Raw genomic sequence first — 115,343 nt, forward strand, 5'->3', positions numbered from 1 at the left:
ACCAGTTGGTCCAGAAGCTTTAGGTTGGTTCAAAGAGCCAATTAATAGCATGGCTGACTTTAGAAAGTATAAGTTCAGAACTCCTCCAGGAATTCCAGGACAAACTTATAAAGATATTGGTGTAGCTTCTGTAGCAATGGGTGGTGGAGATATTCTTCCAGCTCTTGAAGCAGGAACAATTGATGCTGCTGAATGGTGTTGTCCAAAACCAGACATGACATTCGGTTTCCAAAAAGTTCTAAAACATTACTACCTACAAGGTCTACACCAAGTAGTAGTAAATGCTGACTTCTATATTAATGGTAGCAAATATAAGAAAATGTCTGCTATTGAGAAGAAAGCTTTAGAAGTTGCTGCGAATGCATCTCTATCAAAATCAATGAGTTACAGAATATACGAAAATGGAAAAGCATTAGCTGAGCTTACAAATAAGCATGGTGTTATTTTGCATGACACTCCAGCTGACTATTTCCCAGCGTATATGGCTGCTGCAAAGAAAAGCTTAGAGACAAATGCTGCTAAAAATCCTTTCTTCAAAAAAGTTTGGGATTCACAAAAAGCATTTGCTGATATTGCAGTACCATTCTGGTCTGGAGCTCAAATGTCTAATGCGAAGCTAGGAATGGCTCACGCAGCTACTTTAAAATAGTATTTAGATAGATTATAAAATATAAACTGAAGCGAAATTAATTTTTCGCTTCAGTTTTTTTTAAGGAATTATTATGTCAGATGAACCATCTAAATTAGATATAACAGATGAAATGATCGCTGAAAGGCGTGGTGGTTCAGGTAAAATGCCTGACGACATGCCAAAATGGATGGCATCAACAATAACAAAAATTGATTTATTTAATAAATGGGTAGGTAATGTTGTTTGCTGGATAACAGTACCTTTAATACTTGCTATGGTTTATGAAGTATTAGCAAGAAAACTTTTTACAGCCCCTACAATGTGGGCATATGATTTAAGTAGATTTATGTATGGAGCTCTTTTTATGCTTGGTGCAGGTTATGCATTATCTAAAGGTGTTCATATTCGAGCAGACTTTTTGTACAGAAATTTTAAAACTAAAACTCAAGGGCTAATAGATTTTTGGTTATATCTGTTATTTTATTTTCCTGGATTAATAGTTTTTTTATGGATGACAACAGGTTTTGTTCAAGAATCTATTATGAGAGGTGAAAGAGGAATGGATACTGCTTGGATGCCTTTAATGTGGCCAATCAAAGCATGTCTATGGTTTGGTATATTATTTTTACTTATTCAAGGAGTTTCAGAGTTATTAAAAAGTTATTGGGCATCTACTAGAGGTAAATGGCCAGGAGATGATGAATAGATGTTAGCTGAATTTATAGATCCTGCTGTCCTAGGTTTCATTTTAATTGGTGTAATGCTTTTTTCAATTTTTGTAGGATTTCCAATTTCATTTACATTAATTTTTTTAGGTTTTGTATTTGGTTATCTTGGATTTGGTAAGTTAGTTTTTTATTTGATGACCTTGCAGTTCTCAATGGTCATGACCGAACAAACACTCGCCGCCGTCCCACTCTTTGTCTTTATGGGAATAATGATGGAACAATGTGGTCTGATGGAGAGATTGTTTTCAGCATTTCAATTAATGTTAGCTAAAGTAAGAGGCTCTTTATATTATGCAGTCTTATTTGTTTCTGTAATTTTTGCAGCAGCAACCGGTATAGTAGGAGCTTCAGTAACCATACTTGGGATTATGGCCGCAAAGTCAATGAACAAATCTGGTTATGATGTAAGACTTGCAGCTGGAACAATTACAGCAGGTGGAACTTTAGGTATTTTAATTCCACCAAGTATTATGCTTGTAGTTATGGGGCCAATTATGGAAATCCCAGTTACTGATTTATTTGCAGCAGCAATTATTCCAGGAGTTTTATTAGCAACTCTTTACGCTGCATATACAACAATTAGATGTATTATTAATCCAAAATTAGGTCCAGTTCTTCCGCCAGAGTTAAGAGCTACGAGTATGAGAGAAGTATGGATTGAATTTTTCTTAGGTTTAGTTCCACCAGCTGCTCTAGTTTTTGCTGCTCTTGGAAGTATTTTATTTGGATTTGCAACACCAACAGAAGCTGCGGGTTGTGGTGCAATGGGTTCTTTATTATTAGCAATAGCTTATAAAAAATTGACATTCAAAAAACTACAAGACTCTTTAGTTAAAACTTTAGAAATTTCTGCTTTGATAATGGTATTAGTTGCTGCTTCAAATTTCTTTGGAGCTGTTTTTTCTAGACTAGGAACTCCAATGCTTTTAACAGACTTTTTACTAGGTCTTGAGATGAATAAATATCTTATTTTAGCAATTGTAATGGTAATGATTTTTTTATTAGGTTGGCCATTAGAGTGGGTGCCAATTGTGATGATTGTAGTACCGATTATATTACCATTAATAGAAGCTTTAGGATTTAACTTAACTTGGTTCGCTATACTTGTTGCTGTTAATTTACAAACCGCCTGGCTGTCCCCACCAGTAGCTCTGTCAGCATATTTTTTAAAAGGTGTTGTCCCTGAATGGGATTTAAAAGATATCTATTATGGAATGATGCAATTTATGGTCATTCAGGTGATAGGTTTGGTTTTAATAATAATATTTCCTAAGATAGCTCTTTGGCTACCATCCTATCTATATGGACAGTAAATAATATTAGTTTAGTATCTAATAAGTGAGTCAGAAAAAATCAGCTGAAAACATAATTAATTGGGAATTAGTTGCAATCAACCCAAACAATAAAGTTTGGAATTGGAAAGATTTATTTTATTTCTGGGGTGTCAATGTTCAAAGTGTTATAGGATTCTCATTAATAGCTTCTCTATATACCATCTATAGCTTAAATTTTTTTGTAGTTTTTTTTGGGACTTTATTAGGCTCACTACTTGTTTATTTCTTTTCTAATTTAATAGGCAAACCATCACAAAAATATGGATTACCTTTTGCAACAATTTTAAGAACCTCCTTAGGGTATAGTGGAGCAAGATTTTTTGGATTTATAAGAAGTATTGTTGGAATTTTTATGTTTGGTATTCAAACATATTTTATCTCTAAAGCCATTAGTTATCTAATTAGAATATTGATTTTTAGTATTGATAATTCTTTTTTAGATAAGGATATATTTCTAATATTTTTACTTGGTTTAAATATTATTGATTGGTTTTCTCTTATTATGTCAATCATTTTTCAAACTTACTTATTTAGCAAGGGAATGGTTTTTAATAAAAAATTAATAAAAATTTCGGCTATCTCTGTTTACAGCGGAATGATTATTTTTTTTGGTATTGTTTTGTTTTCAGACACAAAATTAGCGATAAATGCTTTTGTACAAATATTAGATTTTAAAAATTTTATTAACCTTAATAATTTTTTTCCATTGATAACTGTAGCTGGAACAATATTTGCATATTTTTCAATTATCATAGTAAGTTATGGTGATTTTTCGCGATATGTAAAAAATGAAAAACAATTAAGTTATGGAAATATAAGTTTATTAATTAACTTAATAATATTCTCTTTTTTTGCTGTATTTATTGTTACAGGATCAGACGTTTTTTTAAATCAACAGTTCGAAGATATTGATAGAATATTTACAAACCCAACAGATATAATCGGTAAACTTAATAATTTACAAATAACAACAATTGTGTTGTTTTTTATAATAATTGCTTCAGCTTCAACAAATTTAGTAGCAAATCTTATTCCCTCTCAATATTCATTAATTAATTTTAAACCAGGAAAATTAAATTTGAAGTCAGCTAGTTATACTATAGGTTTTTTAGGATTTATTGTTTCTTTGCTGTGGCCAACTTTATTAAGTCAAATTGGTATCCTTTCATTTGTGGATACTTTTGGATCTTTTTTTGGACCTATCTGTGGGGTTATGATTATTAACTATTTTGTAATTAATCATTCTGAAATTAATATAAAAGATATACATTTAGCATCATCTAATAGTTCATTTCATTTTTCAAATGGCTGGGACATAAAAGCATTATATTCAATCTTAATTGGTTTTATATTTTCATCTTCCACAATTTGGAATTTAAACTTAATGTTTTTACAATCTTATGCATGGATTATTGGTGTTTTATTTTCATCATTAACTTATTATTTGTTAAAAAAAGATTAAATAAATGAACAAAAATAATTTTAATTTTAAAGGAAGAACTGCAATTGTAACAGGTGGAGGACAAGGTTTTGGTTTGGATGTTGCAAAAAGATTTTTAGAAGGAGGTGCTAAAGTCATTATTTGGGATATTGATCAAAATCTTTTAGATGAAGCTGTTAAAGAATTAAATAGTGAAAACTTAACTTCACAAAAGGTTGATATTTCAAATTATAAAGAAGTTGAAGAAACAGTTAAAGGCATTACCTTAAATAACAATATTGATATTCTTATAAATAATGCTGGTATCACTGGACCTACAGGCCCTCTCTGGGAATACGATGTTGAAATGTGGAAAAAAATAGTTGATATAAATTTAGTTGGAACCTTCAATTGCTGCAGAACTATTGTTCCTAATATGATTAAGAATAACTATGGAAGAATAGTCAATGTAGCATCAGTAGCTGGTAAAGATGGAAATGCAAATGCAAGTGCTTACAGCTCAGGTAAAGCTGGAGCTATTGGTCTAACGAAATCACTTGGAAAAGAATTGGCTGATAAAAATATTGCTGTAAATGCAGTTACACCTGCTGGTGCAAAAACCCGTATTTTAGAGCAAATGAGCAAAGAACATGTTCAAAGAATGCTTTCAAAAGTTCCTAGAGGAAGATTTTTAGAAATATATGAATTTACCTCACTTGTATGCTGGTTGGCATCCGAAGAAAATTCTTTTTCTACTGCAGCAGTATTTGATATTAGTGGAGGAAGATCTACCTATTAGATTATTGGTGCAAAAATTATAAATGACCAATAAATAATTAAAATAAAAGCTGTAATTGTCTGCATATACTTTATTTAATCTTTTAATTTGCATATTGATTGTCGAAATTTTGTCAAAAACATGTATTAGACATTTAAAATGAAAAATATTTTTAAAATACTCTTTCTAATAACACTCTTCTCAGGGCCAGTAGTAGGTGAAAATATTTATATATTTGATTTCACAGAACAAGAGTTATCAGAATTAGATGTAAGAAAAGTTAGAGGTGCAGACAATAATACAGTATATACTGTTGGATCTAATGAAAGTGGAAATTATTTAAAAGCTGTAGCAAATAATGCTGCATCAGGTTTAGGTAAAGAGGTCAAAATAGATCTAAATAAAACACCTTTCATTAATATAACTTGGAAAATAGAAAAAGATTTACCTGGAATAAAAGAAAATACGAAAAAAGGACATGATTTTGCAGCTAGAGTTTTTGTGATAAAAAAAACTGGAGCTACGCCACTTTCAAATAGAGCAATTAACTATGTGTTTTCAAGTAATAATGAAATAGGATTTAATTCACCAAGTCCATATACTAAAAAATCAATTGATAATGTTTTGGCTAGTACAAAAAAAAATCCTGATGAGTGGGTCACAGTAAAAGCAAATGTTAAAGAAGATTTTAAAAGGTTTCATGATTTAGATGTGAATGAACTAGATGGGTTGGCAATAATGTCAGATACTGACAATTCAAAAATGAAAGCAATAGCTTATTATCAAAATATATACTTTTCAGAGAACTAATTATAATTTTAAGAATTTTTTCATAGCTATATTTAATAAAGATAAAATAACAGCAACCAAAACATCTTCCAGAGGACTAGCATTAGGAAAACCAAAATTCCATGCAATAACCATTATTAACCATATTATAAAAATATTCATAAAATCCTTTTATATTACAAAACAATAAAATAATAATGTAACAAATATATTTAATATCATGCATGAAAATTTTTTTCACAAATTAAAAGTTTATTATGAAGACACAGACTCTGGTGGAGTAGTTTATTATGCCAATTATCTAAAATTTTTAGAAAGAGCAAGAACAGAGTCGCTATTTAAGATTGGCTTCAGTAACAAGAAAATTAAAGAACAGTTTAAATCTTTAATAATAGTTAAGTCATGTAATATTGAGTTCAAAAGATCTGCATATTTAGAAGATGAATTAACAATAAGATCTTTTGTAAAATCAATAACAAAAACCTCTTTTTTTATGAATCAAATAATTACAAGAGGAGAAGATATAATTGTAGAGGCTCAGATACATTTAGTTTTTGTAAGTACAGAAGGTAAACCAGTTAAAATTCCTCAAGAGATTTTTTTAAAATTCAAACCTTATTTTTGTGACACTATTAAAATTTAGCAAGATTTTTTGCTTTATAGAACAATCTATTTAATTTGTTTTGATTTATTAATCTTGTATTAACATTTCTAGGACTTGGATGGTATGAAGGTATCAATATACGTCCATCAGGTAATTTATATTTTCTACCATGTTTAAAAACAAATTTAAGTGTTATTGGATATTTTTTTTTATAATATTTTATACAATTATCAAAAGCTACTTTGCCAAGAGTAACAATTACTCTTAAATTTTTCAAAAATTCAAGCTCAGAGCTAAAATAATTGGAGCAGTTATTAATTTCAATATTTGTAGGTCTATCATCGGGAGGGACACATTTTAAAATATTTGTGATAAAAGTTGATTGTAATTTTAATCCATCATTTAAATTTATTGAAAAATTTTGATTTGAAATTTTTGTTTGATAAAGAGTTTTAAAAAGAAAATCACCAGATTTGTCTCCAGTAAATGCTCTACCAGTTCTTGTACCACCGTGTGCTGCTGGTGCTAATCCAATTATTAATAATTTTGCATTTTTTTCACCAAAACCAGGTACTGGTTTACCCCAATACTTCTCATTAATATTTTGTTTTCTTTTTTTTGTTTTTATTTTTTTTATGAAATTAATTAATCTCGGACATTTTTTGCATTTTATTATTGTATTATTCAGCTTTTTAATTTTAATGTTCATTGATGAAAATTATTAAACTTATATTTATTATTTTTATTATTCTATCATCATCTCTTAAAGCTGAAATAAATAATGATTTATTAAATACTCTTAAGGACGGAAATAAATTAATATTTATAAGACATGCCTATGCTCCTGGGGGTGGTGATCCTGATAATTTTGATATTAAAGATTGTAGCACTCAAAGAAATTTAAGTGAAAGTGGGCGACAACAAGCTACCAATATTGGTAATTTTTTTATAAAAAATAAAATATCTTTTGAAGCAGTATATTCCAGTGAATGGTGCAGATGCAAAGAAACTGCTGAAATTGCATTTAAGGATTTTAAAACAAAAAGTTTTCTAAATTCCTTTTTTAGTCAAAAATTCGCAAAAAACAAAAAGAAACAAATTGCAGATTTAAATAAATTTGTAGGAAATTTGAAAAGTTCTGGAAATATAGTGTTTGTAACGCATTATGTTTTAATTTCAGAAACATTAAATTACGCTCCAAGTTCTGGAGAAATAGTAATAGCTGATAAAAAATTTAATAAGATTGCTAGTTTTGAAATTGAATATTAAAATAAAATTATGTCATCTAAAAAAGCAATGAAACAAGCACAGAAACAAGCTTTTGCAAAACATAGAAGCAATATTGTTAACTCAAGATTTAACTCAAAAAATAAAAGTTTAATAAATAAAAAGAATAAGAAAAACTAACTTTCTTTTTTAAATCTTTCAATTTTTTTACAAGTGGACAGTAAATCAATACCTTCCTCATTATTAATTACTGTTTTAATCTTTATTTCTGGATTATTTTCTTCAAAAACTAATTGAGTATAAAACTGTGGATATCCTAGTTTTTCAGTTAAAATTTTGTTTCCATCTTTATAGATCAATCTTTCTATCTTGTTCTTTTTTTTAACTGTTAGATCTGTAATTCTATATTGTTTGAATGTTTTATCATTAAATACATAATTTCTTATCATTAATGATTGCTCAAGATCTAAAATGTATTCATTTTTTAAAAAACCATCTTTATTGTTTTCACATGAGCTAAGAATAATTTTTTCTGCTAAAGAATTTGATATTGATAAAATAAAAAAAACTAAAGTGATAATGCTAGTTTTTTTCATTTTTTTCAGTAATGAAAAGACCAATTAATAATAGTGTTGTCCAACCAATTCCTAGAAGAGCTTTTGGACTCGTTTCTGCACTCCATAAATCTAGCACAACTGCACCAAAGATTAATCCTAGAATATAAATAATTATTAAAATTGTTGATTTACTCATTTTTTATTTAATTCTTTTTTATACAAAGATATCCCATTTTCAATTTTATAAGTGTATGATTCTTCAAAACTTTCAAGTTGCCAACCATTTAATCGACTTTTAATTTCTATTATATTTTCTTTTTTCCATTCATCAGATGTATCTTCAAGCTTCCAAATTTTTTTTTCTTCATTGTTTCTTCCACATCCGTAACAATAACCTGTTTTAGGATCTGTTCTACAAATGCTTATGCATGGTGAAATAATCATAACTAAATTGTTTATTTATAAAGTATTTTATCAAAATTACATAATATTTGTCATTGGACAAATATATTCAATAATATATAAAACCATTAATTTTGTGGGGCGATGGCGGAATTGGTAGACGCGTTGGTCTTAGGAACCAATATGGCAACATGTGAAGGTTCGAGTCCTTTTCGCCCTACCACTTATAATTATGAAAGTTACTGTAGAAAATAAAAAAGGTCTTAACAAAGATGTAAAAGTTTTCATCGATAAGGAAACTATGTCTTCTTATATGGATAAAAAGTATGAAGAAATCAAAAGTACAGTGAATTTAAAAGGTTTTAGACCAGGAAAAGTTCCTAAAGAAATTTTAAAAAGACAATTTGGTAAAGCTGTATTTAGCGAAGTTTTAGATAAAGTACTAAAAGATACATCAACCAAAGCCTTAGAAGAAAACAAAATTAAACCTGCTGGTCAACCAAAGCTAGATTTAAAAACTTATGGTGAAGATAAAGAGCTTGAATATATTTTATCAGTTACAGAATTACCTAAAATAGATATTAAATCAATTACAGATATAAAATTTGATCAATACACTGTAAAAATTGATGCTTCAGAAGCAGACAAAAGAATTAAAGAGATTGCTAAAAATCAACCAAACTTCAAAGAGGCCACAGCTGACACTAAAGCAAAAGAAGGAGACTTGGTTGTTTTAGATTATAATGCAACAGTAGAAGGGAATTCATTTAAAGGAAGTGAAGGTAAAAACACTCAATTAACACTTGGAAAAGATTTGTTTTTGAAAGGTTTTGATAAACAATTAATTGGAGTTAAGAAAAATGAAACAAAAATTGTTGAAGCAACTTTACCTGAAAATTTTCCAGAGAAAGAACTTGTAAATAAAAAAGCTAAATTTGAATGTAAAATTACTTCTGTAAAAAATCCTGAAGACGTAAAAATTGATGATGAATTTGCAAAAAACTTAGGTGCTAAAGATTTAGAAGATTTAAAGAAATTAGTTTCTAATCAAATTAATGATGAATACAAAAACTCATTAGATAGATTGTCAAAAAATCAGATACTAAAAGAATTAGAAAAATTTAAGGTTGATGAAATACCTGAAAACTTAATTGATGAAGAGGTTAAAATTTTGTCGCAAGGTATGAGTGAAGAAGATGCTAAGAAAAGTAGAAAAAATTTTGAAGAGGTGGCAAAAAAAAGAATTAAAACTGGTTTAATTTTAAATGAATTTGGTGAGCAAAATCAAATTAAAGTAAACGAACAAGAATTACAGGCTGAGATACAAAAACAATTAAGAATGATGCCTGGTCAAGAAAAAATGGTTATGGATTTCTATCAAAAAAATCCTTCTGCAGTCGCAAGTCTTAGAGGAACAGTTTATGAAGAAAAAATTATAAGCTTAATCAAAGATAAGGCCAAAGCAAATAAAAAAGAAATTTCAAAAGATGAAGCTGAAAAAATTTTAAAGGCATCACAAAATCAGACAGATGATACTGAGATAAAAAGTAAGGAAGCAAAATCTGAAACAACTAAATCATCCTCAAAATCATCAAAAGCAAAAACTTCAGCTAAAAAAACTTCAGAGAAATCATCAAAAGCAAAAACTTCCTCAAAAAAAGTTAGTAAAAAGTAATCTGAAGTTGTATAAACAACTCGAATCATTTTTATGAGCAAAATTTCTGAACATATGAGCAATCTTGTACCAATGGTTGTTGAACAATCTAGCAAAGGTGAAAGAGCTTATGATATTTACTCTAGACTTCTTAAAGAGAGAATTATTTTCCTAACAGGTCAAATCAATGATAATGTTGCATCTTTAGTTACTGCTCAACTTTTATTTCTAGAAGCCGAAGATCCAAAAAAAGAAATTTATTTATATATTAATAGCCCTGGAGGATTAGTAACAGCTGGGCTAGGGATCTATGATACAATGCAATACATTAAACCAGAGATTAGCACGTTATGTATAGGACAAGCAGCATCGATGGGCTCCTTTCTTCTTGCAGCAGGCGCAAAGGGTAAAAGATTTTCATTACCAAATTCTAGAATTATGGTCCACCAGCCTTCAGCTGGGTTCCAAGGCCAAGCAACAGATATAGAAATCCATGCAAATGAAGTTCTTTCATTAAAAAAAAGATTAAATGAAATCTATTCTAAACATACTGGTAAAAGTGTAGATGAAATAAAAAATGCTCTAGAAAGAGATAACTTTATGACATCTGAAACGGCAAAATCCTTTGGTTTGATAGATGAAGTTGTAGAAAAAAGATCCTAATACACAATATATTGAAGTCAGTTAATTTGAAACTTGATATCAATGAGTCTCTTATAATAAAGTAATGAAATTGATTCGTTTTAAAGTTTATGAACACAAATAATAAAAATATTTTGTATTGCTCATTTTGTGGCAAAAGTCAGCATGAAGTTAGAAAGCTTATAGCTGGACCAACTGTATTTATTTGTGATGAATGTGTTGAACTCTGTATGGATATTATTAAGGAGGAAAATAAAGATACATTTGTAAAACACCAAGATGGACTTCCTTCACCAAAAGAAATTTGTACTGTTTTAGATGATTATGTAATTGGCCAAGCGCACGCTAAAAAAGTTTTATCAGTAGCAGTTCATAACCATTACAAAAGATTAAATTATGAAAATAAAACAAGTAAAAATGTAGAACTTGCTAAATCAAATATTTTATTAGTTGGTCCTACAGGTTGTGGAAAAACTTTATTAGCACAAACACTTGCTAGAATTTTGGATGTTCCTTTCACAATGGCTGATGCGACTACTTTAACAGAAGCTGGTTATGTAGGTGAAGATGTTGAGAATATAATTTTAAAATTACTTCAGGCAGCTGATTATAATGTAGAGAAAGCCCAAAGAGGAATAGTTTATATAGATGAGGTTGATAAAATTAGCAGAAAATCAGAGAATCCATCTATTACTAGAGATGTTTCTGGTGAAGGTGTTCAACAAGCTTTACTAAAGATAATGGAAGGAACAGTTGCCAGTGTTCCTCCTCAAGGTGGAAGAAAACATCCTCAACAAGAATTTTTACAGGTTGATACAACAAATATTTTATTCATTTGTGGTGGTGCTTTTGCTGGTTTAGATAAAATTATTTCTCAAAGAGACAAAGGAACATCTATAGGATTTGGAGCTGATGTTAAAAACACACAAGATAAAAAAACCGGTGAATGGATGAAAAGTCTAGAGCCCGAAGATATGTTAAAGTATGGATTGATACCTGAATTTATAGGAAGACTGCCAATGATTGCAACTTTGGAAGATCTAGATGAAAAATCTCTAATCAAAATTTTACAAGAGCCTAAAAATTCTTTAACAAAACAATATCAAGAATTATTCAAACTTGATGGTGCTAAGTTAACATTTAAAGAAAATGCACTGAAGGAAATTGCTCAAAAAGCAATTAGTAAAAAAACTGGTGCTAGAGGTTTGAGATCAATCTTAGAAAATATTTTATTAAAAACTATGTTTGATTTACCTAGTCAAGATAACATTGAAGAGGTAATTGTTGATGCGTCAGCTGTAAAAGGTCATACTCAGCCAATTTTAGTCCATTCAAAAGGTGAGACTAAAACTAAAAATAATAAAACATCAGCGGCTTAATAACTCTAATAACTTCCAAAAAGCTATTGCAAATTCTAATTTAATATCCATATTTAATGAATGGATGTTAAAATTTCACTACCACTATTACCTTTAAGAGACATAGTCGTCTTCCCAAGTATGGTAATACCCTTGTTTGTTGGGAGAGATAAATCTATCTCTGCTTTAAATGAGGTAATGAAAAAAGATAAGAAAATCATCTTAGTAACTCAAAAAAATTCTGAAATAGACGATCCAAAAAAAACAGATGTCTTTATGTATGGATGTGAAGGAAGCATCTTACAACTTTTAAAACTACCCGATGGAACAGTTAAAGTCTTGGTCGAGGGTGTAAAAAGAGTTAAAATATTAGATTTCAAAGATAATGAAAAATTTATCACATGTGAATACACCCCATACAATGATGTTGTTGTTAAAGATGAAGACCTTTATCCTTTAGCAGCTACAGCTATCAGAAGATTAGAAAAACTTACTTCAATAAACAAGAAAGTTTCAACTGAAACAATTAATACAATAAAACAGCTCAAAGATCCTTCCCAGATAGCTGATAATATAGCATCTCACTTAACTGCAACTATTTCTGAAAAACAACAAATATTCGAAACTGTTGATGTAAAAAAGAGATTGAACTCCATAATTAAGATTATGGAAAATGAAACCAGTATTATTGGTGTTGAAAAAAGAATTCGAGGTCGAGTTAAAACTCAAATGGAAAAAACTCAAAGAGAATATTATTTAAATGAACAGCTTAAAGCTATTCAAAAAGAGCTTGGTGAAATTGAAGATGGCAAAGATGAGAATACAAGTCTAAACAAATCAATTCTAAAAGCTAAGATGCCTAAAGATGTTGAGAAAAAATGTCTTCAGGAATTAAAGAAATTAAAAAATATGAGTCCAATGTCTGCTGAGGCTACTGTTGTGAGAAATTACCTTGATTGGATGATAGAACTTCCTTGGCATAAAAAAAGTGAGGTAGCTATTGATTTAGCTAAAGCTTTAGATGTTCTTGATAAAGATCACTATGGATTAGAAAAAATTAAAGAGAGAATTATTGAGTTTTTGGCAGTTCAAAAAAGAATGGAAAAAATTAAAGGCCCAATATTATGTTTAGTTGGTCCTCCTGGTGTTGGAAAAACTTCTTTAGGAAAATCTATAGCAAAAGCTACAAACAGAGAATTTGTGAGAATGTCTGTTGGTGGAATGAGAGATGAAGCTGAGATACGTGGTCATAGAAGGACTTATATTGGTTCCCTACCGGGTAAGATTATTCAAATGATGAAAAAAGCAGGCACAAAAAATCCTTTAATTTTACTAGATGAGATTGATAAAATTGGAAATGATTACCGAGGAGATCCTTCATCAGCTTTATTAGAGGCTCTGGATCCAGAGCAAAACACTACTTTTAATGATCATTATTTAGAAGTTGATTATGATTTATCAGATGTAATGTTTGTAACAACAGCAAACACTCTAAATATACTTCCTCCATTACTAGATAGAATGGAAGTTATAAGATTAGCTGGTTACACTGAAGATGAAAAAATTAGCATTGCCAATAAATATTTGTTGCCAAAACAAATAAAAGATAATGGTGTTAAAGAAAATGAGATGAAACTTGAAGATAATGTTATTCAAGAAGTAATCAGAAGTTATACAAAAGAATCTGGTGTTAGAAATTTAGAAAGAGAAATTTCAAAACTTGCAAGAAAAGTTGTTAAAAAGGTTGTAGCTGGTGAAAAAGACAAGGTTGAAATCAATAAAGATAATCTTTCAGATTTTTTAGGTGTTGCTAAATATAAATTTGGTGAATTAGAACCTAAAGATAAAGTTGGAATTGTAACAGGTTTGGCCTGGACTGAATATGGTGGTGAGATTTTAAAAATTGAAACTGTAACAATGCCTGGTAAAGGCAGAATGCAAATAACAGGTAAATTAGGGGATGTAATGCAAGAGTCTGTCAAAGCTGCAAAATCATTTGTTAGATCTAAATGTTTAGAATACGGAATTATTCCGCCTTTGTTTGAGAAAAAAGATTTTCATATTCACGTTCCTGAGGGAGCTACTCCTAAAGATGGACCATCAGCTGGTATAGGTATGGTTACATCAATAGTTTCATCATTAACAAATATTCCAGTTAGACGAGACATTGCAATGACAGGTGAAGTTACAATTACAGGTCAGGTACTCCCAATTGGTGGCCTTAAAGAAAAATTATTAGCGGCTCATAGAGCAGGAATTAAAGAGGCAATTATTCCGAAAGAAAATGAAAAAGACTTAATTGATATGCCAAAAAAAATTATTGATGAAATAAAAATTACTCCAGTAGAATTTGCCGATCAAGTTCTAAAGATCGCTCTAACCAAAGAGCTAAAAAGAACTGAATGGGTTGAGGTAGATTTGAGTAAAAAAGACGATAAATCTCAAGCTAGTATTCAATAATAAATAATTTACTTTGTAGTCTCGTTGATGTAATAGTACCGATATTTTGGGGCGGTTAGCTCAGTTGGTAGAGCATCTCGTTTACACCGAGGGGGTCAAAGGTTCGAGTCCTTTACTGCCCACCAAAATAATTAAAAGTGGGGGTGTAGCTCAGTTGGTTAGAGCGATCGCCTGTCACGCGATAGGTCGAGGGTTCGAGTCCCTTCACTCCCGCCACTTTCATAATATAATTTTTCCATTAAAATAGAGCATTATAAGTTGTGTATATTTACTATAATGTGACCTAACTACACTTCATCACGCAATAAAAACTGATATATAACTCATTATGTTTCCAGAATTTTTACAAGAATATTTACCAATTATACTTTTCTTAATAATTGCCTTAGGTTTAAGTTGTGCTTTTGTTGTTGTAAATTTTATTCTTTCACCAAAAAACCCAGATCCAGAAAAATTATCAGCATATGAATGTGGCTTTGAACCTTTTGAAGACTCAAGAATGGAGTTTGATGTGAGATTTTATCTTGTAGCAATTCTTTTTATTATTTTTGATTTAGAAATTGCATTTCTTTTTCCATGGGCGATTTCACTTGGTAACATTGGTTTATTAGGTTTTGTATCAATGATGATTTTTTTATTCATACTTACAATTGGTTTCATTTATGAATGGAAAAAAGGTGCTTTGGATTGGGAATAGATTAATCTTATGAATAATAAATTAGAACAAGTACCTGATGAATTTAAACAATTAGCGGAAGATTTTGGTAAAAATGGTTTTATTACAACCTCATTAGATAACTTAATTAATTGGTCAAGATCTGGTTCATTGCACTGGATGACTTTTGGTTTGGCTTGTTGTGCAGTTGAAATGATGCAAACAGCAATGCCAAGATATGATTTAGAAAGATTTGGTGCGGCTCCACGTGGATCACCAAGACAATCAGATGTGATGATAGTAGCTGGAACACTTACGAATAAAATGGCTCCAGCTTTAAGGAAAGTTTATGATCAAATGCCAGAACCAAGATATGTAATTTCAATGGGAAGTTGCGCGAATGGTGGAGGCTATTATCATTATTCTTACTCTGTTGTAAGAGGATGTGATCGAATTGTACCTGTAGATGTATATGTTCCAGGATGTCCTCCATCAGCCGAAGCATTGCTGTATGGAATACTGCAATTACAAAAAAAAATTAGAAATAAAGGTTCTTTCAATAGATAATTTGATGAACACATTAATAGAATTAGAAAAAAAAATTAATTCAGAATTAAATACGAAAATTGATAATTCTAAGATTTCACACAACCAACTTTATTTAGAAATTAATAAAGAAGATTTAATTGACGTTATCCTTTTTCTAAAAACTAACAAAGATACAAAATTTAAACAATTAATAGATATTACTGCAGTCGATTATCCAGAAGAAACACAAAGATTCAAAATAGTTTACTTGTTGTTAAGTCATGAGTTTAATCAAAGAATAGTTTTAAGTTATAATATTAATGAAAATGAAGTCATAAGTTCTTTAACAAGTATTTTTCCAGCAGCAAATTGGATGGAGAGAGAAGTTTTTGATATGTATGGAATAAATTTCAAAGATCATCCAGATTTAAGAAGAATTTTAACAGATTATGGGTTTGAAGGTCATCCATTAAGAAAAGACTTTCCGTTAACAGGTCACACTGAGGTTAGGTATAGCGAGGAACAAAAAAAAGTAATTAACGAACCAGTTAAATTAGAACAGAATTATAGAAATTTTGATTACGAGAGTCCTTGGGAGGGAACAAAATATATTAAAGAACAAACAGATAGTAATGACAAAAAAAATTAAAAACCTAAATCTAAACTTTGGTCCACAACATCCTGCTGCGCATGGTGTTTTAAGATTAATTCTGGAATTAGATGGTGAAGTTGTTGAAAAAGCAGATCCACATATTGGTTTACTTCATAGAGGAACTGAAAAACTTATAGAAAACAAAACGTATATGCAGGCTGTACCTTATTTTGATAGGTTAGATTATGTAGCTCCAATGAATCAAGAACACGCTTTTGCATTAGCTATTGAAAAAATTTTAAACATAGAGGTGCCTATTAGAGCTCAATATATAAGAGTAATTTTTTGTGAGATTGGGAGAATATTAAGTCACATATTAAATGTCACTACACAAGCTCTTGATGTTGGTGCACTCACGCCATCTTTGTGGGGATTTGAAGAGCGTGAAACATTAATGACATTTTATGAGAGAGCTTCTGGTTCAAGGTTACATGCAAATTATTTTAGAGCAGGTGGAGTTCATCAAGATCTTCCATCTGGTTTAGAGGAGGATATTTTTAAATTCTGTGAGACATTTCCTAAAATAATTAATGATTTAGAAAATCTTCTTACTGATAATAGAATTTTTAAACAAAGAAATGTAGATATAGGTGTTGTAACAAAAGAAGACGCACTAGACTATTCTTTTACTGGGGTAATGATTAGAGGTTCAGGTGTCCCATGGGATTTAAGGAAGTCTCAACCATATGATTGTTATGAACAATTAGATTTTAAAATCCCTGTTGGAAAAAATGGTGATTGTTATGACCGATATTTATGCAGAATTGAAGAAATGAAAGAAAGTGTTTCTATTATCAAGCAATGTCTTCAAAAAATGGAAAAAGGTCCAATCAAATCTTTAGATGGTAAGATAAGTCCTCCACCCAAAAAAGAATTAAAACAATCTATGGAAGCTTTAATTCATCATTTTAAATTATTTACCGAAGGGTACAGAGTTCCAAAAGATGAAATTTACACAGCTGTTGAAGCACCAAAAGGTGAGTTTGGAGTTTATTTAATTTCAGATGGGACAAGCAAACCCTATAAATGTAAAATCAGAGCACCTGGTTTCTCTCATCTACAATCAATGGATTATCTAATTAAAGGTCATATGCTAGCTGATGTACCTGCAGTCTTAGGTTCTCTAGATATAGTTTTTGGAGAGGTTGATAGATGACATTAAGAAAAATCTCAAAAGAGCAACCAGAAAAATTTGAATTTACTAAAGAAAACTTAGATGAGGCAAATAAAATTATTCAAAAGTATCCAGAAGGTAAACAGCAAAGCGCTGTTATGTCTTTATTATACTTAGCACAAAAACAAAATGATAATTGGATCCCATTATCAGCCATGAAACATATAGGTAAAATTTTAAACATGCCTTATGTAAAAGTTTATGAAGTAGCCACGTTTTATACAATGTATAATTTAACTCCTGTTGGTAAAAATTTTGTGCAAGTATGTACTACTACACCTTGCATGATTAGGGGTGCTTACAAATTAGTTGAAGCTTGCAAGGAAAAGATTTCAGAAAATGAAAATGAATTTATAAAAGAGAAAAATTGTTCTTGGATGGAAGTTGAATGCTTAGGTGCATGTATTAATGCTCCAATGATGCAAATTAATGACGATTATTATGAAGATCTTGATAAAGAAAAAGCCCTAAAAATTTTAGAGGAACTTACTTCTGGAAAAAAACCTGAACCAGGTTCCTATAGAGGAAGATTAAATTCAGAGCCAGAAAATAATCGAAAAACACTTTTGGATGTGAAAAATGCTTAACGATAAAGATAGAATATTTAGAAATTTATATAATGATTTAGGTGCTGACTTTGAGTCTGCAACAAAAAGAGGAGATTGGTCTAATACTAAAGAACTTTGTAACAAGGGCAGAGACTGGATAATAAATGAAATTAAACTGTCAGAATTAAGAGGTAGAGGTGGTGCTGGTTTTCCAACTGGACTTAAGTGGTCTTTTGCACCAAAAGAAGTTGGTTCAAGGCCGCATTATTTAGTTATTAATGCTGATGAGTCTGAACCTGGAACTTGTAAAGATAGAGATATTTTAAGATTTGAACCTCATAAATTAATAGAAGGTTGTTTAATAGCTTCATATGCTGTTAATGCCCATGTTTGTTATGTTTATATTCGTGGAGAATATTATAATGAAGGTCAAAAACTTCAAAAAGCTATAGATGAAGCTTATAAAAATAATGTAATTGGAAAAAATGCTTCTGGTACAGGCTGGGATTTCGATATCTTTATTCACTATGGTGCAGGGGCATATATTTGTGGTGAAGAAACAGCTTTACTTGAGAGCTTAGAAGGTAAAAAAGGTCAACCTAGGTTAAAACCACCATTTCCAGCATTAATAGGATTATATGGTTGCCCAACGATTATTAATAATGTTGAAACTATCGCTGTTGTTCCAACAATTTTGAGAAGAGGTGGAGAGTGGTTTTCTAAATTAGGAAAACCAAAGAACACTGGTACCAAAATTTTTTGTATTTCAGGAAACGTAAATAATCCATGCAATGTTGAAGAAGAAATGGGTGTACCATTGAAAGATTTAATAGAAAATCATGCTGGTGGTGTCATAGGGGGCTGGGATAATCTACAAGCTGTAATACCAGGTGGATCTTCAATGCCTTTATTGCCAAAAAAAACTTGTGATACAATTACGATGGATTTCGATTCATTAATGGCAGAAAAAAGTGGCTTAGGAACAGCTGGAATTGTTGTCATTAATAAAGATCAAGACATAATTAAATGTATGGCAAGAATTGCTAGATTTTATAAACACGAAAGCTGTGGTCAATGTACTCCTTGTAGAGAAGGTTCTGGATGGATGTGGAGAATGCTAGAAAGAATGGCTCAAGGCGAAGCTTCGAGAGATGAAGTTGATATGTTAATGGATGTAACAAAACAAATTGAGGGACATACAATTTGTGCCTTTGGAGAAGGCTCTTCTTGGCCAGTACAAGGTTTATTAAGGCATTTTTCTGATGAAATTAAAAAAAGAAACAAGTTTGATCCAATTATTAAAAAAGAGAAAAATATTCCCTATTTAGTTGATCAACATTTATTGGATAAAAATGCTTAAATTAAAAGTAAATGAAATTGAGGTGGAAGTAGAAGAGGGTCTTACCGTCTTACAAGCTTGTGAAAAAGCAGGAGTTGAGATTCCAAGATTCTGTTATCATGAAAAATTATCAATAGCTGGTAATTGTAGAATGTGTTTAGTTGAAATGGAAAAATCACCAAAACCTATTGCATCTTGCGCTATGCCAGCAGCTGACGGTATGGTTATAAAAACTAACACTCCTAAAATTGAAAAATCAAGAAAGGGAGTAATGGAATTTTTGTTAGCCAATCATCCTCTAGATTGTCCTGTCTGTGACCAAGGTGGTGAATGTGATCTACAAGATCAATCTATGTATTATGGAATCGATAAATCCAGATTTAAAGAGAATAAAAGATCTGTGCCTGATAAAAATATGGGGCCATTAATCAAAACTCAAATGACAAGATGCATTCATTGCACTAGATGTATTCGATTTGCAACTGAAGTAGCTGGAGTACCAGAGCTCGGGGCAATTGGTAGAGGTGAGGATATGCAAATAACCACTTATTTAGAACAATCAATTCAATCAGAGTTATCTGGAAATGTTATAGATCTTTGTCCGGTTGGTGCACTAACTTCTAAACCATATGTTTTTGAAGCTAGACCGTGGGAACTTAAAAAAACAGAGTCTATTGACGTAATGGATGCTGTTGGATCAAATATAAGGGTTGATACGTACGGATGGGAAGTAAAGAGAGTATTGCCATTAATAAACGAAGACATTAATGAAGAATGGATTTCAGATAAAACTAGATATGCGTGTGATGGACTTTCAAATCAAAGACTAGATACACCATTTATTAAATATAATGGAAAATTTGAAAAGGCTTCTTGGGAAGAGGTTTTTAAAATCATAAAATCAAAAATTATAGATACACCTAAAGAGAAAATTGCAGGATTTGTTGGTGATTTAACAAATATGGAAACTGGCTATATTTTTAAAGAATTTTTTGACAGAACTTTAGATAATAATAATTATGATTGTAGACCAACTAAAAATTATACAGATCTCAGCGAGAGAACTAATTATTTATTTAATTCAAAGATTAATGGCATAGAAGAAGCAGATTTAATTTTTTTAATTGGAGCCAATCCAAGATTTGAAGCAACAATTTTAAATGCAAGAATTAGAAAATCATTTATAAATAATTCAACAAAGATACTTTCACTTTCTGATGTGGGTGATTTAACATATCCATATCAATCTCTTGATGGTCAAACGAAAACATTGATAAATATTTGTGAAGGCAAAAGTGATTTCACTAATGAAATTATAAATGCTCAAAAACCTTTGTTTATTTTGGGTGAATCATTCTTTAAATTAGAATCTGCAGATTATTTATTTAAACTAATAAAGGATTTTCTTAACAAAAATAATAAGATTAACAATGAATGGAACTCATTAAACAAGCTTACTAATGACGCCTCAACAGTTGGAAGTTTAGACTTAAAAATTATCAACGAAAGTGGAAATATTTTTGATGATTTAAAATCTAATAAATTTGAAATAATTTATTTGTTAGGACAAGATAATTTAAATTTTGATAAAAAAGATGAATTTATAATTTATCAAGGTAGTCATGGCGACAAGGGCGCAGAAATTGCTGACATCATTTTACCTGGTGCAGCTTACACAGAGCAGAATGGATACTTTACAAACTTAGAAGGCAAGGTGCAAAAAGCTTTTAAAGCTTCTTACCCTCCAGGTGACGCAAAGGAAGATTGGCAAATCATCAACGATTTAGCTGAATTTATGAATAATAGAAAATTATTTAATGATAAAGATGAGCTGGAAAGCAGTATGTTTAATTTTATAAACTTGCAAAAAGATAACAAAACTTCAGTTAATCAAAGAAAAATTTCTAGTAAATCTCCAAGTAATGAAAATTTAATTGTATATTACAAAGACTATTATTTTTCAAATGTTGTAGCAAGATCATCTAAGACCATGCTTGATTGTTATAATTCAAAATTAGAAACCCAAAAAACAGGCACAGACGGTTAAAAATGGATTACTTAAATATTATCTTTCAAGAAGTTTACAAAATCTTATTTTTACTTGTACCAGTCCTTGTTTCTGTTGCTATGATTGTATGGTTAGATAGAAGGGTTTGGGCTTTTGTTCAGAAACGACAAGGTCCAAATGTTGTTGGTCCTTTTGGTCTATTACAATCTTTAGCGGATGCCTTAAAGTATATATTTAAAGAAATAATCATCCCTGCAAGTTCTAATAAAGTTATTTTTATATTAGCTCCAATTGTTACAATGACTTTAGCATTAATTGCTTGGGCTGTGATCCCTTTTAGTGAAACACAAGTTCTAGCAAATATTAATGTTGGTATATTGTATTTATTTGCAGTTTCTTCATTAGGTGTTTATGGGATTATAATGGGTGGTTGGGCATCTAATTCCAAATATCCATTTTTAGGAGCCATTAGATCAGCTGCACAAATGGTATCATATGAGGTTTCAATTGGAATAATTATTATAAATGTTCTTTTGTGTGTTGGGTCATTAAATCTTAATGACATTGTTATAGCACAACAAAATATGTGGTTTGTCATTCCTCTTTTTCCTATGTTTGTAATATTTTTTATATCTGCATTAGCTGAAACTAACAGACCTCCATTTGATTTACCTGAAGCTGAAGCAGAATTAGTCGCTGGTTATCAAACTGAATATTCAGGCATGATGTATGCAATGTTTTGGTTAGGTGAATATGCAAATATTCTTTTGATGTGCGCAATGGGTTCAATTCTATTCTTAGGTGGCTGGTTATCTCCAATAGATTTATATCCATTTAATTTAATACCTGGAGCTTTCTGGTTAATTTTCAAAATTATATTTTTATTCATATTGTTTGCATTGGTGAAAGCAATTGTCCCAAGATATAGATATGACCAGTTAATGAGACTTGGATGGAAGATTTTTTTACCGTTGTCTTTAACTTGGGTTGTCTTAACAGCAAGTTTTTTATTTTATTTTAATCTACTACCAATCAATTAAATGAAACTATCAAGATTCCTTAAAACAATATTTATGATAGATTTTCTAAGCGGTCTAATAATTGCTATCAAAGAGGTTTTTAAAGCAAAAAAAACAATTAATTACCCGTTTGAAAAAGGAAAAATTAGCCCAAGATTTAGAGGAGAACATGCTTTAAGAAGATATCCTAATGGCGAGGAAAGATGCATAGCATGTAAGTTATGTGAAGCCGTATGTCCCGCCCAAGCAATTACCATTGAATCATCAGAACGTGCGGATGGTAGTAGAAAAACTACTCGTTATGATATTGATATGATGAAATGTATTTATTGTGGCTTATGTGAAGAAGCTTGTCCTGTAGATGCTATTGTTCAAGGTCCTAATTTTGAATTTTCAACAGAAACACGTGAAGAACTTTATTACACCAAAGAAAAATTATTAGATAATGGAGATAGATGGGAAAACATTTTGGCTGCTAACATAAAAGCCGATAACCCACATAGATAAGAAATATGGCTCACGCAATTTTTTTTTATATTTTTTCTTCAATAGCAATTATTTCAGCAATAATGGTGACTGTTTCTAGAAATACTGTGCATTCAGTATTTTTTTTAATATTAGATTTTATAAGTATTTCCTGTCTTTTTATTATGATTGGTGCTGAATTTTTGGGAATGATTATGCTGATTGTTTATGTAGGTGCTGTTGCTGTTTTATTTTTATTTGTAGTCATGATGTTGAATGTTGCACAGCAAAAAAATCAGTGGTTTTTGTCTGCTGAAAGCTCAGGCCACATACCTGTTGGATTAATTATTAGTACGATTATATTTTTTGAATTGATAATTGTTATTGGCGGATGGCAATATAAACCAGAGTTATTTGATAGTGCAAAAATATCTGTAACGGAAACTATTAGTAACACACACTCTTTAGGTCAAATTCTTTATACCGATTACATACATGTGTTCCAAATAAGTGGAATGATTTTATTAGTTGCAATGATTGGTGCTATAGTTCTTACATTTCGTCAACGTGAAGGTGTAAAAAAACAAAATTATATCAAACAAATTTCAAGAGAAAGATCTGAAGGTGTACAAGTTTTAGACGTTCAGTCAAAAAAAGGAGTTAGCGTAGATGATTGATATTGGTTTAGGACATTATTTAACTCTTGGTGCAATAATATTTACCATCGGTGTAGTTGGGATTTTTTTAAATAGAAAAAATATAATAGTGGTGCTTATGAGTATTGAATTAATCTTATTAGCGGTAAATATTAACCTCGTATCATTTTCAATCTATTTAGATAATCTTGCAGGACAAGTATTTACGCTATTTATTTTGACTGTTGCTGCAGCTGAAGCAGCAATCGGTTTAGCAATTATTGTAGTTTACTATAGAAATGCTGGAACTATTCGAGTTGAAGAAATTGATAAATTAAAAGGTTAAAATGGAATTATCAATTATCACTTTACCTTTAGTTGCTTCAATAATTTCAGGTTTTTTTGGAAAGTATATTGGAGATAGAAACTCAGAGATTATTACAAGTTTACTAGTTTCAATATCAGCAATTTTATCAATTGTAGTTTTTTACAATGTTATTTTTAATCAATATGAAGACAATATTATAATAGCGACTTGGATTAATTCTGGAACCTTGGATGTAAACTGGTCGATGAAAATTGACTCTTTATCTGCTGTAATGCTAGTGGTTGTAACTACAGTTTCTGCCTTGGTGCATGTTTATTCAATTGGATATATGTCTCACGATCCTCATAAGCCAAGATTTATGGCTTATTTATCTTTATTCACATTCGCAATGCTTATGCTTGTAACTTCGGATAATTTTATTCAACTATTTTTTGGATGGGAAGGTGTTGGATTATGTTCTTATTTTTTAATTGGTTTTTGGTTTAAAAAAGAAACTGCAAATGCTGCTGCAATAAAAGCATTTGTTGTAAACCGAGTAGGGGACTTTGGATTTGCCTTAGGAATATTTCTAATTTTTTATTTATTTGGAACAGTAAATTATGATGAAGTTTTTCAGCAAATTCCAACAATTGTTGATAAAAAATTAAATTTTTTAGGGTTTGAAGTAAATTCAATTGATTTGATATGTTTGTTATTGTTTGTCGGAGCTATGGGAAAATCGGCTCAGATTTTACTTCATACCTGGTTGCCCGACGCTATGGAAGGACCTACACCTGTATCAGCTTTAATTCACGCAGCTACAATGGTCACAGCTGGAGTATTTTTAGTAGTAAGATGCTCTCCCATTTATGAATTCTCTGAACTAGCTTTAAATCTCATCACTATTGTTGGCATGACTACTGCAATATTTGCTGCATCAGTAGCCCTGGTTCAAACAGATATAAAAAAAATCATCGCGTATTCAACATGCAGTCAACTTGGTTACATGTTTTTTGCTGCAGGAGTAGGGGCGTACAATATTGCAATGTTTCATTTGTTTACTCACGCTTTTTTTAAAGCACTCCTATTTTTAGGATCAGGTTCTGTGATACATGCTTTCAAAGATGAGCAAAATATAAACTCTATGGGAGGAGTTTGGAAAAAACTTCCTTACACATATGTTTTAATGATTATAGGAACATTAGCTCTCACAGGATTTCCATTATTATCTGGATTTTATTCTAAAGATGCAATTATTGAATTTGCATACTTAAGAGATAATACGGCAGGATATTATGCTGCTGGTATAGGAATTTTTACAGCATTTTTAACTTCTATTTATTCATGGAGATTAATATTTAAAACCTTTCACGGCACATATAATAATAAAGACATCAAGATAGAGGAAACGCATGAATCACCACTAGTAATGCTGTTACCTCTCATTATTTTATCAATTGGTGCAGTTTTGGCAGGCTATACTTTTAAAGGACTATTTTTAGATGCAGCTTTTTGGGGAGATTCAATTTTTTTCTTAGAACCTTTAAGTAAAGAACATCCTCCTATGTGGTTTTTGTTATTAACGCCAACTTTGGTATGTTTGTCCATACCAATTTCTTATTATTTATTTGTAAAAAATAAAGATTTACCAAATTCAATAGTTAAGATTAATAAACCATTATATAACTTTTTAGTTAACAAATGGTACTTTGATGAATTGTATGAAATTTTATTCATCAAAACTTCCAAAAAAATTGGATTATTTCTCTGGAAGTTTTTCGATATAAGAATAATTGATGGGTTTGGTCCAGATGGAATATCATCCCTGATTAAAAAATTTTCAATGAAAGCTAATAAATTTCAAAGCGGGTATGTATATCAATATGCTTTTATTATGTTACTTGGCTTTTCTGCATTACTAACTTTTTTAATTATTAAATAATGAATTTTCCAATTATATCAGCATTAATACTCTTACCAACAATTGGTTCTTTATTTTTAATATTTTCAAAATCTAATGATCAAAATAACTCTACAATTAAATATGTTGCACTATTTACATCTATTGTAAATTTCTTGCTATCAATTTACCTTTGGTATTTATTTGACCCAACAACTTCAGCATTCCAATTTGTAGAAGATAGAGAATGGTTAATTGGTATTGTAAACTATAAAGTGGGTGTGGACGGAATATCAATTCTATTTGTGGTGCTAACAGCTTTCATAACGCCACTATGTATAATTTCAGTAAATAATAGTGTCAAAAAAAGATTAAGAGATTTTCTTATTGCAATTTTAATAATGGAATCTTTTATGATTGGAGTTTTTTGTTCATTAGATTTAGTAATTTTTTATTTGTTTTTTGAAGCTGGACTAATCCCAATGTTTTTAATAATTGGTATATGGGGAGGTCCTAAAAGAGTTTATTCCGCATTTAAGTTTTTCTTATACACACTACTAGGATCTGTATTGATGCTTGTTGCAATTATCTCAATTTACTGGATTGCAGGGACAACAGATGTTGAAAAACTGTATCAACTTGGAATTGACTCTAAATATCAAAATCTTTTGTGGTTAGCTTTTTTCAGTTCATTTGCAGTAAAAACCCCAATGTGGCCGGTACATACTTGGCTTCCTGATGCTCATGTTGAAGCACCAACAGCAGGTTCTGTTTTATTAGCTGCAATTTTATTAAAGATGGCTGGATATGGTTTTATTAGATTTTCACTTGGATTATTTCCAATTGCTTCAGATTTATTTACCCCATTAATTTATGTATTAAGCCTTATTGCTATAATTTTCACTTCACTTATCGCTTTAATGCAAGAGGATATGAAAAAATTAATTGCTTACTCTTCTGTTGCCCATATGGGTTTTGTAACACTTGGAATTTTTACAATTCAACAACAAGGTATTGAAGGTAGTATAATTCAGATGATTAGTCATGGTCTTGTGTCTGCTGCCTTGTTTTTATGTGTTGGAGTAGTCTATGACCGAATGCATTCAAGATTGATAAGTACATACGGTGGAATTGTCTCAATTATCCCAAAATATTCAGTTTTATTTATGTTATTCACTTTAGCTGCTCTTGGTTTGCCAGGTACAAGTGGTTTCATTGGAGAATTTTTAATTCTAATGGGTGCTTTTAAAGACAACTTTTTGGTTGCTTTTGTTGCTAGTTTAGGGGTGATTTTAGGTGCTGCCTATATGTTATGGTTATATAAAAGAGTTGTATTTGGAAAACTAGTAAATGATGATTTAAACAAATTATCAGATCTTGATAAATCGGAATATTTTATTTTGATTAGTTTAGCAATACCAACTTTATTTTTTGGTTTCTATCCCGAACCTTTGTTTAATACTGTTGAAGTATCAATAAATGATCTTATAGAAATGTATAATTCGAATTTAATTAATAAATAAAATGGAAAACCTAAACTTAATAATACCAGAAATATTCATCTCTATAACAATTATGTTTTTATTAGTACTCGGTGTATTCAAAAAAAATAGTTTTGGATTAATTCATAATTTGTCATTAATGGTTTTATTAATAACAAGTGTAATTGTTTTTAATGAAACTATAAATATCCAAGAAACTTATTTATTTAATAACAGTATAATAATTGATTATCTTTCATCATTTATGAAGATAATTACTTTATTAGCTGCATTTATAGTTTTAGCAATTTCAAAAAAATATTTAGATGATTTTAAAATTTCAAAAATTGAATATCCAATTTTAATTTTAAGTTCAGTTTTAGGAATGATGGTAATGATAAGCTCAAATGATTTAATTGTTTTTTATATGGGTTTAGAGTTACAATCTTTAGCTCTGTATGTTTTAGCTACGTTCAATAGAAACAATCTTAAATCTTCTGAAGCTGGATTAAAATATTTTGTTTTAAGTGCACTTTCTTCAGGACTTTTGTTATATGGATGTTCATTAATTTATGGATTTTCAGGATCAACAAATTTTGAAATCATTGCTTCACAACTTAATCCTTCAGACTATGCATTAACTTTTGGAATTGTTTTTATTTTAGTTGGTTTAGCCTTTAAAATATCAGCAGTACCATTTCATATGTGGGCACCTGATGTCTACGAGGGTTCACCCACAACTGTTACATTATTCTTCACCATGGTACCAAAAATTGCTGCCTTAACTGTATTTATAAGATTTTTATATGTACCTTTTTTAAATCTAATAGATCAATGGCAAACAATCTTAGTATTTTTATCAATAGCTTCGATGTTGTTTGGTGCAATAGCAGCTATTGGACAAAAAAACATAAAAAGACTTATTGCTTATAGTTCAATTGGTCATATTGGATATGCTTTAGCGGGCGTAGCCTCAGCATCTAATGATGGTATTCAAAGTTCTGTTATTTACTTAACTATTTATATTTTAATGAATTTAGGTCTTTTTTCTTGTTTATTAATGCTGAAAAGAAATGATAACTATTATGAAAGTATAGATGATCTTTCAGGCTTATCAAAAAACCATCCAATATTATCTTTTTCACTTTTAGTTATCCTTTTTTCATTAGCAGGAATACCACCACTTGCAGGCTTCTTTGCTAAGTTTTATATTTTTAAAGCAGTGATAGAACAATCAATGTTCTTCTTAGCTATAGTTGGATTATTATCAACAGTCATAGCTGCTTTTTACTATTTAAGAATAATTAAAATTATTTATTTTGATCCTGAAAAAGAAAAATATGATCATGATCACAGTCCTTGGTTAAAATTTTCTCTCACTTTATCAACTATATTAATTCTTTTTTACTTTATTTCACCTAGTCAGCTTGTTGAAATAGTTTCAAGAATTAATTTCATTTGATGAAATTTAAGAAATTTATTTTTAAAAAAGTAAACAGTACTAACCTTACCGCAATCAATATTCTAAAAAAAACAAAATTGAATTATGGAATGATAGTGGCTGATTTACAAAGCAAAGGTAAAGGACAATATGGTCGTAAATGGATATCTATTAAAGGTAACTTATTTGTGAGTTTTTTTTATAACCTTGATAAAATAGATTTATCAATAAATAAATTAACAAAATTAAACTGTAATTTGGTTAAAAAAACTATCTCAAATTTTTATAAAAAAAAAATCCTTTTTAAGGAACCAAATGATTTATTGATAAATGGAAAGAAAATTTGCGGAATATTACAAGAGACAATCTATAAAAAAGAAAATAAGTTTTTAGTTATTGGTATAGGCATCAATATCTTAAAAAATCCTGTGATTTTAGATTATCCAACCACAAATCTTTGTGAAATTACAGGTAAGAATATCAAAAAAAATGATGTAGAAAAGTTATTGAAATTTAATTTTGAAAAAAAATTTTATAATTATTTTAGAAATAAATAATCAATGTATTTAATTGGAGATATAGGAAATTCTGAAATTAAAATTTGTTTATTAAATAATAATAAAAAAATTATCCAAAAAATTAGCTTTCCAAATAATAAGATTTCATTAAAAAAAATTTCACATAATTTTAAAAAAATTAATAGATATTTTTTAAAAATAGAAAAAATATTATTTTGTAGCGTTGTTCCAAGTACTTTTAAGTTAGTCAAAAATTTTTTAAATAAAAAAACCAAAATTAAGTGTTATGAAATTAAAGAATTGAAATTGTCAACATTAATTGACATTAAAGTAAATTATAAGCAAGTTGGATCTGATAGGTTAGCTAATGCAATTAGTTTAATTAATAATAATAAAAACTACATTATTATAGATTTAGGAACAGCTACTACATTTGATGTATTAATCAATAAATCATATAGAGGTGGTATTATTGCACCGGGTATTAAATTATCATTAAATACTCTTTCTGATAGAGCAAGCCTAATTCCAAAAATTAATTTGATAAATATAAAAAAAGTCATTGGTGTAGATACTGTCTCAGCGGTAAGATCAGGTTTTTTTTGGGGATATGCTGGTTTGATTGACAATATTATTAATTTAATTAAGAAAGAAGTAAGAAAACCTTTTGACATAATAATCACAGGAGGTTTTGCAGAATTAATTAAAAGTCCTATTAAAACGAAAGTAAAAATAGACAAAAACATAACTATCAAAGGTTTAATAAAAATTTTAGAAATTTTATAATAATGAAAGACGAGCTACTTTTTTGTCCCTTAGGTGGATCTGGTGAAATAGGTATGAATATGAATCTATTTGGTTATGGTCAACCAGGTGACCATAAGTGGGTTATGGTTGACATTGGTGTAACTTTTGCTGATGATACTATTCCAGGTGTTGATTTAATATATCCTGATCCAGGTTTTATTGTTGAGAGAAAAGATAATTTATTAGGTATAGTTTTAACACATGCTCATGAAGACCATATTGGAGCCATTGCTCATTTATGGCCTAAACTAAAATGTAAAATTTTTGCAACACCTTTTACAGCTGTTCTAATCAGAGAAAAATTTAAAGAAAAACATATTGATATTACAAATGACCTAAAGATTGTTGAGCTAAATGGAACAGTAAAACTAGAACCTTTTGATATTGAATATATTACTTTAACTCATTCGATTTTAGAACCTAACGGACTAAGAATAAAGACACCAGCCGGTGTTATCCTACACACAGGTGATTGGAAAGTAGATCCCAATCCATTAATTGGAGAAAATATTAACGCTCAAAGATTGAAAGAGATAGGCGAGGAGGGTGTACTTGCAATGATTTGTGACTCTACTAATGTATTTAGCGCTGGAAGATCTGGTTCAGAGTTCGATGTTAGAAAAAATCTTTTAAATGTAATGAGTAGACTAAATAAAAGAATAATTATCACATCATTTGCATCAAATGTAGCTAGAATGGCAACAGCCTTTTATTGTGCAGAAAAAACAGGAAGACAAATTTCTCTAGTGGGTAGATCTATGCATCGAATTTATAAAGCTGCAAGACAATGTGGTTATTTAAAGGATACCATTGAGCCGATCGATCCAAGAGAAGCTAAAAAATTTTCAAGAGAAAAAATTGTATATCTATGTACTGGTAGTCAGGGAGAACCAATGGGTGCCATGATGAGAATTTCCAGTTACACTCATCCAGATGTTTTTATAGAAAAAGGAGATGCAGTCATTTTTTCTTCAAAAATTATTCCTGGAAATGAAAAAAAATTATACAAATTACATAACCAATTAGTCAAAGACGGCATTGAAGTAATTTCAGAAGAAACAGAGTTTATACACGTATCTGGTCATCCAAATCGGGAAGATTTAAAAGACATGTATCAGTGGGTAAAACCAAAATGTGTAATACCAGTGCATGGTGAGCATAGACATATGATTGAACACATTAATTTTGCAAAAGAAATGCAAGTTCCTAATCCTGTTCAAGTTGAAAATGGAGATATTGTTAGGTTACATCCTGGAGACAAACCTGAAGTGTATGATAAAGCACCAAGTGGCAGATTATATTTAGATGGAAATATAAGTGTTGATGAAGATGCTCAATCAATAAAAGATAGAAAAAATTTAAGTGCTAATGGATATTTAGAAGTAACAATCCTAATAACACCAAAAGGTAACATACATAATAATCCTGTTTTGAATTTTAGAGGATTACCAATAGATGACAGAGATGAATTTATTTATGGCATTGAAGATGAAATTGAAAAAACAGTTAGAACTTTTAAAATAGGAAGTAAACAGCAAGAACATAACTTAATTGATGCTTTAAAAGTTTGTTGTCGTAAATTTTCAAAAGACAAAACTGGTAAAAAACCTTTCACTAACATTAATTTAGTTAGAATTTGAAATGAGTTATACCGGATTAGCAATAATCTATATAATTATTTGGTGGGTAGTGTTTTTTGCTATTTTACCAATTGATGTTAATCGAACAAAACCAATCAAAATTGATGGTGAAGACCCAGGATCTCCAGAAAATCCTAAAATGCTAAAAAAATTTATTTATTGCACTGGAATAACCACTATTATTTTTATGATAATTTATCTATTAATGAGATTTGAATACTTGAATTTAAGAAATATAATTAGCTAAATGTACTTATCAAAATCATTCATACCTATACTTAAAAATAATCCTTCAGAAGCAAAAATAAAATCTCATCAATTAATGCTTAGAGTTGGTATGATAAAACAATCCTCAGCAGGGATTTATTCATGGCTTCCATTAGGATTTAAAGTAATGAAAAAAATTGAACAAATCGTAAGAGAAGAGCAAAATCGTATTGGTGTTCAAGAAATTTTAATGCCAACTATTCAATCTAGTGAAATTTGGAAAGAAAGCGGACGATATGAAGATTATGGGGAAGAAATGCTTCGTATTAAAGATCGTCAAAATAGAGAGATGCTTTATGGACCAACAAATGAGGAATTAGTTACTGATATTTTTCGAGCATCCGTTAAATCTTATAAGTCATTGCCACAATTGCTTTATCATATTCAATGGAAATTTAGAGATGAAGTTAGACCTAGATTTGGAATTATGAGAGGTCGTGAATTTTATATGAAAGATGCGTATTCATTTGATATTTCTGACGAAGAAGCCTTTTTTTCTTATAATAAATTTTTTCTTTCATATTTAAGAACATTTAAGAGATTGGATCTAACAGCAATTCCAATGGCAGCTGATACAGGACCAATCGGTGGAAATCTTTCACATGAATTTATTATTTTAGCAGATACTGGTGAAAGTAAAATTTTTACAGATAAAAGAATTTTTGAATTAGATAGTGATGGAACAAATGTTGATAAAGAAAGCTTAAAGGATTTAAGAAAAAAATATGAAAAATTTTATGCTGTAACTGACGAAAAATTTAATGAAAAGGAATTCGAGGAGAAAGTTTCACAAGAAAATAGATTGATTACTAAAGGTATTGAAGTAGGCCATATTTTTTATTTTGGAGACAAGTATTCAAAACCAATGGGTGCATCAGTTGATTTACCTGGTGGAAAAAAAGATTTTGTGAAAATGGGTTCATATGGAATTGGTGTATCAAGATTAGTTGGTGCAATAATAGAAGCAAAATATGATGAAAAAAGTGAAATCATGAAATGGCCAATTTCTGTTGCTCCATATGAAGTTTCTATAATACCTATGGTTAATAAAAATGATCAAAGTGCCCTTGAAAAAGCAGTTAACATTTCAAAAGAACTAATGGTTAATAATATTGATTCAATTATTGATGATACAGATGAAAATTTTTCATCAAAAATGAAAAAAATGAATTTAATAGGATCACCATTTCAAATAATAATTGGAAAACAAACTGATGCTGATTTAGTAGAGTTTAAAGAGACAGGAAATGAAGCTAAGAAAATTAAATTAGAAGAAGCTATCAAAATTATCAAAGAACAAAAAGTATCAAATTGATTTCAACACTTGAAAAAGAAATTACTTTTAGATTTTTAAAAGCTAGAAAAAAAGATGGTTTTTTAAATGTTATTTCTATTTTTTCTTTTATAGGAATAAGCTTGGGTGTTGCTGTACTGATCATTGTGATGTCAGTGATGAATGGTTTTAGGACAGAATTAATTAATAAAATTGTAGGATTTAACTCCCATGCAACAATCAAACCTTATGACAAACCCTTAGATTATAAAAATTTAAACAGTACTTTAACCTCAATTTCTAAAGATTTGATATTGAGCAATTCTAGTGAAGCAATCGTCATTAGAGAACAAAATTCAAAAGGAGTTCTTTTGAGAGGTTATCTTGAAGAAGATTTTTCTAAGCTTGACCTTATTAATAACAAAAATTTTTTAGGAGATAAAAAAAATTTTAAAAATAACTCAATTTCGATTGGAAAGGAATTAAGTTTTAATCTTGATTTAGATATTGGTGACAATATTACGCTGATGTCATCTTCTGGAGTTGAAACGATAATTGGTAATTTACCTAAACAAAAAAAATTTGTTATTACATCAATTTTTGAAAGCGGTTTAGCTGATTTTGACAATAATGTTATTTTTTTAAATCTTAATACTCTTGAAGAATTTTCTAATCTATCAAAAGATGACCGAAACTTAGAAATTTATTTAATGAACCCAAAAAACATTGATGAACAAAAAAAGATAATTCAAAAAATTTATCCAAATGATTTAGTTTTTACATGGGCTGATATGAATAGATCTTTATTTTCTGCACTTAAAGTTGAGAGAAATGTAATGTTTATAATTTTATCATTAATAATAATTGTTGCAGCATTCAATATTATTTCTGGACTCACAATTTTAGTGAAAAATAAGACTAGAGATATTGCCATTTTAAAATCAATCGGAGTTTTAAATAAATCTATAGTTAAGATTTTTTTTCTAGTTGGTGTAATTATTGGAACAACAGCAACTTTTTTTGGTATTATAATTGGAGTAACTTTTTCTTTTTATGTTGAAAATCTAAGAGCCTTTTTAAGTTCAGCTTTTGATTTGACTTTATTTCCAGAGGAAATTTATTTTTTAAGCACAATGCCGTCTGAAATTAATATTAATTCAATTTTTTTAATTTCAATATGTTCAATTTTTATAACGATATTTGTTTCAATTTTTCCTGCAATTAAAGCTGCAAAACTTGATCCAGTTAAATCTTTAAAATATGAATAATTTTATTGAATTAAAAAATTTATCTAAAACTTTTTTTGATAAAAAAAATATTAATGTTTTAAAAAAAATAAACTTCAAGTTTAAATTAGGAAAAATTTATTCTTTGATGGGCCCTTCTGGTTCAGGAAAATCAACATTACTTAATCTAATTTCATTAATTGATAAACCAACAAATGGCTTTATTAAATTTTTAGATAAATCAATAGATTTTGATTTGAAAGAAGAAAATGATATTTTCAGGGCAAATAATATTGGAATAATATATCAACAAGATAATTTACTGAATGATTTTACTGCACTAGAAAACGTCTATTTCTCATGTTTAGCATCAGGTCTAGAAAAAAATCTTTCAATAATTAAAGCAAAAAATATTTTAAAAAAAGTTGGTCTGAGTAATAGAATTGATCATTATCCAAATGAGCTTTCAGGCGGTGAAAAACAGAGAGTTTCCATTTCAAGAGCTTTAGTTAACGAACCAAATATTATACTTGCTGACGAACCAACTGGCAGTTTGGATAAAAAAACTGCTGATGAAATTTTTGATTTATTAAAAAAACAAATTACACCAAATAGATTAATATTATTTGCAACTCATAATAGATTTCTTGCAAAAAAGTCAGATTGCTTATTGGAAATTGTTGATGGGAAGTTAAAATCAACAAATGCCTGAGTCTGATTATAAAAAATTTAATCACCTAAAAATACACACTCAATATTCTATCTGTGAAGGTGCAGTTAAAATTGATGATTTAAAAGAGAATGCAAAAGAATTAAAGATTAGATCTTTAGGTATTTGCGATACTTCAAATTTATGTGGTGCTGTTGAATTTTCTGACAAATTATCAAAAGTTGGAACTCAACCAATTATTGGAACTCAAATAAATTTTAAGTTTAATGAAACTACGGGTTTACTTCCTTTGTTTGCTTTAGATTTTGAAGGATATAAAAAAATAATAGAACTTTCATCTCGATCTTATTTAGAAAATAATAATCTTTCAGATCCGCACTTAGATATTAATACTTTATTTGAATTAGATACTAATGGAATTTCAATTTTTTCTGGAACGATATTTGGATTATTTGGTAAATTATTTGATAAAGCTAAATACAATGACATATCGAGTCTTTATAAAAAGTTAAATACTAACTTCAGCGATAGATTTTATTTAGAAATTCAGAGACATAATGATCTAGATGAAGATGCATTTGAAAAATTTAATCTTGATCAATCAAAAAAATTAAAAATTCCTATTATTGCAACTAATGAAGTATTTTATTTATCAAAAGATGTTCATGAAGCACATGATGCTCTTATTTGTATTGGTAACAAAACATATGTTAATGAAAAAAATAGAATTAAATATAGCTCAGAACATTACCTTAAAAATGATAAAGAAATGTCTGATTTATTCTCTGATTTGCCAGAAGCATTAGAAAATAATTATAATTTTCCCCATAGGTGCAGTTTTAGACCCCTTTTTTCAAAACCTATTTTACCAGATATCAGTTCATCAGATGAAGGTGATGCTAATGAAATTATTAAGAAAAATTCTTTAGAAGGGCTTAAAGAAAAATTTAGAAAATTTTTTAATCAAAATAATAATAACCTAGAGCGAGATGAAAAATTTTTAATTTACAAAGATAGGCTAGAACATGAATTAGAAATTATTATTAAAATGGAATATTCTAGTTATTTTTTAATTGTATCGGATTATATTAAATGGGCAAAAAATAATGACATTCCAGTTGGTCCAGGAAGAGGATCTGGTGCAGGTTCACTTGTAGCTTGGTGTTTGTCAATCACAGATGTAGATCCAATAAAATACAATCTTATTTTTGAGAGATTTCTTAATCCAGATAGAATTTCAATGCCTGATTTCGATATTGATTTTTGTGAGGATAAAAGAGATTTAGTTTTTGAATATCTTACTAAGAAATATAAAGATAGCGTAGCCCACATTATTACATTTGGAAAATTAAAAGCTAGAATGGTCATACGAGACGTTGGAAGGGTTCTTGGTCTTGCTTATGGTTTTGTGGATGGTATTTCTAAGATGATCCCATTTGATCCTTCAAGACCTCAAACATTATCAGAATGCATTGCAGGTGAACCAAGATTACAAAAATTAATTAATGAGGATCAAAGAGTAAAAAAATTAACTGAACTTTCTCTTAAATTAGAAGGGTTGAACAGAAACGTTGCAACACATGCAGCAGGTGTTGTTATTGCTGATAAAAAATTAACTGAAATTGTGCCGCTCTATAAAGATGCAACAGCAGATTTATTACTGCCATCAACACAATTTGATATGTACTCAGCAGAAAATGCTGGTTTAGTAAAATTTGATTTTTTAGGTTTAAAAACCTTAACAGTTATCAATAACACTCAGAAATTAATCAGAAAAAAACAAAAAGATTTTGATATCGAAAATATTAATTTTGAGGATCAAAAAGTGTTTGAATTAATGTCTTCTGGTAAAACAGTTGGCTTATTCCAAATAGAAAGTGCAGGAATGAGAGATGCATTAATTCACATGAAGCCCAATCATATTGAGGATATTATTGCTTTAGTTGCTTTATATAGACCAGGTCCCATGAGCAATATTCCGATATATAATGATTGTAAGCATGGAAGAAAAACACCTGATTATTTGCATCCATTATTAGAAGATATTTTAAAACCTACTTATGGGGTAATAATTTATCAAGAACAAGTTATGCAAATTGCTCAAAAATTATCAGGTTTTACTGCGGGACAAGCAGATATTCTAAGACGAGCTATGGGTAAAAAGAAAAGGGCAGAGTTAGAAAAACAGAAACAGAATTTTATTGCAGGAGCAGTAAACAATGGAATCAGCAAGGATGTTGCAGCTGGAATTTTTCTTAAGATTGAACCATTTGCAGAATATGGATTTAATAAAAGTCATGCCGCAGCTTATGCAATAATCTCTTATCAAACTGCTTTTTTAAAAACTTATTATCCAAAAGAGTTTATAGCCGCATCAATGACAATGGATATATCAAACCAAAATAAATTAAGTGAATTTTATGAGGAATTAAAAAGACTTAATGTAGAAATAATTAGACCTGACATTAATAAATGTTTTGCTGAATTTAGAACTGAAGATGATAAATTTTATTATGCACTAGGTGGTATAAAAGCAGTGGGCTCTGAAGCGATATCAAACATAGTGCAAGAAAGAATTAATAATGGAAATTTTAAATCTATTAATGATTTTATTAGTAGAGTAGATCCTAAAGATATAAATAAACTCCAACTTGAAGGTTTAGTTAAAGCAGGAGCATTTGACAATTTGAATAATAATAGACAATCAATTTTTAACTCTATTCCAAATATTATTACTAAATCGAAAAATGATTTTGATAATAAAGTAGCTAATCAAATTGATTTATTTGGTGATAATAATGAGGTTGAAAATGATATAATTGAAAATATTAAGGATTGGGAATTTGAAGAAAGATTATCTAAAGAGTTTGAAGCAGTAGGCTTTTTTATTTCTGATCATCCATTAAATCAATTTAAAGAAATTTTTAATGACTATAAGATAATTGATTATCAAAATTTTTTTGAAGATAACGAAATTAAAGAAAATAATATAGCAGCAACTTTATTAAAGGTTACTGAGAGAAAGACTGGAAAAGGTAATTCTTATGCTGTATTAAAATTAACAGATTTAAGCAGTGTTTTTGAGCTATTTATTTTTTCTGATGTTTTAGAATTAAACAGAGAAAGCTTAAAGGAAGGTTCATCATTAATTTTAACACTAACAAAAACTATTTCATCTGATGAAGATAAAACAAAAAGGATTAATGTAAGAAAAATTGCATCATTAAAAGAACTTTTTAATAGCCCAATTAAAGAAATCACTATTAATCTTTCATCAAAATCACAGCTTAAAGAAATACAAACCTTTCTAGATGAAAAAGGTGATACTCTTGTAAATATTCATATTTCAGAAAATGAAAAAAAAAGTATATATAAGCTTAAGACTTCAAGAAATTTTGATAGAGAAACAGTTAATATTATAAGAAATAAAGAAATAGAGCTAAATATTCATTAATTTAAGCTTGTTTTAAGTTAAAATTATTGTAAATAAACGCTAAATTAACTAATACGCACATAGTATTTGGTTTTATACCTCCGGTCCTTAAGTGGAAATTACTATGGTGGCTTAACCGGGAAAAAATATGAAAATACCTAATGTTACAATTCAAGAATTATTAGAAGCTGGTGTTCACTTAGGACACAAAACTTTAAGATGGAATCCAAAAATGAAAAAATATATTTTTGGAAAAAGAGACTCAATACATATTATTGATTTAACTCAAACTTTAGAACTTACTAAAGTTGCTCTTCAAAAAGTTTACGAAACCATTTCGAATAATGGAAAGATACTTTTTGTATCAACAAAAAAACAAGCATCGGAGGCTATTGCAGAGGTTGCAAAAGAGACTGATCAATATTTTGTAAACTATAGATGGTTAGGAGGAATGTTAACTAATTGGGGTACAATTTCAAATTCTATTAAAAAATTGAAAAAGTTAGAAACAGATCTTGTTGCTGAAAATAGAGGTTTTACAAAAAAAGAACTTTTAAAAATGAGTGTTAAAAAAGATAAATTACAAAGATCACTAGGCGGAATTGCTGAAATGAAAAAAGTTCCAGATTTAGTATTTATAATTGATACAAATTATGAGTCTCTTGCAATACAAGAATCTGTAAAATTAGGAATACCTATAATTGCAATTTTAGATAGTAATTCAAACCCAGATGGTATTGATTTTCCAATTCCAGGAAATGATGATGCAAGAAGAGCAATTGATCTATATTGCAACCTTTTAAAAGAAACAATCAATTCTGCAAAAAAATCTACACCAAAAGATGAAAAAAAAGTTGAATCTGAAAGTGATGATAAATCTTCTAAAACAATTCAAGAGTTAGATAGAGAAAAATTAGAAAATAGATTTTCTAACGATGGTAAGGAGAAATTAAATTAATGAGTGATATTGAAAAAGTTAAAAAACTTCGTGAAGCAACAGGTGCTGGTTTTAAAGATTGCAATTTAGCAATAAAAGAGTCTGGAGGAGATTTAGATAAAGCTATTGAGATTTTAAGGGTTAAAGGAATTTCTAAAGCTTCAAAAAAAATGTCTAGAGATGCTAAAGAAGGTGTCATAGCAGTTTCTGAAAATGAAAAGCAAATTTCATTAATTGAGGTTAATTGCGAAACAGATTTTGTTGCTAAAAATGATGATTTTATAAACTTTGTAAAAGAATTAAGTGATTTGAATAATCAAGTTAATTCAAACTTAGATAATTTAAAAGTTTCAAAAATGAAAAATGGACAAACTGTAGATGAAAATCTTGTTGCTCTTATAGCTAAAATAGGTGAAAAAATTACTATAGGTAAAACTAAAACTGTTTTTAATGAAGGTTCTATTAATTCAAAATATTTACATACAGTAGTAAAAGATAACCTGGCAAAATTGGCTGTAGCTGTTTCATTAGAAACCAAAGAAAACTCAGATGTAGTTAAAAATTTTGGTAAACAATTATCAATGCACATCGCAGCGTCTAATCCATTAGCTTTAGATCAAAAATCGATTGACCAATCGATTATTGATAAAGAACAAGAGTTGGTAACAGAAGAATTAAAAAATTCTGGTAAACCAGAGGAAATAGCTAAAAAAATTAGTTTAGGAAAAATGAATAAGTTTAAAGAAGAGAATGCCTTGTTGACTCAAGCATGGGTGATGGAGCCTAAAAAAAAGGTTCAAGATATTTTAAAAGATTTAGCAATAACTGATTTAAAGATTAAAGAATTTGTTAGATTTAAAATAGGTGAATAATGTTTGATGAAAAATCATATAGTCTTAAAATGGCTAAAACTATTGATGTCTTTACAAAAGAACTTTCTTCTCTAAGAACTGGTCGTGCTAATGCATCGATGTTAGACTTAATCAAAGTTGATGTTTACGGTCAATTAATGCCAATAAATCAAGTTGGGAGTATAACCACACCCGAACCTAGAATGATAAATATTCAGGTTTGGGATCAAAATAATGTTTCTCTTATTGACTCTGCTATCAAAAAATCAGAGCTAGGTCTAAATCCCCAAATTGATGGACAGTTAATCAGATTACCAGTGCCAGAATTAAATGAAGAACGAAGAACTGAATTGAAAAAAATTATAAAATCAATGGGAGAAAAATGTAAAATTTCAATCAGAAATATCAGAAGAGATGCAAATGAAGATCTTAAGAAACTTTTGAAATCTAAAGAAATTAGTGAAGATGATGAAAAATCTTTTGAAAAAAAAATTCAAGTTATAACAGATAATCATGTTTCTATTATTGATGAAAAAGTAACATCAAAAGAAAAAGAAATAATGACTATATGAATCCATTAAATCATGTAGCCATTATTATGGATGGTAATGGTAGATGGGGATTAAAAAATAAAAATTCAAGAAATGCGGGACATAAAGCTGGTCTTAAAACAATTGAAAAAATTATCAAAGTTTCATTAGATAACAAGATAAGACATCTTACATTATACGCATTTTCTACTGAAAATTGGAAAAGACCAATAAAAGAAATTAACTATTTATTCAATTTACTTGAGAAATTTTTGTATAATAAAATTGATAATTTAAATAGAAATAAAATCAAACTAAAAGTTATTGGGTTTAAAAAATTTTCAGTAAAATTAAATCAATTATTATTAAAATCTGAAAAATTAACAAGAAATAATAAAAGCTTACAAATTAATTTAGCTTTAAATTATGGGTCAAAGTTAGAATTAATTAATGCCTTTAAAATTTTAAAAAAAAAAAATAAAGCATTTACAGAAAATAATTTAAAGAAATTTCTATTAACTAAAGAAATACCGGATCCAGAGTTATTAATAAGAACTGGTAATACAAAAAGATTGAGTAATTTCATGCTTTGGCAAATTGCATATACTGAAATTTTTTTTGAAAAAAAATTATGGCCAGATTTCAATGAAAAAGATTTCTTACAAATTATTAACTCATATAAAAAAATAAAAAGAAATTTTGGATCAGTTTCATGACAAATGAATTAAAAAAGAGAATTCTTAGTTCAATAATCATCTTGCCAATGATTTTGTATATTATTTTAAAAGGATCTTATTTATTTTTAACTTTAATCATAATTTTATATATTGTTTCTTTACTAGAATGGTCGAAACTTGTTAAATCGTATTTAATAAAATCTCTAGGATATTTTTTTTTATCAGTAGTATTTTATTTTACTTATAAACTAAGATTATTAGAAGAAAATGAAATACCTTATAATTTTCTATTTGTATTATTCATATCTATCTTCAGTGATTTAGGAGGTTTTATTTTTGGTAAGATTTTAAAAGGTCCAAAGTTAACAAAAATTAGTCCTAATAAAACTATAAGCGGTGTAATCGGTGCCTATATCTTAACTTTATCATTTATTTATGTTGCTTTTATGATCTTAGTTATTGAATTTAATACAATAACTTTATTACTAGTTTTATTGTTATCATCTATTAGTCAAGTTGGTGATTTAGTAATTTCATATTTCAAAAGAATTTCTAATGTTAAAGATACTGGTAGATTAATACCAGGTCATGGAGGTTTGTTAGATAGAATTGATGGTCTGTTATTTTCATTACCTACTTTTTATTTAATAAAATTATTTTATTAATGAAAAAAAAAATTGTTATATTAGGCTCTACAGGTTCGATAGGTAAAAATACTATTGATATTTTAAAAAAAAATAAAAAAAAATTTGATGTAAAAATTTTGTCTACTAATAAAAATATAAATTTAGTAGTACGCCAAGCAAAAGAATTTAATGTTAAGAATGTTATTATTAATCATCATAATTCCTTTTTAAGAGCAAAAAAAAAATACAAAAATTATAATATAAGTTTTTATAATTCATTTGAAATTTTAGATAAAATTTTAACTAATAAAGAAATATTTTATACGATGATTTCTATTGTTGGTATTGATGGACTAGATCCATGTCTGAAGATGATTAAGTTATCTCAAAATATTGGTATCGCTAATAAAGAATCTCTTATATGTGGATGGTCTATTATTCAAAAAGAAATAAAAAGATATAACACTAAGTTCATTCCAATTGATTCAGAACATTTTTCAATATACTCACTAACTAAAAATGAAAACATTAAATCAGTAGAAAAAATTTATTTAACCGCCTCTGGTGGACCTTTTTTAAATTTTACTAAATCTCAATTAAAAAAAGTAACTTTACAAGAAACATTAAAACATCCTAATTGGATAATGGGACCTAAAATTTCAGTTGATTCAGCAACTATGATGAATAAAGTTTTTGAAGTTATAGAGGCAAAAAATATTTTTTCTCTCAATTACAGACAAATAAAAATAATTATTCATCCAAAATCGTATATTCATGGCATTGCTAAATTTAATAACGGTATAACTAAATTACTTTTACATGATAATGATATGAAAATCCCTATTCATAATTCTTTATTTGAAAATGATTTAAAAAAAAATTTATCAAGTAAAATTAATTTTGAAATTTTAAACAATTTAAATTTTAAAAATTTAAATCAAAACCAGTTTCCATTAACTAAAATTTTGAATACATTGCCTGAAAAAGGCTCTTTATATGAGACTGCTCTGATAACGATAAATGATTTTTTTGTGAAAAAATTTCTGCAAAAAAAGATAAGCTATTTGAATTTAATTAAGTTAATTTATAATCATTTATTTAACAAAGAATTTACTAAATTAAAGATACAAAAAGTAAGAAATATCAATGATATCTATAATACTAGAAATTATGTTCTTTTTAAATTAAACAAAAAAGGTATATAAAATCATAAATTATCATGAATTTATTAATTAAATCACTGTTATTTTTATTTTTTATTCAGACTGCTGCTATTTCTGATGTGATAAAGAATATTGAAATTGATGGAAATAAAAGAATTTCAAAAAATACTATTTTAGTTCTGGGCGATATTAAGGAAGGCATGTCTGCTGATGATTCCAGATTAAATCAATTTTTAAATAAGCTTTATGAGACAAATTTTTTTAATGATATCAAAATTAATCTTGAAAATGGAGTTTTAAAAATTTCCATTCTAGAAAATCCAATTATTGAGGAAATAGAAATTACTGGAATTAAAAATAAAACGTTTAAGGAAAATATCTCTAAAATATTAAGCCTCAAAGAAAGACAATCTTTTACAAAAGTATTATTTGAAAATGATTTAAAAAAAATTGAAAATAATTTACGTTTGAGTGGATATTATTTTTCTAAAATAAAATCTTCGATAGTTAATGATGAAAAGTTAAACTCAGTAAAATTAAATATCTCCATTGATCTTGGAGAAAAAGCCAAAATAAAAAAAATAAATTTTATAGGTGATAAAAAGGTTAAAGACAAAAAATTATTAGAAATTATAGCGTCTGAAGAACATAAATTTTGGAAATTTGTTTCAAAAAATGTCTATTTAAACCAATCTTTACTTAACCTAGATAAAAGATTATTAGAAAATTATTATAAGAATTTAGGATACTATAATGTTCGTGTATTAGATTCATTCGCTGAGTTTAATAAAGAAGGATTTTTCGAATTAACCTATAATATTGAATCTGGAAAAAGATTTTTATTTAATAATTTATCGTTAAATATTCCTGATGATTACAATTTAGATGATTTTGATGCCATTTCAAAATTATTCGAGGAATTAAAAGGTCAATATTATAGTCTTAATAGTATAAATTCTATATTAGAAGAAATTGATAAACTAGCATCTTCAAAATTTTATGATTTTATTACTGCTGATGTTAACGAAAGTATTTTTGAAGATAAAATTGATTTTACTTTTGATATTAAAAACTCAGAAAAATTTTATGTTGAAAGAATTAATATTCTTGGAAATTACACAACAATTGAAGAAGTTGTCAGAAATAAATTTATAGTAGATGAAGGAGATCCTTTAAATGATCTTTTGCTTAATAAATCAATTGATCAAATAAAGTCACTTGGAATTTTTAAAAGTGTTGAAAAAAAAATAACAAATGGTTCCTCTGATAATTTAAAAAATATTGATATTATTGTAGAGGAACAACCTACTGGTGAGATTTCAGTTGCTGCTGGAATTGGTACAAATGGCACAACACTTGGCGCTGGGATAACAGAAAAAAATTTTTTAGGAAAAGGAATAAAACTAGATACTAATTTTATGATTTCAGATGATACAGTAGAAACAAAATTTAATTATAGTAGACCAAATTTTGCCTATACGGATAATACATTATTTACAGAATTTAAAATTGATAATTCTGATTTTATGACTGATTATGGTTATGAAATTGATAAGATAAGTTTTTCTTTAGGTACTCAATATGAACAATTTGAAAATATTTTTTTTAGTCCTGAATTTTTAATTTCAGCAGAAGATCTACAAACTAGCAGCAAAGCATCAAGTGCATTAAAAAAGCAAGAAGGATCTTATAATGATTTTTATTTCAATTATGGGTTTACACTAGATAATCGAGATTCTGTGTATAGGCCAACAAGTGGAAATAGAAGCTCATTTTTACAAGAACTACCAATAGTTTCAGATAGCAATGAATTAGCTAATACATTAATTTTTACTCAGTATTTACCTTTAAATCAGAATGACAATATGATTGGAAAAGGTAGTATTTATTTTAAATCTATTAATTCAATCGATAGTGATGAAAACGTAAGAATTTCCAAAAGAGTGAATATTCCCTCAAATAGACTGAGAGGTTTTGAAAAAGGTAAAATTGGACCAAAAGATAATAATGAGTTCGTTGGTGGTAATTATGCTGCCTCCTTAAATTTATCTACTGAATTACCTTTTATTTTTAACACGTTAGAGAATGTTGATTTTTCTTATTTTATTGATGCCGGAAATGTTTGGGGTGCCGATTTTAATGATCGTCTTGATGATAGTGGATCTATACGAAGTTCTACAGGCATTGCAGTTGATTTCTTTACACCAATTGGACCATTAAATTTCTCTTTTAGTCAACCTATAACTAAAGAAGACTCTGATGTAACGGAAACTTTTAGATTTAATTTAGGTACAACTTTTTAAATTATATGAAATTAAATAAAGATCAAATTAGAGACCTTTTACCACATAGAGAGCCAATGTTATTAATTGATGAACTTTATGATATCAAAAAACTTCATTCTGCTACAGCCTTGATGAACGTCAAAAAAGACTCTTTTTTTGTAAATGGTCATTTTCCAGATAACCCTGTAATGCCAGGTGTTTTAATTGTAGAAGCTTTTGGTCAAGCAGCAGCAGCTTTAACGGCACATGGCATTGATAAAAAAGAATATGAAAATAAATTAGTTTTTTTGATGAGCGTAGAAAAAGCAAGATTTAGGAATCCAGTTATCCCTGATTGTAAATTAGAATTAAAAATTGAAGCTATAAGATCGCATGGAAGAGTGTGGAAATACAAAGGCGAGGCTTTTGTTAAAGGTAAACGAATGGCTGACGCACAATGGTCAGCTACAATAGTAGATAAAAATAATTAGAAATATTTGTTGATAATCAATTTTTAAAAATTTTGATATTAACAAATAGTGAAACATCCTTTCTTTAAAAATCATGGACCATTTAAAATCAATGAAATTTTAAGAGATTTAAATATCAAAAATGAAGAAAATTTTAAAAACAATTTGATTATTGATGTTAAAGATCTCCAAACAGCAAATAAAGAACATTTAACTTTTTTTCATTCAAAAAAATATCAAAATCATGCATCTAAAACAAAAGCATCATTTTGTATAACTTCTGAAAACTTAGCACATTATTTACCAAATAACTGTAAACCAATATATGTTGATAATATTTTATCGATAATTTCCCAAATCACTTCTAAATTTTACCCAGATGCTATTAATGATAATTTTGACAGTTCAGTTCAAAAGATTGACGAACTAAAATTTGATAACAGTATTAAGCATGGTCAAAATGTTTTAATTGGAGAAAATGTTAAAATTGGAAAGAATTGTTTGATAGGACATAATACTATTGTTGAAAAAAATGTTGTGATTGGTTCAAATTGTTCAATTGGATCAAATGTAATAATAAGAAACACAATTATAGAGGACAATGTATCAATTCTTGATGGTTGTATTATTGGAAAAAAGGGTTTTGGTTTTTTTCCTAATGACAAAAAAAACCTAAGATATCCACACATTGGTGTTGTTATAATTGGTGAAAATTCAGAAATTGGATGTGGGGCGACAATAGATAGAGGCTCGATGTCTAATACCGTGATAGGCAAAAACACTTTTTTAGATAATCAAATTCATATAGCTCATAATAATAAAATTGGTGATAATTGTATAATTGCTGGACAAGTTGGATTTGCTGGTAGCTCTACCTTGGGAAATAATGTCATGATTGGTGGACAAGCAGGTATTTCGGGACATCTCAAAATTGGTAATAATGTTCAGATTGGTGGTGGCAGTGGAGTTATAAAAAATATTCCAGATAATAGTAAAGTTATGGGATATCCTTCAAAAGATTTGAGACAATTTTTAAAAGATAATAAATGATACATCAAACAGCAATTATTGATAAGAAAGCAAAGATTAGTAAAAATGTCGAGATAGGACCTTATACAGTCATAGGACCAGGAGTTGAAATTGGAGAAAATACTACAATTCAATCACATGTAAGTATTTTTGGAAATACAAAAATAGGAGATGGAAATAAAATTTATCCTTTTGTATCTATTAACGAACCTCAAGATCTAAAATATAAAGGAGAACCAACTAATCTTATAATTGGAAATAATAATAGAATTAGAGAGTATGTAACGATAAATCCAGGGACAGTTAGAGGTGGTGGTAAGACTATTATTGGTAATAACTGTTTATTTATGATTTCTTCTCATATTGCACATGATTGCAAGGTTGGAAATAATGTAATTATCGCAAACAATGTACCTTTAGGAGGCCATGCAATTATTGAAGACAATGTAGTTATAGGAGGAAATTCTGCAGTTCAACAATTTACGAGAATTGGAAAAATGGCAATGATTGGTGGAATGACAGGTGTGTTACATGATGTAATTCCATATGGACTATCAACAGGAAATAGAAATTCACTTCAGGGCCTTAATTTGATAGGTTTAAGGAGAGCTAAGTTTGATAATAAAGATATCCTAGGTTTAAGTGATGCATATAAAAAAATTTTTTCCTCAAAAAATGTTATAGATAATATCAGTAAAATAGATGACACTGATCTTAAGAATCTATTAGTTAAAGATGTTATTGATTTTGTAATAAAAGATAAAAAAAGATCTATCTGTACACCTTTTTCTTAAAATGATTGGATTAATACTTGGAGATACTAATTTTCCAAATGAAATTCTTAAAACCATAAGAAAAAAGAAAATTAATTATTTGATAATTGATTTATCTAAAAATAATAAATTTCGGAATGATAAAAATTCTTACTCAATTTCAATTGGTCAATTTGGTAAAATCCTTGATATCTTAAAAAAAAATAACTGTAAAAAAGTTTTATTCGCTGGTAAAGTAAAAAAACCTCAATTTTCAAAATTGAAATTAGATTTTAAAGGTATTTATTATATACCAAGAATAATCAAAGCCTCTAAACTTGGCGACGCAGCTATTCTCAAAGAAGTAATCAAAATATTAGCCCAAAATAAAATAAAAACTGAAAATTCACTAAAATTTAACCCTGATCTAACATTAGCAAAAGGAAGTTACTCAAAGCTGAAACCCAATAAAGAAGATCGATTTGATATTAATAAAGCAATTAAGATATTAAATAATTTAAGACAATATAATTTTAGTCAAGGTGTTGTTGTTAGAAAAGGCAAAGTGATTGCTATAGAGGGCAGAGGAGGGACAAAAAAGATGCTTGAAAAAAGTAGAAACAAAAAATTTAAAAATTATGGTGTTATAGTTAAATTCCCTAAAAAAAAACAAGATCTTAGAATTGATTTACCCACTATTGGATTAGATACTTTTATCCAAAGTAAAAAAGCTGGATTAAAGGGTATTGTTGTTAAGAATAGACAGCATGTTTTTTTAGATAGAAAAAAATGCATTCAATTTGCAAATAAAAACAAGATGTTTATCACAGTTAAATGAAAAAAATTTTTATTTTAACTGGAGAACCATCAGGTGATAAGCTCGCTTACAAAGTAATATCAAAGCTAAAAAAAAATCATCCTAATATTGAATATTTATGTGTTGGTGGAACTCATTTAAAATCCATAGGAATAAGATCAATTTTTAATCTTAGCGAAATAACATTTATTGGTTTTACTAGTGTTTTGTTGAATATTTTTAAAATAAAAAAAACAATAAATAATACCGTAAAGGAAATAATAAAATTTAACCCAGATATATTATTTAGTGTAGATAGCCCTGATTATACACTTAGAGTTGCTGAAAAGGTTAAAAAAATAAACCACAAGATAAAAACAATTCATTATGTTGCCCCTCAAGTGTGGGTTTGGCGAGAAGGAAGAGTTAAAAAGTTTAAAAAATTTTTAGATCATATTTTGTTATTATTTGAATTTGAAAAAAAATATTTTGATAAAGAAAATATTCCAAATACTTTTGTTGGTCATCCGTTAGTAGAAACAGAAAATAATAATAAGATAGATCTATCTCATATTATACAAAAAGATAAAAAAATAATCTCTCTATTTTGTGGCAGTAGATTATCTGAAGTAAATTTACTTTTACCTATATTGATTGATTTTATCATTATGATGAATAAGAAATATAACAATTTCAAATTTATTTTTCATTCGACCGATACAAATAAAAATCTAATTTATGAAAAAGTAAAATTAAAAAATTTAGATAATATTGAAGTTATTTCAGATGAAAATATAAAAAAACAAATATTAAAAAATTCAATATTTGCTGTTTCTAAATCTGGAACAGTTTCTCTTGAGATTTGTAATGCAAAAATACCTTCTGTAATTATCTATAAAATGAACTTTTTAAATTTTTTAATCGTTAAAATGCTTGTAAAAATAAAGTTTGCTAACATTATTAATATCATTAATAACAAAGAAATCATCCCAGAATTAATTCAAAAAGAGTGCAATGCTAGAGAAATTTACAATTCGGTTGTCTATTTTCTTAAAAATCCTGAGCTAATGAAAAAGCAATTAAATAATTGTGAGAATACGTTAAAAAAAATTAGATCAAAAACCTCATCTTCAGATGAAGCTTCTTTAGTATTAAGCAAGTTTCTTATTAGTTAATCTTTTTAAAACTTCCTCTTTTTCTAGAGAAATAATTATATCATATATACCAGGTCCAAATTTTGAGCCTGTTAATGCAATTCTTAATGGTTGTCCAACACCTTTAAAATTAGTTTCATAAGATTTAATAAGTTCATTTATTATTGGTTCTAATGTTTCTTTATTAAATTTCTTAATATCAGTTAATTTATTAATGAAAGTTGAAATAATTTTTTTGGCTTTTTCATCAATCAATTTGAAATCTTCCTTGTTAAATTCAACTTCATCAATTGTTAAATACTGAGCATTGTTAATAATATCTTCCAATGTTTTTGCTTTGTTTTTTAAGAATGTTAAGGATTTTTTGATTTTTTCCGTTTTATCTGTCTTAATTTCTTTTTTGTATATTTTGCTGTAATCAATAAGCTGCTTAAACAATTCATTTTCATTGATATTTTTAATATAGTGCTCATTCATTGATAAAATTCGGCCCATATCTAATTTTGATGGTGATTTCCCAATACCCTCTAAGTTAAAATATTTTATACTTTCCTCCAAAGTAAATATTTCTTTATCTTGATACGACCATCCAAGTCTTAGCAAATAATTTCGCAATGCATCAGGTATAATTCCTATTTTTGAGTAGTCATCTAGCGTTGAAGCATTATCTCTTTTAGATAATTTTTTACCTTCTATAGTATGAATTAAAGGTATGTGGGCAAAAGCAGGCACATCCCATTTCATAGCTTGATAAATTTGCATTTGTTTAAATGTATTTATTTTGTGATCATCTCCTCTTATAATATGTGTCATTCCCATTTCATGGTCATCAACAGTTGCTGACAAATTATAAGTTGGAGTTCCGTCATTTCTTAATATTACAAAATCTTCTATAGTATTATTTTCAATTTCAACATCACCTTGAACTAAATCTTTAAGAATTGAACTTCCTTCAATTTTACTTTTAAATCTAATTACAGGTTTGATTTCTTTTGGAGCATCTTTTTCTTCTGCATCTCTCCATTTTCTGTTGTAAATGTAAGGTATTTTTTTTTGCCTTGCTCTTTTTTTTTGCTCTTCTATCTCTTCAGGTGAACAGTAACATTTGTAAGCATAGCCATTTTTTAATAATTCATTTGCAATTTTTACATGATTATCAATTTTTGTTGATTGAATATATTCCTCACCATCATGTTTTATCCCTAACCAATTTAAGGATTTAATTATTTGTATTTTGTGTTCTTCTTTCGATCTTTCTTTGTCAGTATCTTCTATTCTTAAATGAAAAGTGCCTTTTTGATTTTTCGAATACAACCAATTAAATAAGGCAGTTCTCACACCACCAATGTGAAGAGCTCCAGTAGGAGATGGAGCAAAACGAGTTGCTACTTTAGACATCAAAGATGTTTAGACTATTTTTTTAGAAGTTTCTATATAAAGATACCAAAACACCCTGAACTTTTACTCTATCAGGGCCAAATATTTTGGTTTCATAGTTTCTATTTGCACTTTCTAATGCAACAACTTTACCTTTTTTTCGAATTCTTTTTAACATTGCTTCGTGTTCGTCAATTAATGCGACTACAATTTTTCCATTATCTGCAGTATCTGTTCTTCTAATAATAACTGTATCTCCTTCGTGGATTCCAGCTTCTATCATCGAGTCTCCTTGAACTTTCAAGCCAAAATAATCTCCATTTTTTTCTAAATTATTTGGTAATGGTATTCTTGAAACTTCATTTTGTATTGCCTCAACAGGTGTACCAGCCGCAATTTTTCCTAATACTGGCACCTCTATTTCATCTGAATTGTTAATTTCCTCATCTAAGCCACCTTTAATAACACTTGGTGAAAAACTATTGTAAATATCATTTGCTGAAGCTGTTTCAGGTAATTTTACTACTTCTAAGGCTCTCGCTTTATGAGCTAATCTTTTAATAAATCCTCTTTCTTCTAATGCACTAATCAATCTATGAATACCTGACTTTGATTTTAAGTTTAAAGATTGTTTCATCTCTTCATAAGAAGGAGACACACCAGAACTTCTCAACTTCTTGTTGATAAATAAAAGTAAGTTTTTTTGTTTTTTTGTTAGCATAAGAACAAATATCGTACAAACAATGTTCTATAAAAGTTCTTTTGCTTTAACAATACTTAAAAAAGTGAGTAAAATATGGATTAAATTTACTACAAAACAGAAAAAATTGAATTTTCATCCAATTTTTTCAATAGTGATTCTCCAATTAAAAAAGTATTAATTGAAGTCTTACTGTTTAATTCCAATAACTCTTCTTTAGATTTAATACCGCTCTCAGAAATCAGAGGTCCTTTGTGGTTTTTTACAACATCATAAATATCATAGGTTGTATTTATATCTGTTTTAAGTGTTTTTAAGTTTCTATTATTTATACCAATAAGTGCATCTTCAAAATTTAATGCTTTTTGAGCCTCCTCAACTGTATGTACTTCTACTATTACTGACATATCTAATTTTAGTGCCTCTTGATATAAATTATTTGCAAGATCATCTGAGACACCAGCTAAAATAATTAGAATTGCATCTGCACCATAACTTTTGGCAAGTGGTACTTGAAACGTATCAATAAAAAAATCTTTACATAATATCGGTAAATTAACTTTATCTTTTATTTTACTTATATGGATTAAATTTCCTAAAAAATAATCCTCTTCAGTTAAAACTGATAAACAAGTAGCATTATTTTTTAGATAAATATTAGCAATATCTACTGGATTATAATTTTCAATTATTACGCCAGCAGAAGGACTAGCTTTTTTTATTTCAGCAATAATAGAAGTTTTATTTTCTTTAAAATTGTTTTCAATTTTATCTTTAAAATTTATGTAAGAATTATTTTTTTGTATTAATTCATCTAATTTTTTAAGATCTATTGACTTTTTTAGATTATCAATTTTTTCAATTTTTTTTTTAATTATATTTTCTAGAATATTTTCAGGCATTTTGTATTTTTTCCAAATGTGAAAAAGTTTTACCAGAAAGAATAAATTGTCTTGTATGATTATAGGCTTCTTTAAAATCTATAAACTTTTCTGCAACGATTAAACCAGCTGCAGCATTTAAACAAACTGCTTTTGAAAAATCATTATCTTTACCTTTAAATATTTCAATCATTTTATCTGCATTAAATTCTGCATTATCACCAATTAAATTTTCAAACTTTTCTGCATTCACACCAATTATGTTAGGATCTACTAAAATCTCAGATATTTCTCCATTCTTCAATTGTATTATATTTGTTTTAGCATATGGAGAAATCTCGTCTAATCCATCTTCACTGTTTACTATCCACGCAAATTTTATATTTAAATTTTTTAATCCCTCTGCAAAAATTTTTAATAACTTTTTATCAAAAACACCGACAACCTGTCTTTCAACTAGAGCTGGATTGCTTAAAGGACCAATCATGTTGAAAATAGTTCTTTTGCCAATTTTCTTTCTTACAGGGCCTACAAATCTCATTGCACTATGATAATTTGGAGCAAACATAAAACCAAAATTGTTATTATTAATCTCTTCCTCTATTTCTTCTGGTTCTAAATCAATTTTAATTTTAAGTGCTTCTAAGACATCTCCAGATCCACATTTTGAAGACACAGCTTTATTACCGTGTTTTGCAACTTTTACACCCATACTAGCCAAAAGTAAGGCTGATGCAGTAGATATATTAACAGTGTTCATACCATCACCACCTGTACCGCATGTATCTATACAATCTTTAACGTTTACTCTTTTGGATTTTTCTCTAAGGACATAAACACCTCCAGCAATTTCATCAGCCACTTCGCCTTTTTCTGACAGAAGTGTTAAAAAATTATAGATTTGATCCTCATTAGCTTGACCAGTCATTAAAATTTCAAATGCTGATTTGCTTTCTTCAAAGGTTAAATCTTCTTTATTTTTAAGCTTCTTTAAAATCTCTTCCATAAATTTAATGATTTATAAAATTTTTTAAAATTTTCATTCCCATCTTAGTTTTAATACTTTCTGGATGAAATTGTACACCATGAATATTAAACTGCTTATGTTGAATAGCCATAATTATCCCATCATTAGTTTCAGCTGTAATCTCTAGATCTTTTGAAAGAGTTTTTTTATCAATAATTAAGCTATGATATCTTGTGGCTTCAAAAGAACGAGGTAGATTTTTTAAAATCCCAATTTTTTTTGATTTAATTTTGCTAGTTTTTCCATGCATTAATTTTTTTGCTTGAATAATTTTTGATCCAAAAACTTGAGCAATAATTTGATGTCCAAGACAAACACCTAAAAAGGGTAATTTTTTATGAAGTGTTTTTAAAATACTTATACAATTTCCAGATTGATTTGGGTTTCCAGGTCCAGGTGAAATAATAATTCTATCATATTTTTTTCTTATTATTTCTTTTGAATTAATTTTATCATTTCTTATGACATCAACTTTTACGCCCAATGATGAGATGTAATGATAAAGGTTAAACGTGAAACTATCATAATTATCTATTAATAATATTTTCATTACTTTAAAGCATTTATCAAAGCTTTCGCTTTGTTTACTGTTTCATAATATTCGTTTATAGGTTTGCTATCAGCCACAATACCTGCACCAGCTTGTACATAGAATTTTTTATTTTTTGCCACCGCTGTTCTTAAAGCAATACAAGTATCAAACTCACCATTAGCAGAAAAATATCCAATTCCTCCAGCATACACTTTCCTTCTAGATGTTTCTAACTCATCAATAATTTCCATTGCTCTTATTTTAGGGGCACCAGATACAGTACCAGCAGGAAATCCAGCCAATAACGATTTAAATTTTGAAAAATTTTTATTATATTCACCAACTACATTGGAAACTATATGCATTACATGAGAGTACCTCTCAATTATGAAACTTTCAGTAACTTTGACGGTATTAATTTTAGATACTTTGCCCGCATCATTTCTCCCTAGATCTAAAAGCATTAAATGTTCAGAAAGTTCTTTTCTGTCTTTAAGAAGGTCTTTTTCATAAAAAAGATCCTCTTTTTTATTTTTCCCTCTTGGTCTAGTACCAGCTATTGGTCTAACTGTAATTTTATTATCTCTTAGTCGTACTAAAATTTCTGGACTTGCCCCAATAATTTGAAAATCATGAAAGTTGAAGTAAAACATAAAAGGAGAGGGGTTGGTTGTTCTAAGTTTTTTATAAATTTCCAAAGGTTTTTTTGTTAATTTTGCTTCAAACCTTTGACTTAAAACAACTTGAAAAATATCACCTAGTTTAATGTATTTCTTGGCTTTATTAACCATAGAAAGAAATCTATTTTTAGATGTGTTTGATTTAACTTTAATTTTTTTTTCTTTTAATATTTTGTTTGTATTAATGTTTTTGATGGATGATTGAACTAATAATTTGAATAGATCTGTTTTTATAGAGTCATACTTTTTTTGATAGTTTATAATTTTTTCATCACTAAAAATATTACTTATATAAAAAATTTCTTTTTTTAAATTGTCATGGATAACCAAAGTTCTTGGTCTCATTAACCTTACATCAGGTAAATTAAGATCATTTTTACATGAATTAGGAATTTTTTCTATGTACCTAATAGAGTCGTATGAAAAATAACCAGAAATGAGTGAGCAAATTTTAGGTAAATTCTTAGGTGTATCAAATTTAAAATTTTCAATAATCTTTTCTATTAGCTCTTCTGGTTTATCTTCAAGAATGATTTTTTTGTTTTCAGTAATCAAATATGACTTTTGGTTGTTGAACTCCCATATCTTATCAGGATTTTTACCAAAAATTGTGTATCTACCTTTGATTTTTCCTTTTTCAACAGACTCAAATACAAAACTATTTTTTTCCTCTAAAAAATTATCAATCAAATTTATTATCTCATCATCTGAATTTACTTTTTTAGAGGTGTATATTATTTGATTTTTTTTGCTTCTATGTCGAAACTTAAAATCTTTGAAGCTTCGATTTATAATCATTGAAATAAATTTTTAACATTATTTATTGCCACTTGATTGATATCAACGTCATATTTTTGATTAAGAAATAAGTCGTATGATTTTAATATATTGTTTCTAATTTCTGTGTTTTCTTTACTTGAAAATTTTTCATAATCTTTTGGATTTATTTCCTCATCCAGATCGTCGTAATTATTTATTTTTGCTAAATAGATATTATTTTTCTCATCATTTATTAATGTAATTGACTTAAGTGGTAATGAATAAAGTATTTGAACAGAGTTAATTTCAAATTTATTATTATCTTTAATGGAATTCAATTTTAAAGATTCAATTTTATCTTTTCCTAAATTAAAAAAATCTTGTTCAGTGAACTCTTTATTTTGAATTTTTTCTAAAAGATTTTTATTATAGTCAAATTTACTTTTTTGAGCCACAAGTTCTAAAATTTCTTTTTTAGTCTGATCATCATCTAAATTAGGTTTTTTCTTTTCTAAATTTTCTATTTTGTAAATTATAAAATTTTCTTTATTTTCAAAAATATCAAAACTATTATTTCTAACTTCGTAAATTTTTTTTTGTATTTCGTCACTTTTTTCTGAATATTTATAATCATAAATTGTACTTACATTTAAATTTAAATCAGATGTTATCGTGTCAAACTCAACTCCATTTAAAATATTATTTTCAATTTGATCAATTTTATCAAAAAATTCTTGATTATATTCACTTATGCCAATTAAATTTTGAGGATTTACTAATGCGTACTTAAAATCAATATATTCTACTTTTAATTGATCTTTATTCTCATCAATAAAGTCTAATAAATCCTTTTCAGTAATTTCATCATTTTTTTTATAAAATGTATTTAAATCTACAAAATTAATATTTAGTTTCTTATTTTCATTTTCATAAAGTTTTTTTACTAGAAATTGCGGTGATACTGATCCTGCCCCAATATAATCAAATAATTTTTTTTGTGATTCTCTATCTTTCAATCTTTTTTCAAATAATGGCGCTGAGATATTGTTTTCCAATAAAAATTTTTCATATTTAATTCTTTCGAATTTTCTATTTTCATTTTGAAAGTTGTTGTTATTTTTAATTTTTTCTGACAGTGAACTTTTTGAAATAGTAATTCCAAAATCTTCTATCTCAAGAGCTAACAATGTGTTTGACACAAGTCCTGTAAGGAGCTCTTCAATTACATTATTGTTCAAATTTTTTTGAATTGTTTCTTGTGCTATTCCACTTCTATTAATAAATTCTATTAAATCTTGTGAGGTAATATTAGTTTTATTTATCTTAGCTATATTATTTTGATTATTAGATAAAAATCCACCCCCAAAACCACCAAAACCAAATGCAATTATAATTACAATAATTAAAATTAAACCACCAATTTTATTTTTATTAAGATAGTTTCCAAGTTTCATTTAAGCTTTATTTTGTATTGATCTGTAAAAACAAACCTATAGATTAAAAATTCATTTATGACAAATAAATATACGTATTTTATAGCTAATTGGAAAATGTTTGGCAATCAGCGATCAATAAGTCTATTGGATAAAGTTATATCTTTTGTAAAAAAACATAAAAAAAATAATATAAAAGTAATTTATTTTCCTCCAGCCACATTAATAAATTTATTCGATAAAAAACTTAAAACCTCACCAATTGAAGTTGGTGCTCAGAATTGTCATCCTAATGAAAAATATGGAGCGTTCACTGGTCAAATTAATTCATACATGCTCAAAGATGCAGGAGCAAAATATATTATTCTTGGACATTCAGAGAACAGAAAATTTGGTGACAGTGATAATATAATTAATCTTAAAATTAGGAGTTCAATTAATTCAGGATTAAAGGTAATTTTTTGTATTGGTGAAACACTAAATCAAAAAAGAAAAAAAAATACCAAAAAAGTTTTGTTAAAACAAATTACTCAAGGTTTGAAAAATATTAAAAATAAAAAAAATATTATTATAGCTTATGAACCTGTTTGGTCTATTGGCAGCGGTTTAATTCCCAAAGAAACAGAAATTTTTGAAATTGTTAAATTTATAAAAAATAAACTTAATGGTTCAAAAGTTTTATATGGTGGTTCAGTTAATTTTAAAAATATTGAATTATTAAAAAAAATTCACAATTTAGATGGTTATTTAATTGGAGGTGCATCTCAAAATCCAAATAATTTCATTGATATAATAAAAAAAAGCTTTAATTAGGCGACATGGAAAATATTTTATTGGTCTTGAACATTATTTTAGCAATTGTTCTTGTGCTTTTGGTTTTAATGCAAAGATCTGAAGGTGGTGCATTGGGTATTGGTGTTTCTCAAGAAAATATGATGTTTTCAAAATCTGCAGGTAATTTTATGACTAAGTCTACTGCTGTGGTTGCTACATTGTTTATTATTTGCAGTCTTGCCTTAACAATTGTTTCAAGAAGCGAACTTACTCCAACTAATTCAGTTTTAGATGTAATTGAAGAAAAAACTGAAGATACTCCGTCAATTCCAAAAAATAATTAATTCTTTCCAATTACAACTTTTATCGCTATAAGGTTCTTCCATGGCGCGATATATCTTTGTCACTGGCGGCGTGGTTTCTTCCCTTGGTAAAGGTCTCTCATCTGCATCCCTTGCTTATTTATTGCAATCAAGAGGTTATAAAGTTCGTTTAAGAAAACTAGATCCTTATTTAAATGTTGATCCGGGAACAATGAGTCCATTTCAACATGGTGAAGTGTTTGTAACCGATGATGGGGCAGAAACAGACTTAGATTTAGGTCATTATGAAAGGTTTTCAGGCGTCACTGCGAAGAAAACAGATAATATTACAACAGGAAAAATTTACAGTGATGTTCTAAGAAAAGAAAGAAAAGGTGAATACTTAGGAAAAACAGTTCAAGTCATTCCTCACATTACAAATAGAATTAAAGAATTTATCAAACACGATTCTTATAAAGAAGATTTTGTGATTTGTGAAATAGGGGGAATAGTAGGAGATATAGAAAGCCTTCCTTTTGTAGAAGCTATCAGACAATTTTCAAATGATATTGATAAAAAAAATGCTTTATTCATTCATTTAACTTTAGTTCCTTATTTAAAAGCATCAGATGAAATTAAAACTAAACCAACACAACACTCTGTTAAAGAATTGAGAAGTATTGGTATTCAGCCTGATATAATTATTTGTCGGTCAGAAAGACCTATACCTTTAGAACATAGAAAAAAAATATCTTTGTTTTGTAATGTTGATATTAAAAATGTAATTGAAACTGTTGATGTAAAAACAATATATGAAGCACCGATTAGTTTTGCAAAAGAAAAACTAGATATCCAAGTTTTAGATTATTTCAAAATAAAATCGAAAAAATCAAATAACCTTTCACCTTGGAAAAAAATTACCAAAATTACCCTTAATACAAAGAGACATGTTAATATTGCAATTATTGGAAAATACGTTGAATTAAAAGATGCTTATAAATCTTTAGATGAAGCACTTACTCATGGAGGTATATCCAACAATCTTAAAGTTAATTTAGTTAGAATAGATTCCGAAAAATTAAAAATTTCAGAAATAAAGAATAAACTTAAAAATGTTTCGGGGATTTTAATCCCAGGTGGATTTGGTAAAAGAGGAACAGAGGGTAAAATTGAAGCTATTAGATATGCAAGAATAAATAAAATTCCATTCCTTGGTATTTGTTATGGAATGCAAATGGCAATTATAGAGTTTGCAAGAAATCAATTGAAAATTAAAAAAGCAACTTCTTCTGAGTTTGATAAGGGAGGTGTGCATATAATTGGCTTGATGCATGAATGGGAGAAAAGTGGCAGAAAAGTTAAGGGAACAGATAAAGATCTAGGAGGCACTATGAGACTAGGTTCTTATGATGCGATCTTAAAAAATAAATCTAAAATTAGAAATATTTATAAATCTAGATTAATCAAAGAACGACATAGACATAGGTACGAGGTGGATATTTCATATAAGGAAATATTTGAGAAGAAAGGATTAATATTTTCAGGCTTATCCCCAGATAATAAACTTCCAGAGATAATAGAACTTAAAAACCACCCATGGTTTATTGGTGTACAGTTTCATCCTGAATTTAAATCTAGACCTTTGAGCCCACATCCTTTATTCTCTTCTTTTATCAAAGCAGCAAAAAATCATAGATGAGCACGATTAAAGTAAATTGTAAAAATATAGAAATTTCAAACAACAATAAGATTTGTATTATTGCAGGTCCTTGTCAGTTAGAAACTGAGCAACATGCCATGGATATGGCTGGTAAAATAAAGGAAATTACATCAAAATTTGATCTTGGATTTATTTACAAAACTTCATTTGATAAAGCGAATAGAACTAGTTTAAAAGGTAAAAGAGGAGCAGGACTAGATGCATCATTACCTGTATTTGATAAAATTAAAAAAGAATTAAATGTTCCAATTTTAACAGACATTCATAATGCTGAACAATGTGAAATTATTTCAAAACACGTTGATGTTTTGCAGATCCCAGCTTTTTTATGTCGACAAACAGACCTGTTAATTGCTGCTGCTAAAACGAATAGAATTATTAATGTTAAAAAAGGTCAGTTCTTAGCACCCTGGGATATGGTGAATGTAACAAAGAAAATTTCAGACTCAGGAAATGATAAAATACTAGTAACCGAGAGAGGAGCCAGTTTTGGTTATAATACTTTAGTATCTGACATGAGGTCATTGCCCATAATGGCTAAAAATGGTTATCCAGTAATTTTTGATGCAACTCATTCTGTTCAACAACCAGGTGGTCAAGGTGAGAAGAGTGGAGGTCAAAGAGAGTTTGTTGAGTATTTAGCAAGAGCAGCAGTAGCTGTTGGTGTTGCAGGCGTTTTTATTGAAACCCATCAAGATCCAGATAATGCTCCATCTGATGGGCCAAACATGGTTCCAATTGACAAGTTAGAGGATCTTCTAAAACAATTAAGCGATATAGATAATCTTATTAAAAATTAAGTGAGTAAAATTCTTAAAGTAAAAGCAAGACAGGTTTTTGACAGTAGAGGAAATCCAACTGTTGAAGCAGAAGTTTATGTTAAAAACAAAAGTGCAAAAGCAATATGTCCTTCAGGAGCCTCAACTGGAACTTATGAGGCTTATGAAAAAAGAGACACCAATAACAAAAGATATCTAGGTAAAAGTGTATTTTCAGCAGTGAATTTAGTTAACACTAAAATATCAAAAGCTTTAAGAAATAAAAATTTACATGATCAAGAGCGAATTGATGAAGTTTTAATTAATTTAGATGGCACAAGACAAAAAACAAAATTAGGTGCTAATGCTATTTTGGCAGTTTCGATGGCAGCAAAAAAGTTATCAGCAAAAGTTAAAAAAATTCCACTTTATAAATCTTTTTATGTAACAAAAAATTTTCAACTTCCGTACCCGTTGATGAATATTATTAATGGCGGAGCACATGCCAATAACGGTCTTAGAATTCAAGAGTTTATGATTAGACCTGATAAGGCAAAATCTTTTTCAGAGGCAATGAGAATTTGTTATTTAGTAATTAAAAACTTAAGTCAATTAATTAAAGCAAAAGGTTTATCTTCATCTGTAGGAGACGAGGGTGGTTTTGCACCAATGATTGATAGCAACAATCAAGCATTAGATTTAATTATTTTAGCAATTAAAAAATCAGGCTTTAGAAACGGAAAAGATGTTTCAATTTGTTTAGATGTTGCAGCTAATGAGTTATTTAAAAAAGGAAAATATTCTATCCATACAAAGAAATATATCTCAGTTGATAAATCAATTTCTGAATATAAAAAAATGATTAACAAGTATAAAATTAAATCTATTGAAGATCCATTTGCAGAAAATGATTGGTTAGCATGGAATAAGTTAATGAAAGCAACCAACAAAGTTCAAATTGTGGGTGATGATTTATACGTAACAAATTTAGAGAGATTGAAAAAAGGTTTTCTAAATCTATCTTCAAATTCAATTTTAATAAAACTTAACCAAATTGGAACAGTTTCTGAAACTTTAGATGTTATAAAATTTGCTCAAACTATTGGATTTAAAACAATTATTTCGCATCGATCTGGAGAAAGTGAAGATACATTCATTGCTGATCTGGCAGTTGGTACGAATTCTAATCAAATTAAAACAGGATCTTTAGCAAGGTCTGAAAGAGTAGCTAAATATAACCAATTATTGAGAATTGAAGAAGAACTTGGAAAAAAAGCAAGAATGAATAAAATTCATTAATGCTTAAAAATTTAAAAAAAAATTACTTTTTATTAATTTCTACTTTTTTTATTTTCTATTTCTTTTTTAATTTTATGTCTGGTCAAAGAGGTTTTGTTTCATATTTAGAAAAAAAAGAAATTTTAAAAGATCTTCAATTAAAGGAAGTTAGCTTAATTAAAGATATTGAAGATTTAGATTTTAAAAACTCATTATTAAGTGACAATCTTGATCTTGATTATGTAGAGACATTAATTAGAGAAAGATTTTTGTTTGGTAAAGAAGGTGAAAAAATCTATATAATAAGAAATTAATCATGAAAATTAGACATCCTGAAAAAGAAAATAAACCTATTAATCCTATAAAAAAAAAACCTGAATGGATTAGATCTAAATTATCTAATAGTAAGGAATTTTTTTTAACTAAAACAATTGTTAATAACAATAATCTTGTAACCGTTTGTCAGGAAGCTAACTGTCCAAACATTACTGAATGTTGGAGTAAAAGACATGCAACATTTATGATAATGGGTGATACTTGTACAAGAGCATGTGCTTTTTGTGATGTCAAAACGGGTGTTCCTGGAAAATTAGATCAATTAGAGCCTGTTAAAATTGCAGAAGCAGTCAAGAAATTAAATTTAAGGCACGTAGTTATTACATCTGTTGATCGTGATGATTTAGAAGATGGGGGATCTAATCATTTTTATGAAGTAATTAATCAAACTAGAAAAACGAACCCAAATACAACTATTGAGGTTTTAACACCTGACTTTTTAAGAAAAGGTGATGCTTATAAAAAAGTTTTAGAGGCAAAACCTGATGTTTTTAATCATAATATAGAAACAGTTCCAAGTTTATATTTAAAAGTTAGACCAGGTTCTAGATATTTTGCTTCTTTAGAACTTTTAAAAAATGCAAAACTTCATGATAAAAATATTTTTACTAAATCTGGAATTATGGTTGGTCTTGGTGAAACTAGAGACGAGATCTTACAAGTAATGGATGATCTAAGAGCTGCTGATGTTGATTTTTTAACAATCGGTCAATACTTGCAACCCTCAACAAAACACTATCCGTTAGATAGATATTATGATCCTAAAGAATTTGATGATTTAGGTACCATTGCGAAAGCAAAAGGATTTTTATTAGTATCATCATCTCCTTTAACAAGATCTTCCTATCATGCGGACGAAGACTTCGCGAAATTGAAAGAAAATAGAATTAACAGTCATTAATGCCTAGTGCATCAGTTAAAAGAATAATAGATAAAAAAAAAGATAAACTTATTGAGTTTGTACTTGATATTGAAAAATACCCTGAGTTCATTCCTTTTTGTTTGGGTTCTAAAGTTTATGAAAGAAAAGAAGAAGGGGACAAAATTTTAATTATTGCAGATCTCACAATTGGAAAAGGTCCATTTAACGATACCTATAAAAGTGATGTAAGGTTTGATAAAGAAACCGATACAATTAATGTTACCAATATTGAAGGTCCATTAACTCACCTGCAAAATAATTGGAAGTTTATTGAAAAAAAAAATATGACTGAAGTTTATTTTGACGTCGACTTTGAAATTAAAAATAAATTTCTCAACATGTTAATGGAAAAATCTTTTGAATATGGCTTAAACAAAATAGTCGATGCTTTTCAAAAAAGAGCAGAAACAATTTAGATTAAGTAATTAACCAGCTCTAAGGCTCTGTTTACTGTTGATTTTTGGATAGCACTTCTTGTTTTTTTCTTAAATAAATTTTTAGTTATGAGTAATTTGTTTGATTTTTTTACTCCTATATAAACTAGCCCTACAGGCTTTGTTTTAGATCCACCTTTAGGTCCGGCTATTCCTGTGATTGATACATTTATATGAGCTTTAGAAATTTTTGATAAACATTTTACCATAGCCTCACAGCATTCAGCGCTTACAGCACCATATTTTTGAATTATTTTTTTATTTACTTTTAAAATATTGATTTTTACATCATTAGAGTACGTTACTAAACCAAGATTGAATACCTTGGATGCCCCACTTATCGATGTAATTGATGAAGCTAACATTCCTCCTGTACAAGACTCTGCTAGAGAAATCCTTAATTTTTTCTTGATTAATTTTTTTACTAGAGTTTCGATCATAAAATATAACTTTTTAATATCATGAAACAAATTAATGACAGGACAACATAAAATCCTGCACAAACATCATCCATGATTACTCCAAAACTATTCTTATGTTTCTGATCAAAGTAACTAACTGGAAAGGGTTTCATGATGTCAAAGTACCTAAATAAAATAAAACATACAAAATAAATTATTATTGCTTGATCTGGCTCTTTATTACTTGCATGTGAAATTTCATAAAGATATATCGGTATTGATTGACCTATAAATTCATCAATAATTATTTCACCAGGATCTTTATTTTCATTGTTTTTTGTATGTCGTGTAACAGCTGAAAAAGAATAAATAAAAATTAAAATTAATCCGAGAAAAATAACACCTGAGTTAATTTCAAGTATATGAAAGCATATATATAAAATAATTATTGTTGCTAATGACCCAAATGTTCCTGGAATAAATTTTATTTTACCAAGACCGAACATTGTTACAAATAAAGTGTTTAATGTATTAATCATATTTAATAATTGATGCTATTACCTCACATGCAATAGCTTTTTCTTTTCCAATTAAACCTAGTTTTTCAACAGTTTTTCCTTTAAGATTTATTATATTTTCATCAACTTCTAAAAGACGTGAAATAGATTTTATTATTTTATCTCTAAACTGAGATACCTTAGGTTTTTCACAAATTAGATTAATATCAATGTTATTAATATAAAAGTTTTGCTTTATTAGTTTATCTTTAATTGGTTTTAACATTTTAGGCGATCTAATATTCTTAAATTTATTTTTATTGCTAGGAAAATAAGTCCCAATATCTTTTTGTCTTAAAGCACCAAGTAGTGCATCGATAATTGCATGTAAAATTACATCCCCATCTGAATGACCTTGCAGACCTGAATCAAAAGGAATTTTAATACCTCCTAGATATAATTTTTTTCTTTTGACTAACTTATGAATATCAAATCCTAGACCAATATAATTTTTAGTTGATGTTAAGTCTTCTGCAAATGTAATCTTTTTATTTTTATTTTCACCTTTAATAAATTTTATCTTTTTTTCATTGTTAATAAATAAGCTTGCCTCATCGGTTATGTTATTTTTTTCTTCTAATGCTAACTTAAATAACGTCTTATAATTAAAACCTTGAGGTGTTTGTGTTAAATAGGTTCTATTTCTATCTAAATTAAATAGATTTTTCTTTATATCATATTTAATTGAATCTGTTGGTTTGATTGCTGGAATAACAGCTTCATTCTTTTTTAATTCCTTAACTATTTTTTTTATTAAATTTAATGAAAAATCTGGTCTTGCTGCATCATGAATTAAGACATTTTTTGGTTTAAATTTTTTAATATATTTAAGAGCTATATTAGAGGAGATAGATCTTTTATTTCCACCTTTTAAGATTATTAAGTTTTTTGAGTATGATTTTTTAATTTTTTGAGGTTCATCTACGACCAATATAATTTTTTTAAATAATTTTGTTTTTATCGATTTAGAAATTGAATGTTCAAATAGCTTAAAATTTTTGTAAATTGTATACTGTTTTTTTTGATTTTTCTTAAACCTTGACCCATTTCCAGCTGCTAAAATTACAAAAAAGTTGTTCATTTTAGAAAAATATATATACGAACATGTATATAGTTAAATAATTATGATCGAGTTCCTTAAAAAAAATCTCATAATCATTGGATTATTTATTATTACTCTTTTTGTTGGTTTTTTTACCTTTCTAACATTTATAGATAAAAGTTTCATTCAGCTTAATCAATCAAATCTTCAATATCTACTAATAGTAAATTTAATATTAATTTTCCTACTTTTTATATTTGTTTATTTTGAAATAAGAAAATCAATAAAATCTGACATAGATCGTGATGGGATTAGTTCTAATAAGAAATATATTACTTATTTTTCTTTATTTACATTGATACCATCAGTTCTTATTTCAATCTTTTCACTTTTTTTATTCTCATTCGCACTTGAAAAGTATTTTGATAAGAAAGTTACGACCGTAGTCAATAACTCATATGAACTTGCTAAAAATTATGTTGCTGAAGTTCAAGATAAAGTTAAATCCGAAATTGTATTAATTGCTTTTGATATTAACAAAAGTGCAAAATTTCTTAATGATAATGTAAATGAATATTCAAGATTTTTAAAAACTCAAAAAATTATAAGAAAAATAGATGAAATACATATCATTGATATAGATAAAAAATTACTTTTTACAAATTTAGATGAGATAACTAAATATTCTCCACCTGTTAAAGGTGCTTTAGAACTAGTGATAGAAGATGATAGACCTCTTAAAATTATAAATGCTCAAGAAAATATTTCTGCTGCAATCATGAGACTTCAAGCATTTGATGATAGATTTCTTTATGTAATTAAATATTTAGATACAAAAATTTCTAATTATTTAAATGAATCACAAGAAGCAATCAATTTCTATTACACTGTAGAAGAAAAAAGTTCTGGCATTAAAATTTCTTTTGCAATTATCTATCTTATAGTTGTGACATTGTTGATGTTTATTTCTATAACAATTGCAATACGTTTTTCATCAAGGTTTTTTAGATCAATTAATAATTTGATATTTGCTTCAAACTCAATTGGAGATGGTGATCTTACTGCAAAAGTGCCAGAATTAAAAACTGATAAAGATTTAGAGACATTGAATAGAAATTTTAATTCAATGATTAGTAAATTAAAAGATCAGCAAGAAAAATTGATTATAAATGAAAGGCATGAAGCTTGGGGTAATCTTGCAAGAAAACTTGCACATGAGATAAAAAATCCTCTTACTCCAATTCAATTAACCATCGATAGACTTCAAAGCAAATATTCGGAACAAATTTCAAGTAGTGATAAAAAGAATTATAACGAAAACCTTAATATAATTAAAAACCAGATTAAACAAATTGGTAACTTGGTTAATGAATTTTCAGACTTTGCAAGAATGCCAAAACCTGTATTAAAAAATAATGATTTAATTTCTTTATTAAATGAAAATATTAGATTATTAAAAAAACTTGATGATAAGATTTTAATACAATTAAATTCTAATTCAGAAAAAATTATTCTTAATAGTGACAAAGAACAGTTAAGCAGAGTATTCTTCAATTTGATTAAAAATGCTATTGAGAGTATTCAACAAAAACATGAAAATAAGTCTAAATATGAAGGAAAAATTACTATTGAAATTAATAAGCTAGATAACAATATTAATATAATAATAATAGATAACGGTATTGGATTTGGAATTTTTGCAGCAAATATTAAAGATATTTTAAATCCATACTTTACGACTAAAAAAAATGGCACTGGATTAGGACTATCAATTGTTAATAAAATTATAAATGATCATAATGGTAAAATTGAATTTATCCCAATTGAAGAAGGAGCTGAAATTAAAATTAATTTTTTTTTAAATGATAGCTGAAATATTGATAGTTGATGATAATTCGGATATTAGAAATATCCTAAAAGAACTGATTTTGGACGCCGGATATAAAACCCGTTTAGCTGCGAACTACAGCCAAGCATTGAGCGAAATAGATAAAAAATTACCTGATGTTGCAATACTAGACGTTAAACTCGATAAGGGTGACAATGATGGTATTGAACTTTTGACTCATATTAAGTCTAAAAATTCAGACGTCCCTGTTATCATGATTTCTGGCCATGCAAATATAGAAATGGCTATAAAATCTCTTAAACATGGAGCTTTTGAATTTATAGAAAAACCATTTGATCAAGCACGACTATTGAATTTTATATCACGTGCAGTTGAAAATTTAAGTTTAAAAAATCAAAACAAAGAGTTTGAAAATAAACTTTTTCATTCATATGATTTAATTGGGAATAGTAAAAATATTTCATCAATTAGAGATCAAATTAATAAGATTTCTGTCACAGAGAGCAGAATATTTATTACAGGCCCGTCAGGATCTGGAAAAGAACTTATTGCAAGAAAAATTCATAAAAAATCAAAAAGAAATAATAAACCATTTATAATTTTGAATGGTGCTTTACTTGATAATGATAAATATGAGTCAGAATTATTTGGAGAAGAAAAACAAGACGGATCTATTTCATATGGTGCACTTGAAAAAGCAAATAATGGAACTCTTTTAATTGATCATATTTCAGAGATACCTTTAGATATTCAGTCTAAAATCTTAAGGGTTTTAATTGACCAAAAGTTCAAAAGAATTAATGGTTCTAATGATATTAAAGTTGATGTAAGACTTATTTGTTCTTCAAATAAAGATTTAAAAAATGAAATTCAATTAGGAAATTTTAGAGAGGATTTATATCATAGGATAAGCGTGTTTGAAATTCACGTAGAACCGTTAAATAATAGAATTTCAGACATTCCTTTGCTGATAAAATATTTTTCAGAAAAAATTTCAAATAATTATAATATTAAGATTTTAGATATAGATGAAAATGATAGCTATATTCTAAACCATAATTGGAAAGGTAATGTAAGAGAATTAAGAAACTTGATAGAGAGAATTGCTATTTTGCAACCTGAAAGTAAAGATAAAATATCTAATATTATTAAGGAATCTTTAAAAAGTGAAAATTTTGAAGAAAAAATTACAGAAAATAGCCTTTCTGTGCCACTAAAAGAGGCTAGAGAAAAGTTTGAAAAAGAGTATTTAACAGTACAATTAAAAAAATTTAATGGAAATATTTCAAAAACAGCAAACTTTGTTGGTATGGAAAGAAGTGCACTTCACAGGAAGCTTAAAGGACTAGGAATAAAAGAATTCAATTAAATGAACATTATAATCTGTGGTGCCGGTAGAGTAGGTTTTACTATTGCAAAGTTATTGAGTGAACAAGGACATTCTATAACTGTAATTGATCAATCTAGTGAAGATATTCAAAAAATTAATGATAGCTTAGATGTTAAAGCCATTGTTGGTAAAGGGACATACCCATCAATTTTAGAAAAAGCCAATGCATCAGAAGCTGATATGATAATCGCTGTAACAAGAAATGATGAAATTAACATGTTAATTTGTCAAATTGCTTATTCTATCTTTAATATTCAAAAAAAAATTGCAAGAATTAGATCTCAAGATTATTTAAATCCTAAATTTACAAGGGTTTATAATAAGGAAAATTTACCAATTGATGTAATTATTTCTCCTGAAATTGAAATTGCAAAATCGATACAAAGAAAATTAGAAGCGCCCGGTGCGTTAGATAGCGTTCCGTTTTCAGAAAATAATATTAGGTTACTTGAGATTTTGATTAAGGATAATTGCAAACTTATTGGTCATATGCTAAATCAATTAACAAAAGAATTTCCTCAATTAGATGCAAATATAGTCGCTATAATAAGGAAAGATAAAACATTTATTCCAAAAAAAACTGATCAAATTGAGTTTGATGATAAGATTTATGTCGTTATTAATTCTACGCAAATGGCTGAAACACTTAATGCATTTGGACATGAAGAAAAAATTTCAAAAAAATTATTAATCATTGGTGGAGGAAATATTGGATTCAATTTAGCTAAAAATTTAGAAGAAAGTTCAGAATCTGTAAGAGTAAAAATTGTAGAAAAAAGCAAAGAAAGAGCTGAATATCTTGCTAACAATTTAAATAATACAATAATAATCAATGGTAGTGGACTAGATGAGGAGACCTTAGAAGAGGCCAATTTAGGTGAAGCAGAGACTGTTCTGGCTCTTACAAATGATGATGAAGACAATCTTATGGTAAGTGTTCTAGTTGAAAAATTTGCAAAAGATCAAAAAGATGTCGATGACAAAAGAACTATGGCTTTAATAAACAAGCCTAATTATTCTCTTTTGCAATCTTCATTAAAAATTGATGATATAATTGATCCAAGAATGAATACGGTATCAAGTATTTTAAAACATATTCATAAAGGAACTATAGAAAATGCCTATTCTATATCTAATGGTGAATATGAAGTTATTGAAGCTGAGATAATAGAAACTTCTGAACTAATTAATAAAGAAATCAAAAATTCTAATTTACCAGACGACATTAGAATTGGAGCAGTTTTAAGAGATAAAAAAGTCATCATCCCAAAATCTGATTTTATTTTTAAGAAAAATGATAATGTTGTTTTCATTGCAAAAAATGACACTATTCCAGTAGTTGAGAATATTTTCAGATTGAGTTAATCAATTTTCATGTCCGGTATAAGAATTAGATATTTAAGTTTTTTTTTTGGACTAATATCAATACTCTCACTTTTGAATGTTGCCTTTTCTTATCAGCTTAATCTGTATCTAAACTTAAATACTTATTACATAAGTTTTATCTCTTCTATTATTATTGGAGTAACTTTTTATTATTTTGAAAAAATTAAATTAAAAGTAACAATTTTTGATAAAATCTTAACAGTTTTTTCTGGTTATTTAATATTACCCATCATTTTATGTTTACCATTTTATTTTAGTATATACGATTTGACATTTTTAAATGCTTACTTTGAGTCTGTTTCAGGATTTACATCAACAGGCTTTACTATATTTGAAAATATAAAATATATAGATCAAAGCTTAATTCTTTGGAGATCAACAATACAGTGGGTAGGAGGTTTATATTTTCTATTCTCTATAATTTATCTAATTGATATATATGATGAGAATTTTAAGAAATCTCTTACAAATTATTTATCCTTTAGTAGCTCAGAAGTTTTAAAACAGTCATTTAAAATTTTTTTGCTTTATTCAAGCTTAACACTATTCATCTTTATAGTTTTAAACTTTTTATCAGTAAGATATTTTAATTCATTAAATTTAGCTTTTACAATAATCTCTTCGGGTGGTTTCTTACCAACAAACAATCTCTCTGATATTTTGAAAAATGATACTCAAATTATAATTTTCTCTTTGTTATTGTTGTTTTCATATTTCAGTATTTTTTTTACCTACAATTTATTATTTATAAGAAAAAAAAATATAAATTTTTTCTATGAAGATGTTCATTTAATATTTTATTATTTAATTATAGTTTCAATTTTTTTTATTTTTTTCTCCTATCAGAATGATTTTTCTAAAATCTTATTATCAATTTCAAGTAGTATGTCTAATATTGGTTTTTCTTTAAATTTTGATCAATCTAATTTTAATTTTATATATTTGATTTTAGTAATTATAGGTGGATCTTTTTTTTCAACCAGTTCAGGATTAAGATTAATCAAAGTCTATTCTTTATTTAAATATTCCATTAATCAAATTTTATCTTTTAGTAGGCCAAAGAATATTTTCATGAATAAGTTAATTTTTACAAAAATAAACTTTGATTTTTCTGAAATTAATAAATATTTTTTGACTATTATTGTCTTTGTAATTTCTCTATTTTCTTTAACTATACTATTAAGTTTATCCTTATTAGAATTTGAGAGTGCTTTTAAACTCTCTATCCTCACAATTATGAACACAGTTAATTCTTCAGCTTACGGTTTATCCGATTTTGATTTTAATAATCTAAATATTTTTTCGAAAAACTGTTTAATCTTATTTATGATTATTGGTAGAATTGAATTATTAACAATTCTAATAATAATTAAGAATTTTTTATTTAAAGATTAAATAAATGTTGTATATGTAATACAAATTCTGCGCCCTTAGCTCAGCTGGATAGAGCATCGGTTTTCTAAACCGAGGGTCGGAGGTTCGAATCCTCCAGGGCGCGCCATTTTCTATATTTATAGGTCATTTTTATAACTTGCTTATTTTTCTCATGATGGTTTAATTTTGAATATTCAAATTAACTTTTGAATTATTTGTTAACAAATAAAACTATAACGTAGAGGAAGAAAAATGTTTAAATACTTAAAACAATTAACTTCTTTAGTTGCTGTGTTTGCTGTGTTGCTTACTTTTACAACAGAAACAATGGCTGCTAAAAAATCTAAGACACTAAAAAACACTCAAAAGAAGGGTTTTGTTAGATGTGGAGTATCTCAAGGTCTTCCAGGATTTTCAAATGCTGACGCTGCTGGAAATTGGACTGGTGTTGACGTTGATGTATGTAGAGCAGTAGCTGCTGCAGTTCTAGGTGATGCAAACAAAGTTAAGTTTACACCACTAAGTGCTAAAGAAAGATTTACAGCTTTAACATCTGGTGAGATTGATATCTTATCAAGAAACACAACTTGGACTCTTTCAAGAGACGCTGATATTGGACTTACTTTCGTAGGAGTAAACTTCTATGATGGTCAAGGTTTCATGGTTAGAAAAAGTTCTGGTATCACTTCAACAAGCCAATTCAAAAATGGTATCTCAGCTTGTACAAACATTGGTACAACAACTGAGCTAAACATGAGAGACTTCTTCAATTCAAGAGGAATTTCTTATGAGCCAGTTGCATTTGAAAAAGCTGACGAAGTTGTTGCTGCATACGATGCAGGTAGATGTGATACATATACAACTGATAAATCAGGATTAGCTGCTCAAAGAACAAAAATGAGTAACCCTGATGAACACATTGTATTACCAGAAACAATTTCAAAAGAGCCATTAGGTCCAGTTGTTAGACAAGGTGATGCTGTTTGGGAAGATATCGTAAGATGGTCACTAAACACTATGATCGAAGCAGAAGAGTATGGAATTACATCTGCTAATGCTGACATGATGAAAACTTCAGATAACCCACAAATTAAAAGATTAGTTGGTGCTGAAGGTGAATTAGGTGCTGCATTTGGTCTAGACAATGAGTGGAGCTTAAGAATTATTAAGCAAGTTGGAAATTACGGTGAAAGTTATAAGAGAAACATAGCTGACACTGGAATTTTACCTGACAGAGGTCCAAACCAATTATGGACTAAGGGTGGAATTTTATACGTACCACCTGCAAGATAATTGCACTTATAATTAATTAAAAAGGGCTGGATTATTCTGGCCCTTTTTTTTATACATCTACTGTGAACTTTAAATTAAAAGATATAATACCTCAGTTGATTACAGTCATGGCTGTAGTTTTAGTTTTTGGTTTTTTTGCAAATAATGCTTCTGTTAATATGGAAAATAGAGGTATTGATTTTGGTTTTGGTTTTTTATCTCAAGCTGCATCATTTGATGTTCAATTTTCACTAATTGATTACGATGGATCACACTCTTATTTTAGAGCTTATTTAGTAGGACTACTCAATACATTACTTGTTTCTGTTATAGGTATTATTTTAGCAACTATTTTGGGCGTAATAATTGGAGTTGCAAGATTGTCTCCAAATTATCTAATTAATAAGTTTGCAGCTTTTTATGTAGAATTTTTTAGAAACATTCCTTTATTACTTCAAATCTTCTTTTGGTATTTTGCAGCTTTAAGAGCTTTACCATTACCCCAAAATGCTGAACCTATGTTTGGTAATATGTATATGACCATTAAAGGTCTTTATGTGCCAACTTTTATTTGGGAAAATTTTAATATATTTTTTTATTCAGTTATTGCTGCAATTATTTCAATAATTATAATTAAAGTTCACGCAAAAAAAGTTCAAGAAACTCAAGGAAAACAAATCCCTGTGTTTATGATTTCTATCGGTTTAATTATAATTTTACCTTTGTTAAGTTTTTTAATTGGTGGTGTAAGTGCAACTTTAGAAACACCAAAATTAATTCAGTTGGCTCAAACATCATTTAAGTTTGAAGGAGGAATAAATTTACCTCCAGAGTTAATTGCATTAACATTAGCTTTAGCCTTATATACTGCAACATTTATTGCTGAGTGTGTAAGGGCTGGAATACAAGGTGTAGGTAAAGGTCAAAAAGAGGCTGCAGCATCAATTGGATTAACTCCAAATCAAGTTTTAAAACTTGTGGTTATGCCTCAAGCGTTAAGAATAATTATTCCACCAACAACTAATCAGTATTTGAATTTAACAAAAAATTCATCACTTGCAGCTGCAATAGCATATCCAGATCTTGTTTTAGTTTTTGCAGGAACAGCACTAATGCAAACTGGTAAAGCAATTGAGATAGTATTTATGACGATGTTTACTTATCTAACTTTAAGTATTTCAATATCTTTGTTTATGAATTGGTATAATAAAAAAATTGCAATTCAGGAAAAATAAGAATGACAAAAATAAATTTTTTAAAACCTGATATTTCTAATTTAAATACTTTTCTATATACAGGTTCATTTCTGTTTTTTTTAAGTATTATCGATGTATTTCTAAATTCATTTTTTCAAATAAATATTACTGGTTTTTTACCTAACAAAATAAGTTTTATTTTACCCATATTAATAGGCTTTATAGGTTTATTTTTTATCCGTATTGAACAAAGTGGTTATAAATTTCTAGATAGTTTAAATAAAAATATTAATACAAATAATTTTAATGCAGTTTTATCATTATTAATAATATTTATAATTATTAAATCTTTGCCACCTTTATTAAGTTGGTTTGTAATTGATGCAAATTTTGCCGGTGATAGTAAGGATGTTTGTTCTGGATCTGGTGCTTGTTGGACTTATATAAAAGTCTGGTTCAACAGATTTATGTATGGCATGTATCCGAATGCTGAACAATGGAGAATTAATTTATCTTTTATTTCATTGGCTCTTCTTGGATCCGTTGGTTACTTTGCAACAGAAAAATATAAGAAATATCTCACACTCTATTATGTTGTGATTTATCCTTTTATAGCTTTTTTATTTATTTTCTTTTTTATTTCAGGGGGCCCTGTATTTTTTGATTTTTCATATGGAATAATTGCAGCAATTATTTCAATAATAATTGGTTTTTTTATTCCAAGTAAATTTAGGTTTTATTATTTTTTATTAGTTCCAATTACAATTTATATCTTACTTAAATATTTTATTTTTTATGAGGAATTAATTGAACTTGGTAAATTAGATGGATTAAACTGGGTTGAAACAGGCGCTTGGGGTGGTTTGTCTCTAACATTTATTATATCGTTCTTTTGTTTAATATTTTGTTTTCCAATTGGAATGGCTTTTGCACTTGGTAGAAGATCTGGATTTCCACTTATTCGATATATTTCAGTCGGATTTATTGAATTTTGGAGAGGCGTTCCTTTAATTACGGTTCTCTTTATGTCTGCAGTGATGTTTCCAATGTTTTTGCCTGAGGATCTCTTTATAGATAAATTGGTAAGAGCAATTATTGCAATTTCGTTGTTCGAAGCTGCCTATGTTGCAGAGGTTATAAGAGGAGGCTTGCAGGCTTTACCTAGAGGCCAATATGAAGCTGCTAAATCTCTTGGGATGGGTTATTGGAAAATGCATATATTTGTAATTTTACCTCAAGCTTTAAAATTAGTTATACCTGGTATCGCAAATACCTTTTTAGCATTAGTTAAGGATACACCATTAATTTTTGTTGTAGGATTACTTGAAATAGTTGGAATGTTAAATCTTGCAAAAACTAACCCTGAATGGTTAGGTTTTGCAATGGAGGGATACGTTTTTGCTGCAATAATTTTCTGGATTATTTGTTATGCAATGAGTAAATATAGCTATAATTTAGAACAAAAATATAAAACAGATCGATAGATTTATGTCAGACAGCATTATCCAAATAAACAACATGAACAAATGGTTTGGTGAGTTTCAAGTTCTAAAAGATATCAATCTTGAAGTTAAAGCAAAAGAAAAGATAGTTGTCTGTGGTCCATCAGGATCTGGTAAATCTACATTAATTAGATGCATTAATAGATTAGAAGAACATCAAGAAGGTGATATTATCGTTGATGGTACAACATTAACTGAAGATACTAAAAATATTGAGCAAATTAGAGCAGAAGTTGGGATGGTATTTCAACAATTTAACTTATTTCCACATTTATCTATTCTGGACAATTGTACCTTAGCTCCTATTTGGGTTAAAAAATTACCAAAAAAAGAGGCAGAAGAATTAGCTTTAGAACACCTTGAAAAAGTACAAATCTTAGATCAAGCACAAAAATATCCCGGTCAACTATCGGGTGGTCAGCAACAAAGGGTCGCAATAGCGAGAGCTTTATGTATGAAGCCTAAGATAATGTTATTCGATGAACCTACATCCGCATTAGATCCTGAAATGATCAAAGAAGTGCTAGATGTGATGGTAAATTTAGCAAAACAAGGTATGACTATGATCGTTGTAACTCATGAAATGGGATTTGCTAAAGAAGTAGCTGATAAAATGATCTTTATGGACGAAGGAATGATTGTAGAAAAAGCTGATACCAAAGAGTTTTTTGCTAATCCTAAAAGTGACAGAACGAAATTGTTTCTTAGCCAAATTCTATAATTTAAACCTATTTATTAATTATTTAATCTTAAAAAACACTTGACGGTATTTTTAAATTCCCACTTTTTTAAAAAAAAAAAAAAATTTAAAAGTTGAAGTTTGTTGTGAAAGTAGTTGAATAAGTACTTAACAAATTAAGAGGGGTCTTAATGGAAGATAATTTTAATAAGCACTTGGGTAATAAACTTAAGCTAAGAAGACTAGCTTTAGGATTAACTCAAACTAAAGTCGCTAAAGCAATCAACGTAACATTTCAACAAATTCAAAAATATGAAAAAGGCACTAACGGAGTTAGTTCAATTAGATTATTACAATTGTCTAATTATTTAAAAGTTCCAATTAATTATTTTTTTGAAGATTTTTCAGAATATTTAATAAACTTAGAAAAATCACAAGAAGGTCATATGAATGTAAATTATAATTTTCTTGTAAAATTATATTCTGAACTAAACGCAGATCAAAAATTAAAATTTAATAAGTCTTTGCAGCTAACAACTAATACAATTTCAAAAGTTGGATAAAAGTTTTTTGGCTCCCCGGGCAGGACTCGAACCTGCGACCAATTGATTAACAGTCAACTGCTCTACCAACTGAGCTACCGAGGAATATAAAAAACAGAACTTACTTTTTTTTATAACTAAAACAAGATTTTTTTTGGAGGCAACGCCCGGAATCGAACCGGGATACAAGGATTTGCAATCCTCTGCGTAACCATTCCGCCACGTTGCCCTAAGTTTTAGTAAATAGCTACAAGCAGTTTTATATAAAATATTTTTAATTAGTCTATTAAATAACTATCCAATTTGATTATTGTTAATTTAGATTATTAAATTATAAACTAAATACACCCATGAGTAGCCATAAATACATTCATTTAGATGTTGAAGATAAGATTTATTCTTATTGGGAAAAAAATGAATTATTTAAACCAAGATCTAATTCAAAAAAATATTCAGTAGTAATTCCACCACCTAATGTAACAGGATCCCTACATATGGGGCATGCTTTAAATAATTCAATTCAAGATTTTTTAGTTCGATATTATCGAATGAATAATTACGAAACACTCTGGCAACCAGGAACTGATCATGCTGGTATAGCAACACAAGCTCTTGTTGAGAGAAAATTAGAAAAAGAAGAAGTTAGTAAAAATGATCTTGGTAGAGAGAAATTCATTGAAAAAGTCTGGGAATGGAAAAATCAATATGGTGATATCATCATTAATCAACTGAAAAAATTAGGTTGTTCATGTGATTGGTCTCGTAATGCCTTTACAATGGATGAAAATCTCTCAAAATCAGTAATAAAAGTATTTGTTGAACTACATAAAAAAAAATTAATTTATAAAGCAAAAAAATTAGTTAATTGGGACACTGTTTTAAAAACAGCTATTTCTGATTTGGAAGTTGATCAACGAGAAGTTAATTCAAAGATTTATTATATTCGTTATCCAATAGATGGAACTTCTGATTTTATAACTATTGCAACAACAAGACCTGAAACCATGTTTGGAGATACTGCTATTGCTGTAAATCCAAGTGATGAACGTTTTAAATCATTTGTTGGAAAAACAGTAACCATCCCTATTGTTGATAGAAAAATCAAAATTATTGAAGATGATTACGCTGATCCTGAGCAAGGAACAGGGGCATTAAAAATAACTCCTGCTCATGATTTTAATGATTATGAAGTTGGAGTTAGAAATAATTTAGAAGTAATTAATATTTTTACACAAGATGGAAAGGTTAATGAAAATGCACCTAAAGATTATATTGGTTTAGATAGATTTGATGCACGTAAAAAACTTTTAAAAGAATTAAAAGAAAAAGATTTTTTTGTTAAGGATGAAGATATAAGAAATAAAGTTCCATATGGTGATAGATCTAATTCAGTTATAGAACCATTTTTAACTGATCAATGGTTTGTTGATGCAGAAAAATTAGCAGTTAAAGCAAAAGAAATAGTTAATAATAAAAAAACAAATTTTTTTCCTGAAAATTGGTCAAAGACTTATTTTCAATGGATGAATAATATTGAGCCTTGGTGTATTTCAAGGCAATTATGGTGGGGCCATCAAATCCCTGCATGGTACGCTCCAGATGGTAAAATTTTTGTTGCAAACAATGAAGAAGAAGCAAAAAAAGATGCTAAAGATTTTTATAATAAAGATGTTGAATTAATAAGAGATCAAGATGTTTTGGATACTTGGTTTTCATCAGGTTTATGGCCTTTTGCAACATTAGGTTGGCCAGAAAAAACTGAATATCTTGAAAAATTTTACCCAACAACTGTCCTTGTAACTGGTTTTGACATTATCTTTTTTTGGGTTGCAAGAATGATGATGTTTGGAATGGAGTTTTTAAACAAAGAACCATTTAAAGATATTTATGTTCACGCACTAGTAAGAGACGAGAAGGGACAGAAGATGTCAAAATCTAAAGGTAATGTAATTGATCCACTAGATTTAATTAAAAAATATAGTGCGGATGCATTAAGATTTACCTTGCTTTCAATGGCATCGCCAGGAACTGATGTTAAACTATCTGAAGATAGAGTTAAAGGTTATAGAAATTTTTTAAACAAGTTGTGGAACGCTAACAATTTTTTAATAACTAATGAATGTGATTTTAGATCAAATGATAAGCCAAATTTAACATTAAATATTAATAAGTGGATATATAATGAATTGATCGAGGTTAAAAATATCATTGAACAAAATATAAAAGATTATCGTTTTGATGAAGCGGCAAAACATGCCTACAGATTTGCGTGGAATTCTTATTGTGATTGGTATTTAGAATTATCAAAAACAATTTTATATTCAGACGATGATAGTGCAAAAAAAGAAGTTAGAGCCACTGCTGTATATATTTTTAAACAATTATTAAAAATTCTTCATCCATTTATACCATTTGTGACAGAGGAAATATGGCTGAATAATAAGTTTGATAATTCAAATAAAGACTATTTGATGTATTCAAATTGGCCTAATGATAAAGCTAAAAAAGACCAATCTTCAAAAGATGTACAGAAAATTATTGATATTATTTCTGATTTAAGATCATTTAAAAATGAACTTAATGTAAGTCCTGGTTCCTTTACGGATATATCGATTAAGAATTTAAATAAAAATAGTCAAAAATTTATTAAAGAGAACGGTACTGTCTTAAAGAAACTTGGAAGAATAAATAGTTTTCATGATGAGGATTTAGATAAATCTGCAGCCTCAATGGTAATATCAGGTGAAATTTATAAGATTTATTTTGATGAAAATGTTGACCTTGATTTGATCAAATCAAATTTACTTAAAAAACAAGAAAAATATCAAAATGAGTTAAACAGTATTTCTAAAAGATTATCTAACAAAAGTTTTATTGATCGAGCACCAAAAGAGATTGTTGAACAAGAAAAAACTAATTATAATAACTTAGAAAATGATATTAAGAAAATCTCATTAACAATAGAGGGGATATAATGCCAAAATTTAATAAAAAGAAACTTCCAAGCAGACATACATCATTAGGAGCTGATAGAGCTCCTCACAGATCTTTTTATTATGCAATGGGTGAAACTGAAAAGGATGTATCAAAACCTTTTATAGGGGTTGTATCAACTTGGAATGAAGCAGCTCCTTGTAATATTGCATTAATGAGACAAGCTCAATCAGTTAAAAAAGGTGTTAGAGCTAATGGTGGAACACCTAGAGAATTTTGTACAATTACAGTTACCGATGGAATTGCTATGGGTCATGAAGGAATGAAATCTTCTTTGATCTCACGTGAAGTAATAGCGGACTCAGCTGAATTAACTGTTAGAGGTCATTGTTACGATGCGCTAGTTGGTATTGCTGGTTGTGATAAATCTTTACCCGCTTTGATGATGGCTATGGTTCGTTTAAATGTTCCAAGTGTTTTTATTTATGGTGGATCAATTCTTCCAGGAAAATATAAAGGAAAAGATGTAACTGTTGTTGATGTATTTGAGGCTGTTGGAAAACATTCATCAGGTCAAATGTCATCAAAAGAATTAAGAAAATTAGAACTAGTAGCATGTCCTAGCGCTGGTGCTTGTGGAGGTCAGTTTACTGCAAATACAATGGCATGTGTATCTGAAGCTATTGGTTTAGCATTACCTTACTCCGCTGGTACACCTGCGCCATATGAAGAAAGAGATAAGTACGCAAAAGAAAGTGGTAAAACTGTCATGAATCTTTTAGCAAAAGGAATTAAACCAAGGGATATAGTTACAAGAAAAGCTCTAGAAAATGCAGCGACCATCGTTGCAGCAACTGGTGGCTCAACCAATGCAGGTTTACATTTACCAGCTATTGCAAATGAAGCAGGTATTAAGTTTGATTTAATGGATGTTGCTAAAATATTTAAAAGAACACCGTATCTTGCTGATTTAAAACCTGGTGGAAAATATGTTGCAAAAGATATGTGGTTAGCAGGTGGTGTTCCTATGTTACTAAAAACTTTATACGAAGGTGGATACATTCATGGAGATTGTATGACAGTTACAGGCAAAACCATGAAAGAAAATTTGAAAAAAATTAAATTTAATCCAAAACAAAAAGTTATGAGATCTTATAAAGATCCTTTATCACCAACAGGTGGTGTTGTAGGTTTAAAGGGAAATTTAGCTCCAGAAGGCGCAATAGTTAAAGTTGCTGGTCTAAAAAAGTTACAGTTTACTGGAAAAGCAAGATGTTTTGACAATGAAGAAAGTGCAATGAAAGCCGTTCAAAGTAAAAAATATAATGATGGTGATGTAATAATTATTAGATATGAAGGACCAGTAGGTGGCCCTGGTATGAGAGAAATGCTATCAACAACTGGTGCTATTTACGGACAAGGAAAAGGTGAGAAGGTTGCTCTTATAACTGATGGTAGGTTTTCTGGTGCAACTAGAGGCTTTTGCGTGGGTCACGTTGGTCCTGAGGCTGCTTTAGGAGGCCCTTTAGGTCTTATACGAAATGGTGATATCATTGATATTGATGCTAACAAAGGAACGATAAATGTCAGATTATCCAAAGCAGAACTAGCTAAGAGAAAAAGAAGATGGAAAGCAAAAAAATCTAATTTTGGATCTGGAACAATTTGGAAATATGCTCAAACAGTTGGTCCTGCTTATTTAGGTGCACCAACACATCCTGGAAAGAAAAAGGAAGTTAGAGAATATTCTAAGATTTAATGAAAATAAGACCAGTTATTTTATGTGGTGGTGCTGGAACCCGACTTTGGCCTAATTCAAAAAATCATCAAGCAAAACAATTTATTGATTTTGGTAATTGGACTTTACTTGGCAAAACTTTAGAGAGAGTTAAAGCTTCTATATTTGATGCACCAATTATAAGTACTAATTCAAAATATTTAAATCAAGTAAAGCAACATTTAAGAAAAGCTAAAATTTCAAAGTATAAAATTGTTTTAGAACCAGCAAAAAGAAACACAGCACCTGCTATATTAAGTACTGCATTAATTAAAGATATTCCAATGGAACAACCATTAATGTTTTTTTCAGCTGATCATTTAATTGAAAAAACTAATGTTTTTAATAAAGCTATTAATCAAAATAAAACTAATTTAACTGATCAAAATATATTCATTTTTGGAATTAAACCAACCTCGCCATCTAGTGAATATGGCTATTTCATAACAAAGAAAATAAAAGATAATATAAATAAAGTAACAAGATTTATTGAAAAACCAAATGAAGCAAGAGCAAAACAAGTAATTAAGCAAAAAGGTTATTGGAATTCAGGGATGTTTTTTCTAAGAAAAGACTCAATTATCAATAACTTTAAAAAACACCAACCAACAATTTATATAAACTGCGTTAAAGCTGCAAATAAAGCTAAATATAAATCTAATACTTATTATTTAAATAAAACTTCATTTATAAAAGCTACTGCTAAATCATTTGATTACGCAATATTAGAAAAGACAAAACATATTAATGCAATTAAATTAGATATTCCTTGGTCAGATCTTGGAAGTTGGAAAGAAATCCTAAAAATGTATGACAAAAATAAAAATAGATATATTAAGAAAAAAAATGTTTATTACCGACCATGGGGTAGATATACAAATTTATTTGAAGGAAAAGAGTTCTTAATAAAAGAGTTGTATGTAAAACCCAAAGGAATTCTAAGTTTACAAAAACATCATCATAGAGCTGAACATTGGTTAGTCACCAATGGAAATCCAAAAATTACTCTTAATAAAGATATTTTTATAAAAAAACCAAATGAACATATTTTTATTCCATTAGAAGCAATCCATAGAATTCAAAATCCTGGAAAAAAACCAGTTAAGATAATCGAAGCCCAAGTTGGATCTATTCTAAAAGAAACAGATATAGTCAGATATCAAGATGTTTATGGGCGTGTAAAATAGAAATTTTAATATAACTTAATAAAAGATTTGAAAAGCAAACATAAATAATATCTAATAATCATATGGCCAATATTGCTTTAACCTTAGATGAAATTTTTAAATTAGCTAAGAAAACCTTGGTTGCTAATGGATGTGATAATGAAACAGCATCAATCTTAGCAGATTTAATTAGAAATGCAGAAAGAGATGGATCTGTATCTCATGGTTTATTTAGGTTACCTGCTTACGTGTCTGGTTTAAAAAGTGGAAAAATAAATGGCAAGGGTAAACCAGAAGTTAAAAAAATCTCTCCATCTGTTATTAAAGTTTTAGGAAATAATTGTCTTGCGCCAGTAGTATTATCAAAAGGTCTTCCAGAATTAACAAAAGCTGCTAAAGAAAATGGTGTAGCTGTTTTAGCAATTAATAATTCTCATCACATGGCCGCTATGTGGCCTGAAACAGAAAAATTAGCAGAAGATGGATTAGTTGCTTTTGCTTGCACTTCTTACAAACCTGCTGTGGCACCTGCAGGTGCTAGCAAAGCTTTGTTTGGAACAAACCCAATTTCATTTGCTTGGCCAAGGCCTGGAAAAACACCAGTAGTATATGATATGGCAACTGCATCCATGGCAATGGGTGAGGTTCAAGTTGCAAAACGAGAAGGACATAAAGTTCCTTTAGGAACAGGACTTACAAAAGAGGGTAAAGAGACAACCGACCCAAGTGAAATAACTGATGGTGGAGTTTTACTACCATTTGGAGGTTATAAAGGGTCTGCTATCGCAATGATGGTTGAACTATTAGCTGGAGCATTAGTTGGAGATAATTTTAGTTATGAAACTGCTGCAAAAGATAACAATGATGGCGGTCCTCCTAGTGGAGGCGAATTCATACTTGCTATTTGTCCAAATAAAACATCAGGAACAGAATGGCAAAAACATGCAGAGGAATTTTTTGAAAAAATGAAGTCTATGGGCGAAGTTAGATTACCTGGTGAGAGAAGACATAAAAATAGATTAGATATAGGCCCAAGAAATATAAACGAAGATTTAGTAAAAAAAATAAAGTCTTTAAGTTAATTTAATTTCAATTGGAGTATGATCAGAGGGTTTCTCTCTTCCTCTTGGATCTTTATTAATGTTTACACTTTTGATGTGATCTAAAATTGAATTTGATGCTAAGAAATGATCAATTCGCATCCCATTATTTTTTTGCCAAGCACCTCTCATATAGTCCCAAAATGTATAACCCTCTTTATCTTCATTAAAATGACGATAAACATCACTGAAACCAAGATTAATTATCTCTCTTAACTTTTTTCTAATCTCTAAACGATAAAGAGCATCATCCTCAAAACTTTTAACGTTATAAACATCTTCTGCAGCAGGAATTATATTAAAATCACCTGCTAAAATAATATTTTCATTTTTTTTAGATAAATTTTTTAGTTGTTTAATTAAACTATCAAGCCAATTCTTTTTATAATCATATTTTTCAGTATCCACAGGGTTTCCATTTGGAGTATAAATATTAATTAATTGAATAACTTTTTTTTTAAATTCAACTTCTGCAGAAATAATTCTTGATTGTTTTAATTTATCTTTAATTAAATCTGTTCTTATGTTCTTTAATTTGTGTTTAGAAATTATTGCAACTCCATTATAGCTTTTTTGACCAAATACGTGACTTTCATAATTCATTGATGAAAAATCATTATAAGGAAAATTTATATCTTCAGTCTTAATCTCCTGCATCATTAATATGTCAGGCTTATATTTTAAGAGATAGCTTTTAATATTTTCAATACGTGCTCTAACAGAGTTAACGTTCCAAGAAGAAATGATCATTAAAGAGAGAAAGACACACCACAACCACAAGAGGATTTGGTTTGTGGATTATTAATTTTGAAGGACTCACCAATTAATTCTGAAACATAGTCAACTTCTGAGCCTTTAAGTAAGTCTGCTGATGTTTTATCAATTACAATATTTTCAAAACTCAAATCATCATCATTTTTATTTTTCTCAAAAGTAAATTCGTATTGAAAACCTGAACAACCGCCCCCTTTAATAGCGATTCTAAAAAAGGAGCCTTCATCTTTTTTACTAAGCAAACTATTGATTTGTTTTAAAGCTTTATCGGTAAATTTAATTTCTTTAATCATTATTCAACACTGATAATACTAATATAATACTTAATTTTTTAATTTAAAGGATGAATAGCAAATCAAAACTTGGAAAGTTCTCTAGTGTCGGTAGATTAATACCAGAACCTTTGTCAAAATATCGTACTCCATTTCAAAGAGATCGTGACAGAATAATTCATAGTGCATCTTTTAGAAGACTAAAACATAAAACGCAGGTTTTTGTAAATACAGAAGGTGATCATTATAGAACAAGAATAACTCACTCAATTGAAGTTGCTCAAATAGCAAGATCAATTTCAAGTTATCTTGGTCTAAATGATGATCTATCAGAAACCTTAAGTTTAGCCCACGATCTTGGTCATACTCCCTTTGGTCATGCAGGAGAAGATGCCCTAAATGATTGTATGTCGACTTACGGTGGTTTTGATCATAATTTACAGACATTGCGAATTGTTATGTTTTTAGAGAATAAATATCTAAAATTTAAAGGTCTTAATTTAACAATTGAAACTTTAGAGGGTCTCCTTAAACATAATGGACCAGTTGAGGACTTAGATTTAGTTGATACTTTGATTGGAAAAAATAGATTTAAAAATAAGATTATTTTTAAAACCTATCCCCCTTTAGAAGCTCAAATAGCTGCTATTTCTGATGACATAGCTTATAATAACCATGATATTCAAGATGGTATTAAAGCTAATTTGTTTAAACTAGAAGAATTAGTTGAGATAGATTTTTTTAAAGATATTTACAACAAATACAAAAAAAAAATTAATAAAAAAAATTACAAAATAGCAATTCATCAGATTATAAGAGATTCGATTGATTTAATGATTAAGGATTTAATTTCAAATACAAAAAAAAATCTTAATAGATTAAATATTAAAAACCATAAGAATTTAAAATTTTCAAAAGAATTAATTGTGGATTTTTCAGATGAAATAAAATTATCTGAAAAAGAGATAAGATTATTTCTAAGAACCAAAATGTACAATAATAAAGATGTGTTAAAGAAAAATAACAAAGGAAAAAAAATAATAAATCAATTGTTTAAGATGATTATTAAAAGACCTTTAAAGTTTATTGATAAACAAGATTTAAACCATGATAAATTTAGAGCAGTTTCAGATTTTATATCTGGTATGACTGATCGATATGCAATTAACCTTTACAAAAGTAGTAAATGAATATCTTTGATTATTATTTAGAAAAAATTAAAATTTTGTTGAATGACCTCAATAAAGAAGGTCAAATTATTTTACCTTCATCCTTAGAAGGTATTAACGCTGAGATACCACCAGAGAAATTTAATTGTGACATATCCACAAACGTTGCAATGGTTCTTTCCAAAATAAATAGTAAATCTCCTTTTGATTTCGCTAATATTTTATCTGAAAAGATAAAATCTTTAGATAAATATATAGAAGATGTTTCAGTTGCAAAACCCGGTTTTATTAACATAAAATTAAAGCCATCTTTTTGGACTAATTTTATAAGCAGTATAATTAAAATTCCAGACACCTATGGAGTTAATGAAAAAGAAAAGAAGAATAAATACTTAGTAGAGTTTGTATCTGCTAATCCAACAGGTCCTTTGCATGTAGGTCACTGCAGAGGTGCTATTTTAGGTGATGTCATCTCAAATATATTATCTTTCAACAACCATGATGTTACAAAAGAATATTATGTTAATGATTATGGAAATCAGATAATTAATTTTACTAAATCTGTTTACTCTAGAATAAGAGAAATTAAATTTAACGAACCATTTCCAGTTAATAATGAGGATTTATATCCAGGTGATTATCTAATTGATTTTGCAAACAATATTATCAATTCGAATAATGACCTAAATTTTGAAAATTACGAAAAGATTTCAGCAGAACTAACTAAATTGTCTATAGCTGAAGCAATGAATTTGATTAAAAGAAACCTAAATAGTCTTGGAATAGAACATGATAATTTTGTAAGTGAAAAATCTATTGTAGAAGCTAAAGAAGTTGAAAAAGTTATAGATTTTTTAACCAAAAATAATCATGTTTATAAAGGCAAAATAAAAGCTCCGAAGGGTGAAGATGATCCTAATTGGGTTGAAAGAGAACAACTTCTATTCAAATCTACAGACTTTGGTGATGATAAAGATAGAGCTCTTCAAAAATCAGACGGGTCTTGGACTTATTTTGCAAGCGACGTAGCTTACCATAAAAACAAAATAGATAGAAAATATGATTATTTAATAAATATTTTAGGTGCTGATCATGCAGGATATATAAAAAGAATAACTTCTTCTGTTGATGCGTTATCAAGTTCGAAAAACAAATTAATTTGCAAAGTAAGTCAATTAGTTAAACTTATTAAGGATAAAAAACCTTTTAAAATGTCAAAGAGAAAAGGGGATTATATAACTGTTGATGATTTGATTTCTGAAGTTGGAAAAGATGCTACTAGATTTATTATGCTCAATAGAAGTAGTGATGTTGAGTTAGACTTTGATTTTGATGACGTAAAAGATAAATCAAAAGAAAATCCACTTTATTACGTTCAATATTGTTATGCTCGAATATCTTCAGTATATCGTCATTTAAATATAGATTTAAATGATGATCTAAAAATATCAGTATCAAATTTTGAATATGGTTCTGATGAAATTAAGATTTTTAAAAAAATATCTGAATGGCCTAAATGTATTGATGCTGCATCAAAGAAATTAGAACCTCATAGAATTCCAGTTTATTTGTATGAACTTGCCTCACAGTTTCATTCTTATTGGAATTTAGGAAAAGATAAGCCAGAAAAAAGATTTATCAGTGAAGATAGAAAAATATCTGATGATAAATTGATTTTTTTAAAAGTTATTTCAAATGTTATACGTTCAGGAATGAATATTATTGGCGTTGAAACGCCTGAAAAAATGTAATGTTAAAAGAGGTCAAATATTTAATTTTTTTATTAGTAATCACTCTTTTTATTTTCTTTACTGCAAAATATTATTTTTCAGACTCATATAAAAAAAAATCATTTCGCTCACTTACAAACATAGATAAAAGAATTGAAAATTATTCTCAAAATCTACCTATTTTGGAGGATGATACAAAAAATATTATTGAATATGTTAAAAATACCCAAACAAAAAAAAAGAAAAAATATTATTTTTGGGAATTATTGAATAAAGATGATTAATCGAAAATCTTTTATTACTGGTATAAAAGGTAAAAAACTTACTAATCAGGAAATTCTTTTTTTAAGAAAGCATAAGCCATGGGGAATTATTCTTTTTACAAGAAATTTAGATAATATTAATCAGATCAAAAAACTTACATCAAATATAAAAAAAATATTTAAAGATAAAAATTATCCAATAATGATTGACCAAGAAGGGGGTAGAGTAAATAGATTAAGTAAATTAATTTCCTTAGACAATTTTACGTCTGAATATTTTGGAAATGTTTATGTTAAAAACAAAAAAGAATTTGATATTAGTTATAAAATTTTTATTGATAAAATAAGTCATCTTTTAAATAAATTGGGTATCAATATTAATACTTTGCCTGTTCTTGACTTAAGATACAAAGGTAGTTCAAATATTATTGGTGATCGGTCTTTTTCTAGAAACCCTACATTAGTCTCAAAAATTGGAGATTTGTGCATTAAATATTTTAAAACTAATTCAATTGGAACAGTCATTAAACATATACCAGGACATGGATTAGCTAAGGTAGATAGCCACCATTTTACTCCTGTGGTGAATAAAGATTTAGAATATTTAAAGAAAAATGATTTTAGATCATTTAATTTGAAAAAATCAATTTTTGCTATGACTGGACATGTAATCTTTAAAAAAATTGATCCTATAAATACTGTCACTCATTCAAAAAAATTAATCAAAATTATAAGAAACCAAATTGGATTTAAAAATTTGATAATTTCTGATGATATATCAATGAAAAGTTTGAAATTATCAATTGAGGATAATACTAAGAGATTATTTGAAGCTGGGTGCAATCTTGCATTGCATTGTAATGGAAATTTAAATGAAATGACTATTGTTGCTAAAAATTCTCCAAAAGTGAACTCTTTTATAATCAAAAAAACATCAGAATTTTATAAGATTTTGAGTTAATGTTTAAACATGTTCGAATCTGAAAGTCCTTTATTTGAAGTAGATGTTGAGAATTACAATGGTCCACTTGATGTTCTTTTAGATTTAGCTAAAGCCCAAAAAGTTAACCTTGAAGAGATATCAATAACAAAATTAGCTGATCAATTTCATAATTATATTTCTAATAAGAAAGATTTAAATTTAGAAGTAGCGTCGGAATATCTTTTGATGGCAACTTGGTTAGCTTATTTAAAATCAAAATTATTATTACCAGGTACACCTGAGGAAGAATTTAAAGTTCAAGAAGTGGCAGAAAAATTAAAATTACAACTAAAAAAACTTGAATTAATACGTCTACTCTCTGAACAAATGTTAAAAAGGAAAAGATTAGGTCGTGAAATAAGAACTAGGGGAATGAAGGGAAATATAAGATCAATATATAGTGCAGAATATAAATTGAATTTATTTGAACTTTTAAAAGCATATTCTTCGATCATCATGACCAAAGATTTTCAGAAAATGAACATACCTAAATTACCTGTATTTACTACAGAGGATGGAATTAAAACTATCAAAGATTTTTTTGGTAAATTAGTTGATTGGAAAAATTTAGAAGATTTGATACCCAGTAATTTTAAATCAGGAAAAAAAATAAAGAAAACTGGTAAAGCTGGAATTTTTGCAGGATCTTTGGAATTAGTTAAAGAAGGTAATCTTAAGATTAAACAAGATAAGTTATTTGATAATATTTATATAAAAGAAAATTAATGAACAAAAAAAAGATAGAAAAAAAAGATAATATAGTAAATTTTCCAACAAAATTATCTCCTGTAGAAAAAGAAATTGAAGCTATTATTTTTGCAGCTGCTGAACCTTTGGATATTGAAACTATTGAAAGTAAGTTGTCTAAAAAAGTTAATATAGAAAAATCTTTAGATAAACTTCAGTTAGAATATTCTAATCGAGGCATAAATCTAGTTTGTATTTCAAAAAAATGGTCTTTTAGAACTTCTCCAAATTTATCAAATTTAATGACACAGGAAAAAACAGTAGAAAAGAAATTATCTAGAGCTGCTGTTGAAACTCTTGCTATCATTGTTTACCATCAACCTGTAACCCGTGCTGAGATTGAAGAAATTAGAGGTGTTGCTTTTGGAACTAATACTTTAGAAATTCTAATGGAGTTAAACTGGGTTAAACCAGGTGGCCGAAAAGATGTACCGGGCAAACCTATCCAGTATGTAACTACTGAGGACTTTTTGAGTCATTTTAATCTTCAAAAACTATCAGACTTACCAACAGTAGATGAATTAGGTGCTGCTGGACTGATTGATACATCAAGCGTTGATAATGCAATATTTGGTACTGGTAAATTTTACAAAGAAAAACAAGATGAAAAAAAAGAGGATATTTATTCAAATATTGATGAAATGCTCAGCAGTACTTTAAATGAAGATGATAATAAGTAAAAAGTCACTTTAAAAAAATTCTAAACAAGTTATAACTTACCTATGAGCATAGGAATTTGGCAAATAGCAATTGTTGTTATCTTGGTGGTTTTGCTTTTTGGAAGAGGTAAAATTTCAAGTTTAATGGGTGATGTTGCTAAAGGCATAAAAAGCTTTAAAAAAGGGATGGCATCTGATGTAACAGATGACACAGAACCAAAAAATATTTCCGAAAATAATCAAGACTCAAAAGATAAAGAATAAATCACATGCCCACTATTGGTTGGTTTGAGATTTTAATAGTTGTGGCAATTGCTATTATCGTTTTAGGACCAAAAGATTTTCCAGTTATGTTAAAAAAAGTTGGTTCATGGATTGGAACTACAAAAAAATATATTAATAATATTCAAAGTGAAGTTTCAAATATTGATTTAGAAGATAACAGTATCCAGAAAAAAGAAATTAAAAAAGAAGATAATAAAGAAGAAAATAAAAATGCATAACGAAGATCAAGAAGGTGGTTTTGTTAGTCATTTAGCTGAACTAAGAAAAAGATTAATTCATAGTTTCATTTTTTTGATAATTTTTTTTATTGGATGCTATGTATTTGCTGAACATTTATATGGTTTCTTAGTAGAACCTTATGCAAAAGCAGTAAGAGACGATGGGACCGAAAGACGGTTAATATTCACAGCATTACAGGAAACATTTTTAACTTATTTAAAAGTATCTTTTTTTGCTGCATTTTTTGTAACTTGTCCTTTTATACTTATGCAAATTTGGAAATTTATTGCTCCAGGTTTATACAAACATGAAAAAACAGCAATTCTTCCTTATTTAGTATTAACACCCATCCTATTTTTTCTTGGTGGTATGCTTGTTTATTATTTAATCATGCCACTTGCTATCAAGTTTTTTTTATCTTTTGAAAGTTCTGGCTTATCAACAAATTTACCAATTCAACTTGAAGCTAAGGTTAATGAATATTTATCTTTGGTTATGAAATTAATCTTTGCTTTTGGAATAAGTTTCCAATTACCTGTAGTTTTGAGTTTGCTTGCAAGAGTTGGAGTAGTGGACTCTCATTTTCTAAAAACAAGAAGAAAATATGTTGTAGTAATAATTTTTGCAGCTGCTGCCTTATTGACACCCCCAGATCCAATCACGCAAATTGGTTTAGCTGTGCCATTATTAATATTATATGAATTATCTATTTTTTCTGTAAAATTTATTGAAAATAAAAATTTAGAAAACTAAGATGCATAATATCAAAGAAATAAGAACTGATTTTGAAAATTTTAAAAATCAATTAAAGGTTAGAAATATTGAAGTTAATATTGATGAAATTAAGAAATTAGATGAAAATAATAGAAAACTTATTCAAAAAAAAGAGGCTTTAGAAAGTGAAAAAAAAGATATTTCTAAATCAAAAGATGAAAGCCTTTTTAAAAGATCTAAAGAAATATCAAAAGAATTAGATGCTATCTCTAATGAACAAAAACAGATCAAATCAGAATTAGACACAATATTATCCAGTATTCCAAATATACCTCATAAGGATGTACCAATTGGTACAGATGAAAATGATAATGTTGAAATTTCCAAATCTGGAGAAATTCCAAGTTTTGATTTTAAGCCTAAGACACATTATGAATTAGGTGAAAAACTTAATATGCTTGATTTTGATCTTGCAACAAAAACTACTGGATCAAGATTTGTATTTGTTAAAGATAAATTAGCTTTACTAGAAAGAGCGTTATCAAATTTTATGTTAGACAAACATGTTTTAGCTAATGGTTATAAAGAAATTTCACCTCCACTTATTGCTTCTGAAAATACAATGTATGGTACTGGTCAATTACCTAAATTTGAAAATGATCAATTTGAAATTAAGTTTGATGAAGCATCTGATCGTAAATTTTTGATCCCCACAGCAGAAGTAATTCTGACTAATATTGTAAAAGATAAAATTGTAGATTTAAAACAATTACCTTTGAGATTTGTTGCATCTACTCCTTGTTTTCGAAAAGAAGCTGGTAGTTACGGCAAAGACACTAAAGGCATGATTAGACAACACCAATTCTATAAAGTTGAACTGGTTAGCATTGTTGAGAACGATAAATGTTTAGATGAACTTGAAAGAATGACTAATTGCGCAACAGGAATTCTAGATGATCTTGGCTTGCCTTATAGAAAAGTAATTTTATGTAGTGGTGATATGGGTTTTAGTGCTGAAAAAACTTATGATATTGAAGTTTGGCTACCATCAGAGGAAAAATATCGTGAAATTTCATCATGTTCATCTTGCTCCACATTTCAAGCAACTAGAATGAAAACTAGATATAAAAATCAAAAAAAAGAAACACTTCATGTCGGAACACTAAATGGTAGTGGATTAGCAGTAGGACGAACTTTAATTGCTGTAATGGAAAATTATCAACAGAATGATGGCTCAATTCTTATTCCTGAAAAATTAAGACCGTACATGAACAATTTAGAAAAAATTGCACCTAATTAAAGTTGTTTTAATTTCTTAACTAGTATAAATAGACAACAATAATAAAGGAGTTTTATGGAAGGTTCAGGAATAGGTCAGTTTATCCCATTAATTTTAATTTTTGTAATTTTTTATTTTTTTCTTATCAGACCTCAACAAAAAAAAGTTAAAGAACATAAAGCGATGGTAGAAGGTCTTAAAAGAGGTGACAAGGTTATTACATCTGGTGGTATCACTGGAACAGTTGAAAGAATTATCGATAATGACAAAGTAGAAGTTGAAATTGCAGAAAATGTCAAAGTTGAAATTGTAAAAGCTACTGGAATTCAAGGTTTACTTAATAACGTTGAAGTAAAAAAATAAACTAAATCATTTTTGAAGGGATGTTATATTTTTCTAAGTTAAGAATTATATTAGTATCTTTATTTGTTTTATTTTTTATTACTATTACATCAAATAATATACTCAGTTCAGATAACAGATTTATAGACAAGAAGATTAACTTAGGTCTTGATTTACAAGGTGGTTCCTATCTCTTGCTTGAAATAGATAATGCTCCAGTTATAGAGCAAAAATTACAAAATACCTCAACACTAGTTAGATCTTTTTTTAAGGAAAAGAATATTCGTATTGCTAATATAGATTTAAATAATCAAAAATTAAGTTTTTCTGTAGAGGATCAATTCAAACAACAAGTGATTGATGAATTCATAAGTGAAAATAGTGATATCAATCCATATTATCCTGTATTTAAATCTCATCAGTTTGATATTAATGAGGTTGAAGATAAACTTGAACTTAGTTTTTCTAATCAAGGTCTTGTTGAACTTAAAACATCTTCTCAAGATCAAGCATTAGAAATAGTTAGAAGAAGAATTGATGAAATTGGTACTAATGAACCAAATATTCTAAAAAGAGGGAATGATAGAGTTTTAGTTGAGTTACCAGGTTTAGATGATCCTATGAGAATAAAATCTCTGTTAGGTAAAACTGCTAATTTAACATTTAGATTTGTTTCAAATGACAATCAAGATTCATTTGGTGTTGAAAAACTTGAATATGAAGATGGTTCAAGTGAAGACTTTGTTAGTAAAAGAATTATTTTAAGCGGCGAAAATTTACTTGATGCTCAGCCTCGGATGAATAATCAAACTAATGAAACTGTGGTTTCATTTACACTGGATAGAGTGGGAGCAAAAAGATTTGGTAAAGCGACTTCATCTAATATAGGAAGACAATTAGCGATAGTTTTAGATGGTAAAATTATTAGTGCCCCTGTTATAAGAGATACGATAGCTAGTGGTAATGGACAAATAAGTGGCGGTTTTACCTTTCAATCTGCAACAGATTTAGCTTTATTATTACGATCTGGAGCCTTACCTGCACCATTAAATATCATTGAAGAGAGAACTGTTGGTCCTGATTTAGGGCAAGACTCTATAAACGCAGGAATGATTGCACTCTTAATAGGTTTTTTATTAGTAATTTTCTATATATTTTTTAAATATAAAATATTTGGTTTAATAACCAATCTTACTTTAATTATTAATTTGATAATCCTTCTTGGCGTTCTTACTTTATTTGAAGCAACTTTAACGTTACCTGGTATTGCAGGAATTATATTAACAGTTGGAATGGCAGTTGATGCAAATGTTTTGATATTTGAGAGAATTAAAGAAGAGCTGAAAAATGAAAATAATAATATTATTGCTTTTGATAGTGGTTATACAAAATCAAGAACAGCAATACTAGATGCTAATATAACAACTCTATTAGCAGCCATTATTCTATTTTTTATGGGATCAGGACCTATAAAAGGTTTTTCAGTTACATTAGGTGTCGGAATATTTACAACATTATTTTCTGTTTATTTTATAGCAAGATTATTAACGGCTATTTATGTTTCTAGAAACAAGGATAAAGAGGCTTTAATATAATGATAAGATTTAACAAATTTAATACACAGTTTAATATAATTTCAGCTCTATTAGTTCTAATTTCATTAGGATTGCTTATCTTTAAAGGGTTAAATTTTGGTATAGATTTTAAAGGTGGAACTTTAATTGAATTAAGATCTTCAGATAAAAAAATAAATGTTTCTAGTTTAAGAGATAATTTAAACCAGATGGATCTTGGTGATGTATCTGTAAAAAGATTTGGTAACGATCAAGATTATCTAATAAAATTTGAAAACAAAAATAATGTCAAGAATATTGTTGAGGAAATAAAATCTAATTTAGATAAATCTTTTGGTAATAATTTTGATTTTCGTAGAGTAGAAAATGTTGGACCAAAAGTAAGTGCTGAATTACTAAAATCAGGGATTATTGCAATATGTGTTTCTTTAGCTTTAATGCTAATTTATATCTGGATAAGATTTGAATGGCAGTTTAGTTTGGGAGCAATTGTAGCTTTATCTCATGATGTAATTATTACTTTAGGCTTATTTTCGTTATTAAGTTTAGAAATAAATTTATCAATTATTGCTGCCGTACTTACAATTGTTGGATATTCTATGAATGATACAGTTGTTATTTTTGATAGGGTTAGAGAAAATTTACGAAAATATTCTGATATTAAAATTTTTGAATTAACAAACATTTCAATTAATGAAACATTGTCTAGAACATTAATCACTTCTATCACAACATTATTAGCATTATTCGCTATATTCTTTTTTGGAGGTGAAATCCTTAAAGGATTTTCTCTTGCAATGATTTTTGGGGTTATATTCGGAACGTATTCCTCAATATATATTGCAAACACAATACTTGTAAGATTGAACGTCTCGCAAAAAACAATTCTTAAAGAAGAAGAAAAAATCTAATATAAGTTTTGAGCTGCTACCATTGTTAATAACATTGGAAGCGATAATAACGTATTTGTTCTTGAAAATAACATTGCAGTTTTTGCAGATTTAGCTTTTAAATCAGCATCACATTCAACAATACCTAAAGCTCTTTTTTGATTTGGCCAAATTACAAACCAAACGTTAATTGCCATAATTATTGCTAACCACATACCAATACCAATTGCTGTGTGTTTAGGTATACCTGAACCAATACTTAATGTCATAGCGTCGTGTAAATAACCATTTAAATATGCAAGTATTAAGCCAGATAAAACTGTTAAAGCTGCACCCCATCTAAAATAAAACAACGCTGCTGGAGCTATAACTTTGCCAATTGCTGGTTTTTGTTCATCTGGAATCTTAGCCATGTTTGGAATTTGAACAAAATTGAAATACCAAAGTAGACCAATCCACATTATCCCAACTACAACATGAGTATATCTAGCAAACCAGCTATAAAAAGTTACATCAAAAGTAAAACCATCATTTTGGTAAAACAAACCCAAAAACAGCACAATAGCTAAAATTACTGAAGCATGAACTGTTTTAGATAAAGATGAAAGTAAATTACTCATGATTCTTAAGATTTATACATCAATTTTAGTAAATTTAAAATCAATTTAAAAGTGGTTTTAAGAATTGACCAGTATAACTATTTTTAACTTTACAAATTTCTTCTGGTTTTCCTTCGGCAATAATTTTACCCCCTTTAACACCCCCTTCAGGGCCCATATCAACAACATAATCTGCTGTTTTAATTACATCAAGATTATGCTCAATAACAACAACTGTGTTTCCTAATGCAACGAATGTATGAAGAATTTCTAAAAGTTTCTTAATATCATGTTGATGCAAACCAGTCGTTGGCTCATCTAAGATATACATCGTTCGTCCAGTTGATCTTTTTGACAATTCTTTAGCCAATTTAATACGTTGAGCTTCCCCACCTGATAGTGTGGTAGCCTGTTGTCCAATTTTTATGTATCCAAGCCCCACTTTTTTGAGTGTTAATAGTTTTGATTTAATATTAGAAATATTTTCAAAATATTCACAACCTTCATCTACAGTCATATTCAAAACATCTGCAATGCTTTTATCTTTAAATTTAATTTCTAATGTTTCTCGATTATATCTTGTACCTTTACATTCATCACATTGAATATAAACGTCTGGTAAAAAATGCATTTCATAAGTTATCACCCCATCTCCTTCACAAGCTTCACATCTTCCACCTTTAACATTAAACGAGAAACGACCAGGTTTGTAACCTCTAGTTTTAGACTCTGGTAGGGCGGTAAACCAATCTCTTATAGGGCCAAAAGCTCCTGTATATGTTGCTGGATTTGATCTTGGTGTTCTGCCAATTGGAGATTGGTCGATATCAATTATTTTATCAACTAATTCTGTTCCTTTAAATCCCTTAAATGGTTTTGGAATTTTACGTGACTTATTGTTGTTTAAAGTCAAATTCAATGCATTATATAAAGTTTGTAAAACTAGTGTTGATTTTCCAGATCCTGAAACACCAGTAACACAAGTTAAACTTCCGAGTGGTATTTTTAAATTTACATTATCTAAGTTATTTCCAGTTGCTCCTGTTATTTCTAAAAATCTACCATTTTTTGCCAATCTCCTTTTTGTTGGCACATTAATTTTAAATTTATTCGATAAATACTTTCCTGTAATACTATCTTTATTGTTGCAAATTTCTTTAAAAGAGCCTTGTGCGACTACTTCTCCACCTTTACTACCAGCTTCTGGACCAAGATCAATTATATGATCCGCATTTTCCATTGTCTCTGTATCATGCTCAACAACAATAACGGTGTTCCCTAAATCTCTTAATCTTTTTAGAGCACTTATAAGTTTAACATTATCTTTTTGATGCAAACCTATTGAAGGTTCATCAAGAACATACAAAACTCCCGTTAAACCAGAACCTATTTGTGATGCTAATCTTATTCTCTGAGCTTCTCCTCCAGATAAAGTTCCAGACTCTCTTGAGAGTGTTAGATAATCTAATCCAACATTTAATAGAAAAGTTAATCTTTCATTGATTTCTTTTAAAATATGTTCTGCAATTTTAATTTGTCTTTTATCCAATTTATTATTCAAATTTTTAAACCATGCAGCTGCATCTAAAATTGATTTTTCGGTAACTTCACTAATATGGAGCCCATCAATTTTTACGCATAAAGCTTCATCCTTAAGCCTATAACCATTACATCTCTCGCATTTAGTATCAGATTGGTATTGGGCAATTTCCTCTCTTTTCCAATCACTATCGGTTTCTAAATATCTTCTTTCTAAATTATTAATCACTCCTTCAAATGTTTTTTTGTGAGAGTATTTTTCATAACCATCATCATAAGAAAATTTAATTTCTTCATCATCTGATCCATAGAGAATTACATCTTTAATTTTTTTTGATAATTTGCTCCATTTTTCTTCCAATGAAAAATCATAATGCTTAGCTAAAGATGCTAAAGTTTGAGCATAATACAAAGTTGTAGTTTTTGCCCAAGGTTCAATTGCACCATCAGCTATGCTCTTTTTTTCATTAGGTATTACGAGATTAGGATCTACATTTAGTTTTACTCCAATTCCTTCACATTCTTCACAAGCTCCAAAAGGGCTGTTAAAAGAAAATAATCTTGGTTCAATCTCTTCAATTGTAAATCCACTTTCAGGACATGCGAATTTGGTCGAGAAAATTAATTTTTCAACTTTTCTAAATTTTTTTGGTAAAGTTTCGTCTTCGTGTTCAACAAATATCAATCCATTTGCAAGATTAACTGCAGTTTCTATTCCCTCAGCTAATCTATTACCAAGTGATGAATTTAAAACAATTCTATCAACTAAAATTGAAATATCATGTTTTACTTTTTTATTAAGTTCAGGAACATTTTCAATATCGTATAAGGTTTCATCAATTTTAATTTTTCTAAAACCTCTTTTTTTATAATTTAAAATTTCTTTTCTATATTCACCTTTTCTACCTCTTACTACAGGGGCATATAAATATATTGTTGCTTTCTTTGGCAACTCTTTAATTCTATCAACTATTTGAGTTATCGTTTGCGATGTAATTGGTTTACCTGTAAAGGGCGAGTAGGGTATACCAGCTCTTGCATATAATACTCTCATATAATCATAAATCTCTGTTACTGTTGCAACTGTAGATCTTGGGTTTTTAGAGGTATTTTTTTGTTCTATTGAAATCGCAGGGCTTAAACCTTCTATTAGATCAACATTGGGTTTCTTCATTTTATCTAAGAATTGTCTAGCGTAAGCTGATAAACTCTCAACATATCTTCTTTGTCCCTCTGCATAGACTGTATCAAATGCGAGGGATGATTTTCCTGATCCTGATAGACCTGTAATTACAACAAATTTATCTTTAGGAATTTCAAGAGAAACATTTTTTAAATTATGCTCTTTAGCACCCTTAATAACTATCTTTTTGATCATAAATTTTCTTGCTATGGATTAATATAATTAATATTCAGAGCAATATGTGGTATAAATTTAATTCAAATAACAATCAAATTTAAAAAATATTATGGCTGGAAGTTTAAATAAAGTTCTTTTAATTGGTCGATTAGGCGCAGATCCTGAAATAAAACAAATGGTTAACGGTAAAAGTGTAGCAAGGCTAAGTCTTGCAACCAGTCAATCTTGGAAAGATAAAAATACAGGCGAAAAAAAAGAAAAAACCGAATGGCACCGTGTAGTTGTATTCAATGAAGGTTTAGTTAACGTTGTTCAGCAATATTTAAAAAAAGGTGCTCAAGTTTATGTTGAAGGTCAAATTGCAACACGAAAATGGAAAGATGAACAATCTGGCCAAGATAAATATTCTACAGAAATTGTTATTCAAGGATACAACTCATCTTTAACAATGTTAGGTGGTGGAAATTCTGGAGGTGGCATTCAGTATGACAACAATCAATCTTCATCAAATGCTCCAGAGGATGCTTCGCAAGTTGCAAATGATATGGATGACGAAATTCCATTCTAGTTTTCATGAACAAAACTGAAGTTTCAAAAGATAAAAACATAAAACTCATTTCAATGCATGATGAGATGAGCTCATCATATCTTTCATATGCAATGAGTGTAATAGTTAGTAGGGCTCTTCCTGATGTTAGAGATGGTCTTAAGCCTGTTCATAGAAGAATACTATATGCAATGTATAAAGGTGGTTACGATTGGTCAAAACAATTCAGAAAATCTGCAAGAATAGTTGGAGATGTTATTGGTAAGTATCACCCTCATGGGGATCAATCTGTATACGATGCGCTAGTTAGAATGGTGCAAGATTTTTCTATGAGTTTACCTTTGGTTGATGGACAAGGAAACTTTGGATCAATTGATGGAGATCCAGCAGCAGCTATGAGATACACTGAAACAAGACTTTCAAAAGTTTCTCAATTTTTAATTGACGACATAGAAAAAAACACAGTTGATTATAAAAGTAACTATGATGAAACTGAAAAAGAGCCAACAGTTTTACCAGCTCAATATCCAAACTTACTGGTAAATGGCGCAGGAGGAATTGCTGTTGGGATGGCTACAAGTATCCCTCCACATAACTTAGGAGAAATTATAGATGGAACTCTAGCTTTAATAGAAAATAAAGACATTAAGATCAAAGAATTAATGAAACATATTCCTGGTCCTGATTTTCCAACTGGCGGAGTGATAATAGGAAAAGATATAATTAAACAAGGTTATAATAAAGGAAGAGGATCTTTTAAGATCAGGGGTGAAATTTCTATTGAAACACAAAAAAATGGAAGAGAAAGATTGATAATAAATTCTATTCCTTATCAAGTTAACAAATCAATTTTAAATGAGAGAATTGCACAGTTAGTTAGAGAAAAAAAGATTGAAGGTATAAAGGATATAAGAGATGAGTCTAACAGAGAAGGAATAAGAGTTTCTATAGATTTGAGAAATGGTGTTGAACCTGAAACAATTAAAAGACAACTTTATAAAAATACTCAAATTGAAAGTTCGTTTGGTTTTAATACGTTGGCAATTGTTGATGGCAAACCTAAAACTTGCAATCTAAAAGAATTTTTAGAAAATTTCTTAACATTTAGAGAAGATGTAGTAATTAAAAAAACTAAGTTTGATTTAAAAAAAGCTGAAGAAAGAGCTCATATCTTAATTGGTTTATCAGTTTCAGTTGAAAATCTAGATAAAATAATCAAGATTATAAGAAATTCAAAAACTCCTGATGATGCTAAAAAATCTATTTTAAGTACTAAATGGAAAATTAATAAATCACAAAAGATGATTTCTTTGGTTGAAGGTAAAAAAACTAAAAGTGATTATAGTTTATCTGAACCTCAAGTAATAGCGATTCTAGAATTAAGATTACAGAAATTAACTGCGCTTGGGATTAATGAAATTGAAGTGGAGATTAAAAAATTAGCCGAACTTATTGCAAAATACAAAAAAATTATATCCTCAAAGAAAGAACTTTTAAAAGTAATAAGTGAAGAATTAAAAAATATTAAAGAAAAATTTTCTGTACCAAGAAGAACCAAGATAATTGATGCCGTATTGAATTACGACATTGAAGAAACTATCCAAAAACAAGCAGTTTTAATAACAGTAACTTTGCAGGGTTACATAAAGCGTGGTTCACTAAATAATGTAAAAACTCAAAAAAGAGGTGGTAAAGGAAAGACTGGAATTACAACAAGAAATGAAGACTCAGTAGTTCAAACCCTATCTGTCAATACACATACATCTGTTTTGTTTTTTTCAACTGAAGGGCTAGTTTACAGAATTAAAGCTTGGAAAATTCCTGAAGGATCATCATCTTCCAAAGGTAAATCATTATTCAATATCTTGCCCCTAAAAAACCATCAATCAATAAGTTCAATTATGCCTTTTCCAGAAGGAGATGAAAATTTAAATGACTATCAAATAATTTTTGCAACTGCCAAAGGTAAAGTTCGAAAAAATAGTTTAGATGATTTTTCTTCTATTAACGCATCAGGTAAAATTGCAATGAAGCTTGATAATAATGATAAAATTGTTGGTGTAAAAATTTGTAAAGTTGATCAAGATGCAATTTTAAGCACTAAATTCGGAAAATGTATTAGATTTGAAACTAAAAAATTAAGAATTTTTAAAGGAAGATCATCTAAAGGTATTAAAGGCATTGAACTTGCTCCTAATGATGAAATTGTTTCTTTGTCAGTAATTAACAATGATAAAACTTCTAAAAACGGAAAAAAATCTAAAGATGATAAAGCTGAAATTAAAGCTGGTGAAGGATATATACTTTCTATTACGGAAAATGGTTATGGGAAAAAAACTTCACATTACGACTATAGAGTTACCAATAGAGGCGGTAAAGGAATTATAGGAATAATTAATTCTCTTAGAAACGGAAATATATCATCTTCATTTCCTGTTTACGAGGGCGATGAAATTATGATCTCAACCAACAAAGGAAGGGTTATAAGAGTTGCTGTTAAAGAAATTAGAACTGCAGGTAGAAATACACAAGGTGTTAGAATTATTAAATTAACAGGTGATGAAAAAGTTGTTTCAGCAATAAAAATTGATGATAATCTTGTTTAATGTCTAACGTAGCTATATATCCTGGAACATTTGATCCAATAACTTTTGGCCATATAGATGTTATTAAAAAATCTTTAAAATTATTTAATAAAGTAATTGTTGCAGTTTCAGACGGTGAAAATAAAAAATACTTATTTGATGTAAATGAAAGAATTGAGATTGTAAAAAAAGCTTTATTTTCAGATCTTAAATTAAATAAGAAAAAAATTATGGTTATATCATTTACTTCACTAACAACCGATTTATGCAAAAAATATAAATCAAATATAATATTAAGAGGATTAAGAGCGGTATCTGATTTTGAATATGAATTTCAATTAGCTGGTATGAATAGAAAATTGAATAATAATATTGAAACTCTTTTTTTGATGTCAGATGTTGAAAATCAAATAATTTCTTCCAGATTTGTTAAAGAAATAGTTAAATTAGGTGGAGATATAAAAAAATTTACTACAAAAAGTACAATTAGATCACTAAAAGAAAAATATGAATAAATTTTTTATAAAGATAATATTATTTTTATTAATCTTAACCAATCAATCAATCTCAGAGGAGAACCTAATGATATTAAAATTAAAAGATGGTGATGTTAAAATTGAATTATTTCCTGATGTTGCCCCAAACCATGTAAAAAGAATAAAAGAGCTGGCTGACAGTGGTAAATATGACAATGTGGTATTTCACAGAGTTATAGATGGATTTATGGCTCAAACAGGAGATGTTCAATTTGGAAATTCAGGTTCAGACAATTTTGATTTAAGAAGAGCAGGTATGGGAGGATCTGATCTTCCAGATTTAAAACAAGAATTTAGTAACCTTCCTCATGATAGGGGAACTCTTTCAATGGCTAGATCGTCAGATCCAAACAGTGCTAATAGTCAATTTTTTATATGCTTTAAGCCAGCTCCATTTTTAGATAATCAATACACTGTTTTTGGCAAAGTGATTGAAGGTATGGAATTTGTTGACAAAATTAAAAGAGGCGACGAAAGTAATAACGGATCGGTATCAGATCCAGATAAGATTATTAGTTTTAAATCGTTGTAGTCTTTTAAATGGCATTAAAAAATTTTGCCTTTAAAATTCTTAATAAAGATAATTTTGCAAGATGTGGGATTATAGAAACCCACAGAGGTAATATTCGAACACCTGCTTTTATGCCTGTTGGAACTCAGGCTACTGTTAAAGCATGTAGAATTGAAGATATTAAAAAAACTGGTTCAGATATAATTCTATCTAACACTTATCATTTAATGATTAGACCTGGAGTAGAGCGTATTCAAAGTGCTGGTGGTCTGCATGAATTTATGAATTGTGATTTACCTATTTTAACTGACTCAGGTGGATTTCAAGTTATGTCATTGTCTAAATTAAATAAGATTGATAGAGAAAAGGGTGCAATTTTTAATTCCCATGTTGATGGTAAAAAATTTTATTTAAGTCCAGAGGAAAGTATTAGAATTCAATTAGGTTTAAATTCTGACATTGTAATGATTATGGACGAATGTCCTAAAAATACTTCAGATTATGAACTTATTAGAAAGTCAATGGAACTATCATTATATTGGGCAGAAAGATCCAAAAAGGCTTTTGGTAAAAATCCACACAAAGCTTTATTTGGTATAGTCCAAGGTGGTTTGTTTAAAGATTTAAGATTAAAATCTTTAGAAGAACTTATGAAAATAGGTTTTGATGGTTATGCTTTAGGTGGTTTGGCAGTTGGCGAAAGTCAAGATGAAATGTTTAAAGTACTAGATGATATCAAATCTGATTTACCATCTGAAAAACCACATTACCTGATGGGTGTTGGAACGCCATCAGATATTTTGGGCGCAGTTAAGAGAGGCATAGATATGTTTGACTGTGTTTTACCTACAAGATCTGGCAGAACAGGTTTAGCGTTCACTTGGGGTGGTCGTGTAAATATAAAAAATAATAAATACCAAAATGATAATTCACCTCTTGATCCAGAATGTGACAATTTAAACTTAAATAAATATTCTAAAAATTATTTGAACCACTTATTCAATACAAATGAAATATTAGCTTCAATGTTGTTAACACTACATAATATCAATTTTTATCAAGAATTAATGAATGCTATACGTGAGAATATTGTTAATGGTACATTTGATGATTTTCACAATAAATACATAAATAAGTTGTAATTTAGATAATTTTTGGGATTTCGGGTTTGAATTATCAAAATAATTCTGTATACACAATTTTCATTCATTGAATGATGTGGGCCGTTAGCTCAGTTGGTAGAGCAATTCCCTTTTAAGGAATGGGTCGATGGTTCGAGTCCATCACGGCTCACCATTTAAAGTTTAAACTTTAATTGGTGGATAATCTAAAATTATCTCATTAGTCCACTCATTAATCTTTTTAATTCTATTATCAGCAGATGGGTGAGTGCTCATAAATTCTGGTGGTGCTTTACCTTTGTTAAACTCTTTCATTCTTTCCCAGATTTTTACTGTTTCCCTAATATCGTATCCAGATAAAGATGAGAAAATCATGCCTAAATAATCTGCTTCGCTCTCTTGTTTCCTGTTAAATGGGTTCATAATACCTAATTGTGATAATAGACCTACCGTATTCATACCTGTTGCTCTGTTAACTTGAGATAACTTACCCCCACTAAAAATGTCTATTAATTGAGTGCTAGTATTTAAAATTACACCACGACTAGCACGCTCAACAGAATGTTTTGCAACTGCATGAGCAATTTCATGACCCATTACAGCAGCAAGACCATTTGTATTTTTTGTTACTTCAAGAATTCCAGTATAAACAGCAATTTTACCACCAGGCATACACCAAGCATTTCTTACTTTTTTATTATCAATTAATATATATTCCCAGTCAAAATTCACAGTTGGATCATTTAATTTTTCTTTATAAAAATATTCTCCAATTGCATTTTCCATTTTTTTACCAATTTCTTTAATCTCATCTATTTGCTTTGTATCTGTGATTAACTTTTCTTTTTCTTTAACTTTTTCATATATTTCTGCTGCTTGAGCATTAAGTTTAGATTCAGGGATGATTTTTAATTGACGTCTTTCTGTAATTGGTGCAGTTGAACACGCATTCAAAACAAATCCACAACAACCGCAACTTATATATGATAGGAATTTTCTTCTATTCATTTAATAATGAAATTGATACTATATTTAAATATGAATCTAAATAATAAAATTTTAATCTTTTTATTTATAGTCTGTTTAGCATTTGTAATTTATTCAAGTTATCATTGAGATTTTATGAATAAAAATAAAAAACCTATTTCAAAAAAAGAAATTGCTGGCCTATGGTTTTATATATTTTCTTTAAAAATTAGAAATTATTTTTTTACAGGTATTGTAGTCTTAATTCCAATTGGAGTAACAATTTGGTTATCAAAGTTTTTGATTAATACATCATCAAAAATTTTACCAAATTATATTAACCCAAATACTTATTTACCATTTCAAATACCTGGATTGGAAATAATTAGCTCAATTTTTATTATAACTTTTATTGGATTTATTTCACTATCTTATCTTGGTAAAAAATTTTTAAATATTATTGATTATTTATTTAAAAAAATTCCCTTACTTGGAACATTCTGGTCTGCAGTAAAACAAATGTCTAATTCATTAAAAGAAAATCGGAACAAATCTAAAAGTGTAGTGTTAGTTCAATATCCAAGAAAAGGAGTTTGGGCGGTTGGTTTTGCAACAAAAGAAAATAAAGGTGAGATATCAAAAAAAACAAAAAAACATTTAATAAATGTATTTGTTCCCACAACACCAAATCCAACAAGTGGATTTCTATTAATGTTTGAAAAAAAAGATGTTGTTTATTTAGATATGAATTTTGAAGAGGCTTCTAAATTTATTGTTTCTGCTGGCACCACTGTAAAAGAAAACTAAATAATATCATTAATAACATCTGCTTGATCATAAAGTTTCATTAAAGTTCTATATTTATTCAATGAAATATTATCTTTTTCCATTTCTTTAATCTCTATTTCAGCTAACTTGAATAAATCCTCATTATGTACTGGGTCAGCTAATCTAAATATCTTTATCCCACTTTGTTTAAAACCAAGAATGTCACCAAATCCTCTTAATTTCATATCTTCTTCTGAAATAACAAATCCATCAGTAGAAGATTTTAGTATGTTAAGCCTTTTTTTGGCATTTTCTGTTAAAGATGATTTGAACAACAATATACAGGTGGATTGTTTTTCTCCTCTACCAACTCTACCTCTTAACTGATGAAGTTGTGATAAACCGAATTTATTTGCATTTTCAATTATGATCACATTTGCATTTGGAAAATCAATTCCAACTTCAATAATTGTTGTTGAAACTAAAATTTTGGTTTTTTGATTTAAAAAATCTTTCAATATAATCTCTTTTTTTCCAGGCTCAGTCTTTCCGTGAAGTAATGATACTTGATTGGGAAACTTTTTTTTGAGAAATTCAAATTTTTGAACAGCAGAAGTATGATCAAGTTTTTTTGACTCATCAATTAAGGGACATACCCAAAAAATTTGATTATTATTATTAATTTCCTTTTCAATAAATTTCAATATTTCATCAATTTTAGTTTCTAATTTACTATAAGTTTTAACTTCTTTTCTTGCTTTGGGTTTTTCTTTTATAATTGATAAATCCATATCCCCATAGATAGTCATAGTTAATGTTCTGGGTATTGGCGTGGCAGACATTAAAAGTACATCGCAATTATCACCACCTTTATCAGAAAGTCTTTTTCTTTGATTAACACCAAATTTATGTTGTTCATCAATTATTATAAGTCCAAGTTTTTTAAATATTATCTTTTTTTGAAATATAGCATGGGTACCAAAAATTATATTTATTTGATTATTTTCTAATTTTTCTTTAATAATTTTTTTTTCTTTATATTCAGATTTACTGGATAAGATTTCTAAATTTATCTTTTTATCAAAAATTTTTTTAGCAAAATTAAAATGCTGTCTTGCAAGAATTTCGGTAGGTGCCATAACTGCGACTTGAAAACCAGAATTAACAGTATTTATTGCTGCACATAAAGCTACAATTGTTTTTCCACTGCCAACATCGCCTTGTAACAAACGAAACATTTTTTGATCTGATTGAAGGTCGTTGTTTATTTCATTTAATGTTTTTTGTTGATCACCAGTAAGCTTAAAATCTAGATTTTCTAATATTTTTTTTTGATGATTCATATCAAAAAATTTTTTTTGTTTTTTTATCTTTTTAATATTTTGCCTAATTTCAGAATGAGCAAGAAATGTTGATAAAATTTCATCATAAGCAAGTCTTCTATAAAAATTTGAATTGTATTTACCGACATTATCAGGTTTGTGTAATTCAATTATTGCTTTGTTCCAGGAAATATTGTCAAATTTTCCAAGTATCTTATTGTTATGCCATTCTTCTAAAATAGGTAAATTAGTCAAAATTTGATTAATAATTTTATTATAAACTTTTTCAGATATTCCCTCTGTTAAGGAATATTTATTATGTTTATTTTTAATTAATGTTGAATCCTCCGAAACATATTTTGGATTTGTAATTTGATATTTATTTTTAAAAATACCAACTTTTCCGCTTACTGTGACTTCTTTATTTAATGGTAAAATTTTTTTAATATAACCCTCGTAACTATTAAAAAATACACAATCTAATTCACCGGTATCATCTTTACAGTAAATTCTATTAGGGAGATTTCTTATTCTGGGGAAATTATATTTTAAAGGTGTTAATATAACTGTTTGTTCTTCGCCTATTTTAAGGTCTTTTATTTTGGTAGATTTACTTCGATCTGTGTAAGATTTTGGCAATCTCCATAATAAATCAAAGATGTTATTAATTTTTTTTTTCTTGAGTATGTTGTAGGTTTTTTGGCCAACACCTTTTAATTTCTTAAGATCTGATAATAAATAATTATATGTATTATTGACCATTTAATATTATTATAAATTTTTAATGAATAACGATATAGAAAACTTAAAAAAAAGATTAATTTACAGATCCCAGTACAGAGGTACCAAAGAAATGGATAAATTAATTGGTAGTTTTGTAAAAACTCATATTGATAATTTTGATTTAGATAAACTTAATGAATTAGAGAAATTCTTATCAATAGACGATGACACTTTATATAAATTTTATAATAACCAATTAGAAAAAATAGATCACGCAAACGAAGAAATGATTAAATTATATAAAAATCACATTTATAAAAAGTGATGGCGGAGAGACTGGGATTCGAACCCAGGAAAGAGTTGCCCCTTTGCCGGTTTTCAAGACCGGTGCTTTCAACCACTCAGCCATCTCTCCGTGAGCTAGTTTTTATAATTATAATTATTTAATTCAACTATAAAATAGTCTAATAAACTGACTATAGCCTCAAACACCAAAATATGAATCAAGAATTTAATAAAGGACTTTTATTGACCTCATTAGGTTCTTTTTGGTGGGGATTTATTGGGGTTATTTATTTTAAATATCTAGAATTTATAGGATTTGTAGAAGTCATTATTCATCGATGTGTATGGACAGCCTTTACATTAATTATTACTACATTTTTTTTTTCTAAATGGAAAATTTTTATCTCTACAATCAGAAATAAGAAATTTCTTTTTGGATTATTTTTTTCTGGATTATTAATTTTTATTAATTGGGCTGTTTGGATTTATGCAGTTGCAACTGATCGAATAATCGATGCAAGTTTTGGATATTTCATTATGCCTATTTTAAGTGTTTTTTTAGGCTACATATTTTTTAAAGAAAAATTAAATAAGAAAAGAATATTTTCGATTTCATTAGTCATACTATCTATTATCATTCTATTATTTCTAAGTATTAAGTCATTACCATGGGTTGGAATAGTTGTTGGTTTAAGTTGGGGATTTTATAACTTAATACGAAAAAAAATAAATGTTGATACTGATATTGGTCTTTTAATAGAAAGCCTGTTTATTTTACCATTTGCTTTAGTTACTTTTTATTTTGTTTATCAAAAAGGGTTAAATGATTTTTCTACAAATAATATTCCATTATCTTTATTTATTATGTTGGCTGGTCCAATGACAGTGATTCCACTTTTTTTGTATGTGCGAGGTGTTGAGTTAAGTGGTTTAGGTCCAGCAGGTATGATTTTTTATATTACACCTACCTTGCAGTTCTTATTGGGTTATTTTTATTATGGTGAGCCATTTTCCACAATAAAATTTGTTAGTTTTATTTTAATTTGGATTGCAGTAATAATATATTTAAAAGATCTTTATGAAACTAATTAAGTTTTCAATTATTTTTTTACTAATATTTACTAAATATTCTTTTTCATATGATGTTAATGACTTCAATAAATGGAAGCTTAATTTTAAAAAAATAGCCTTAAAAAATAATATATCTGAAAACACATTTAATATGGTGATGTCCAATGTCAAATACTTACCAAAAGTAATTGAGTATGACCGGTTCCAACCTGAATTCTATGAAGATACGAAAACATATATTGGAAAAAGAACCTCAAAACAAAAACAAACAAAAGGTAAAAACTTTTATAAAGATAATAAAGATATTATTGATTTAGTTGAGGCGGAGTTTGATATTGAAAAAGAGTTATTACTAGCATTAATGGGTATTGAAACAAACTTTGGAACCTATGTTGGAAAAATGGATATTATTTCGTCTTTGGCAACTTTAAGTTATGACCAACGACGATCTGAATTTTTTACTAAAGAATTAATAACTTTATTGAAATTAATAGAAAATAAGAAAATTGATTATCAAACACTATATGGATCTTGGGCTGGTGCTTTTGGTTTTTTTCAATTCATGCCAAGTACAATAACTAATTATGCGATTGATTATAATAAAGATGAAATGATTAACTTAAAAGATAATAAGGATGCTTATCCATCTGCTGCTAACTATCTTAATCAAATAGGGTGGAAAAAAAATGAACCATGTTTTTATAGAATTGAATTAAAAAATAATATTCCAAAAAAATATTTAAATATTTCTGCAAAAAAACTTCATAACAAAAAGAAATTAGGTTTTTTTAAAAAATATATAAAAGATTCATTTAAATTGAATGATGTAGATGATAATGTTAACACAGCCATTATAACTCCTGATAAAGATATCATACCAGGTGCGGAAACTTTAAATCCAGCTTATATAGTTTTTGATAATTATGAAGTTATTCTAAAATGGAATAGATCATTAAGGTTTGCACTTGCTGTCTGCACATTGAAAGATAAATTTAAAGATGAAATTTAGATATATATTTTTTTTATTTATTCTTGTATTTATATCTGGCTGCGAACAATACAGCGGAAAATCAAAAAAAGTAAATTTCAAACCTGAGATTAAATATAGAAACACTGGATTTGCATTAATTTATAATGAAAATTTAGATTTAAAAAAACTTGATCAAAGATCTTTGGAAATTTTTCACAAATCTTTAAAAAAAAAATCACAAGTAAAAATTACAAATCCTTTAAATGGAAAATCTTTGATAGCTAAAATTAAATCAAATAATGTAAAATTTTCTAATTTTTATAATTCGGTAATTAGCGAAAGAATTGCTGAAGATCTGGAAATTAATCCAATAGAACCTTATATAGAAATTGTTCTAATTTCAAAAGATTCAACATTTATAGCTAATAAAGCAAAAACATTTGATGAAGAAAAAAAAGTTGCAGAAAAAGCACCTATTGATGGAATTAAAATTAGCAGTCTCAATGAGAGTAAAGAAAATATAAAGATAAATAAATCTGATCAAAAGATATCCTATTCAATAAAAGTTGCCGATTTCTACTATAAAAAAAGTGCCTTTTTAATGATTGATCGAATTAAATCAGAAACAACCATTAAAAATATCAAACTTGTTGAATTATCAAAAAATAATTTCAGGGTATTATTAGGTCCTTTTAATGATATAAAATCTCTACAAGAATCTTTTGAACAAATGAACTCACTTAATTTTGAAAATTTAGAAATACTTAAAAATGTTTAGAATAATTATTATTAATCTTTTATCTTTTATTTTTTTAATTTCTATTTCAAATTCAAATATTGAAATTAAAGCTCGTACTGCCATTCTTCAAGATTTTTTATCTGGTGAAATTTTATATGAAAAAGAACCAGATATTCAAATCTATCCGGCATCCATGACTAAAATTATGACTTCCATAATTGCATTTGATTTAATTAAATCTGGAGACTTAAGTTTAGATGACAAATTTATTGTATCTGAAAAAGCTTGGAGACTTTCAACTGCAGGATATTCATCGATGTTTATCATGGTTGGTGATGAGGTTTCAGTTGAAGATTTACTTCATGGTATAATAACAGCATCAGGTAATGATGCCTGTATAGCACTTGCTGAAGGTATTGCTGGAACAGAAGAAGAATTTGCAATTTTAATGACAGCTAAGGCGAAAGAATTAGGTATGGATAATACTAATTTTGCAAATTCATCAGGTATTAATGATCCTAACAATTATTCAACTGTTAGAGATATATTAAAAATGTCCAGATATTTAATACAAAAACATCCAGATTTTTATGAATGGTTTTCAATTAAAGAATTTACATGGGATAGAACAGGGGGCGATCCTATAACACAAGGAAATCGTAATCCTCTATTATATAAAAATATTGGTGCTGATGGTATCAAAACTGGATATTTAGCTGTTGAAAAATATTCTTTAGCTTCGTCATTAATAAGAAATGGAAGAAGATTAATTGCTGTTGGCAGTGGATTTGAAACTAAAAACTCAAGATCTAGAGAAAGCTCTAAACTTTTAACTTATGGATTAACTAATTTTGATGTTGTCGAAATAAATAATGCAAATAAACCAATTGATAAAATTAATGTATGGCTCGGAAAAGAAGATCAAGTTGAAGTTTATGTTAATGAAAATATTTATAAAACAATCAAGAAGGCTAAAAAAAGATTATTAAAAGTTTCTTTAAAGTATGAAGGACCTGTTGAAGCGCCAATTAAAAAAAACGATATATTGGGAAAATTCAGAGTTGTTTATGATGAAGAGTTAATAGGTGAATATGAACTTTTGGCCGCTAAAGACATAGAGAGAGTAAATATCTTTACTAGATTAATAAAGTCTTTGAACTATTTAATCTGGGGTGATGTCTAGATATCCTGTAATAGTTTTTGAAGGTATAGAAGGTAGTGGTAAAAGCTTCCATATTTCTAATGTAGCAAGATATCTTAAAAAAAAAAATATAGATTTTATAAAAATACGCGAACCTGGTGGTTCTACGAACGCTGAAAAAATTAGAAAACTAATTTTAAATAAAAAGTCTAATTTTAATAAGATAACAGATTTATTGCTTTATCTTGCTTCCAGAAGTGAAAATATTGAACAATTAAAAAAAAGTTATAAAAAAAAAGTAATTTTGATTGATCGATTTACTGACTCTACAATTGCATATCAACATTATGGCTTTGGCGTTGATATAAAATTAATAAACACTATCAATAATTTTATCTTAAAAAAATTTAAAGTTGATTATACATTTTTAAATATTGTTAATAAAAACAATATGATTAAGAGATTAAAAATTAGAAAATCACTTAATAGATACGATAAATTTAAGACTAGTTTTTATCAAAAAGTTCAGAGAGGTTTTATAACTTTGGCAAATAAAAATAAAAAAAAGTATAGCATTGTTAATTCGAATTATAGTATTGATTATAATAAGAAAATTATATTACGAACAATAGATAAAATACTATGAGTAATTTACTACCTATTAATCAATATAAACTTTATGGCTTAGAAAAATATTTTACTGAACTTGTAAAGTTTTATAAAAACCAAAAATTTCCAAACAAGATTTTATTCAGTGGTCAAAAAGGTATCGGTAAATCTACGTTAGCATTTCATTTTATAAACTATGTATTAACAATAGGTGAACAAGTAAGTTATGATGTGGAAAATTTTCAAATAAATACAGAAAGCTCTGAATTTAAAACGATAAATAACAAATCTAATACAAATTTGATAACAATTGATGTTAATGAAGATAAAAGATCTATTGATATTCAACAAATCAGAGACCTTATAATTGATTTAAATAAATCCTCCTTTAATCAAAAACCAAGATTTGTTTTAATTGATAATATTGAATTATTAAATACCAATTCAATTAATGCATTACTAAAAGTTCTTGAAGAGCCTAATAAGAATATTAATTTTATATTAATACATAATAACAAAAAAATTTTACCAACTTTATTATCTAGATGTATCAATTTTAAGATCAATTTATCAAATCAAGAATATTTGAAAATTTCAAATCAACTTTTAAAAGATGATATAAATAATTTGATTTCAAATGAATTAATAAATTATTATTTTACACCTGGTGAAATTTATCATTTAGTTCAATTTTCCTTAGAACATAAGTATGATTTATCAAACATAGATTTAAGAAATTTTCTAAAAATTTTGATTAAAGATGCGCATTATAAAAAGAATAATTTTATCAATAATATGATGTATTGTTTTATTGAATTTTATTTTAGAAAATTAAACAAATCTTTTTCTAAATTAATCAATAAAAAGTATAGCTATTTTATTAAGAGAATTTCAGATACAAAAATTTATAACTTAGATAAAGAATCTTTATTTATGGAGTTTAATGAAGAAATTTTAGATGCCTAAAAATTTTTATATCACAACACCAATATATTACCCTTCTGCAAAACCTCATATGGGTCATGCATATTCAAGTATTATTGCTGATTTTTTTGCAAGATTTAAAAAAATTGATGGTTTTGATGTTAATTTTTTAACTGGCACAGATGAACATGGACTTAAAATTCAAAGAGCAGCTGAAAAAAAGGGGGTAGAAACTCTTAAATTTTGTGATGAGATAAGTAAAACGTTTCGAGATTTATCTAAAACACTTAATTTAACAAATACTGATTTTATTAGAACTACTGAAGATCGTCACAAAAAATCTGTCCAAAGTTTATGGAAAGAATTGGAAAAAAATAACGATATATATTTGTCAAAATATTCAGGATGGTATTCTGTATCTGATGAAGCATTCTATACAGATGATGAAATTGAAGAAATTGATGGTAAAAAATTATCTAAAACTTCTAAATCACCAGTTGAATGGATAGATGAGGAATCTTATTTTTTCAGACTTTCTAAATGGGAAAAACCTTTACTGAATTACTATGAAAAAAATCCTGAATTTATATCTCCAAAAACAAGAAGAAATGAAGTTATTAGTTTTGTTAAAGGAGGTTTAAAAGATCTATCAGTAAGTAGAAAAAGTTTTTCTTGGGGGATACCAGTACCTAGTAATAAAGAACATGTGATTTATGTTTGGTTGGATGCATTAACGAACTATATCAGCGCACTAAACTACCCTGATATGGATAATGAGCTTTTAAAAAAATATTGGCCTGCAAATGTACATTTGATAGGCAAAGATATATTGAGATTTCACGCTGTATATTGGCCAGCTTTTTTATTAGCTGCAAATATACCTTTGCCTAAAAAAGTTTATGGTCATGGTTGGATACTTTCTGGTGAAGAAAAAATGTCTAAGTCAAAAGGTAACATTTTAGATCCAATAGAAATAATTGATCAATATGGCTTAGACCCTTTAAGATATTATTTAATCAAAGAAGTTTCATTCGGAAATGATGGCAATATTTCACAAGATAGATTGGAGGATTGTATAAATAGCGATCTAGCAAACAATTATGGAAACTTGTGTCAAAGAGTTACAGCTTTTGCGATTAAAAACTGTGAAGGTAAAATTCCTAAAGACATTGAATTTAATCAAGATGACTTATTAATTTTAGATAAATTTAAAGATAATATTAATTTAA

General features: G+C 28.2%; 116 protein-coding genes and 8 tRNA genes (2 of these 124 running past the window's edge). 100 read left to right on the plus strand and 24 right to left on the minus strand.

Translation table 11 applies throughout. The annotated features are described in order from the left end of the window. The 6 genes from ACTTAU_RS04495 to ACTTAU_RS04520 all read left to right on the plus strand — a co-directional run. Positions 1 to 649 carry the 3' portion of a TRAP transporter substrate-binding protein gene (locus ACTTAU_RS04495; protein WP_085114142.1) on the plus strand. Its footprint begins 449 nt before the window's first position, so 649 of the gene's 1,098 nt are visible here — the last part of the coding sequence; its start codon lies beyond the left edge, outside the window; its stop codon occupies positions 647 to 649. Positions 650 to 722: 73 nt separating this feature from the next. Continuing rightward, complete coding sequence (locus tag ACTTAU_RS04500; RefSeq protein ID WP_085114143.1) at positions 723 to 1,337, plus strand: TRAP transporter small permease subunit; 615 nt, start codon at positions 723 to 725, stop codon at positions 1,335 to 1,337. Beyond that, positions 1,338 to 2,672, plus strand: coding sequence for a TRAP transporter large permease (locus ACTTAU_RS04505; protein WP_438305157.1), 1,335 nt, complete (start codon positions 1,338 to 1,340; stop codon positions 2,670 to 2,672). It begins immediately after the preceding gene. A 25-nt stretch (positions 2,673 to 2,697) separates the two neighbouring features. Next, positions 2,698 to 4,155 (plus strand): cytosine permease, encoded by a 1,458-nt coding sequence (locus tag ACTTAU_RS04510; protein ID WP_438305156.1) that lies wholly within the window; start codon positions 2,698 to 2,700, stop codon positions 4,153 to 4,155. A 4-nt stretch (positions 4,156 to 4,159) separates the two neighbouring features. After that, positions 4,160 to 4,912 (plus strand): SDR family NAD(P)-dependent oxidoreductase, encoded by a 753-nt coding sequence (locus ACTTAU_RS04515; RefSeq protein WP_438305155.1) that lies wholly within the window; start codon positions 4,160 to 4,162, stop codon positions 4,910 to 4,912. 138 nt (positions 4,913 to 5,050) lie between these two features. After that, entirely contained in the window at positions 5,051 to 5,701 is a 651-nt protein-coding gene (locus ACTTAU_RS04520; protein ID WP_438305154.1) for a DUF3047 domain-containing protein, read from the plus strand. On the opposite strand, the gene ACTTAU_RS04525 is transcribed toward ACTTAU_RS04520, so the two are convergent. Then, a complete protein-coding gene (locus ACTTAU_RS04525; protein WP_438305153.1) occupies positions 5,702 to 5,842 on the minus strand; it encodes a hypothetical protein in 141 nt (46 codons plus the stop codon). Positions 5,843 to 5,900: 58 nt separating this feature from the next. Here ACTTAU_RS04525 and ACTTAU_RS04530 point away from each other — a divergent pair, with 58 nt between their 5' ends. Further along, positions 5,901 to 6,323: a YbgC/FadM family acyl-CoA thioesterase gene (locus ACTTAU_RS04530; RefSeq protein ID WP_438305152.1), complete on the plus strand. Its 423-nt coding sequence runs from the start codon at positions 5,901 to 5,903 to the stop codon at positions 6,321 to 6,323. Here ACTTAU_RS04530 and ACTTAU_RS04535 read toward each other — a convergent pair. Then, a complete protein-coding gene (locus tag ACTTAU_RS04535) occupies positions 6,313 to 6,993 on the minus strand; it encodes a uracil-DNA glycosylase (protein ID WP_438305151.1) in 681 nt (226 codons plus the stop codon). The genes ACTTAU_RS04530 and ACTTAU_RS04535 overlap by 11 nt on opposite strands. A 2-nt stretch (positions 6,994 to 6,995) precedes the next feature. On the opposite strand from ACTTAU_RS04535, the gene ACTTAU_RS04540 reads away from it, so the two are divergent. Beyond that, entirely contained in the window at positions 6,996 to 7,553 is a 558-nt protein-coding gene (locus tag ACTTAU_RS04540; RefSeq protein ID WP_438305150.1) for a histidine phosphatase family protein, read from the plus strand. 9 nt (positions 7,554 to 7,562) lie between these two features. Next, entirely contained in the window at positions 7,563 to 7,691 is a 129-nt protein-coding gene (locus tag ACTTAU_RS04545) for a hypothetical protein (RefSeq protein ID WP_255372280.1), read from the plus strand. On the opposite strand, the gene ACTTAU_RS04550 is transcribed toward ACTTAU_RS04545, so the two are convergent. The 3 genes from ACTTAU_RS04550 to ACTTAU_RS04560 are packed head-to-tail and all read right to left on the minus strand — an operon-like array spanning position 7,688 to position 8,512. Further along, positions 7,688 to 8,107, minus strand: a complete 420-nt coding sequence (locus tag ACTTAU_RS04550; protein ID WP_438305148.1) for a hypothetical protein — start codon at positions 8,105 to 8,107, stop codon at positions 7,688 to 7,690. The two genes, ACTTAU_RS04545 and ACTTAU_RS04550, sit on opposite strands and share 4 nt — an antisense overlap. After that, positions 8,094 to 8,264 carry a hypothetical protein gene (locus ACTTAU_RS04555; protein WP_172819945.1) on the minus strand — a complete coding sequence of 57 codons (171 nt, stop codon included), beginning with the start codon at positions 8,262 to 8,264 and terminating at the stop codon, positions 8,094 to 8,096. Before ACTTAU_RS04555 ends, ACTTAU_RS04550 begins: the two co-directional genes overlap by 14 nt. Beyond that, entirely contained in the window at positions 8,261 to 8,512 is a 252-nt protein-coding gene (locus ACTTAU_RS04560; RefSeq protein WP_438305146.1) for a DUF1289 domain-containing protein, read from the minus strand. Before ACTTAU_RS04560 ends, ACTTAU_RS04555 begins: the two co-directional genes overlap by 4 nt. Before the next feature lie 96 nt (positions 8,513 to 8,608). Here ACTTAU_RS04560 and ACTTAU_RS04565 point away from each other — a divergent pair. From ACTTAU_RS04565 to lpxB, 41 genes are all read left to right on the plus strand, one after another. Then, positions 8,609 to 8,693, plus strand: a tRNA-Leu gene (locus ACTTAU_RS04565). Between the two features lie 9 nt (positions 8,694 to 8,702). After that, the gene (gene tig, locus ACTTAU_RS04570) at positions 8,703 to 10,145 is read left to right on the plus strand and encodes a trigger factor (protein WP_438305144.1); all 1,443 of its coding nucleotides are present in this window, start codon (positions 8,703 to 8,705) and stop codon (positions 10,143 to 10,145) included. A gap of 33 nt (positions 10,146 to 10,178) precedes the next feature. Next, positions 10,179 to 10,787: an ATP-dependent Clp endopeptidase proteolytic subunit ClpP gene (gene clpP / locus ACTTAU_RS04575; protein WP_438305142.1), complete on the plus strand. Its 609-nt coding sequence runs from the start codon at positions 10,179 to 10,181 to the stop codon at positions 10,785 to 10,787. Between the two features lie 89 nt (positions 10,788 to 10,876). Next, the gene (clpX, locus tag ACTTAU_RS04580; RefSeq protein ID WP_438305140.1) at positions 10,877 to 12,145 is read left to right on the plus strand and encodes an ATP-dependent Clp protease ATP-binding subunit ClpX; all 1,269 of its coding nucleotides are present in this window, start codon (positions 10,877 to 10,879) and stop codon (positions 12,143 to 12,145) included. 60 nt (positions 12,146 to 12,205) lie between these two features. After that, positions 12,206 to 14,584, plus strand: coding sequence for an endopeptidase La (gene lon, locus ACTTAU_RS04585; RefSeq protein ID WP_438305139.1), 2,379 nt, complete (start codon positions 12,206 to 12,208; stop codon positions 14,582 to 14,584). Positions 14,585 to 14,633: 49 nt separating this feature from the next. Beyond that, a tRNA-Val gene (locus ACTTAU_RS04590) sits at positions 14,634 to 14,709 on the plus strand. A 14-nt stretch (positions 14,710 to 14,723) separates the two neighbouring features. Further along, positions 14,724 to 14,800: transfer RNA gene (locus ACTTAU_RS04595), tRNA-Asp, on the plus strand. A gap of 112 nt (positions 14,801 to 14,912) precedes the next feature. Further along, on the plus strand, positions 14,913 to 15,281 hold the full coding sequence (locus ACTTAU_RS04600) for an NADH-quinone oxidoreductase subunit A (RefSeq protein ID WP_438305137.1): 369 nt from the start codon (positions 14,913 to 14,915) through the stop codon (positions 15,279 to 15,281). 9 nt (positions 15,282 to 15,290) lie between these two features. Continuing rightward, positions 15,291 to 15,806 carry a NuoB/complex I 20 kDa subunit family protein gene (locus ACTTAU_RS04605; RefSeq protein ID WP_438305135.1) on the plus strand — a complete coding sequence of 172 codons (516 nt, stop codon included), beginning with the start codon at positions 15,291 to 15,293 and terminating at the stop codon, positions 15,804 to 15,806. 4 nt (positions 15,807 to 15,810) lie between these two features. Further along, positions 15,811 to 16,416 (plus strand): NADH-quinone oxidoreductase subunit C, encoded by a 606-nt coding sequence (locus ACTTAU_RS04610; protein WP_438305133.1) that lies wholly within the window; start codon positions 15,811 to 15,813, stop codon positions 16,414 to 16,416. Further along, positions 16,400 to 17,575 carry an NADH-quinone oxidoreductase subunit D gene (locus ACTTAU_RS04615; RefSeq protein ID WP_085114174.1) on the plus strand — a complete coding sequence of 392 codons (1,176 nt, stop codon included), beginning with the start codon at positions 16,400 to 16,402 and terminating at the stop codon, positions 17,573 to 17,575. The genes ACTTAU_RS04610 and ACTTAU_RS04615 overlap by 17 nt, the downstream gene beginning before the upstream one ends. After that, positions 17,572 to 18,180, plus strand: a complete 609-nt coding sequence (gene nuoE, locus ACTTAU_RS04620) for an NADH-quinone oxidoreductase subunit NuoE (protein WP_438305131.1) — start codon at positions 17,572 to 17,574, stop codon at positions 18,178 to 18,180. The genes ACTTAU_RS04615 and nuoE overlap by 4 nt, the downstream gene beginning before the upstream one ends. Continuing rightward, the gene (gene nuoF, locus ACTTAU_RS04625) at positions 18,173 to 19,501 is read left to right on the plus strand and encodes an NADH-quinone oxidoreductase subunit NuoF (RefSeq protein WP_438305129.1); all 1,329 of its coding nucleotides are present in this window, start codon (positions 18,173 to 18,175) and stop codon (positions 19,499 to 19,501) included. Before nuoE ends, nuoF begins: the two co-directional genes overlap by 8 nt. Next, a complete protein-coding gene (gene nuoG, locus ACTTAU_RS04630; RefSeq protein ID WP_438305127.1) occupies positions 19,494 to 21,527 on the plus strand; it encodes an NADH-quinone oxidoreductase subunit NuoG in 2,034 nt (677 codons plus the stop codon). The genes nuoF and nuoG overlap by 8 nt, the downstream gene beginning before the upstream one ends. A gap of 2 nt (positions 21,528 to 21,529) precedes the next feature. Then, a complete protein-coding gene (nuoH, locus tag ACTTAU_RS04635; RefSeq protein ID WP_085114177.1) occupies positions 21,530 to 22,528 on the plus strand; it encodes an NADH-quinone oxidoreductase subunit NuoH in 999 nt (332 codons plus the stop codon). Further along, complete coding sequence (gene nuoI, locus ACTTAU_RS04640) at positions 22,529 to 23,014, plus strand: NADH-quinone oxidoreductase subunit NuoI (RefSeq protein ID WP_438305124.1); 486 nt, start codon at positions 22,529 to 22,531, stop codon at positions 23,012 to 23,014. A 5-nt stretch (positions 23,015 to 23,019) separates the two neighbouring features. Continuing rightward, a complete protein-coding gene (locus tag ACTTAU_RS04645) occupies positions 23,020 to 23,649 on the plus strand; it encodes an NADH-quinone oxidoreductase subunit J (protein ID WP_438305122.1) in 630 nt (209 codons plus the stop codon). Then, a complete protein-coding gene (gene nuoK, locus ACTTAU_RS04650; protein WP_085114180.1) occupies positions 23,642 to 23,953 on the plus strand; it encodes an NADH-quinone oxidoreductase subunit NuoK in 312 nt (103 codons plus the stop codon). Before ACTTAU_RS04645 ends, nuoK begins: the two co-directional genes overlap by 8 nt. Before the next feature lies 1 nt (position 23,954). Beyond that, a complete protein-coding gene (gene nuoL, locus ACTTAU_RS04655; protein ID WP_438305120.1) occupies positions 23,955 to 25,856 on the plus strand; it encodes an NADH-quinone oxidoreductase subunit L in 1,902 nt (633 codons plus the stop codon). Beyond that, positions 25,856 to 27,337, plus strand: a complete 1,482-nt coding sequence (locus ACTTAU_RS04660) for an NADH-quinone oxidoreductase subunit M (protein WP_438305119.1) — start codon at positions 25,856 to 25,858, stop codon at positions 27,335 to 27,337. The genes nuoL and ACTTAU_RS04660 overlap by 1 nt, the downstream gene beginning before the upstream one ends. Position 27,338: 1 nt before the next feature. Further along, positions 27,339 to 28,757: an NADH-quinone oxidoreductase subunit NuoN gene (nuoN, locus tag ACTTAU_RS04665; protein ID WP_438305117.1), complete on the plus strand. Its 1,419-nt coding sequence runs from the start codon at positions 27,339 to 27,341 to the stop codon at positions 28,755 to 28,757. Further along, on the plus strand, positions 28,757 to 29,293 hold the full coding sequence (locus tag ACTTAU_RS04670; RefSeq protein WP_438305115.1) for a biotin--[acetyl-CoA-carboxylase] ligase: 537 nt from the start codon (positions 28,757 to 28,759) through the stop codon (positions 29,291 to 29,293). The genes nuoN and ACTTAU_RS04670 overlap by 1 nt, the downstream gene beginning before the upstream one ends. Positions 29,294 to 29,296: 3 nt before the next feature. Next, positions 29,297 to 30,040 carry a type III pantothenate kinase gene (locus ACTTAU_RS04675; RefSeq protein WP_438305113.1) on the plus strand — a complete coding sequence of 248 codons (744 nt, stop codon included), beginning with the start codon at positions 29,297 to 29,299 and terminating at the stop codon, positions 30,038 to 30,040. A gap of 2 nt (positions 30,041 to 30,042) precedes the next feature. Further along, the gene (locus tag ACTTAU_RS04680) at positions 30,043 to 31,701 is read left to right on the plus strand and encodes a ribonuclease J (RefSeq protein WP_438305112.1); all 1,659 of its coding nucleotides are present in this window, start codon (positions 30,043 to 30,045) and stop codon (positions 31,699 to 31,701) included. A gap of 1 nt (position 31,702) precedes the next feature. Further along, positions 31,703 to 31,948, plus strand: a complete 246-nt coding sequence (locus ACTTAU_RS04685; protein ID WP_085114187.1) for a DUF1467 family protein — start codon at positions 31,703 to 31,705, stop codon at positions 31,946 to 31,948. Further along, complete coding sequence (proS, locus tag ACTTAU_RS04690; RefSeq protein WP_438305110.1) at positions 31,949 to 33,283, plus strand: proline--tRNA ligase; 1,335 nt, start codon at positions 31,949 to 31,951, stop codon at positions 33,281 to 33,283. After that, on the plus strand, positions 33,280 to 34,509 hold the full coding sequence (locus tag ACTTAU_RS04695) for a lipoprotein-releasing ABC transporter permease subunit (RefSeq protein ID WP_438305108.1): 1,230 nt from the start codon (positions 33,280 to 33,282) through the stop codon (positions 34,507 to 34,509). The genes proS and ACTTAU_RS04695 overlap by 4 nt, the downstream gene beginning before the upstream one ends. Further along, complete coding sequence (locus ACTTAU_RS04700) at positions 34,502 to 35,179, plus strand: ABC transporter ATP-binding protein (RefSeq protein WP_438305106.1); 678 nt, start codon at positions 34,502 to 34,504, stop codon at positions 35,177 to 35,179. Before ACTTAU_RS04695 ends, ACTTAU_RS04700 begins: the two co-directional genes overlap by 8 nt. Next, the gene (dnaE, locus tag ACTTAU_RS04705; protein ID WP_438305105.1) at positions 35,172 to 38,591 is read left to right on the plus strand and encodes a DNA polymerase III subunit alpha; all 3,420 of its coding nucleotides are present in this window, start codon (positions 35,172 to 35,174) and stop codon (positions 38,589 to 38,591) included. The genes ACTTAU_RS04700 and dnaE overlap by 8 nt, the downstream gene beginning before the upstream one ends. A 127-nt stretch (positions 38,592 to 38,718) precedes the next feature. Further along, the gene (rpsB, locus tag ACTTAU_RS04710) at positions 38,719 to 39,528 is read left to right on the plus strand and encodes a 30S ribosomal protein S2 (RefSeq protein WP_438305104.1); all 810 of its coding nucleotides are present in this window, start codon (positions 38,719 to 38,721) and stop codon (positions 39,526 to 39,528) included. Beyond that, positions 39,528 to 40,379: a translation elongation factor Ts gene (gene tsf, locus ACTTAU_RS04715; protein ID WP_438305103.1), complete on the plus strand. Its 852-nt coding sequence runs from the start codon at positions 39,528 to 39,530 to the stop codon at positions 40,377 to 40,379. The genes rpsB and tsf overlap by 1 nt, the downstream gene beginning before the upstream one ends. After that, positions 40,379 to 40,930: a ribosome recycling factor gene (gene frr, locus ACTTAU_RS04720; RefSeq protein ID WP_438305101.1), complete on the plus strand. Its 552-nt coding sequence runs from the start codon at positions 40,379 to 40,381 to the stop codon at positions 40,928 to 40,930. Before tsf ends, frr begins: the two co-directional genes overlap by 1 nt. Continuing rightward, a complete protein-coding gene (gene uppS / locus ACTTAU_RS04725; RefSeq protein WP_438305100.1) occupies positions 40,927 to 41,604 on the plus strand; it encodes a polyprenyl diphosphate synthase in 678 nt (225 codons plus the stop codon). The genes frr and uppS overlap by 4 nt, the downstream gene beginning before the upstream one ends. After that, the gene (locus ACTTAU_RS04730; protein WP_438305098.1) at positions 41,601 to 42,230 is read left to right on the plus strand and encodes a phosphatidate cytidylyltransferase; all 630 of its coding nucleotides are present in this window, start codon (positions 41,601 to 41,603) and stop codon (positions 42,228 to 42,230) included. Before uppS ends, ACTTAU_RS04730 begins: the two co-directional genes overlap by 4 nt. Continuing rightward, the gene (locus tag ACTTAU_RS04735) at positions 42,230 to 43,396 is read left to right on the plus strand and encodes a 1-deoxy-D-xylulose-5-phosphate reductoisomerase (protein WP_438305097.1); all 1,167 of its coding nucleotides are present in this window, start codon (positions 42,230 to 42,232) and stop codon (positions 43,394 to 43,396) included. The genes ACTTAU_RS04730 and ACTTAU_RS04735 overlap by 1 nt, the downstream gene beginning before the upstream one ends. A gap of 14 nt (positions 43,397 to 43,410) precedes the next feature. Continuing rightward, complete coding sequence (gene bamA, locus ACTTAU_RS04740; RefSeq protein WP_438305095.1) at positions 43,411 to 45,657, plus strand: outer membrane protein assembly factor BamA; 2,247 nt, start codon at positions 43,411 to 43,413, stop codon at positions 45,655 to 45,657. A gap of 5 nt (positions 45,658 to 45,662) precedes the next feature. Next, complete coding sequence (gene fabZ, locus ACTTAU_RS04745; RefSeq protein ID WP_438305093.1) at positions 45,663 to 46,109, plus strand: 3-hydroxyacyl-ACP dehydratase FabZ; 447 nt, start codon at positions 45,663 to 45,665, stop codon at positions 46,107 to 46,109. Between the two features lie 48 nt (positions 46,110 to 46,157). Further along, a complete protein-coding gene (gene lpxD, locus ACTTAU_RS04750) occupies positions 46,158 to 47,138 on the plus strand; it encodes a UDP-3-O-(3-hydroxymyristoyl)glucosamine N-acyltransferase (RefSeq protein WP_438305091.1) in 981 nt (326 codons plus the stop codon). Beyond that, positions 47,135 to 47,911 (plus strand): acyl-ACP--UDP-N-acetylglucosamine O-acyltransferase, encoded by a 777-nt coding sequence (gene lpxA / locus ACTTAU_RS04755; RefSeq protein WP_438305090.1) that lies wholly within the window; start codon positions 47,135 to 47,137, stop codon positions 47,909 to 47,911. Before lpxD ends, lpxA begins: the two co-directional genes overlap by 4 nt. A 1-nt stretch (position 47,912) precedes the next feature. Beyond that, a complete protein-coding gene (locus ACTTAU_RS04760; protein ID WP_438305088.1) occupies positions 47,913 to 48,707 on the plus strand; it encodes an LpxI family protein in 795 nt (264 codons plus the stop codon). Further along, positions 48,704 to 49,840: a lipid-A-disaccharide synthase gene (lpxB, locus tag ACTTAU_RS04765; RefSeq protein WP_438305086.1), complete on the plus strand. Its 1,137-nt coding sequence runs from the start codon at positions 48,704 to 48,706 to the stop codon at positions 49,838 to 49,840. Before ACTTAU_RS04760 ends, lpxB begins: the two co-directional genes overlap by 4 nt. Here the strand turns inward: lpxB and gltX are convergent. From gltX to ACTTAU_RS04800, 7 genes are all read right to left on the minus strand, one after another. Then, positions 49,817 to 51,217, minus strand: coding sequence for a glutamate--tRNA ligase (gene gltX, locus ACTTAU_RS04770; RefSeq protein WP_438305084.1), 1,401 nt, complete (start codon positions 51,215 to 51,217; stop codon positions 49,817 to 49,819). The two genes, lpxB and gltX, sit on opposite strands and share 24 nt — an antisense overlap. A gap of 22 nt (positions 51,218 to 51,239) precedes the next feature. After that, positions 51,240 to 51,917 (minus strand): transcriptional repressor LexA, encoded by a 678-nt coding sequence (lexA, locus tag ACTTAU_RS04775; protein WP_438305082.1) that lies wholly within the window; start codon positions 51,915 to 51,917, stop codon positions 51,240 to 51,242. Between the two features lie 89 nt (positions 51,918 to 52,006). Next, complete coding sequence (locus ACTTAU_RS04780) at positions 52,007 to 52,798, minus strand: indole-3-glycerol phosphate synthase TrpC (protein WP_438305080.1); 792 nt, start codon at positions 52,796 to 52,798, stop codon at positions 52,007 to 52,009. Beyond that, entirely contained in the window at positions 52,791 to 53,783 is a 993-nt protein-coding gene (gene trpD / locus ACTTAU_RS04785; RefSeq protein ID WP_438305078.1) for an anthranilate phosphoribosyltransferase, read from the minus strand. The genes ACTTAU_RS04780 and trpD overlap by 8 nt, the downstream gene beginning before the upstream one ends. Positions 53,784 to 53,787: 4 nt before the next feature. Next, entirely contained in the window at positions 53,788 to 54,354 is a 567-nt protein-coding gene (locus ACTTAU_RS04790) for an anthranilate synthase component II (RefSeq protein ID WP_438305077.1), read from the minus strand. Beyond that, the gene (gene trpE / locus ACTTAU_RS04795; protein WP_438305075.1) at positions 54,354 to 55,814 is read right to left on the minus strand and encodes an anthranilate synthase component I; all 1,461 of its coding nucleotides are present in this window, start codon (positions 55,812 to 55,814) and stop codon (positions 54,354 to 54,356) included. The genes ACTTAU_RS04790 and trpE overlap by 1 nt, the downstream gene beginning before the upstream one ends. Beyond that, a complete protein-coding gene (locus tag ACTTAU_RS04800; RefSeq protein WP_438305072.1) occupies positions 55,811 to 57,229 on the minus strand; it encodes a SurA N-terminal domain-containing protein in 1,419 nt (472 codons plus the stop codon). The genes trpE and ACTTAU_RS04800 overlap by 4 nt, the downstream gene beginning before the upstream one ends. 57 nt (positions 57,230 to 57,286) lie before the next feature. On the opposite strand from ACTTAU_RS04800, the gene ACTTAU_RS04805 reads away from it, so the two are divergent. Genes ACTTAU_RS04805 through ACTTAU_RS04840 form a run of 8 tightly spaced genes read left to right on the plus strand, consistent with a single transcriptional unit; the run spans position 57,287 to position 63,714 of the window. Further along, a complete protein-coding gene (locus ACTTAU_RS04805) occupies positions 57,287 to 58,021 on the plus strand; it encodes a triose-phosphate isomerase (RefSeq protein ID WP_438305069.1) in 735 nt (244 codons plus the stop codon). A gap of 5 nt (positions 58,022 to 58,026) precedes the next feature. Continuing rightward, positions 58,027 to 58,326, plus strand: a complete 300-nt coding sequence (secG, locus tag ACTTAU_RS04810) for a preprotein translocase subunit SecG (RefSeq protein WP_438305068.1) — start codon at positions 58,027 to 58,029, stop codon at positions 58,324 to 58,326. 40 nt (positions 58,327 to 58,366) lie between these two features. Then, positions 58,367 to 59,983: a CTP synthase gene (locus tag ACTTAU_RS04815; protein WP_438305066.1), complete on the plus strand. Its 1,617-nt coding sequence runs from the start codon at positions 58,367 to 58,369 to the stop codon at positions 59,981 to 59,983. Continuing rightward, on the plus strand, positions 59,980 to 60,804 hold the full coding sequence (kdsA, locus tag ACTTAU_RS04820; RefSeq protein WP_438305063.1) for a 3-deoxy-8-phosphooctulonate synthase: 825 nt from the start codon (positions 59,980 to 59,982) through the stop codon (positions 60,802 to 60,804). Before ACTTAU_RS04815 ends, kdsA begins: the two co-directional genes overlap by 4 nt. After that, positions 60,805 to 62,061: a phosphopyruvate hydratase gene (eno, locus tag ACTTAU_RS04825; RefSeq protein ID WP_438305062.1), complete on the plus strand. Its 1,257-nt coding sequence runs from the start codon at positions 60,805 to 60,807 to the stop codon at positions 62,059 to 62,061. Then, positions 62,061 to 62,354 carry a septum formation initiator family protein gene (locus ACTTAU_RS04830; RefSeq protein WP_085114215.1) on the plus strand — a complete coding sequence of 98 codons (294 nt, stop codon included), beginning with the start codon at positions 62,061 to 62,063 and terminating at the stop codon, positions 62,352 to 62,354. The genes eno and ACTTAU_RS04830 overlap by 1 nt, the downstream gene beginning before the upstream one ends. Before the next feature lie 2 nt (positions 62,355 to 62,356). After that, entirely contained in the window at positions 62,357 to 63,277 is a 921-nt protein-coding gene (gene lipA / locus ACTTAU_RS04835; RefSeq protein ID WP_438305058.1) for a lipoyl synthase, read from the plus strand. Beyond that, positions 63,277 to 63,714 (plus strand): type II toxin-antitoxin system RatA family toxin, encoded by a 438-nt coding sequence (locus tag ACTTAU_RS04840; RefSeq protein WP_438305056.1) that lies wholly within the window; start codon positions 63,277 to 63,279, stop codon positions 63,712 to 63,714. Before lipA ends, ACTTAU_RS04840 begins: the two co-directional genes overlap by 1 nt. Here ACTTAU_RS04840 and ACTTAU_RS04845 read toward each other — a convergent pair. The 3 genes from ACTTAU_RS04845 to ispF are packed head-to-tail and all read right to left on the minus strand — an operon-like array spanning position 63,711 to position 65,771. After that, entirely contained in the window at positions 63,711 to 64,202 is a 492-nt protein-coding gene (locus tag ACTTAU_RS04845) for a CinA family protein (protein ID WP_438306252.1), read from the minus strand. The two genes, ACTTAU_RS04840 and ACTTAU_RS04845, sit on opposite strands and share 4 nt — an antisense overlap. Then, positions 64,169 to 64,672: a phosphatidylglycerophosphatase A family protein gene (locus ACTTAU_RS04850; RefSeq protein ID WP_438305054.1), complete on the minus strand. Its 504-nt coding sequence runs from the start codon at positions 64,670 to 64,672 to the stop codon at positions 64,169 to 64,171. The genes ACTTAU_RS04845 and ACTTAU_RS04850 overlap by 34 nt, the downstream gene beginning before the upstream one ends. Next, on the minus strand, positions 64,665 to 65,771 hold the full coding sequence (ispF, locus tag ACTTAU_RS04855; protein WP_438305052.1) for a 2-C-methyl-D-erythritol 2,4-cyclodiphosphate synthase: 1,107 nt from the start codon (positions 65,769 to 65,771) through the stop codon (positions 64,665 to 64,667). The genes ACTTAU_RS04850 and ispF overlap by 8 nt, the downstream gene beginning before the upstream one ends. Positions 65,772 to 65,814: 43 nt before the next feature. Between ispF and ACTTAU_RS04860 the strand changes: the two genes are divergently transcribed. The 10 genes from ACTTAU_RS04860 to ACTTAU_RS04905 all read left to right on the plus strand — a co-directional run bounded on the left by ACTTAU_RS04860 (position 65,815) and on the right by ACTTAU_RS04905 (position 76,943). Further along, positions 65,815 to 67,605 carry an ATP-binding protein gene (locus ACTTAU_RS04860; RefSeq protein ID WP_438305051.1) on the plus strand — a complete coding sequence of 597 codons (1,791 nt, stop codon included), beginning with the start codon at positions 65,815 to 65,817 and terminating at the stop codon, positions 67,603 to 67,605. Next, positions 67,595 to 68,950 (plus strand): sigma-54-dependent transcriptional regulator, encoded by a 1,356-nt coding sequence (locus ACTTAU_RS04865; RefSeq protein ID WP_438305049.1) that lies wholly within the window; start codon positions 67,595 to 67,597, stop codon positions 68,948 to 68,950. Before ACTTAU_RS04860 ends, ACTTAU_RS04865 begins: the two co-directional genes overlap by 11 nt. Then, positions 68,951 to 70,336 carry a Trk system potassium transporter TrkA gene (gene trkA, locus ACTTAU_RS04870; RefSeq protein ID WP_438305047.1) on the plus strand — a complete coding sequence of 462 codons (1,386 nt, stop codon included), beginning with the start codon at positions 68,951 to 68,953 and terminating at the stop codon, positions 70,334 to 70,336. A gap of 9 nt (positions 70,337 to 70,345) precedes the next feature. Continuing rightward, the gene (locus tag ACTTAU_RS04875; protein WP_438305045.1) at positions 70,346 to 71,752 is read left to right on the plus strand and encodes a TrkH family potassium uptake protein; all 1,407 of its coding nucleotides are present in this window, start codon (positions 70,346 to 70,348) and stop codon (positions 71,750 to 71,752) included. Between the two features lie 29 nt (positions 71,753 to 71,781). After that, positions 71,782 to 71,858: transfer RNA gene (locus ACTTAU_RS04880), tRNA-Arg, on the plus strand. 125 nt (positions 71,859 to 71,983) lie between these two features. Next, complete coding sequence (locus ACTTAU_RS04885; RefSeq protein ID WP_438305042.1) at positions 71,984 to 73,024, plus strand: amino acid ABC transporter substrate-binding protein; 1,041 nt, start codon at positions 71,984 to 71,986, stop codon at positions 73,022 to 73,024. 107 nt (positions 73,025 to 73,131) lie between these two features. Further along, the gene (locus ACTTAU_RS04890) at positions 73,132 to 74,238 is read left to right on the plus strand and encodes an amino acid ABC transporter permease (RefSeq protein ID WP_438306250.1); all 1,107 of its coding nucleotides are present in this window, start codon (positions 73,132 to 73,134) and stop codon (positions 74,236 to 74,238) included. A 2-nt stretch (positions 74,239 to 74,240) separates the two neighbouring features. After that, a complete protein-coding gene (locus ACTTAU_RS04895) occupies positions 74,241 to 75,683 on the plus strand; it encodes an amino acid ABC transporter permease (protein ID WP_438305041.1) in 1,443 nt (480 codons plus the stop codon). A gap of 4 nt (positions 75,684 to 75,687) precedes the next feature. Next, a complete protein-coding gene (locus tag ACTTAU_RS04900) occupies positions 75,688 to 76,422 on the plus strand; it encodes an amino acid ABC transporter ATP-binding protein (RefSeq protein WP_438305039.1) in 735 nt (244 codons plus the stop codon). A 149-nt stretch (positions 76,423 to 76,571) separates the two neighbouring features. Continuing rightward, on the plus strand, positions 76,572 to 76,943 hold the full coding sequence (locus ACTTAU_RS04905) for a helix-turn-helix domain-containing protein (protein ID WP_438305038.1): 372 nt from the start codon (positions 76,572 to 76,574) through the stop codon (positions 76,941 to 76,943). 8 nt (positions 76,944 to 76,951) lie between these two features. Here the strand turns inward: ACTTAU_RS04905 and ACTTAU_RS04910 are convergent. Continuing rightward, positions 76,952 to 77,027, minus strand: a tRNA-Asn gene (locus tag ACTTAU_RS04910). 50 nt (positions 77,028 to 77,077) lie between these two features. Then, positions 77,078 to 77,151, minus strand: a tRNA-Cys gene (locus tag ACTTAU_RS04915). A 121-nt stretch (positions 77,152 to 77,272) separates the two neighbouring features. Here ACTTAU_RS04915 and ACTTAU_RS04920 point away from each other — a divergent pair. From ACTTAU_RS04920 to ACTTAU_RS04935, 4 genes are all read left to right on the plus strand, one after another. Further along, the gene (locus ACTTAU_RS04920; RefSeq protein ID WP_438305036.1) at positions 77,273 to 79,897 is read left to right on the plus strand and encodes a valine--tRNA ligase; all 2,625 of its coding nucleotides are present in this window, start codon (positions 77,273 to 77,275) and stop codon (positions 79,895 to 79,897) included. After that, on the plus strand, positions 79,897 to 81,615 hold the full coding sequence (ilvD, locus tag ACTTAU_RS04925; RefSeq protein ID WP_438305033.1) for a dihydroxy-acid dehydratase: 1,719 nt from the start codon (positions 79,897 to 79,899) through the stop codon (positions 81,613 to 81,615). Before ACTTAU_RS04920 ends, ilvD begins: the two co-directional genes overlap by 1 nt. Next, on the plus strand, positions 81,615 to 82,820 hold the full coding sequence (locus ACTTAU_RS04930; RefSeq protein WP_438305030.1) for a sugar phosphate nucleotidyltransferase: 1,206 nt from the start codon (positions 81,615 to 81,617) through the stop codon (positions 82,818 to 82,820). The genes ilvD and ACTTAU_RS04930 overlap by 1 nt, the downstream gene beginning before the upstream one ends. A gap of 62 nt (positions 82,821 to 82,882) precedes the next feature. After that, positions 82,883 to 83,881 (plus strand): Ldh family oxidoreductase, encoded by a 999-nt coding sequence (locus ACTTAU_RS04935; RefSeq protein ID WP_438305029.1) that lies wholly within the window; start codon positions 82,883 to 82,885, stop codon positions 83,879 to 83,881. Here the strand turns inward: ACTTAU_RS04935 and xth are convergent. After that, positions 83,873 to 84,649: an exodeoxyribonuclease III gene (xth, locus tag ACTTAU_RS04940; protein WP_438305027.1), complete on the minus strand. Its 777-nt coding sequence runs from the start codon at positions 84,647 to 84,649 to the stop codon at positions 83,873 to 83,875. The two genes, ACTTAU_RS04935 and xth, sit on opposite strands and share 9 nt — an antisense overlap. Next, a complete protein-coding gene (locus tag ACTTAU_RS04945) occupies positions 84,649 to 84,966 on the minus strand; it encodes a HesB/IscA family protein (protein WP_438305026.1) in 318 nt (105 codons plus the stop codon). Before ACTTAU_RS04945 ends, xth begins: the two co-directional genes overlap by 1 nt. A 50-nt stretch (positions 84,967 to 85,016) precedes the next feature. On the opposite strand from ACTTAU_RS04945, the gene ACTTAU_RS04950 reads away from it, so the two are divergent. Genes ACTTAU_RS04950 through secF form a run of 13 tightly spaced genes read left to right on the plus strand, consistent with a single transcriptional unit; the run spans position 85,017 to position 95,819 of the window. Beyond that, on the plus strand, positions 85,017 to 86,135 hold the full coding sequence (locus tag ACTTAU_RS04950) for a deoxyguanosinetriphosphate triphosphohydrolase (protein ID WP_438305025.1): 1,119 nt from the start codon (positions 85,017 to 85,019) through the stop codon (positions 86,133 to 86,135). Continuing rightward, the gene (gene argS, locus ACTTAU_RS04955) at positions 86,132 to 87,865 is read left to right on the plus strand and encodes an arginine--tRNA ligase (protein ID WP_438305023.1); all 1,734 of its coding nucleotides are present in this window, start codon (positions 86,132 to 86,134) and stop codon (positions 87,863 to 87,865) included. The genes ACTTAU_RS04950 and argS overlap by 4 nt, the downstream gene beginning before the upstream one ends. Then, positions 87,865 to 88,128: a hypothetical protein gene (locus ACTTAU_RS04960; protein ID WP_438305021.1), complete on the plus strand. Its 264-nt coding sequence runs from the start codon at positions 87,865 to 87,867 to the stop codon at positions 88,126 to 88,128. The genes argS and ACTTAU_RS04960 overlap by 1 nt, the downstream gene beginning before the upstream one ends. Then, positions 88,121 to 89,068 (plus strand): glycoside hydrolase family 3 N-terminal domain-containing protein, encoded by a 948-nt coding sequence (locus ACTTAU_RS04965; RefSeq protein ID WP_438305018.1) that lies wholly within the window; start codon positions 88,121 to 88,123, stop codon positions 89,066 to 89,068. The genes ACTTAU_RS04960 and ACTTAU_RS04965 overlap by 8 nt, the downstream gene beginning before the upstream one ends. Before the next feature lie 9 nt (positions 89,069 to 89,077). Then, a complete protein-coding gene (locus ACTTAU_RS04970; RefSeq protein WP_438305016.1) occupies positions 89,078 to 89,815 on the plus strand; it encodes a segregation and condensation protein A in 738 nt (245 codons plus the stop codon). Continuing rightward, entirely contained in the window at positions 89,815 to 90,516 is a 702-nt protein-coding gene (scpB, locus tag ACTTAU_RS04975) for an SMC-Scp complex subunit ScpB (protein ID WP_438305014.1), read from the plus strand. Before ACTTAU_RS04970 ends, scpB begins: the two co-directional genes overlap by 1 nt. Before the next feature lie 42 nt (positions 90,517 to 90,558). Beyond that, on the plus strand, positions 90,559 to 90,759 hold the full coding sequence (gene tatA / locus ACTTAU_RS04980; RefSeq protein ID WP_085114252.1) for a twin-arginine translocase TatA/TatE family subunit: 201 nt from the start codon (positions 90,559 to 90,561) through the stop codon (positions 90,757 to 90,759). A 5-nt stretch (positions 90,760 to 90,764) separates the two neighbouring features. Continuing rightward, positions 90,765 to 90,998 (plus strand): Sec-independent protein translocase protein TatB, encoded by a 234-nt coding sequence (tatB, locus tag ACTTAU_RS04985; RefSeq protein WP_438305012.1) that lies wholly within the window; start codon positions 90,765 to 90,767, stop codon positions 90,996 to 90,998. Beyond that, positions 90,991 to 91,752, plus strand: coding sequence for a twin-arginine translocase subunit TatC (tatC, locus tag ACTTAU_RS04990; RefSeq protein WP_438305010.1), 762 nt, complete (start codon positions 90,991 to 90,993; stop codon positions 91,750 to 91,752). Before tatB ends, tatC begins: the two co-directional genes overlap by 8 nt. A gap of 1 nt (position 91,753) precedes the next feature. Further along, complete coding sequence (serS, locus tag ACTTAU_RS04995) at positions 91,754 to 93,013, plus strand: serine--tRNA ligase (RefSeq protein ID WP_438305008.1); 1,260 nt, start codon at positions 91,754 to 91,756, stop codon at positions 93,011 to 93,013. Between the two features lie 54 nt (positions 93,014 to 93,067). Beyond that, complete coding sequence (yajC, locus tag ACTTAU_RS05000) at positions 93,068 to 93,355, plus strand: preprotein translocase subunit YajC (protein WP_438305007.1); 288 nt, start codon at positions 93,068 to 93,070, stop codon at positions 93,353 to 93,355. 20 nt (positions 93,356 to 93,375) lie between these two features. Further along, positions 93,376 to 94,929, plus strand: coding sequence for a protein translocase subunit SecD (secD, locus tag ACTTAU_RS05005; protein ID WP_438305006.1), 1,554 nt, complete (start codon positions 93,376 to 93,378; stop codon positions 94,927 to 94,929). Then, the gene (gene secF, locus ACTTAU_RS05010) at positions 94,929 to 95,819 is read left to right on the plus strand and encodes a protein translocase subunit SecF (protein WP_438305005.1); all 891 of its coding nucleotides are present in this window, start codon (positions 94,929 to 94,931) and stop codon (positions 95,817 to 95,819) included. Before secD ends, secF begins: the two co-directional genes overlap by 1 nt. Here secF and ACTTAU_RS05015 read toward each other — a convergent pair. Beyond that, a complete protein-coding gene (locus tag ACTTAU_RS05015; protein ID WP_438305002.1) occupies positions 95,816 to 96,418 on the minus strand; it encodes a urate hydroxylase PuuD in 603 nt (200 codons plus the stop codon). The genes secF and ACTTAU_RS05015 overlap by 4 nt on opposite strands. Positions 96,419 to 96,458: 40 nt before the next feature. Continuing rightward, a complete protein-coding gene (gene uvrA / locus ACTTAU_RS05020; protein ID WP_438305000.1) occupies positions 96,459 to 99,314 on the minus strand; it encodes an excinuclease ABC subunit UvrA in 2,856 nt (951 codons plus the stop codon). Between the two features lie 91 nt (positions 99,315 to 99,405). Between uvrA and ssb the strand changes: the two genes are divergently transcribed. From ssb to ACTTAU_RS05050, 6 genes are all read left to right on the plus strand, one after another. Continuing rightward, positions 99,406 to 99,864 carry a single-stranded DNA-binding protein gene (gene ssb, locus ACTTAU_RS05025; protein ID WP_085114261.1) on the plus strand — a complete coding sequence of 153 codons (459 nt, stop codon included), beginning with the start codon at positions 99,406 to 99,408 and terminating at the stop codon, positions 99,862 to 99,864. Between the two features lie 5 nt (positions 99,865 to 99,869). Beyond that, positions 99,870 to 102,449, plus strand: coding sequence for a DNA gyrase subunit A (gene gyrA, locus ACTTAU_RS05030; RefSeq protein WP_438304998.1), 2,580 nt, complete (start codon positions 99,870 to 99,872; stop codon positions 102,447 to 102,449). Beyond that, positions 102,449 to 102,943: a pantetheine-phosphate adenylyltransferase gene (gene coaD / locus ACTTAU_RS05035; protein WP_438304996.1), complete on the plus strand. Its 495-nt coding sequence runs from the start codon at positions 102,449 to 102,451 to the stop codon at positions 102,941 to 102,943. Before gyrA ends, coaD begins: the two co-directional genes overlap by 1 nt. Continuing rightward, the gene (locus ACTTAU_RS05040) at positions 102,936 to 103,496 is read left to right on the plus strand and encodes a peptidylprolyl isomerase (RefSeq protein ID WP_438304994.1); all 561 of its coding nucleotides are present in this window, start codon (positions 102,936 to 102,938) and stop codon (positions 103,494 to 103,496) included. The genes coaD and ACTTAU_RS05040 overlap by 8 nt, the downstream gene beginning before the upstream one ends. Before the next feature lie 8 nt (positions 103,497 to 103,504). Beyond that, the gene (gene tgt, locus ACTTAU_RS05045; RefSeq protein ID WP_438304993.1) at positions 103,505 to 104,617 is read left to right on the plus strand and encodes a tRNA guanosine(34) transglycosylase Tgt; all 1,113 of its coding nucleotides are present in this window, start codon (positions 103,505 to 103,507) and stop codon (positions 104,615 to 104,617) included. Positions 104,618 to 104,695: 78 nt separating this feature from the next. After that, positions 104,696 to 104,771: transfer RNA gene (locus ACTTAU_RS05050), tRNA-Lys, on the plus strand. 8 nt (positions 104,772 to 104,779) lie between these two features. Here ACTTAU_RS05050 and ACTTAU_RS05055 read toward each other — a convergent pair. Continuing rightward, complete coding sequence (locus ACTTAU_RS05055; RefSeq protein ID WP_438304992.1) at positions 104,780 to 105,604, minus strand: M48 family metallopeptidase; 825 nt, start codon at positions 105,602 to 105,604, stop codon at positions 104,780 to 104,782. 114 nt (positions 105,605 to 105,718) lie between these two features. On the opposite strand from ACTTAU_RS05055, the gene ACTTAU_RS05060 reads away from it, so the two are divergent. Beyond that, complete coding sequence (locus tag ACTTAU_RS05060; protein ID WP_438304990.1) at positions 105,719 to 106,369, plus strand: DUF502 domain-containing protein; 651 nt, start codon at positions 105,719 to 105,721, stop codon at positions 106,367 to 106,369. Here the strand turns inward: ACTTAU_RS05060 and ACTTAU_RS05065 are convergent. Next, complete coding sequence (locus ACTTAU_RS05065; protein ID WP_438304988.1) at positions 106,366 to 108,414, minus strand: ATP-dependent DNA helicase RecG; 2,049 nt, start codon at positions 108,412 to 108,414, stop codon at positions 106,366 to 106,368. The two genes, ACTTAU_RS05060 and ACTTAU_RS05065, sit on opposite strands and share 4 nt — an antisense overlap. Before the next feature lie 22 nt (positions 108,415 to 108,436). Here ACTTAU_RS05065 and ACTTAU_RS05070 point away from each other — a divergent pair, with 22 nt between their 5' ends. After that, on the plus strand, positions 108,437 to 108,700 hold the full coding sequence (locus ACTTAU_RS05070) for a succinate dehydrogenase assembly factor 2 (RefSeq protein WP_085114269.1): 264 nt from the start codon (positions 108,437 to 108,439) through the stop codon (positions 108,698 to 108,700). Here ACTTAU_RS05070 and ACTTAU_RS05075 read toward each other — a convergent pair. Further along, a tRNA-Ser gene (locus tag ACTTAU_RS05075) sits at positions 108,701 to 108,790 on the minus strand. A gap of 83 nt (positions 108,791 to 108,873) precedes the next feature. On the opposite strand from ACTTAU_RS05075, the gene rarD reads away from it, so the two are divergent. The 7 genes in view from rarD to metG are tightly spaced (each overlapping or abutting the next) and all read left to right on the plus strand, a layout consistent with a single transcriptional unit that may run on beyond the window. After that, positions 108,874 to 109,752 carry an EamA family transporter RarD gene (gene rarD / locus ACTTAU_RS05080; RefSeq protein WP_438304985.1) on the plus strand — a complete coding sequence of 293 codons (879 nt, stop codon included), beginning with the start codon at positions 108,874 to 108,876 and terminating at the stop codon, positions 109,750 to 109,752. Beyond that, positions 109,739 to 110,740 carry a lytic murein transglycosylase gene (locus ACTTAU_RS05085; protein WP_438304983.1) on the plus strand — a complete coding sequence of 334 codons (1,002 nt, stop codon included), beginning with the start codon at positions 109,739 to 109,741 and terminating at the stop codon, positions 110,738 to 110,740. The genes rarD and ACTTAU_RS05085 overlap by 14 nt, the downstream gene beginning before the upstream one ends. Continuing rightward, positions 110,730 to 111,479, plus strand: a complete 750-nt coding sequence (locus tag ACTTAU_RS05090; RefSeq protein WP_438304981.1) for a hypothetical protein — start codon at positions 110,730 to 110,732, stop codon at positions 111,477 to 111,479. Before ACTTAU_RS05085 ends, ACTTAU_RS05090 begins: the two co-directional genes overlap by 11 nt. Beyond that, complete coding sequence (locus ACTTAU_RS05095) at positions 111,472 to 112,623, plus strand: D-alanyl-D-alanine carboxypeptidase family protein (protein ID WP_438304979.1); 1,152 nt, start codon at positions 111,472 to 111,474, stop codon at positions 112,621 to 112,623. The genes ACTTAU_RS05090 and ACTTAU_RS05095 overlap by 8 nt, the downstream gene beginning before the upstream one ends. Continuing rightward, the gene (tmk, locus tag ACTTAU_RS05100) at positions 112,616 to 113,227 is read left to right on the plus strand and encodes a dTMP kinase (protein ID WP_438304977.1); all 612 of its coding nucleotides are present in this window, start codon (positions 112,616 to 112,618) and stop codon (positions 113,225 to 113,227) included. Before ACTTAU_RS05095 ends, tmk begins: the two co-directional genes overlap by 8 nt. Further along, the gene (locus ACTTAU_RS05105) at positions 113,224 to 114,156 is read left to right on the plus strand and encodes an AAA family ATPase (RefSeq protein WP_438304975.1); all 933 of its coding nucleotides are present in this window, start codon (positions 113,224 to 113,226) and stop codon (positions 114,154 to 114,156) included. The genes tmk and ACTTAU_RS05105 overlap by 4 nt, the downstream gene beginning before the upstream one ends. Beyond that, positions 114,149 to 115,343, plus strand: the 5' portion of a protein-coding gene (metG, locus tag ACTTAU_RS05110; protein ID WP_438304972.1) for a methionine--tRNA ligase. The gene runs 347 nt beyond the window's last position; only the first 1,195 of its 1,542 coding nucleotides appear in the window; it begins with the start codon at positions 114,149 to 114,151; the stop codon falls past the right edge of the window. Before ACTTAU_RS05105 ends, metG begins: the two co-directional genes overlap by 8 nt.

The sequence above is a fragment of the Candidatus Pelagibacter sp. HIMB1505 genome, assembly GCF_052047915.1.
Taxonomy (GTDB): domain Bacteria; phylum Pseudomonadota; class Alphaproteobacteria; order Pelagibacterales; family Pelagibacteraceae; genus Pelagibacter; species Pelagibacter communis_A.

What these genes read in the sequence shown, in the direction of transcription:
- ACTTAU_RS04545 (WP_255372280.1), top strand. Translation starts at nt 7,563, where the DNA reads ATGTCATCTAAAAAAGCAATGAAACAAGCACAGAAACAAGCTTTTGCA.
- ACTTAU_RS04945 (WP_438305026.1), bottom strand. Translation starts at nt 84,966, where the DNA reads ATGATTAAAGAAATTAAATTTACCGATAAAGCTTTAAAACAAATCAAT.
- frr (WP_438305101.1), top strand. Translation starts at nt 40,379, where the DNA reads ATGTTTGATGAAAAATCATATAGTCTTAAAATGGCTAAAACTATTGAT.
- secF (WP_438305005.1), top strand. Translation starts at nt 94,929, where the DNA reads ATGATAAGATTTAACAAATTTAATACACAGTTTAATATAATTTCAGCT.
- lon (WP_438305139.1), top strand. Translation starts at nt 12,206, where the DNA reads ATGGATGTTAAAATTTCACTACCACTATTACCTTTAAGAGACATAGTC.
- ACTTAU_RS04950 (WP_438305025.1), top strand. Translation starts at nt 85,017, where the DNA reads ATGAATAGCAAATCAAAACTTGGAAAGTTCTCTAGTGTCGGTAGATTA.
- ACTTAU_RS05060 (WP_438304990.1), top strand. Translation starts at nt 105,719, where the DNA reads ATGAATAAAAATAAAAAACCTATTTCAAAAAAAGAAATTGCTGGCCTA.
- xth (WP_438305027.1), bottom strand. Translation starts at nt 84,649, where the DNA reads ATGATCATTTCTTCTTGGAACGTTAACTCTGTTAGAGCACGTATTGAA.
- ACTTAU_RS04555 (WP_172819945.1), bottom strand. Translation starts at nt 8,264, where the DNA reads ATGAGTAAATCAACAATTTTAATAATTATTTATATTCTAGGATTAATC.
- ACTTAU_RS04805 (WP_438305069.1), top strand. Translation starts at nt 57,287, where the DNA reads ATGACAAATAAATATACGTATTTTATAGCTAATTGGAAAATGTTTGGC.
- secD (WP_438305006.1), top strand. Translation starts at nt 93,376, where the DNA reads ATGTTATATTTTTCTAAGTTAAGAATTATATTAGTATCTTTATTTGTT.
- ACTTAU_RS04865 (WP_438305049.1), top strand. Translation starts at nt 67,595, where the DNA reads ATGATAGCTGAAATATTGATAGTTGATGATAATTCGGATATTAGAAAT.
- ACTTAU_RS04525 (WP_438305153.1), bottom strand. Translation starts at nt 5,842, where the DNA reads ATGAATATTTTTATAATATGGTTAATAATGGTTATTGCATGGAATTTT.
- serS (WP_438305008.1), top strand. Translation starts at nt 91,754, where the DNA reads ATGCATAATATCAAAGAAATAAGAACTGATTTTGAAAATTTTAAAAAT.
- ACTTAU_RS04830 (WP_085114215.1), top strand. Translation starts at nt 62,061, where the DNA reads ATGCTTAAAAATTTAAAAAAAAATTACTTTTTATTAATTTCTACTTTT.
- clpX (WP_438305140.1), top strand. Translation starts at nt 10,877, where the DNA reads ATGAACACAAATAATAAAAATATTTTGTATTGCTCATTTTGTGGCAAA.
- ACTTAU_RS04505 (WP_438305157.1), top strand. Translation starts at nt 1,338, where the DNA reads ATGTTAGCTGAATTTATAGATCCTGCTGTCCTAGGTTTCATTTTAATT.
- clpP (WP_438305142.1), top strand. Translation starts at nt 10,179, where the DNA reads ATGAGCAAAATTTCTGAACATATGAGCAATCTTGTACCAATGGTTGTT.
- ACTTAU_RS04960 (WP_438305021.1), top strand. Translation starts at nt 87,865, where the DNA reads ATGTTAAAAGAGGTCAAATATTTAATTTTTTTATTAGTAATCACTCTT.
- nuoN (WP_438305117.1), top strand. Translation starts at nt 27,339, where the DNA reads ATGGAAAACCTAAACTTAATAATACCAGAAATATTCATCTCTATAACA.
- ACTTAU_RS04935 (WP_438305029.1), top strand. Translation starts at nt 82,883, where the DNA reads ATGGCCAATATTGCTTTAACCTTAGATGAAATTTTTAAATTAGCTAAG.
- trpE (WP_438305075.1), bottom strand. Translation starts at nt 55,814, where the DNA reads ATGATTATAAATCGAAGCTTCAAAGATTTTAAGTTTCGACATAGAAGC.
- ACTTAU_RS04900 (WP_438305039.1), top strand. Translation starts at nt 75,688, where the DNA reads ATGTCAGACAGCATTATCCAAATAAACAACATGAACAAATGGTTTGGT.
- ACTTAU_RS04700 (WP_438305106.1), top strand. Translation starts at nt 34,502, where the DNA reads ATGAATAATTTTATTGAATTAAAAAATTTATCTAAAACTTTTTTTGAT.
- nuoI (WP_438305124.1), top strand. Translation starts at nt 22,529, where the DNA reads ATGAAACTATCAAGATTCCTTAAAACAATATTTATGATAGATTTTCTA.
- ACTTAU_RS04680 (WP_438305112.1), top strand. Translation starts at nt 30,043, where the DNA reads ATGAAAGACGAGCTACTTTTTTGTCCCTTAGGTGGATCTGGTGAAATA.
- ACTTAU_RS04895 (WP_438305041.1), top strand. Translation starts at nt 74,241, where the DNA reads ATGACAAAAATAAATTTTTTAAAACCTGATATTTCTAATTTAAATACT.
- ACTTAU_RS04875 (WP_438305045.1), top strand. Translation starts at nt 70,346, where the DNA reads ATGTCCGGTATAAGAATTAGATATTTAAGTTTTTTTTTTGGACTAATA.
- tgt (WP_438304993.1), top strand. Translation starts at nt 103,505, where the DNA reads ATGGCATTAAAAAATTTTGCCTTTAAAATTCTTAATAAAGATAATTTT.
- ssb (WP_085114261.1), top strand. Translation starts at nt 99,406, where the DNA reads ATGGCTGGAAGTTTAAATAAAGTTCTTTTAATTGGTCGATTAGGCGCA.
- fabZ (WP_438305093.1), top strand. Translation starts at nt 45,663, where the DNA reads ATGAAATTAAATAAAGATCAAATTAGAGACCTTTTACCACATAGAGAG.
- nuoG (WP_438305127.1), top strand. Translation starts at nt 19,494, where the DNA reads ATGCTTAAATTAAAAGTAAATGAAATTGAGGTGGAAGTAGAAGAGGGT.
- ACTTAU_RS04500 (WP_085114143.1), top strand. Translation starts at nt 723, where the DNA reads ATGTCAGATGAACCATCTAAATTAGATATAACAGATGAAATGATCGCT.
- ACTTAU_RS04760 (WP_438305088.1), top strand. Translation starts at nt 47,913, where the DNA reads ATGATTGGATTAATACTTGGAGATACTAATTTTCCAAATGAAATTCTT.
- lpxA (WP_438305090.1), top strand. Translation starts at nt 47,135, where the DNA reads ATGATACATCAAACAGCAATTATTGATAAGAAAGCAAAGATTAGTAAA.
- ACTTAU_RS04800 (WP_438305072.1), bottom strand. Translation starts at nt 57,229, where the DNA reads ATGAAACTTGGAAACTATCTTAATAAAAATAAAATTGGTGGTTTAATT.
- ACTTAU_RS05105 (WP_438304975.1), top strand. Translation starts at nt 113,224, where the DNA reads ATGAGTAATTTACTACCTATTAATCAATATAAACTTTATGGCTTAGAA.
- ACTTAU_RS04530 (WP_438305152.1), top strand. Translation starts at nt 5,901, where the DNA reads ATGCATGAAAATTTTTTTCACAAATTAAAAGTTTATTATGAAGACACA.
- ACTTAU_RS04550 (WP_438305148.1), bottom strand. Translation starts at nt 8,107, where the DNA reads ATGAAAAAAACTAGCATTATCACTTTAGTTTTTTTTATTTTATCAATA.
- yajC (WP_438305007.1), top strand. Translation starts at nt 93,068, where the DNA reads ATGGAAGGTTCAGGAATAGGTCAGTTTATCCCATTAATTTTAATTTTT.
- ACTTAU_RS04965 (WP_438305018.1), top strand. Translation starts at nt 88,121, where the DNA reads ATGATTAATCGAAAATCTTTTATTACTGGTATAAAAGGTAAAAAACTT.
- nuoF (WP_438305129.1), top strand. Translation starts at nt 18,173, where the DNA reads ATGCTTAACGATAAAGATAGAATATTTAGAAATTTATATAATGATTTA.
- dnaE (WP_438305105.1), top strand. Translation starts at nt 35,172, where the DNA reads ATGCCTGAGTCTGATTATAAAAAATTTAATCACCTAAAAATACACACT.
- ispF (WP_438305052.1), bottom strand. Translation starts at nt 65,771, where the DNA reads ATGAACAACTTTTTTGTAATTTTAGCAGCTGGAAATGGGTCAAGGTTT.
- trpD (WP_438305078.1), bottom strand. Translation starts at nt 53,783, where the DNA reads ATGGAAGAGATTTTAAAGAAGCTTAAAAATAAAGAAGATTTAACCTTT.
- tatA (WP_085114252.1), top strand. Translation starts at nt 90,559, where the DNA reads ATGAGCATAGGAATTTGGCAAATAGCAATTGTTGTTATCTTGGTGGTT.
- kdsA (WP_438305063.1), top strand. Translation starts at nt 59,980, where the DNA reads ATGAGCACGATTAAAGTAAATTGTAAAAATATAGAAATTTCAAACAAC.
- rarD (WP_438304985.1), top strand. Translation starts at nt 108,874, where the DNA reads ATGAATCAAGAATTTAATAAAGGACTTTTATTGACCTCATTAGGTTCT.
- bamA (WP_438305095.1), top strand. Translation starts at nt 43,411, where the DNA reads ATGAATTTATTAATTAAATCACTGTTATTTTTATTTTTTATTCAGACT.
- ACTTAU_RS04815 (WP_438305066.1), top strand. Translation starts at nt 58,367, where the DNA reads ATGGCGCGATATATCTTTGTCACTGGCGGCGTGGTTTCTTCCCTTGGT.
- nuoH (WP_085114177.1), top strand. Translation starts at nt 21,530, where the DNA reads ATGGATTACTTAAATATTATCTTTCAAGAAGTTTACAAAATCTTATTT.
- ACTTAU_RS04860 (WP_438305051.1), top strand. Translation starts at nt 65,815, where the DNA reads ATGATCGAGTTCCTTAAAAAAAATCTCATAATCATTGGATTATTTATT.
- scpB (WP_438305014.1), top strand. Translation starts at nt 89,815, where the DNA reads ATGAACAAAAAAAAGATAGAAAAAAAAGATAATATAGTAAATTTTCCA.
- ACTTAU_RS05055 (WP_438304992.1), bottom strand. Translation starts at nt 105,604, where the DNA reads ATGAATAGAAGAAAATTCCTATCATATATAAGTTGCGGTTGTTGTGGA.
- ACTTAU_RS04920 (WP_438305036.1), top strand. Translation starts at nt 77,273, where the DNA reads ATGAGTAGCCATAAATACATTCATTTAGATGTTGAAGATAAGATTTAT.
- ACTTAU_RS04535 (WP_438305151.1), bottom strand. Translation starts at nt 6,993, where the DNA reads ATGAACATTAAAATTAAAAAGCTGAATAATACAATAATAAAATGCAAA.
- lipA (WP_438305058.1), top strand. Translation starts at nt 62,357, where the DNA reads ATGAAAATTAGACATCCTGAAAAAGAAAATAAACCTATTAATCCTATA.
- rpsB (WP_438305104.1), top strand. Translation starts at nt 38,719, where the DNA reads ATGAAAATACCTAATGTTACAATTCAAGAATTATTAGAAGCTGGTGTT.
- nuoK (WP_085114180.1), top strand. Translation starts at nt 23,642, where the DNA reads ATGATTGATATTGGTTTAGGACATTATTTAACTCTTGGTGCAATAATA.
- ACTTAU_RS04780 (WP_438305080.1), bottom strand. Translation starts at nt 52,798, where the DNA reads ATGCCTGAAAATATTCTAGAAAATATAATTAAAAAAAAAATTGAAAAA.
- gyrA (WP_438304998.1), top strand. Translation starts at nt 99,870, where the DNA reads ATGAACAAAACTGAAGTTTCAAAAGATAAAAACATAAAACTCATTTCA.
- argS (WP_438305023.1), top strand. Translation starts at nt 86,132, where the DNA reads ATGAATATCTTTGATTATTATTTAGAAAAAATTAAAATTTTGTTGAAT.
- ACTTAU_RS04730 (WP_438305098.1), top strand. Translation starts at nt 41,601, where the DNA reads ATGACAAATGAATTAAAAAAGAGAATTCTTAGTTCAATAATCATCTTG.
- ACTTAU_RS04905 (WP_438305038.1), top strand. Translation starts at nt 76,572, where the DNA reads ATGGAAGATAATTTTAATAAGCACTTGGGTAATAAACTTAAGCTAAGA.
- ACTTAU_RS04840 (WP_438305056.1), top strand. Translation starts at nt 63,277, where the DNA reads ATGCCTAGTGCATCAGTTAAAAGAATAATAGATAAAAAAAAAGATAAA.
- nuoE (WP_438305131.1), top strand. Translation starts at nt 17,572, where the DNA reads ATGACATTAAGAAAAATCTCAAAAGAGCAACCAGAAAAATTTGAATTT.
- ilvD (WP_438305033.1), top strand. Translation starts at nt 79,897, where the DNA reads ATGCCAAAATTTAATAAAAAGAAACTTCCAAGCAGACATACATCATTA.
- tatC (WP_438305010.1), top strand. Translation starts at nt 90,991, where the DNA reads ATGCATAACGAAGATCAAGAAGGTGGTTTTGTTAGTCATTTAGCTGAA.
- ACTTAU_RS04610 (WP_438305133.1), top strand. Translation starts at nt 15,811, where the DNA reads ATGAACACATTAATAGAATTAGAAAAAAAAATTAATTCAGAATTAAAT.
- ACTTAU_RS04615 (WP_085114174.1), top strand. Translation starts at nt 16,400, where the DNA reads ATGACAAAAAAAATTAAAAACCTAAATCTAAACTTTGGTCCACAACAT.
- nuoL (WP_438305120.1), top strand. Translation starts at nt 23,955, where the DNA reads ATGGAATTATCAATTATCACTTTACCTTTAGTTGCTTCAATAATTTCA.
- uvrA (WP_438305000.1), bottom strand. Translation starts at nt 99,314, where the DNA reads ATGATCAAAAAGATAGTTATTAAGGGTGCTAAAGAGCATAATTTAAAA.
- ACTTAU_RS04970 (WP_438305016.1), top strand. Translation starts at nt 89,078, where the DNA reads ATGTTCGAATCTGAAAGTCCTTTATTTGAAGTAGATGTTGAGAATTAC.
- ACTTAU_RS04600 (WP_438305137.1), top strand. Translation starts at nt 14,913, where the DNA reads ATGTTTCCAGAATTTTTACAAGAATATTTACCAATTATACTTTTCTTA.
- gltX (WP_438305084.1), bottom strand. Translation starts at nt 51,217, where the DNA reads ATGTCTAAAGTAGCAACTCGTTTTGCTCCATCTCCTACTGGAGCTCTT.
- ACTTAU_RS04560 (WP_438305146.1), bottom strand. Translation starts at nt 8,512, where the DNA reads ATGATTATTTCACCATGCATAAGCATTTGTAGAACAGATCCTAAAACA.
- proS (WP_438305110.1), top strand. Translation starts at nt 31,949, where the DNA reads ATGTACTTATCAAAATCATTCATACCTATACTTAAAAATAATCCTTCA.
- ACTTAU_RS04790 (WP_438305077.1), bottom strand. Translation starts at nt 54,354, where the DNA reads ATGAAAATATTATTAATAGATAATTATGATAGTTTCACGTTTAACCTT.
- ACTTAU_RS04515 (WP_438305155.1), top strand. Translation starts at nt 4,160, where the DNA reads ATGAACAAAAATAATTTTAATTTTAAAGGAAGAACTGCAATTGTAACA.
- ACTTAU_RS05070 (WP_085114269.1), top strand. Translation starts at nt 108,437, where the DNA reads ATGAATAACGATATAGAAAACTTAAAAAAAAGATTAATTTACAGATCC.
- ACTTAU_RS05085 (WP_438304983.1), top strand. Translation starts at nt 109,739, where the DNA reads ATGAAACTAATTAAGTTTTCAATTATTTTTTTACTAATATTTACTAAA.
- ACTTAU_RS04885 (WP_438305042.1), top strand. Translation starts at nt 71,984, where the DNA reads ATGTTTAAATACTTAAAACAATTAACTTCTTTAGTTGCTGTGTTTGCT.
- tatB (WP_438305012.1), top strand. Translation starts at nt 90,765, where the DNA reads ATGCCCACTATTGGTTGGTTTGAGATTTTAATAGTTGTGGCAATTGCT.
- secG (WP_438305068.1), top strand. Translation starts at nt 58,027, where the DNA reads ATGGAAAATATTTTATTGGTCTTGAACATTATTTTAGCAATTGTTCTT.
- ACTTAU_RS04520 (WP_438305154.1), top strand. Translation starts at nt 5,051, where the DNA reads ATGAAAAATATTTTTAAAATACTCTTTCTAATAACACTCTTCTCAGGG.
- ACTTAU_RS05090 (WP_438304981.1), top strand. Translation starts at nt 110,730, where the DNA reads ATGAAATTTAGATATATATTTTTTTTATTTATTCTTGTATTTATATCT.
- tig (WP_438305144.1), top strand. Translation starts at nt 8,703, where the DNA reads ATGAAAGTTACTGTAGAAAATAAAAAAGGTCTTAACAAAGATGTAAAA.
- ACTTAU_RS05065 (WP_438304988.1), bottom strand. Translation starts at nt 108,414, where the DNA reads ATGGTCAATAATACATATAATTATTTATTATCAGATCTTAAGAAATTA.
- ACTTAU_RS04850 (WP_438305054.1), bottom strand. Translation starts at nt 64,672, where the DNA reads ATGATTAATACATTAAACACTTTATTTGTAACAATGTTCGGTCTTGGT.
- uppS (WP_438305100.1), top strand. Translation starts at nt 40,927, where the DNA reads ATGAATCCATTAAATCATGTAGCCATTATTATGGATGGTAATGGTAGA.
- ACTTAU_RS04660 (WP_438305119.1), top strand. Translation starts at nt 25,856, where the DNA reads ATGAATTTTCCAATTATATCAGCATTAATACTCTTACCAACAATTGGT.
- ACTTAU_RS04685 (WP_085114187.1), top strand. Translation starts at nt 31,703, where the DNA reads ATGAGTTATACCGGATTAGCAATAATCTATATAATTATTTGGTGGGTA.
- ACTTAU_RS04670 (WP_438305115.1), top strand. Translation starts at nt 28,757, where the DNA reads ATGAAATTTAAGAAATTTATTTTTAAAAAAGTAAACAGTACTAACCTT.
- tsf (WP_438305103.1), top strand. Translation starts at nt 39,528, where the DNA reads ATGAGTGATATTGAAAAAGTTAAAAAACTTCGTGAAGCAACAGGTGCT.
- ACTTAU_RS04735 (WP_438305097.1), top strand. Translation starts at nt 42,230, where the DNA reads ATGAAAAAAAAAATTGTTATATTAGGCTCTACAGGTTCGATAGGTAAA.
- trkA (WP_438305047.1), top strand. Translation starts at nt 68,951, where the DNA reads ATGAACATTATAATCTGTGGTGCCGGTAGAGTAGGTTTTACTATTGCA.
- ACTTAU_RS05015 (WP_438305002.1), bottom strand. Translation starts at nt 96,418, where the DNA reads ATGAGTAATTTACTTTCATCTTTATCTAAAACAGTTCATGCTTCAGTA.
- ACTTAU_RS05095 (WP_438304979.1), top strand. Translation starts at nt 111,472, where the DNA reads ATGTTTAGAATAATTATTATTAATCTTTTATCTTTTATTTTTTTAATT.
- ACTTAU_RS04930 (WP_438305030.1), top strand. Translation starts at nt 81,615, where the DNA reads ATGAAAATAAGACCAGTTATTTTATGTGGTGGTGCTGGAACCCGACTT.
- lpxB (WP_438305086.1), top strand. Translation starts at nt 48,704, where the DNA reads ATGAAAAAAATTTTTATTTTAACTGGAGAACCATCAGGTGATAAGCTC.
- ACTTAU_RS04540 (WP_438305150.1), top strand. Translation starts at nt 6,996, where the DNA reads ATGAAAATTATTAAACTTATATTTATTATTTTTATTATTCTATCATCA.
- coaD (WP_438304996.1), top strand. Translation starts at nt 102,449, where the DNA reads ATGTCTAACGTAGCTATATATCCTGGAACATTTGATCCAATAACTTTT.
- tmk (WP_438304977.1), top strand. Translation starts at nt 112,616, where the DNA reads ATGTCTAGATATCCTGTAATAGTTTTTGAAGGTATAGAAGGTAGTGGT.
- ACTTAU_RS04675 (WP_438305113.1), top strand. Translation starts at nt 29,297, where the DNA reads ATGTATTTAATTGGAGATATAGGAAATTCTGAAATTAAAATTTGTTTA.
- ACTTAU_RS04890 (WP_438306250.1), top strand. Translation starts at nt 73,132, where the DNA reads ATGGCTGTAGTTTTAGTTTTTGGTTTTTTTGCAAATAATGCTTCTGTT.
- lexA (WP_438305082.1), bottom strand. Translation starts at nt 51,917, where the DNA reads ATGCTAACAAAAAAACAAAAAAACTTACTTTTATTTATCAACAAGAAG.
- ACTTAU_RS04605 (WP_438305135.1), top strand. Translation starts at nt 15,291, where the DNA reads ATGAATAATAAATTAGAACAAGTACCTGATGAATTTAAACAATTAGCG.
- ACTTAU_RS04645 (WP_438305122.1), top strand. Translation starts at nt 23,020, where the DNA reads ATGGCTCACGCAATTTTTTTTTATATTTTTTCTTCAATAGCAATTATT.
- ACTTAU_RS05040 (WP_438304994.1), top strand. Translation starts at nt 102,936, where the DNA reads ATGAATAAATTTTTTATAAAGATAATATTATTTTTATTAATCTTAACC.